At 63.7% G+C, this 115,343-nt stretch carries 77 protein-coding genes and 1 pseudogene (2 of these 78 only partly in view); 45 read left to right on the top strand and 33 right to left on the bottom strand.

Annotated features, from left to right (window positions below; all coding sequences use genetic code 11):
- Together N805_RS11560 and N805_RS11565 are read left to right on the top strand one after the other, a co-directional pair.
- On the top strand, positions 1–414 hold the 3' end of the coding sequence (locus N805_RS11560; RefSeq protein ID WP_028613569.1) for an NAD(P)H-quinone oxidoreductase. It extends 582 nt beyond the left edge of the window; only the last 414 of its 996 coding nucleotides appear in the window; its start codon lies beyond the left edge, outside the window; its stop codon occupies positions 412–414.
- On the top strand, positions 411–1,181 hold the full coding sequence (locus tag N805_RS11565; protein WP_028613568.1) for an SDR family oxidoreductase: 771 nt from the start codon (positions 411–413) through the stop codon (positions 1,179–1,181). Before N805_RS11560 ends, N805_RS11565 begins: the two co-directional genes overlap by 4 nt.
- Positions 1,182–1,208: 27 nt before the next feature.
- Here N805_RS11565 and cydB read toward each other — a convergent pair whose 3' ends face one another.
- From cydB to N805_RS11585, 4 genes are read right to left on the bottom strand one after another with little or no spacing between them, the layout of a single operon-like run.
- Positions 1,209–2,216, bottom strand: a complete 1,008-nt coding sequence (gene cydB, locus N805_RS11570) for a cytochrome d ubiquinol oxidase subunit II (protein WP_028613567.1) — start codon at positions 2,214–2,216, stop codon at positions 1,209–1,211.
- 14 nt (positions 2,217–2,230) lie between these two features.
- Complete coding sequence (locus N805_RS11575) at positions 2,231–3,652, bottom strand: cytochrome ubiquinol oxidase subunit I (protein WP_028613566.1); 1,422 nt, start codon at positions 3,650–3,652, stop codon at positions 2,231–2,233.
- Positions 3,653–3,654: 2 nt separating this feature from the next.
- A complete protein-coding gene (locus N805_RS11580) occupies positions 3,655–4,131 on the bottom strand; it encodes a DUF934 domain-containing protein (RefSeq protein WP_028613565.1) in 477 nt (158 codons plus the stop codon).
- Positions 4,121–6,130: a DUF2849 domain-containing protein gene (locus tag N805_RS11585; protein ID WP_028613564.1), complete on the bottom strand. Its 2,010-nt coding sequence runs from the start codon at positions 6,128–6,130 to the stop codon at positions 4,121–4,123. Before N805_RS11585 ends, N805_RS11580 begins: the two co-directional genes overlap by 11 nt.
- 264 nt (positions 6,131–6,394) lie before the next feature.
- Between N805_RS11585 and N805_RS11590 the strand changes: the two genes are divergently transcribed.
- A complete protein-coding gene (locus N805_RS11590) occupies positions 6,395–7,705 on the top strand; it encodes a PLP-dependent aminotransferase family protein (protein WP_230685717.1) in 1,311 nt (436 codons plus the stop codon).
- A 165-nt stretch (positions 7,706–7,870) separates the two neighbouring features.
- A complete protein-coding gene (locus tag N805_RS11595; RefSeq protein WP_028613562.1) occupies positions 7,871–8,245 on the top strand; it encodes a hypothetical protein in 375 nt (124 codons plus the stop codon).
- Between the two features lie 141 nt (positions 8,246–8,386).
- Here N805_RS11595 and N805_RS29825 read toward each other — a convergent pair whose 3' ends face one another.
- Entirely contained in the window at positions 8,387–8,542 is a 156-nt protein-coding gene (locus tag N805_RS29825) for a DUF2986 domain-containing protein (RefSeq protein ID WP_016500341.1), read from the bottom strand.
- A gap of 204 nt (positions 8,543–8,746) precedes the next feature.
- Between N805_RS29825 and N805_RS11600 the strand changes: the two genes are divergently transcribed.
- The 3 genes from N805_RS11600 to N805_RS11610 all read left to right on the top strand — a co-directional run bounded on the left by N805_RS11600 (position 8,747) and on the right by N805_RS11610 (position 12,961).
- Positions 8,747–10,525 (top strand): phosphoethanolamine transferase CptA, encoded by a 1,779-nt coding sequence (locus tag N805_RS11600; RefSeq protein ID WP_080956798.1) that lies wholly within the window; start codon positions 8,747–8,749, stop codon positions 10,523–10,525.
- A 242-nt stretch (positions 10,526–10,767) separates the two neighbouring features.
- Positions 10,768–11,436 (top strand): TetR/AcrR family transcriptional regulator, encoded by a 669-nt coding sequence (locus N805_RS11605; protein ID WP_046811321.1) that lies wholly within the window; start codon positions 10,768–10,770, stop codon positions 11,434–11,436.
- A 10-nt stretch (positions 11,437–11,446) separates the two neighbouring features.
- Positions 11,447–12,961, top strand: a complete 1,515-nt coding sequence (locus tag N805_RS11610; RefSeq protein WP_028613559.1) for an MDR family MFS transporter — start codon at positions 11,447–11,449, stop codon at positions 12,959–12,961.
- An 18-nt stretch (positions 12,962–12,979) separates the two neighbouring features.
- Here N805_RS11610 and N805_RS11615 read toward each other — a convergent pair whose 3' ends face one another.
- Genes N805_RS11615 through N805_RS11630 form a run of 4 tightly spaced genes read right to left on the bottom strand, consistent with a single transcriptional unit; the run spans position 12,980 to position 16,390 of the window.
- Positions 12,980–13,516 carry a PqiC family protein gene (locus N805_RS11615; protein ID WP_028613558.1) on the bottom strand — a complete coding sequence of 179 codons (537 nt, stop codon included), beginning with the start codon at positions 13,514–13,516 and terminating at the stop codon, positions 12,980–12,982.
- An 11-nt stretch (positions 13,517–13,527) separates the two neighbouring features.
- Positions 13,528–15,168 carry an intermembrane transport protein PqiB gene (locus N805_RS11620; RefSeq protein WP_028613557.1) on the bottom strand — a complete coding sequence of 547 codons (1,641 nt, stop codon included), beginning with the start codon at positions 15,166–15,168 and terminating at the stop codon, positions 13,528–13,530.
- Positions 15,168–15,797, bottom strand: a complete 630-nt coding sequence (locus tag N805_RS11625; protein ID WP_028613556.1) for a paraquat-inducible protein A — start codon at positions 15,795–15,797, stop codon at positions 15,168–15,170. Before N805_RS11625 ends, N805_RS11620 begins: the two co-directional genes overlap by 1 nt.
- Positions 15,794–16,390, bottom strand: a complete 597-nt coding sequence (locus N805_RS11630) for a paraquat-inducible protein A (RefSeq protein WP_028613555.1) — start codon at positions 16,388–16,390, stop codon at positions 15,794–15,796. The genes N805_RS11625 and N805_RS11630 overlap by 4 nt, the downstream gene beginning before the upstream one ends.
- Before the next feature lie 145 nt (positions 16,391–16,535).
- Between N805_RS11630 and N805_RS11635 the strand changes: the two genes are divergently transcribed.
- On the top strand, positions 16,536–17,009 hold the full coding sequence (locus tag N805_RS11635) for a YMGG-like glycine zipper-containing protein (protein WP_028613554.1): 474 nt from the start codon (positions 16,536–16,538) through the stop codon (positions 17,007–17,009).
- Positions 17,010–17,056: 47 nt separating this feature from the next.
- On the opposite strand, the gene N805_RS11640 is transcribed toward N805_RS11635, so the two are convergent.
- Positions 17,057–17,962: a LysR family transcriptional regulator gene (locus N805_RS11640; RefSeq protein ID WP_016500346.1), complete on the bottom strand. Its 906-nt coding sequence runs from the start codon at positions 17,960–17,962 to the stop codon at positions 17,057–17,059.
- A 215-nt stretch (positions 17,963–18,177) separates the two neighbouring features.
- Between N805_RS11640 and N805_RS11645 the strand changes: the two genes are divergently transcribed.
- The 3 genes from N805_RS11645 (at position 18,178) to N805_RS11655 (ending at position 20,360) form a co-directional block, all read left to right on the top strand.
- Positions 18,178–18,564: a VOC family protein gene (locus N805_RS11645; protein ID WP_028613553.1), complete on the top strand. Its 387-nt coding sequence runs from the start codon at positions 18,178–18,180 to the stop codon at positions 18,562–18,564.
- 29 nt (positions 18,565–18,593) lie between these two features.
- Entirely contained in the window at positions 18,594–19,163 is a 570-nt protein-coding gene (locus N805_RS11650) for a hypothetical protein (RefSeq protein ID WP_028613552.1), read from the top strand.
- Between the two features lie 243 nt (positions 19,164–19,406).
- Positions 19,407–20,360, top strand: coding sequence for an IS110 family transposase (locus N805_RS11655; protein WP_028613551.1), 954 nt, complete (start codon positions 19,407–19,409; stop codon positions 20,358–20,360).
- A 79-nt stretch (positions 20,361–20,439) separates the two neighbouring features.
- Here N805_RS11655 and N805_RS11660 read toward each other — a convergent pair whose 3' ends face one another.
- On the bottom strand, positions 20,440–22,113 hold the full coding sequence (locus N805_RS11660; protein ID WP_019473837.1) for an MFS transporter: 1,674 nt from the start codon (positions 22,111–22,113) through the stop codon (positions 20,440–20,442).
- A 207-nt stretch (positions 22,114–22,320) separates the two neighbouring features.
- On the opposite strand from N805_RS11660, the gene N805_RS11665 reads away from it, so the two are divergent.
- Positions 22,321–23,007: a helix-turn-helix domain-containing protein gene (locus N805_RS11665; protein WP_019473836.1), complete on the top strand. Its 687-nt coding sequence runs from the start codon at positions 22,321–22,323 to the stop codon at positions 23,005–23,007.
- On the opposite strand, the gene N805_RS11670 is transcribed toward N805_RS11665, so the two are convergent.
- The 3 genes from N805_RS11670 to N805_RS11680 all read right to left on the bottom strand — a co-directional run bounded on the left by N805_RS11670 (position 22,990) and on the right by N805_RS11680 (position 25,378).
- A complete protein-coding gene (locus tag N805_RS11670; protein WP_019473835.1) occupies positions 22,990–23,871 on the bottom strand; it encodes a sterol desaturase family protein in 882 nt (293 codons plus the stop codon). The genes N805_RS11665 and N805_RS11670 overlap by 18 nt on opposite strands.
- An 84-nt stretch (positions 23,872–23,955) precedes the next feature.
- Positions 23,956–24,375 (bottom strand): VOC family protein, encoded by a 420-nt coding sequence (locus N805_RS11675; protein WP_019473834.1) that lies wholly within the window; start codon positions 24,373–24,375, stop codon positions 23,956–23,958.
- A gap of 76 nt (positions 24,376–24,451) precedes the next feature.
- The gene (locus N805_RS11680) at positions 24,452–25,378 is read right to left on the bottom strand and encodes an alpha/beta fold hydrolase (protein WP_028613550.1); all 927 of its coding nucleotides are present in this window, start codon (positions 25,376–25,378) and stop codon (positions 24,452–24,454) included.
- Positions 25,379–25,516: 138 nt separating this feature from the next.
- On the opposite strand from N805_RS11680, the gene N805_RS11685 reads away from it, so the two are divergent.
- Positions 25,517–30,448, top strand: a complete 4,932-nt coding sequence (locus N805_RS11685; RefSeq protein WP_329959582.1) for an NEL-type E3 ubiquitin ligase domain-containing protein — start codon at positions 25,517–25,519, stop codon at positions 30,446–30,448.
- Positions 30,449–30,613: 165 nt separating this feature from the next.
- Complete coding sequence (locus tag N805_RS11690; protein ID WP_028613548.1) at positions 30,614–35,092, top strand: dermonecrotic toxin domain-containing protein; 4,479 nt, start codon at positions 30,614–30,616, stop codon at positions 35,090–35,092.
- A gap of 173 nt (positions 35,093–35,265) precedes the next feature.
- Here the strand turns inward: N805_RS11690 and N805_RS11695 are convergent, their stop codons facing one another.
- Positions 35,266–37,782: a UvrD-helicase domain-containing protein gene (locus tag N805_RS11695; RefSeq protein WP_033742374.1), complete on the bottom strand. Its 2,517-nt coding sequence runs from the start codon at positions 37,780–37,782 to the stop codon at positions 35,266–35,268.
- A gap of 174 nt (positions 37,783–37,956) precedes the next feature.
- On the opposite strand from N805_RS11695, the gene N805_RS11700 reads away from it, so the two are divergent.
- The 5 genes from N805_RS11700 (at position 37,957) to N805_RS11720 (ending at position 45,880) form a co-directional block, all read left to right on the top strand.
- Positions 37,957–38,655 (top strand): pirin family protein, encoded by a 699-nt coding sequence (locus N805_RS11700; RefSeq protein ID WP_028613546.1) that lies wholly within the window; start codon positions 37,957–37,959, stop codon positions 38,653–38,655.
- A 340-nt stretch (positions 38,656–38,995) separates the two neighbouring features.
- Complete coding sequence (locus tag N805_RS11705) at positions 38,996–41,767, top strand: amino acid adenylation domain-containing protein (protein ID WP_046811322.1); 2,772 nt, start codon at positions 38,996–38,998, stop codon at positions 41,765–41,767.
- 97 nt (positions 41,768–41,864) lie between these two features.
- Positions 41,865–42,395: a sigma-70 family RNA polymerase sigma factor gene (locus N805_RS11710; protein ID WP_028613545.1), complete on the top strand. Its 531-nt coding sequence runs from the start codon at positions 41,865–41,867 to the stop codon at positions 42,393–42,395.
- Between the two features lie 2 nt (positions 42,396–42,397).
- Positions 42,398–43,345: a FecR domain-containing protein gene (locus N805_RS11715; RefSeq protein WP_028613544.1), complete on the top strand. Its 948-nt coding sequence runs from the start codon at positions 42,398–42,400 to the stop codon at positions 43,343–43,345.
- An 84-nt stretch (positions 43,346–43,429) separates the two neighbouring features.
- Positions 43,430–45,880, top strand: a complete 2,451-nt coding sequence (locus N805_RS11720) for a TonB-dependent siderophore receptor (protein WP_028613543.1) — start codon at positions 43,430–43,432, stop codon at positions 45,878–45,880.
- 490 nt (positions 45,881–46,370) lie between these two features.
- Here N805_RS11720 and N805_RS11725 read toward each other — a convergent pair whose 3' ends face one another.
- The 8 genes from N805_RS11725 to N805_RS11760 form a co-directional block, all read right to left on the bottom strand.
- Complete coding sequence (locus tag N805_RS11725) at positions 46,371–48,221, bottom strand: DUF3857 domain-containing transglutaminase family protein (RefSeq protein WP_019472930.1); 1,851 nt, start codon at positions 48,219–48,221, stop codon at positions 46,371–46,373.
- A 79-nt stretch (positions 48,222–48,300) separates the two neighbouring features.
- Complete coding sequence (locus N805_RS11730; RefSeq protein WP_019472931.1) at positions 48,301–48,786, bottom strand: isochorismatase family cysteine hydrolase; 486 nt, start codon at positions 48,784–48,786, stop codon at positions 48,301–48,303.
- A gap of 59 nt (positions 48,787–48,845) precedes the next feature.
- Positions 48,846–51,332, bottom strand: a complete 2,487-nt coding sequence (locus N805_RS11735) for a TonB-dependent siderophore receptor (RefSeq protein ID WP_019472932.1) — start codon at positions 51,330–51,332, stop codon at positions 48,846–48,848.
- 287 nt (positions 51,333–51,619) lie between these two features.
- Complete coding sequence (locus N805_RS11740) at positions 51,620–52,567, bottom strand: FecR domain-containing protein (protein ID WP_019472933.1); 948 nt, start codon at positions 52,565–52,567, stop codon at positions 51,620–51,622.
- Positions 52,568–52,570: 3 nt separating this feature from the next.
- The gene (locus N805_RS11745) at positions 52,571–53,080 is read right to left on the bottom strand and encodes a sigma-70 family RNA polymerase sigma factor (RefSeq protein ID WP_019472934.1); all 510 of its coding nucleotides are present in this window, start codon (positions 53,078–53,080) and stop codon (positions 52,571–52,573) included.
- Positions 53,081–53,209: 129 nt separating this feature from the next.
- Positions 53,210–54,442, bottom strand: coding sequence for a type II toxin-antitoxin system HipA family toxin (locus tag N805_RS11750; protein ID WP_019472935.1), 1,233 nt, complete (start codon positions 54,440–54,442; stop codon positions 53,210–53,212).
- Positions 54,426–54,680 carry a helix-turn-helix domain-containing protein gene (locus N805_RS11755; protein WP_019472936.1) on the bottom strand — a complete coding sequence of 85 codons (255 nt, stop codon included), beginning with the start codon at positions 54,678–54,680 and terminating at the stop codon, positions 54,426–54,428. The genes N805_RS11750 and N805_RS11755 overlap by 17 nt, the downstream gene beginning before the upstream one ends.
- A 152-nt stretch (positions 54,681–54,832) precedes the next feature.
- Complete coding sequence (locus tag N805_RS11760) at positions 54,833–55,744, bottom strand: LysR substrate-binding domain-containing protein (protein WP_019472937.1); 912 nt, start codon at positions 55,742–55,744, stop codon at positions 54,833–54,835.
- Between the two features lie 194 nt (positions 55,745–55,938).
- Here N805_RS11760 and N805_RS11765 point away from each other — a divergent pair, with 194 nt between their 5' ends.
- Genes N805_RS11765 through ttdB form a run of 3 tightly spaced genes read left to right on the top strand, consistent with a single transcriptional unit; the run spans position 55,939 to position 58,828 of the window.
- On the top strand, positions 55,939–57,270 hold the full coding sequence (locus tag N805_RS11765) for a dicarboxylate/amino acid:cation symporter (RefSeq protein ID WP_019472938.1): 1,332 nt from the start codon (positions 55,939–55,941) through the stop codon (positions 57,268–57,270).
- A 53-nt stretch (positions 57,271–57,323) separates the two neighbouring features.
- Positions 57,324–58,223, top strand: a complete 900-nt coding sequence (gene ttdA / locus N805_RS11770) for a L(+)-tartrate dehydratase subunit alpha (RefSeq protein ID WP_019472939.1) — start codon at positions 57,324–57,326, stop codon at positions 58,221–58,223.
- The gene (ttdB, locus tag N805_RS11775) at positions 58,220–58,828 is read left to right on the top strand and encodes a L(+)-tartrate dehydratase subunit beta (RefSeq protein ID WP_003259286.1); all 609 of its coding nucleotides are present in this window, start codon (positions 58,220–58,222) and stop codon (positions 58,826–58,828) included. Before ttdA ends, ttdB begins: the two co-directional genes overlap by 4 nt.
- Positions 58,829–58,984: 156 nt before the next feature.
- Here ttdB and N805_RS11780 read toward each other — a convergent pair whose 3' ends face one another.
- Positions 58,985–60,043 carry a sigma-54 interaction domain-containing protein gene (locus N805_RS11780; RefSeq protein WP_028613542.1) on the bottom strand — a complete coding sequence of 353 codons (1,059 nt, stop codon included), beginning with the start codon at positions 60,041–60,043 and terminating at the stop codon, positions 58,985–58,987.
- Positions 60,044–60,336: 293 nt separating this feature from the next.
- Between N805_RS11780 and N805_RS11785 the strand changes: the two genes are divergently transcribed.
- The 6 genes from N805_RS11785 (at position 60,337) to N805_RS11810 (ending at position 69,228) form a co-directional block, all read left to right on the top strand.
- The gene (locus N805_RS11785) at positions 60,337–61,410 is read left to right on the top strand and encodes an ABC transporter substrate-binding protein (RefSeq protein WP_028613541.1); all 1,074 of its coding nucleotides are present in this window, start codon (positions 60,337–60,339) and stop codon (positions 61,408–61,410) included.
- 11 nt (positions 61,411–61,421) lie between these two features.
- Positions 61,422–62,645 (top strand): lipase family protein, encoded by a 1,224-nt coding sequence (locus tag N805_RS11790; RefSeq protein WP_028613540.1) that lies wholly within the window; start codon positions 61,422–61,424, stop codon positions 62,643–62,645.
- 12 nt (positions 62,646–62,657) lie between these two features.
- Positions 62,658–63,857 carry an LLM class flavin-dependent oxidoreductase gene (locus N805_RS11795; protein WP_028613539.1) on the top strand — a complete coding sequence of 400 codons (1,200 nt, stop codon included), beginning with the start codon at positions 62,658–62,660 and terminating at the stop codon, positions 63,855–63,857.
- A 4-nt stretch (positions 63,858–63,861) separates the two neighbouring features.
- Positions 63,862–65,415 carry an ABC transporter substrate-binding protein gene (locus N805_RS11800; RefSeq protein ID WP_028613538.1) on the top strand — a complete coding sequence of 518 codons (1,554 nt, stop codon included), beginning with the start codon at positions 63,862–63,864 and terminating at the stop codon, positions 65,413–65,415.
- A gap of 119 nt (positions 65,416–65,534) precedes the next feature.
- Positions 65,535–68,111: a TonB-dependent receptor gene (locus N805_RS11805; protein WP_028613537.1), complete on the top strand. Its 2,577-nt coding sequence runs from the start codon at positions 65,535–65,537 to the stop codon at positions 68,109–68,111.
- A gap of 28 nt (positions 68,112–68,139) precedes the next feature.
- On the top strand, positions 68,140–69,228 hold the full coding sequence (locus N805_RS11810; protein WP_016500375.1) for an LLM class flavin-dependent oxidoreductase: 1,089 nt from the start codon (positions 68,140–68,142) through the stop codon (positions 69,226–69,228).
- Positions 69,229–69,391: 163 nt separating this feature from the next.
- Here the strand turns inward: N805_RS11810 and N805_RS11815 are convergent, their stop codons facing one another.
- The 7 genes and pseudogenes from N805_RS11815 to N805_RS11845 form a co-directional block, all read right to left on the bottom strand.
- Positions 69,392–71,173 (bottom strand): dipeptide ABC transporter ATP-binding protein, encoded by a 1,782-nt coding sequence (locus tag N805_RS11815; protein ID WP_028613536.1) that lies wholly within the window; start codon positions 71,171–71,173, stop codon positions 69,392–69,394.
- On the bottom strand, positions 71,170–71,997 hold the full coding sequence (locus N805_RS11820) for an ABC transporter permease (protein WP_028613535.1): 828 nt from the start codon (positions 71,995–71,997) through the stop codon (positions 71,170–71,172). The genes N805_RS11815 and N805_RS11820 overlap by 4 nt, the downstream gene beginning before the upstream one ends.
- Positions 71,990–73,066, bottom strand: coding sequence for an ABC transporter permease (locus N805_RS11825; RefSeq protein ID WP_028613534.1), 1,077 nt, complete (start codon positions 73,064–73,066; stop codon positions 71,990–71,992). Before N805_RS11825 ends, N805_RS11820 begins: the two co-directional genes overlap by 8 nt.
- Positions 73,059–74,633 (bottom strand): ABC transporter substrate-binding protein, encoded by a 1,575-nt coding sequence (locus tag N805_RS11830; RefSeq protein WP_028613533.1) that lies wholly within the window; start codon positions 74,631–74,633, stop codon positions 73,059–73,061. The genes N805_RS11825 and N805_RS11830 overlap by 8 nt, the downstream gene beginning before the upstream one ends.
- A 10-nt stretch (positions 74,634–74,643) precedes the next feature.
- Positions 74,644–75,831, bottom strand: a complete 1,188-nt coding sequence (locus N805_RS11835; protein ID WP_028613532.1) for an LLM class flavin-dependent oxidoreductase — start codon at positions 75,829–75,831, stop codon at positions 74,644–74,646.
- Between the two features lie 164 nt (positions 75,832–75,995).
- The gene (locus N805_RS11840) at positions 75,996–76,727 is read right to left on the bottom strand and encodes a class II aldolase/adducin family protein (protein WP_028613531.1); all 732 of its coding nucleotides are present in this window, start codon (positions 76,725–76,727) and stop codon (positions 75,996–75,998) included.
- 18 nt (positions 76,728–76,745) lie between these two features.
- A pseudogene (locus tag N805_RS11845) lies at positions 76,746–77,806 on the bottom strand (ABC transporter substrate-binding protein).
- Between the two features lie 378 nt (positions 77,807–78,184).
- Here N805_RS11845 and N805_RS11850 point away from each other — a divergent pair.
- The 8 genes from N805_RS11850 (at position 78,185) to N805_RS11885 (ending at position 91,721) form a co-directional block, all read left to right on the top strand.
- A complete protein-coding gene (locus N805_RS11850; protein WP_028613530.1) occupies positions 78,185–79,417 on the top strand; it encodes an acyl-CoA dehydrogenase family protein in 1,233 nt (410 codons plus the stop codon).
- Positions 79,418–79,506: 89 nt separating this feature from the next.
- Positions 79,507–81,282, top strand: coding sequence for an ABC transporter ATP-binding protein (locus N805_RS11855; protein WP_028613529.1), 1,776 nt, complete (start codon positions 79,507–79,509; stop codon positions 81,280–81,282).
- On the top strand, positions 81,275–83,125 hold the full coding sequence (locus tag N805_RS11860; RefSeq protein WP_028613528.1) for an ABC transporter ATP-binding protein: 1,851 nt from the start codon (positions 81,275–81,277) through the stop codon (positions 83,123–83,125). Before N805_RS11855 ends, N805_RS11860 begins: the two co-directional genes overlap by 8 nt.
- A 270-nt stretch (positions 83,126–83,395) precedes the next feature.
- A complete protein-coding gene (locus N805_RS11865) occupies positions 83,396–84,547 on the top strand; it encodes an LLM class flavin-dependent oxidoreductase (protein ID WP_028613527.1) in 1,152 nt (383 codons plus the stop codon).
- A gap of 18 nt (positions 84,548–84,565) precedes the next feature.
- Positions 84,566–85,630: an ABC transporter substrate-binding protein gene (locus N805_RS11870; protein WP_028613526.1), complete on the top strand. Its 1,065-nt coding sequence runs from the start codon at positions 84,566–84,568 to the stop codon at positions 85,628–85,630.
- The gene (locus N805_RS11875) at positions 85,627–86,685 is read left to right on the top strand and encodes an ABC transporter substrate-binding protein (protein WP_016486035.1); all 1,059 of its coding nucleotides are present in this window, start codon (positions 85,627–85,629) and stop codon (positions 86,683–86,685) included. The genes N805_RS11870 and N805_RS11875 overlap by 4 nt, the downstream gene beginning before the upstream one ends.
- A gap of 205 nt (positions 86,686–86,890) precedes the next feature.
- The gene (locus N805_RS11880) at positions 86,891–89,134 is read left to right on the top strand and encodes a TonB-dependent receptor (RefSeq protein WP_028613525.1); all 2,244 of its coding nucleotides are present in this window, start codon (positions 86,891–86,893) and stop codon (positions 89,132–89,134) included.
- Between the two features lie 139 nt (positions 89,135–89,273).
- Positions 89,274–91,721: a TonB-dependent receptor plug domain-containing protein gene (locus N805_RS11885; RefSeq protein WP_028613524.1), complete on the top strand. Its 2,448-nt coding sequence runs from the start codon at positions 89,274–89,276 to the stop codon at positions 91,719–91,721.
- An 81-nt stretch (positions 91,722–91,802) separates the two neighbouring features.
- Here the strand turns inward: N805_RS11885 and N805_RS11890 are convergent, their stop codons facing one another.
- Positions 91,803–94,214 carry a hypothetical protein gene (locus N805_RS11890; protein WP_028613523.1) on the bottom strand — a complete coding sequence of 804 codons (2,412 nt, stop codon included), beginning with the start codon at positions 94,212–94,214 and terminating at the stop codon, positions 91,803–91,805.
- Positions 94,215–94,493: 279 nt separating this feature from the next.
- Here N805_RS11890 and N805_RS11895 point away from each other — a divergent pair, with 279 nt between their 5' ends.
- Genes N805_RS11895 through N805_RS11905 form a run of 3 tightly spaced genes read left to right on the top strand, consistent with a single transcriptional unit; the run spans position 94,494 to position 96,809 of the window.
- The gene (locus N805_RS11895) at positions 94,494–95,246 is read left to right on the top strand and encodes an ABC transporter permease (RefSeq protein WP_028613522.1); all 753 of its coding nucleotides are present in this window, start codon (positions 94,494–94,496) and stop codon (positions 95,244–95,246) included.
- A gap of 10 nt (positions 95,247–95,256) precedes the next feature.
- Positions 95,257–96,012, top strand: coding sequence for an ABC transporter permease (locus N805_RS11900; RefSeq protein ID WP_028613521.1), 756 nt, complete (start codon positions 95,257–95,259; stop codon positions 96,010–96,012).
- An 11-nt stretch (positions 96,013–96,023) separates the two neighbouring features.
- Positions 96,024–96,809, top strand: coding sequence for an ABC transporter ATP-binding protein (locus N805_RS11905; protein ID WP_028613520.1), 786 nt, complete (start codon positions 96,024–96,026; stop codon positions 96,807–96,809).
- Positions 96,810–96,972: 163 nt separating this feature from the next.
- On the opposite strand, the gene N805_RS11910 is transcribed toward N805_RS11905, so the two are convergent.
- Entirely contained in the window at positions 96,973–107,793 is a 10,821-nt protein-coding gene (locus tag N805_RS11910; protein ID WP_046811323.1) for a peroxidase family protein, read from the bottom strand.
- 546 nt (positions 107,794–108,339) lie between these two features.
- Between N805_RS11910 and N805_RS11915 the strand changes: the two genes are divergently transcribed.
- The 6 genes from N805_RS11915 to N805_RS11940 form a co-directional block, all read left to right on the top strand.
- The gene (locus N805_RS11915; RefSeq protein WP_028613519.1) at positions 108,340–110,076 is read left to right on the top strand and encodes a type I secretion system permease/ATPase; all 1,737 of its coding nucleotides are present in this window, start codon (positions 108,340–108,342) and stop codon (positions 110,074–110,076) included.
- Between the two features lie 6 nt (positions 110,077–110,082).
- Positions 110,083–111,423 (top strand): HlyD family type I secretion periplasmic adaptor subunit, encoded by a 1,341-nt coding sequence (locus N805_RS11920; RefSeq protein WP_028613518.1) that lies wholly within the window; start codon positions 110,083–110,085, stop codon positions 111,421–111,423.
- A gap of 1 nt (position 111,424) precedes the next feature.
- Positions 111,425–112,753 (top strand): TolC family outer membrane protein, encoded by a 1,329-nt coding sequence (locus tag N805_RS11925; RefSeq protein ID WP_028613517.1) that lies wholly within the window; start codon positions 111,425–111,427, stop codon positions 112,751–112,753.
- Between the two features lie 113 nt (positions 112,754–112,866).
- Positions 112,867–113,388, top strand: coding sequence for a sigma-70 family RNA polymerase sigma factor (locus N805_RS11930; RefSeq protein ID WP_028613516.1), 522 nt, complete (start codon positions 112,867–112,869; stop codon positions 113,386–113,388).
- Positions 113,385–114,359 carry a FecR domain-containing protein gene (locus tag N805_RS11935; RefSeq protein WP_028613515.1) on the top strand — a complete coding sequence of 325 codons (975 nt, stop codon included), beginning with the start codon at positions 113,385–113,387 and terminating at the stop codon, positions 114,357–114,359. The genes N805_RS11930 and N805_RS11935 overlap by 4 nt, the downstream gene beginning before the upstream one ends.
- A gap of 171 nt (positions 114,360–114,530) precedes the next feature.
- Positions 114,531–115,343, top strand: the 5' portion of a protein-coding gene (locus tag N805_RS11940) for a TonB-dependent siderophore receptor (RefSeq protein WP_080956861.1). Its footprint extends 1,527 nt past the window's final position; the window shows 813 of its 2,340 coding nt (coding positions 1–813); its start codon is at positions 114,531–114,533; its stop codon lies off the right edge, out of view.

A 115,343-nucleotide genomic window follows, 5' to 3' on the forward strand; every position in this document is an offset into this window, starting at 1 on the left:
TACCGCAATGAGGACTTCGTCGAAGCTGTGAAGGCCTATACCAGCGGCCGTGGCGTGAATCTGATCCTCGACATGGTCGGTGGCAGCTACATGCAGCGCAACATCGACGCACTCGCCATCGAAGGCCGGCTGGTGCAAATCGCCTTCCTCGAAGGCAGCCAGGCCGAACTGAACGTGATGCCCATCATGCTCAAGCGCCTGACCTTCACCGGCTCGACCCTGCGCGCCCGACCCGGGGCGGAGAAGGCGGCCATCGCCATCGCCCTGCAAGAGCATGTATGGCCGCTACTGAGCGCCGGAGCCTGCCTGCCGGTGATACATGCCACCTTCCCCTTGGCGCAAGCCGCCCAAGCCCACGCACTGATGGAAAGCAGCCGCCATATCGGCAAGATAATGTTGGAGATCAAGCCATGATTGAAGGTCGTCACAACGGCAGGAAGGTTCTGGTATCGGGCGCTGCCAGTGGTATTGGTGCGGCGATTGCCCTGCGTTACTGCCAGGAAGGGGCGACGGTCGCACTGCTCGACCTCAACCCACAGACGCTGCACGAACAAGGGGAAGCCCTGCGCGCGCAGGGCTTCAAGGTGGCATGGCAAGCGGCGGATGTCGGCGACTTCGACCAGTGCCAGCAAGCCTGTACGCGACTGGCCGAAGCAGTGGGCGCCATCGACACGCTGGTCAACAATGCCGGCATCTCCCCCAAGCATGATGGCAAGCCTGCACCGATCTGGCAGATGACGGCCGAAGAATGGCAACGGGTGGTGGCCGTCAACCTCAACGGCGCATTCAACCTTTCACGCCTGCTGTCGCCACAGATGGTCGAGCAACGCTTCGGGCGCATCATCAGCATGTCATCGGTGGCCGGTAGCGCCTACCTGCCCCTGGTCGCCGCCCATTACAGCGCCACCAAAGCGGCGATCATCGGCTTTACCAGACACCTGGCCGGCGAGCTGGGCGAATACGGCATCACCGCAAACGCCCTGGCACCGGGGCGCATCGAAACGCCATTGTTGAAAACCGTTGCCCTGGCGGCCAACGAGGCGGTGATTGCCGACACGCCCTTGCTCAGGCTGGGGCAGCCTTGGGAGGTGGCTGACGCAGCATGCTACCTGAGTGCGCCCGAGAGTGCGTTCATCACCGGCCAGGTGCTGGATGTGGCTGGTGGCTGGTTGATGCGTTGATACCCCTGGCCAATTTCATGGCAAGCCTCAATGGTACCCCTCGCCGTCCTTGACCTTGCCGCGGAACACGTAATACGACCAGGCCGAATAGCCGAGGATGAACGGGATGATCAGCAGCGCACCGACCAGGGCGAAGCCCAGGCTCTGGGGCGGCGCTGCGGCTTCCCAGAGGGTGAGGCTGGGCGGCAGCACATACGGCCAGATGCTGATCACCAGACCGGTGAAGCCGAGGAACACCAGCAGCAGCGACCAGACGAAAGGCCCGGCATGCGGTGCGCCGCGCAACGACCTGAGGATCGCCCAGGTGGCCACCAGCACCAGCACCGGTACCGGCAGGAAGAACCAGAAGTTCGGCAGGCTGAACCAGCGCTCGAAAATGGCCGGGTGGGTCAGTGGCGTCCAGATGCTGACGATCAGCATCGCCGCCACCGTCGCCAGGGTAATCGGTGAGCACGCGCGAATGATGCTGGCCTGCAACCGGCCTTCAGTCTTCAACACCAGCCAGGTGGCGCCCAGCAGCGCATACGCCACCACCACCCCGACCCCGCAGAACACGTTGAACGGTGTCAGCCAGCTCATCACACCGTTGGTGGCCACGCCATCGACAATCGCATGCCCTTCGATGAACGCCCCCAGCATCACCCCCTGGAAAAACGCCGCCGCGTAGGACCCGCCCGTGAACGCCTTGTCCCAGAACGGCTTGTGCGCCTCATCGGCCTTGAAGCGGAACTCGAACGACACACCACGCCAGATCAACCCGGCCAGCAGGCCGAGCGCGGGGATGTACAGCGCACTGAGCAAGATGGCGTAGACCTTGGGGAACGCCGCCATCAACCCTGCCCCACCCAGCACCAGCCAGGTTTCGTTGCCATCCCACACCGGCGCCACGGTGTTGACCATGGTGTCGCGGTGGTCGCGGTCGGTAATGAACGGAAACAGGATGCCGATACCCAGGTCGAAACCGTCCATGATGACGTACATCATCACGCCAAAGCCGATGATCAGAAACCAGATCAGCGGAAGATCAATACCCATGACAACGTCTCCGGTCAGTCAGTGTAATTGGGCGAATTTGGATACAGCGGGTCGTCCACTGCCGACAACGGGCGGGCGGGCCGCTGGTTGGCCGTCACCGGCTGCTCATGGTCGTCGTGCGCCTGCGGCCCCTTGCCCACCAGGCGCAGCATGTAGGCGACGCCAGTGCCGAACACCCCGATGTACATCACCACCAGAACCACCAGGCCCACCGACAAGGTCAGCGCCGAATGGTCTGAAACTGCGTCCTTGGTACGCATCAGGCCGTACACCACCCAGGGCTGGCGGCCAATCTCGGTGACGTACCAGCCGGCCAGCAAGGCCACCAGGCCCGAGGGCCCCATCCACAGGGCAAACCGCGCCAGCCCCCGTGACGCGTACAAGCGTCCACGCCAGCGCTGCCAGGTGCCATACAGGCCAAGCACGACCATCAGCAGCCCCAGGCCGACCATGACCCGGAAGCACCAGAACAGGATGGTCGCGTTGGGCCGGTCCTCTTTCGGGAAGTCCTTCAGCGCAGGGATCTGCCCGTGCAGGCTGTGGGTCAGGATCAGGCTGGCCAGGTTAGGGATCTCGACCTTGTAGCGGGTGGTTTCGGCCTCCATGTCCGGGATGCCAAACAGGATCAGCGGCACGCCCTGCCCCGGGGTGTTGCTCCAGTGGCCTTCTACTGCGGCAATCTTCGCGGGCTGGTGCTTGAGCGTATTCAGGCCATGCACGTCACCGATCAGCACCTGCAACGGCGCAGTGAACAGCAGCATCCACAGGGCCATCGAGAACATCCGCCGCACCGCCGGGGCGTTGTTGCCGCGCAACAGGTGCCACGCTGCCGAAGCCCCGACGAACAACGCGGTCGACAGCATTGCAGCCGTGACCATATGGGCCAGGCGGTACGGGAACGATGGATTGAAGATGATGGCGAACCAATCCACCGGCACCACCACGCCATTGATCACTTCATGCCCTTGCGGTGTCTGCATCCAGCTGTTCGATGCCAGGATCCAGGTGGCGGAGATCATCGTGCCCACGGCCACCATGACGGTAGCGAAAAAGTGCAAGCCCCGGCCGACCTTGTGCCAGCCGAACAGCATCACCCCGAGGAAGCCCGCTTCAAGGAAGAAGGCCGTCAGCACCTCGTAGGTCAGCAACGGGCCGGTGATGCTGCCAGCGAATTGCGAGTAGAAACTCCAGTTGGTGCCGAACTGGTACGCCATGACCAGCCCCGAGACCACGCCCATGGCGAAGTTGACGGCGAAGATCTTCGACCAGAAGTGGTACAGGTCGAGGTAGGCGTTGTCTTTCTTCCACAGCCACAAACCTTCCAGAACCGCCAGGAATGCCGCAAGGCCAATGGTGATGGCCGGGAAGATGATGTGAAAGGTAATGGTGAAACCGAACTGTATACGCGCCAGCTCCAGGGCTGTAAGGCTGAACATGGCTATGCCTCGCTCCGTTGGGAAAGACGTTGCAGCAGGGTGCGTGGACGGGCCTGGTGATGGGCGGCCGCGGCGTCCTGCCAGCGCTGCGCCGGCACGCTGGCAGGAATCCGTACGCTGGTGAACCCGCACTGCAACAACATGGCGAACTGGTCGGGCAGCAAAGGCCCGGTGGCGCGCAGGTCACCGCTGAAGCCGTGGCGCTCGCGCAGCAGCCTGGCAAGGGTGAAGCCGCGGCCATCACGTGACCTGGCGAACTCGACCACGATCAATCTCAGGTGGCCGAGCAACGGCAGCACCTGCACCGGGTCCTGGTCGGCGGCCAGCCACAGGCCTTCAGCCGGTTGGCCAAAACGCATGTGGTAGTCATCCCAGTGCTGCGGCTGCAGCACGGTTTGCGGGGCGTAGGTCGGCAGCGTTTCACCCTCCAGGTAGTGCCAGCTGTCAGGCTGAACCCGGCCATCACGATCAACGAGCATCACGCAACACCTCCTTGAACGGCTCGATACCGACGCGGCGATAGGTATCAAGGAAGCGCTCGCCGTCCTCGCGCAATCGCAGGTAGATGCCAACGATCGCCTCGACGATGTCGGGCACCTCCTCGAAGGGCACCGAACGGCCCAGGATGGTCCCGACCGCAGCGTCCTCTTCGGCGCTGCCGCCCAAGGTGATCTGGTAGTTTTCGTGGCCGGCCTTGTCCAGGCCGAGGATGCCGATATGCGCCACATGGTGGTGGGCGCAGGCATTGATGCAGCCGGAGACATTGAGTTTCAGTTCGCCGATGTCCTGTTGCCGGGCCGCGTCGAAACGCAAGGCGATGTGTTGGGCAACCGGCACTGAACGGGCAGTGGCCAGGCTGCAGTAATCCATGCCCGGGCAGGCGATGGCGTCGGACAACAAACCGATATTGCTGGTCGCAAGCCCGGCCTGGCGCAAGGCCTGCCATACGCTGTACAGGTCGCCCTGGCGGATGTGCGGCAGCACCAGGTTCTGCTCGTGCGACACGCGAATCTCGTTCAGCGAGTAGGCCTCGGCCAAATCGGCCAAGGTGAGCATTTCCTCGGCGCTGATATCGCCGGGGATGCCACCTGGTGGCTTCAGCGAGATGACCGCGCTGATGTAGCCACGCTGTTTGTGCGGGTGGGTATTGGTGCGTACCCAGCTGGCGAACGCGTTGTCGTCGGCCCGCGCACGCAGGAAGCTGTCACACAACCCGGGCAGCGCCTCGAAGGCCGGCTGCACGAAGCGGGCACGGATACCTTGGACGATGGCCGGCTCCAGGTACTGGTGATCCGCCGGCAGGCTGGCGAACTCGTGCTCGATCATTTCAATGAAACGGCCGGGCTTGAGCTCGCGCACCAGTATCTTGATGCGCGCCTTGTACAGGTTGTCGCGCCGGCCCAGGGCGTTGTAAACCCGCAGGATGGCTTCGACATAACGCAGCAGTTCGCGCTCGGGTAACCACTCCCGCACTCGGGTGCCAACAATCGGCGTACGCCCCAGGCCGCCCCCGGCATACACCTGGAAGCCCACTTCACCCTGCCCATTGCGCTGCGCCAGGATGCCGATGTCGTGGAAGCGCACAGCGGCACGGTCTTTGGGGCTGCCGGTAATGGCGATTTTGAACTTGCGTGGCAGGTAGGTGAACTCCGGGTGGTCGGTGGACCACTGGCGCAGGATCTCGGCATGCACCCGAGGGTCCAACACTTCATCCTCGGCAGCCCCGGCAAAGTGGTCGGTGGTAACGTTGCGGATGCAGTTGCCGCTGGTCTGGATGCAATGCAGGTCGGCATCGGCCAGTACCGACAGGATTTCTGGCGTATCGGCCAGGCGCGGCCAGTTGAACTGGATGTTCTGCCGGGTGGTGAGGTGGCCGTAGCCCTTGTCATAGGTGCGAGCCACATAGGCCAGCTGGCGCAGCTGCACTGCGCTCAAGGTGCCATAGGGGATGGCCACGCGCAGCATGTAGCCGTGCAATTGCAAGTACAGGCCGTTCATCAGCCGGTACACCTTGAACGCCTCTTCGTCCAGCTCGCCGCTCAAGCGGCGGGCAACCTGCTGCTCGAACTGGCGGGCGCGGTCCTTGAGAAACTCACGCTCGAACGGGTCGTATCGGTACACCCCCGCCTGCCCCGCCGCCACCGGCAGCAGCGGGCGCTCGCCCTTGCCACCTAGCGGCGACGTGCCTGCGGCCTGCTTGCCGAGGTCGCTGCGTACTGACGGGCCACGCGAGCGCAACCGTTCACGCAGGCTTTTCGGCTCTGGCAGGCCATCGACCAGCCAGGCTGCACAAGGCGTCGGCGCAACCACCTGGTTGGCCCTTACGGCAGCCTCGGCGGCGAGGGTTGCCGGTACCAGCGTCTGCGTATCGAAGGCGCCGGCCTGTTGCAGTGTCTCTACCCATTCGTGCCTGGCATCAAGCCAGACCACAGCCCCATCGTCGAGGCGATTGGCGCAGATCAGATGACAGTCATCCATCAAACATCTCCATGACTGGCAGCCCGGAAGCGCTTATCGTTGCAACCCTGCCGCGCCGTTCCGGTGCACATCAAATAAACCATACGCTTTCCATATTGTATGGATTTGTTAACAACCGTATGTCATGATATTCCTATGTGTATGGACTGACAACCGGGAGGAAAATCTATGCCTCTTGCCGAAAAGCCAAGAGAAGCTGCTCAAATGCGCTGGACAAAGCCTTTCAAGCCAAAATCAGGCCCGAGATACATACAGATTGCAGACATGCTCGCAGAATCCATACAGTCTGGAATTTTGCAGGACGGCGAACAAATTCCACCGCAACGTGCACTGGCTGCGCACCTTGGTGTCGACCTGACCACAGTGACCCGGGCGTATGCCGAGGCTCGCGACCGTGGCCTGATTGCCTCCTACAGTGGCCGCGGCTCGTTCATCCTGGGCGCCCGCGAAACGATGACGCCGGCAGCCATCGACCTGACCATGAACATCCCGCCGCAGCCGGCCAATGGCTCGATGGCACAACTTGTGAGCGCCGGGATTGAGCAGGTGCTGCAACGCAACCGCATCGAAGCACTGTCGCCCTATCAGGACGAACCGACCACCCGCTCGCTGCTGCAGGCGGCACAGGGTTGGCTGAAACCGGCATTGGGTGACCTGGACAGCCGCGGCCTTGCCCTCTGCTCGGGTTCGCAAGCGGCCATCTTTGCCATCCTCAGCACTCACACCCGCGCGGGCGATGCCATTCTCTGCGACCCACTCACCTACCCCGGCCTGCTGCTGGCCGCCCGGCAACTGGGGCTGCGCATTGTCGCGGTGGCCAGTGATGCCGACGGCATGCGCCCTGACGACCTGGAGCAGGCCTGCCAGGAAAGCGACGCGCACCTGCTGTACCTCAACCCCACGTTCCACAACCCCACCGCGCACACCATGCCCGCGGCCCGGCGCCAGGCAATTGCCGAGGTGTTGATCAAGCGCGGTATCACGCTGATCGAGGATGATCCTTACCGTTATCTGCTCGACGACGCGCCGGCGCCCATCGCCTGCCTGACCGGGGGCGCCAATACGTACTACCTGGCGTCGCTGTCCAAGTGCCTGTGGCCAAGCCTGCGCACAGCCTTTGTGCTGCCACCGCGTGGCGACGACGGGCAAAGCCTGCTCAATGGCTTGCGCGCATCGAGCATGGGCTGCTCGGCCTTGCTGCTGGCGCTGGTCGAACAGTGGATCCGCAGTGGCACCGCCAGGGAGCTGGTCCAGGAAATCCAGCGCGAAGCCCGCGCCCGGCAGCATCTGGCACGCACGCTGTTGAGCCATGAGTTCCAGGCCCACCCCACCGGGCTGCACCTGTGGTTGCAGCTGCCAGCGCACTGGCACCAGGAACGGTTTACCCAGGCCCTGGAGGATGTGGGGGTGAGCGTGGCTGGTGCGGACTCGTTCAGCGTGGCAACGCAGGGGCCGGATGCCGTGCGCATCTCGCTGGGCGGGGCACCGGACCAGGCCATGCTGGGGCAGGCGTTGCGCAAGGTGGAGGGGTTACTGAAGGAAGACCGCCGCCGTGGCGGGCGGGCGTTTGTGTAAAGGGGTGATCAGGCGTCAAAAGTTCTACAAGTTATTGCTGCAGCGAACTTTTTCCCGTTTGCCGGTCTATGTGTGAGGCACAGAAAGGTAGCGGCACGCGAGACAAGGTTCGCCCCACACCTGCTGGCCAGATGGCTCAATTGTTATCAGAGGTTGGCTTCGCTCATGAAAATACATGTCGCAAGGTTGGTGCTGCTCGGCCTGTTCTCGTTCGCGGCGGTGGGCACGGCATCGGCAACACAAATGAGAGCACCGGTGGCACCGGCGCCGGCCGTTCAGTCACCGTTGCAGCCTGCCGGCAACCCCTGGTCGAGGGTGGCCAGCGTGGCCGATGCACAGCCGGCCACGCTGCTGGCGCACGACGACGATCGCTGGCATGACCACAGAAGCGACGGGCGCCGTGAGCAGTGGCGGCGCGAGCAAGCCCGGCGGGACTGGGAGCGGCGGCGTGACTGGGAACGGCGCCGCGATTGGGAGCGCCGCCATGAGCGTGCCCTGCACCAGCGTCACCATGACGAGCACCGTTACTACCGCCGTTGAAGCCGACGCGATCCCTGTAGGAGCGGCCTTGTGTCGCGATCGGGCCGCAAAGCGGCCCCACAATTTCAATATTGATGCATAGATCGCAGGGGCCGCTCTGCGGCCCGATCGCGACACAAGGCCGCTCCTACACGGTCCGTTTCAATCGGCCAGCTGAGGCGTATCCCCCGACGCCTCTGCCTCCATCTTCAAGCGGTCAGCCTTGCAGATGTACTTGGGCTTGCGCGGTGCCAGTTTGGCATTGGCCTTTTTGGCATGCGCCTCCAATAGCTGCTTGATCTTCTTGCGACGGTTCATAATCCACAGGGCCTTTCAGTGCAGTTTTGCTGACCACATCATACCCGTGTGGCCTGCGCATTGCGCCAGTAAACATGGCGCCGGGTTACCCGCCGGCCCCTATTCCTCGCCACCTTGACGTTATTTTCACACGCCGCAGCTTAGCGTCACGCCCTTTCCGGTCACGGGCACATCCGCTGGCCGCCAAGGTACGACGAGGCATACGTGTCACACACTACATCCCCCGCCGCGCACACGCGCGTGGACTGGGCCGGCCTGGGCTGGCTTTTGCTGTTCTTCTGGTACTTCTCCGGCGTCACCCAGGCGTTGCTGTTGTTCAGCGGGACTACCGGCTTCGCCGGTTTTCGCGATGCGTTCTTCCTCAGCAGCCTGTGGCTGGCCCCGGTGCTGCTGCTGCCCCGCTTCACCCGCGCCACGGCGGCAGTCATCGGCCTGGTGCTTTGGGCTGCATCGTTGGTGGGCTTGAGCTACTTCGGCATCTATCGCCAGGAGTTCTCGCAAAGCGTCATCTTCGTGATGTTCGAGTCCAATACCGCCGAAGCCGGTGAATACTTCAGCCAGTACTTCAGCGTGTGGCTGGGCCTGGCGCTGCTGTTGTACACGCTGGTGGCGGTGCTGCTGTGGAAGCGCGTGCGCCCGGTCACCCTGCCCCTGCGCAGCCGCCTGCCAGTGGTGGCGCTGTTGCTGGTCGCCAACCTGGTGTACCCGTTCTACAAGCAGATGGTGACCCAGGAGCGCAACTTCGCCGATGCTGCCGAGAAAGTGCAGCAGCGCATGGAGCCTGCAGTGCCCTGGCAACTGCTGGTCGGCTACCGTCAGTACCTTCAGCAACTGGACAACATGCAGAAGTTGCTGGCGCAGAACGCCGCGTTGCCGCCCCTGCAAAACCTGCGTGACAGCAGCGGTACGGCGCCACGCACCTTGGTGCTGGTGCTGGGCGAGTCCACGACCCGCGAGCACATGCACCTGTATGGCTACAACCGCGACACCACCCCCAACCTCGACGCGCTGGCCGCCAGCGACAAGGGCCTTACAGTGTTCCGCGACGTGGTATCGCCACGCCCGTACACCATCGAAGTGATGCAGCAGATCCTCACCTTTGGCAACGAGCAAAACCCGGACCGCTTCCTCACCGACCCGTCGCTGATCAACCTGATGAAACAGGCAGGCTACAAGACGTTCTGGATCACCAATCAGCAGACCATGACCAAGCGCAACACCATGCTGACCACCTTCTCGCAGCAGACCGATGCGCCGGTCTACCTGAACAACCAGCGCAACCAGAACGCCAGCCAATACGATGACGTGGTGCTGGCGCCGTTCGAGAAGGCCCTGCAGGACCCTGCACCGAACAAGTTCATCATCGTGCACCTGCTGGGCACGCACATGGACTATCGCTTCCGTTACCCGAGCGACTACGCGCACTTCACCGACAGCCAGGGCGTGCCGAGCAAGCTGACGCCAGACCAGGTAGAAACCTACAATTTCTACGACAACGCGGTGCGCTACAACGATTACGTGGTATCGAGCCTGATCAAGCGTTACTCGGCCGGCAGCCCCAATGGTTTCCTGCTGTACCTGTCCGACCATGGCGAAGACGTGTACAGCTCCGGCAACCACGACCGCCTGGGGCGCAACGAAGGCGCGCCGACCCGGCCGATGTACACCATCCCGTTCCTGCTGTGGACCTCGCCCAGCTGGCAGGCCGAGCACCCACGTGATTTGCAGGCCATGGCCAACCGCGCTTACAGCAGCTCGCACCTGATCCATACCCTGTCCGACCTGGCCGGCCTGAGCTATGACCGCTTCGAGCCGGCCAAGAGCCTGGTGAGCCCGCAATTTGTGGTGGCACCACGCTGGATTGGTGACCCGTACCGCAAGGATGGCTTGCGCGAGTTCGACCACCTGCCGCTGGACAAGCCCGAGCGGGTGCAGGAAACGGCCAGTAGCGACAAAGATCACGCAGGCAAAAGCCTGGACTGATTGTTGCGCGGTTGAGATTGCCGGGGCGCTTTGCGCCCTTTCGCGACACAAGGCCGCTCCGACAGGGGATCGCATCAGCCTGGGCTTGCGCAATCCCTTGTAGGAGCGGCCTTGTGTCGCGATGGGCTGCAACGCAGCCCCCAGCGCCCTAAACCTCTCGTCACATAAATTAAATTTAAATTGATTTTAAATTAAGCGTCACCCACGCTCTGCCCATCTTCCTGGCTTGCAGAGTACCCACCATGCCCGCAGCCCCCCGAGAACCCCGCAAGGACGGCGCCGTCACCCGTACGCGCATCCTCGAAGCCGCCGGCGAACTGTTCGCCGCACTCGGCTATGCCGAAACCAGCAACAAGGCCGTCGCGGCCAAGGCCGAGGTCGACCTGGCCTCGATCAACTACCACTTCGGCAGCCGCAATGGCCTGTATCTGGCCGTGCTCGACGAGGCCCGCCAACGCTTCCTCGACCTCAGCGACCTGCAACGCATCACCCAGGGCAGCCAAGCACCGGCCGAAAAGCTGCGCGTGCTGGTGGAGCTGGTGGTGCACAAGGCCACCCAGGCCCGGGACAACTGGCACCTGCGGGTACTGGCCGCAGAAATCCTCGCCCCCAGCCCCCATGGCCAGGCGCATCTGCAGGCCGCCGCACCCCTGCGCCTGTCACTGCTCAAGGGGCTGTTCAGCGAGGTCAGCGCCATCCCCATCGACGAGCCGGCCCTGACCCGCTGCATCCTGTGCGTCACGGCGCCCTGGGCAATGTTGCTGATCGGCCCGCGCGGCGGCTCCGGAGCGCTGCACGAGATTTTGCAGATGCCCAGCGAGGCCGTTGCAGCGCAACTCTACCGGTTTGCCCTGGCGGGCCTGCAGGACGCTGGCCAGCAGCATGCCCAGGCCCACGCCACACCCCGTTGAGGTACGCCCCGTGCAACCTGTATCCACTGATAGCTCCCCCGCCACAACGGACGCGCACACCTCCATCCCGCTGCTGCTGGCAGCCCTGATGCTGGTGATGTTCCTGGCCGCCCTCGACCAGACCATCGTCTCGACCGCGCTGCCGACCATCGTCAGCGACCTCGGCGGGCTGCGCTGGCTGTCGTGGGTGGTCACCGCCTACCTGCTGGCCTCCACGGTGGTGGTGCCGCTGTATGGAAAATTCGGTGACCAGTTCGGCCGCAAGCGTGTGCTGCAGGTGGCCATCGTGCTGTTCCTGCTGGGCTCGGCCTTGTGTGGCGCAGCACAGGACATGGCCCAGCTGATTGCCTTCCGTACTCTGCAAGGGCTGGGGGGCGGCGGTTTGATGGTGGTGGCGATGGCCGCCATCGGCGATGTCATCCCGCCTGCCGAACGCGGCCGCTACCAAGGCCTGTTCGGTGGCGTGTTCGGCCTGGCCACGGTGGTGGGGCCGCTGATCGGCGGTTTCCTGGTCGAGCAGCTGTCGTGGCACTGGATCTTCTACATCAACCTGCCCCTGGGCCTGCTGGCGCTGCTGGTGATCGGCAGCGTGTTTCGCCCGCACGTGGCCCTGGTACGGCATACGGTGGACTACATCGGCGCATTCTTCCTTACCGTGGCACTGGCTGCCCTGGTACTTATCACCAGCCTCGGCGGCAGCCTGCTGGCGTGGCAGTCGCTGGACATGCTGTGCCTTTTGCTGTTTGCCCTGATCGGCCTGGTTGGCTTCGTCCTGGAACAGCGCCGGGCTGCCGAGCCGATCATGCCGCTGCACCTGTTCCGCCACCGCACCTTCGTGCTTGCCGGGCTGATCGGCTTCATCGTCGGGGTGTCGCTGTTCGGCGCAGTCACCTTCCTGCCGCTGTACATGCAGGTGGTGAAGAACGCCACGCCCACCAGTGCCGGGCTGCAGATGCTGCCACTGATGGGTGGCCTGCTGGTGGTGTCGGCGATTACCGGGCGGCTGATCAGCCGCTGGGGGCGTTACCGGGTGTTCCCGATCCTCGGCACCCTGCTGCAAGTCATTGCCTTGGGCCTGCTCAGCCGGCTGGCGCTGGACACCCCCATGGCGCTGATGAACCTGTACATGGGCTTGCTGGGTGCCGGCCTGGGTATGGTCATGCAGGTGCTGATCCTGGCCGTGCAGAACAGCGTCGAGTTACGCCACATGGGCGTGGCGACTTCCGGGGCCACGTTGTTCCGCTCGATTGGCGGCGCCATTGGTGTGTCGCTGTTCGGCGCCTTGTTCTCGCACAGCTTGCTGGGCGGCCTGGGCAGTGACTTCGCCGCCAGCGCCGGGGGTGCCGCGAGCCTTTCTCCGGCCGCCGTGCATGCCCTGCCCGGTGCCCTGCAGCACAGTTACCTGCAGGCGTTTTCCGGGGCAATGCAGGGTGTGTTCCTGCTGGCCGGGGTGATCACCAGCGTGGCTTTCGCACTGTCGTGGCTGCTGCGCGAGGTGCCGCTACGCAGGGCCACGCACGGGTGAAGACTGGTCGGCACGCCTTCAGGCAGATGGCGGGCAGCTACCCCGACCGGCACTGCCCCGCACCGCCTCTGCCAACTTGCGCAGGTTGGCCTGGTGCGCATTCACCAGGCTGGTGATGCTGTTGTCAGCCACAGTCTGCACCGCGGTGCGGCAGGTCAGCTCGGCCTGCCCCACCCGTTTCAGGCGCCACACGGCGTCCAGCGAGGCATAGCGCCCGGGCACCGTATCGAAGCGCTGCACATCCACCCGCAGTGCCGCATTGCCGCCACCCGCAGGCCCACCCAGCTGGTCCTGCAAGGCGCTGCGAAACTCGTCCACCAGGTTGGCACCCCACCATTCTGTCTCCAGAATGGCCAGGCCACTCTGCCCTTGGCGCACCACCAGTTGCGGGCGGTCCACCTGGGGCGGCACGACCACCCGGGTCACCCGGATGTGCTGCCCGCTGTCACGCATCGGCTCGTTCGGCACCAGCGTGTGGTAGTTGTTCGGCGTACTGCTGCAGCCCCCGAGCCACACCAGCAGGCTGGCCACACACACATTGCGCAGTCGTTGCATCGGCTGTCTCCTCAGGGTTCAAGCTCTGCGGCCCCGGCCGCTTTCGGCCGCCCGCGAATCAGCGACTCGGGGTGCCGGCCCAGGTAATCGGCAAGGTCACGCAGCGAACGCGACATGCGCTCCAGCTCGTCCAGCGTTTCACCCATCCGCTCGCGCTGCGGCGAGTCCTCGGAAATGGCCGCATTGGCCGTGCGCAGGGTCTTGTGCACTTCATCCAGCGCCACTTTCACATCCGGCAGCGTCTGGCCATTGAACTGTTTGAGGCTGGCGCGCAGCTCACGCAGGCTGCCGTCCAGGTTGCCGGCGATGCTTTCCAGCGGCAGCTTGGCAATGCGCTCGACCACCCGCTGCAGTTGCTCCTGCAACTGTTCCAGGCTGCCCGGCAAGGTGGGGATGGTGATGGGGTTGGCGGCCATGTCGAAGGCCACCTTGGGGGTATCCGGGTAAAAATCCAGGGATATGAACATCTGCCCGGTGATCAGGTTGCCGCTACGCGCCTGGGCCCGCAGCCCGTGCTCGACGAAGGTGCCGATCAGCCGCCGCGCCCCATCCACATCGCCCTCGGTGTGCTTGAACACTGCCAGCATCTTGCGGTGCACCGGCCCCAGCCGCTGTGGGTACACCACCGCATCGACCACCACCGGGAAGGACTGCCGCTCGGCATCGTAGTCAAGCTTGATCGAGGTGACCCTGCCAAACTCCACGCCCTTGAACTCCACCGGCGCACCCACCGACAGGCCGCGCATGGCCTGGTCGAAGCGCAACTGCAGGTATTGCGCCTGGCCATTGGGCGGGGCCAAGGCGGAGTCCCGGTCGGCAAACAGCTGGAAGCGGGCCTGGTCGGCAGCAGGCTCGGCCTGCGGGGCAAAATCGGGCGAGCCAAAGGCCAGCCCGCCCACCAGGATCGATGACAACGATTCGGTATCGACTTTCAGGCCATTGGCGCCAATTTGCATGTCGACGCCACTGGCATTCCAGAAGCGGCTATCAGCGGTGACGAAACTGTCGTAGGGGGCCTGCACGAACACGCCAATTTCCACCCCTTTGCCATCGTCCTGCAGGGCAAAGGACACCACCTCGCCCACCGGGATCTTGCGGTAGTAGATCGACGAGCCGACATCCAGCGAACCCAGGTCGCTGGCGGTGAGGAAGAAACGCTTGCCCTTTTCGTCGAAGGTAATAGGCGGCGGCAGTTCCAGGCCGACAAAGGACTTTACCGGTACTTTCGATTCGCCGGAATCAGCCCCGATGAAACTGCCCGACAGCAACGTATCCACCCCGGAAATCCCGCCCACGCCAATGCGCGGGCGCACCACCCAGAAACGCGCGCCCTGAGTGGCGAACGCGCGGGCATCATCGGTCAACTGCACCTTGGCGACCACGCTTTTCTTGTCATCGGCCAAGTCCACCGTCGTGACTTCGCCAATCACCACGCTGCGGTACTTGACCTGGGTCTTGCCGGCCACCAGCCCCTCCCCCGAGTGGAAGGAAATGGCAATGACCGGGCCCTGCTGCATCCAGTTGCGCACCACCAGCGAAGCGCCAATCAGGATTGCCAGGATCGGCACGATCCACACCAGCGACACACTCCAGCGCCGGGTGCGTACCTCAACCTGGCCTGCGCCCTCGCGCTCGTCAGTCTGCTGCCCCATCAGTGCGGCCTCCCCTCGTTGGCATGGCTATCCCAGATCAGGCGTGGATCAAAGCTCATCGCAGAAAACATGGTCAGCACCACCACCATGCCAAAGAACAGGATGCCCACCCGCGGCTCGATGGTGCCCAGCCCGCGCAGTTGCACCAGCGCCGCCACCAGCGCCACCACCATGACATCGAGCATCGACCAGTACCCGATCAGCTCGACGAAGCGGTACAGCTGTGAGCGCTGCCGGCAGGCCCAGGTGGAACGGTGCTGGACGGTGAACAGCAGCAGGCCGAGCGAGAAGAACTTGATGGCAGGCACCCCCACGCTGGCAATGAAGATGATCAGCGCGATGTCCCAGGCGCCGGCCTTCCAGAACTCCAGCACACCACCCCCAATAGTGCTTTCGCTGCCACTGCCAAGCATTTCGGTGTGCATCACCGGCAGCAGGTTGGCCGGGATGTAGAACACCAGCGCAGCCAGCAGAAAAGCCCAGCCCCGAGCGATGGCATTGGCCTTGCGCCGGTGAATGGCGGCGCCGCAGCGCGTGCACGTGTGTGCGCCACTGCGCAGATCACAGGCCTGGCCGCAGCCATGGCACAGGCGCAGCCCCAGTTGGTCGGCGTTGGCCGGGTAATTCATACCTGCACCCACAAGTCGCGAATGTCCTTGCCGGCAATATGGATGATCAGCATGCTCAGCGCCGCCAGGGCCACCAGGCCGATGCCGGGGATCACATCGAGCAGCCCGGCCAGCTTGATCACTGCCACCATGGCCCCCAGCAGGCACACTTCCAGCATGCTCCACGGCCGCAGGCTTTCCAGGCCGCGCATGCACAGGGCAAAACCGGGGGCACGCTGGCCGGCCAAGGCAAAACTCAACACCCAGCACAACATGGCAATTTGCAGCACCGGGGCAAAGATGATCGACAGCGCCATGACCAGGGCGATGAAGGTGATGCTGCCGTGGCTGAGGATCTGCACCGCATCCCATAACGTTGCCGAATGGGTGAGGCCCTGCATACCGATGGTCATCACCGGGTAGGCATTGGCAAACACCAGCAGGATGCCGCCGGTCACACTCAAGGCCAGCCGCTGCTCGATGGTCAGTGACGTATGCCGGTACAGCACGCCGCCACAGCGCTGGCAAAGGGCGCGCTGGTGCTTGAGCAAAGGCGCACGCTGGTACACCGTGTCGCAGTACTCACAGATGATCAGATCCTGGGGCTGGGTCATGGCGTGTCCACGGTTAGCCCGACGTGAGGGTCACATGCAATGGCGAACTCTGTTATCCGGTGTAGACCATGCAGATAAATACGCCATCCCCAACCGATGACGGACTATCCTGTGAAACGGGCTTTCTGCCCGGTGGAGGTGTGCCATGCGTACATTCACGTGGAGTTACCTGCTGGTGCTGCTGTGTGCGGCATCGGCAGCCCAGGCGCAGTCGGTAGTGCCGCTCAAGGGCCAGAGCAGCCAGCAGATGCAACTGGACATCAACGATTGCAATACCGTCGCTACCAACGCCGCGAACAGCACCGCGACGTCCAGCGAAGCCCATGTCGGTGGCCGGGTGCGTGGTGCGGCGGCAGGTGCCGCGGCCGGTGCCGTGGGCGCGCAAGTGCGCGGCAACCAGCACGAGGAGCTGTATGACCGGGCCAGTGACGATGCCAAACAGCAATACCGGCAGAACCGTGCCGGCGAAACGGCCGCTGCCGGTGCGGCGGTCGGCGGCATGCGCCAGCGTCAGGACCGGCGCCAGGATCGGCGCAGCGAAGGCGAGGCCAAAACCCAGGCCCATGCCAGTGCCTACAGCGGTTGCCTGCAAGGGCGCGGCTATCAGATCAATCCGTGATCAGCGGGCACGCCATGCCCCTGGATGTACAGCATGGCGTGCCGCTTTCAGAACTTCGCCAGCTCTTCCCGACAGAACTCGACGAACAATTGCGCAGGCTTGGTCAGTTGCACCCGCTTCAACCACGCCGCCGCCAGCCCCGACAGCGCCACCGGCTCGGCGATATCCAGCAGGGCCAGGCGCTGGCCGTCGTAGGTGTATTCCGAATGCGGTCGGGTCACCAGCAGCGAAAAACCGAAACCCTGCCCGACCATGCCCCGCACCATCTCGATCGACGGTGAGCTGAAGACGATGTTCGGCGTCAGGCCCATCTCGTTGAACAGGCTGACGAAGTAGGTACGGCTAGGGGCCACGTCCAGCAGGATCATCGGCTCCGGGCACAGGTCGCGCAGCGATACCTGGGCCTGGCCGGCAAAGCGGTGGTTCTCCGGCAGCAGCACGTAGGGCTTTTGCGGCGGCATCAGCGGCTCGGCTTCGATGGTGCCGTCCAGGTCATGATCGTAGAGAAACGCCAGGTCGAACGTTCCGGCAGTCAGGCCCTGTATCAGCTCTTGCTGCTCGCCGTCGCGCAGGCGGATATCCACACCTGGGTAACGCTGGCGAAAGGCGGCGATCAGGCGCGGCAGATACAGCGGTGCCACGGTTTCGAAACAGCCGATGTCGATCTGCCCGGCGACGGTGTCGTTGTCAGCCAGGGCGTTCTGCTCGAACTCGTGGGCCATCTGCAGCAGCGATCGGGTCTTGGCGTAGAAGCGCTTGCCGCTGGGCGTCAGCGACACGCCCTGGGCGTGGTGGCGAATGAACAACTGCACGCCGAAGCTTTCTTCCAGGCTCTTGATGGCCGTGGAAATGGACGGCTGGGCGATGTACAGCTGGCGCGAGGCCTCGGCAACGCTACCGGCCTCCACGGTGGTGACGAAGTACTTGAGTTGTCGCAAGGTATAGGCAGCCACGGGCACCTCTTTGACGCCGGTTTGGGCGCGCAGGGATCATGCCTGACACTTTAACCCCGCTCGCTAGCGGACGGGGGCCAGGTGATGAAGGATTTACCTATGGCTTGAGAAGTTTTTTTGTAGAGCGATAACCCGAGCCCGGGAACAGCTGCTGGCCAAATACTCCCGAACGTCTTTACTGATACCCAACGGCCTCAGCATTACGGTGTACGCCTATGAAGATCGTGGTCACCAGCATTCTCGTCGACGACCAGGCCAAGGCCCTGGCCTTCTACCACTACGTACTCGGTTTCGAGCCCAGGCACGACATTCCCATGGGCCGGCACCGCTGGCTGACCCTGACCTCGCCCAACAATCCCAATGGCGTCGAACTGCTGCTGGAGCCAGACGCGCACCCGGCGGCCAAGGTGTACAAGGCCGCCCTCAAGCAGGACGGCATCCCCGCCACTTCGTTTGGCGTACGTGATATCCAGGCCGAGTACACACGGCTGTGTGCAGCGGGCGTGCAGTTCACCCAGCCGCCCACCGACATGGGCCCCGTCATCGTGGCCGTGTTCGATGACACCTGTGGCAACCTGATCCAGATCGCCCAGAAACACTGACACCCCACGCGCACCAATAAGGAAAACAGATGCGCCACGAATTCAGCGAAGTACTTAACGACCTGGTCGATTACTTTCTGCTTGGCGATATCCAGCTGCTCGAGCGCTTCAAGCAAGAACATGCGCTACCGGACGACCTGGCCTACGCCTTCACCCATGGCGACAGCGGCGACAAGGCGGTGCACGAAGGCATCGTGCTGCCGCTGGCCGGGGTCGACAACCTGCCCTACCGCATTCTGTTCACCCTCGATGGCCACACCCCGGCCCTGCGCGAAGCCGGCAGCCGCCTTAAGCACCGGCGCAATGGTTATGTGCTGCGGGTCGAGCACGGGGCGGTGATGCTGTACACCTGGCGCATTTTGCAGCATTTCACGCCCAAGACCCTGGGAGACCTGATTGCCCGCTACCAGGTGCCGGGGCGGCCGATCATCGAGCTGGACAATGGCTGGTATGACGTGGAGGTGCTGGCGGGGGCGGTGGTGCGCGACGGGCTGTACGAGCCGGCGTTCGAGTTCGTGTTGAAGAAGCGCTGGAGCCGGGGTGAGGCAGCGGGGGTGGATACCGGGTATGCCTTTGGCCTGCGTGGCTACTTCGACTGATTGATGGCCTGTGCCGGCCTCTTCGCGGGCTTGCCCGCTTGTATGGTTAGACTTGAAGGGGTGGTGGGACTAAATGCCCGATTCTGACTGTTCACAGCAGTACAGACCGTGGGAGACATCGCCCCACCCCTTCCACCAAAGCGCCGATAAAGAATGCATCGTTTGCAAACGACGATAGAAGCAAGCCAGCGCCTCTTGGTGAAACCCCTTCAAGCCAAAAAACCATAACGTGAGGAGGCTCCCGTGGCAATGCAGGCTGGCAAATTGATCGTGGGTGCGGATGTCGCGAAAGCAGAGTTAGTGATTCATCACGATGATCGCGATGAGATCATCAAGGTGAAAAATACCAAACCGGAAATCAAGAAATGGCTGAAGCAACAGCCTCTCAACACGGCAATTGCTGTTGAGGCGACCAATGTTTACCACCTGGACTTGGTTGAGCTGGCCCATAGCCTGGGTTTCGAGGTCTATGTCATTGATGGGTTCCAACTGAGCAACTACCGCAAAAGCGTGGGTGTGCGGGTAAAAACGGACCCCTCTGATGCTCGGTTGTTATCCCGATTTTTGAAAAACGAGGGGGAAGACCTCCGCCCTTGGACTCCCCCTCCCGCCGTCTACGGCAAGCTTCAGAGCCTTCTGCGACGCCGAGCGGCCTTGGTGACTGCCCGCACGGCGATGACTCAGAGCTGGGCTAATGAAGCCCTCTTGAAAGCCGCCTTCCAAACCTTTGTAAAATCGATAGACCGGCTGGATTTGTTGATCCAAAAGAAAATTAAAGAAGTGCTGCGCGAAGCTGGGCTGCACGAGCAAGTTGCTCGCTGCCAAGCGGTAGAGGGCATTGGGTTTCTCACCGCCACTGCCTTGGTAATGGCCTTTATGCGGGGCGAGTTCAAGAGCAGTGATTCGTACATTGCATTCCTGGGAATGGATCTACGAGTGATTGATTCTGGGCAGAAGAATGGACGTCGCCGCCTGACCAAGCGAGGCTGCTCAGAAATCCGTCGTCTGTTGCATAACGCGGCGATGTCAGCCAGCCGGACGGCCACTTGGAAAGGGATCTACGAACAACATCGCAATGCGGGTAAAGCAACAACCCAGGCGTTGGTAATCCTGGCCAGAAAGCTTGCGCGAGTGGCATTCGCCCTGATGAAGAATCAGGACGAATATGTCTCCAAAGGTGGGAAACCGGCTTGCTGAAAACCATAGAATCTCCCACAGGTACAACACAGTCTGTGAGAGCGGGCTTGCCCGCGAAGAGGCCGGCACAGCTGCCCCATCAGTTGATATCCCGGTCCTTGGTTTCGGGCAGGAACAGGATCCCCAACACCGCGGTCATTACCGCGATCACGATCGGGTACCACAAGCCGTAATAGATATCCCCGGTAGCCGCCACCATGGCGAACGCAACCGTCGGCAGGAAGCCGCCGAACCAGCCATTACCGATGTGGTAAGGCAGCGACATCGAGGTGTAGCGGATACGCGCCGGGAACAACTCCACCAGCCAGGCGGCGATTGGCCCGTAGACCATGGTCACGTAGATCACCAGGATGGTCAGCAACAGCAGCACCATCGGGTAGTGGATCTTCGCCGGGTCGGCCTTTTCCGGGTAGCCTGCTTCTTTCAACGCACCACTCAAGGTGGCGGTAAACGCCTCGCTCCGCACTTTGAAGTCCGCTGCGGCCATGCTGCTGCCTTCAAAGCTCGGCAGTACCCGCTCACCAATACGAATCTGCGCCACGCTGCCAGGTTCGGCTGCCTGGTTGGTATAGGGAATGGCGCGCTTGGCCAGCTGGCTCTTGGCAACGTCGCAGGAGCTGGTGAATTTGGCCTTGCCCACCGGGTCGAACTGGAACGCGCACTGGTCAGGGTCAGCCACCACCACGACCGGATTCTGCTCCTGGGCGACGAACACGTCCGGGTTACCGTACTCGGTCAGCGCCTTGAAGATCGGGAAATAGGTCAGCGCAGCGATGATGCAGCCGGCCATGATGATCTTCTTGCGGCCAATGCGGTCGGACAGGCTACCGAAGATGATGAAGAACGGCGTGCCGATCAGCAGCGAACCGGCAATCAGCAGGTTGGCCGTCTGTGGCTCGATCTTGAGCGTCTGCAACAGGAAGAACAACGCATAGAACTGCCCGGTGTACCACACCACGGCCTGGCCGGCGGTACCGCCCAGCAGCGACATGATCACCACCTTGAGATTGTCCCAGCGGGCGAACGACTCGGTCAGCGGTGCCTTGGATGACTTGCCTTCGGCCTTCATCTTCAGGAACACCGGCGACTCGTTGAGCTGCATGCGGATATACACCGAGATCGCCAGCAGCAGGATCGACAGCAGGAACGGTACCCGCCAGCCCCAGGCCTCGAACACCTCGGTACCCATGACCGTGCGACAGGTCATGATCACCAGCAGCGACAGGAACAGCCCCAGGGTCGCGGTGGTCTGGATCCAGGCGGTGAAGAAGCCGCGTCGGCCCTTGGGCGCATGTTCAGCCACATAGGTGGCCGCGCCGCCGTACTCGCCACCCAGGGCCAGGCCCTGCAGCAAACGCAGGGTGATCAGGATGATCGGCGCAGCCACGCCGATCGCGCTGTAGCTGGGTAGCAGGCCCACCAGTGCCGTAGACAGGCCCATGATCACAATAGTGATGAGGAAGGTGTGCTTGCGCCCGATCATGTCGCCCAGGCGACCGAACACGATAGCCCCGAACGGCCGTACTGCAAAACCGGCAGCGAAGGCCAGCAAGGCGAAGATGAACGAGGTGGTTTCATTGACACCGGCAAAGAAGTGCTTGGCGATGATCGCGGCCAGTGAACCATACAGGTAGAAGTCGTACCATTCGAACACTGTGCCCAGGGACGAGGCGAAGATGACCTTGCGCTCCTCCTTGGTAATGCCGCGTTGGGGCGCGCTACTGCCCGTGGATGCGCTGTCGATAACCGCCATGGGTTGCCTCCGTCTTGTCGTCAGGCAGGCCGGAGCACCTCACAGGGAGTCAGTCACACCCCTTTCACCGTCGCACCCAGGCCCTAGGGCTTGCTTTGGTTGCGCGAAGCACGACGAGGCGGGCCGCCTCGGATCGCAGCAAGGTAACTGAAGCATAATCGGGTTTGCCGGGATATCCACCCGCATGGCCATACACAAGAGGGCGACATGAACGACAAGGCAACACCAGGCTGGCAGGGGGATATCTGGTTGGCTGACGATTACTGCCTGCTGCGGTCGACGCTAGGCAGGACCGACAGCCATGTGCACTACGCGCACCAGGTGCTTGTCGGCCTCGGTGCGGATGTCGAGGTGCGCCTGGGCGAGCAGATCTGCAGCGGCCCCCAGGTGCTGATCGCGTCGCGGCAACCCCATGCCATCCTCAGTCATGGCGTACCGTGCCTTACCCTGTTCGCCGAACCGCTGGCGTTCGACCTGGCAAACCTTGCCCACGCCTGCGAGCAAGCCGGCAACAGCGCAGAGCAACTGGCAGAAAACCTTGGGCGCTGGCCGCGCCGCCCGCTCGACCCGCGTCTGGAGAAAGCGCTCGAGCGAATCCGCGCACTCGATGAGCAGACCTTGCCGGCACAGGAACTGGCCAGCACAGCAGCACTGTCGATCAGCCAGCTGGAACGCCTGTTCAGCGGTTCACTGAAACTGTCAGTGCGCCGGCTGGTGCTGTGGCAGCGCTTGCGCGTGGCCCTGCAACGGGCGCTGGGCGGCGCCAGCCTGACCGAGGCGGCACTGGCGGCGGGGTTTGCCGACTCGGCGCATTTCACCCGCAGTGTTCGCCACCAGTTCGGCCTCAGCCCCGGGGCCGCTTTGCGTCACTTGCGCCTACGTACGCTCGGCTAAAGCCTGGCGCAGCCCCGCCGGCAATACCGCAGGTGGATGAACATCCCCGCTTGCCCACGGCTCACGCAACTGCGCCAGGTACGCCTGCGGATAGTCCGGCCGATCACCGATACCCATGTCGTCGTCCGCCAGCGCATAGCCAGGCAGGTACAGTAGCGTGCCAAGCAGGCGGTCCCAGAGCGGAAAGAACAGGGCAAAGTTGACGTCGCCGGTGCTGCCATACTTCAGGTGATGCAGGCGATGCACCGGCGCCCAGGCAAACACATGGCGCAAGCCGCCAATGCGCATGTCCACATTACTGTGCTGTAGCAACAGCTGGATAGACACACTGAACGCCAGCAACGCTGCCACCTCCACGGGTAAGCCGAGCAGCAGCAGCGGCAAGGTGCCGCCCAGGGTTTCGAGCAACTGGTGTACGGGGTGTTTCATCAAACCATTGAAGCCGTACAAGCGGGTGACACTGTGGTGCACCGCATGCAGACGCCACAGCAGCGGGCTACGGTGGCTGGCGTAATGCACCAGGGTGATGCCCAGGTCGGCCAAGGCAATGGCCAGCAGCAACTGCAAGGCCAACGGCCACTGATCAGGCCAAAGGCCTGTTCCCGGCAGCCAGTGGGCAAGCAGCGGGATGGCCGCCACACTGCAGAGGGTCAGGCATTCGTTGATCAGTGCATGGCAAAGGTCGCGGCGGCTGTCGCCTTGTGCCTGATTCCAGGCGGCCTTGTAAGGGATGAGCCGTTCGCAGGTGAATGACAGCAACACAGCACTGGCCAGCAGTGGCAGCAGCCACAACGGGTGGTCTGCCAGTGACAGTGCCGCGGCAATGAAACCGAAGAAAAATAGAGGGGCATAGAGGGTGCGCATGGGTCACTCCAGATAGTCAGGAGCCACCAGTGTCGGGCCTGACGCCAGGAGGGCGCTTGAAGGAACGGCGCATGTACAGGCCCCTCATACCGCCTGCGCGACCGGCCCCTTCAACTCCACCTGGTTGCCATCCGGGTCGTAGCAGTACAGCGAAAGCCCCTCGCCTTCGGCGCCATAACGCTTTTCTGCGGGCTCTACCTTTACCCCGGCAGCGTCCAGGTAGGCGGTCAATGCGGCTTCGTCGAACGGCTCGATACGCAGGCAGAAATGGTGCAGGTTGCGCCCTTCCACCCCAGGTGCCGCCCCGCCCGGCCGCCCCAGCGGGCCGTCCAGGGTCACCAGGTCGATCATTGCCGTGCCCGTGGCCAGGTGCACCATGCCCAGGTCTTCGCGCACGCGGCTGACCGCGCAACCAAGCAACTCGGTGTAGAAAGCAACGCTGCGCGGCAGGTCGCTGACCCGCAACACGAGGTGATCGATATGCTTGATGGTGAACGGTCGCATGCCTGGGCTCCTTATGGCGTTTACGCAATGACGTTCGCCACCATAGCCCAGGTCGCTGGAGCGTGACCAGAATCAGCTACTCGTTCACCAACCGTTGCAGAACGCCCCCTTCATGCTGCGCCAGGATACGCAGCAGCTGGTCGACCAGCGCCCGGTCTGGTGCATCCAGGTGAAAATGGTGCCCGCCCGGGTGCCAGGAAACCTTCGCCTGGCTGGGCAAGGCGGCCTGACGCCGGGTAAAGGCCTCGCCGGTGAAAGCCCCCTGGCGGCCGAACAGCAGGTACAACGGGCAGCGGATCTGGTTCAGCAGGTCGCACGCTTCGCGCTCGGTCAGCGGCATGGGTTCGGGCAACACCAGCCGCGGGTCGTGACGCCAGCAGTAGCCATCGCCCAGTTGCAGCAGGTCGCGCAATGCCAGCAGCCGTGCGGCACCTTCCGACAGCTCGGTGTCCAGGCGCTCGCGGCGTTGCGCCAGGGCGGTGTCCAGGTCGTCGAAACGGCCGACGTCCGGCTCGGCAAAGCCCGGCAGCTGGCTGCGCTGGACCATGCGCCTCAGTCGATAGGCCCGCGCCAGGTGCTGCACGCGGTCATCCTCGGCCACCGTGAACGGTGCCCCCATACCGTCGAGGAAGGTCATGCTGGCAATGCCGCTGGTCATGGCCGCCAGCAGCGACGCTACACCGGTGCCCATGCCATGGGCCAGCACATGAAATTGCGCCAGGCCCAGGCTGTCGGTCACCGCCAACATGTCTTGGGCATGCTCCCATAAATAGTAGCCACTGTCGTGGCGGCGATGGTCCGAACGACCATGACCGACCAGGTCGGGGGCCACCACGAAGCAGCCGTCCAGCATCGGTGCCAGGCGTTCGAACGAGGCAGCGTTATCCAGCCAGCCATGCAAGGCCAGTACGGGAATACCGTCTTCGGCGCCCCAGGTGCGGACCGCTATTTCAATACCATCGAGGTCGAGCAGGTGATCTTTCGGACTGCACAGCGAACGCATTGCAATTCTCCTTGGCTGCCTGCGCCTTAGCCTGCCTCACCCTCTCGCAGATCCCCCCTCGCTGCTAGCCCCTCACCGACCCGCGCATGCGCAGGACCGACCGTTGCCGACAACTATCTACCGCACCATGACGCCTTGATGAGCGTGGACTATCCGACCCCAACGCAAGAGATCGTTGCCATGACCCACCCCACGCCGTTACATCAAAGCCAGATAACCCGAACATTACCGAAATGGAGCAAGGTTCTTCACCCCGCACATACGCACAAGGTGCTGCAAAGCCTGCGCAAGGATTATCTGGCTGAAGATGGCTCCCCTTACTCGTGGTACGCCGCTGCCGATGAGCCAGCGCGTGAGCAGTTGCGCAGCGCTATCGAAACGCGGGACAAACGCCTGGTACAAGTCAGGCAGGCACTGGCGGGTTTCAAAGACATCATCGGCTTCTGTACCCCTCTGCTGACCGAGCGCTTGAAGGTGAGCGTGCCCGTAGACAGGGCGCAATATGTGTTCCAGCCCTTTGAACCCGATGCCAACATCTGGGTCGGCGTACCCGACGTAGAAACGCCCTTGGTCCCGCACCTTGAGGTGGATGTCCTGGCCACTCGCCCTGTGGGCGAACCGCAAACACGCAGCTTGCTGGAGGCAGCCCTGCACAACTTCGAGGGCCTGGCCGAAGTAGGGGCTTACAGCAGACTCACCAGCGCTGCGGGCAGCGCTACGCTCCTACCGGACCTGACAATGGCGGACTTCGTCAACCACTGCCGGGCCCTGGACCTTGGCAAACGCTATCAAGAGCACCTGCTGGCAACCCATGAGGGCGCCAATCGCGCCGAAGTCCAGCGCCGGTCGATAGCAGCAAGTCGCGAGGCCCTGAGGGTCCAGGCACTGATTGCAAAGCTCAAAGGCCTGCTGAGCAAACCTGGGCTCGATGCGCTTGGCCAACTGTGCGATGGCGAGCCTCACCCCACCTATGAAAAACAGCCACTGCATTGCTGGAACTTCAGCCTGTTCGGTATCCCCGTCCACGAAATACTGTTCATCGGGCCAGACAATCCTGACCGGAAAAACCCCTGTGTCCTGTATATGCCTGGCGATAGCGAGCATCCTATAAGGGAGTTTGCTTCTCGTCAGGAAGCCGGTAAACACCTGCGCAGCCGGCTATTGCAAAGCGAGTTTCGCCGAACCGTGGTGCATTTCGCCTACAAAGACAGGCAAAAGGAACTGGCCGACAAACTGGAACATGCGCTGTTCGAAACGGATGAAGCAGGCAGACGCAAACCCCGAAACATGCCCGTACTGCCTTTCACCCCCTCGCCAATCAGAACCGACCCTTGGGCGACCTTGTACAACGCACACCTTGCGCGCATGAAGGCCGACGCAAAAACCATTGCGGTCCCTACCGCCGAGGTCGACGCCAGGGCCCGCGACAAGCGCCTGAAGCACTGGCTTGAGCTGGGCATGAATATGCTGAACGTCGCCGCGTTTTTCGTGCCTGGGTTGAACACGGTCATGCTTGGCGTTTTCGCTTACGATCTGATGAGCTCGGTTTTCACCGGCTTCGAGGCCTGGGAACAAGGCGATACCCGGCAAGCACTGGCGCAGCTGGAGTCGTTGGCAATCAACGCGGCGGTGATTGCCGGTTTTGCCACGGGCGCCAAGATCGTCCAGGCGTCAGGCTTTGTGGATGCGCTGACAAGTGTGTGGCATGAAGACAAAGAACTGCTCTGGCACCCCGACATGACGCCCTATGCGAGCACAGCGGCTATCCCTGAAGGGGCCCAACCCGACTTGCTCGGCCACGTGCACATCGATGGGAAGACCTACCTGAAGCTGGATGGGACGCTGTACGAAGTGTTTCAGGACGCAGAACAACAATGGCACGTGCGTCACCCCGATGACGCGCAGGCTTATGCCCCACGCTTGCTGCACCATGGTAACGCCCGCTGGCAACTGGCCCATGAACAGCCTCTGGAATGGGACCGCGAACAACTCATGCGCCGCCTTGGCGGCTATGGTGCAGGCCTGGACGAGCGCGAACTGGACACCGCCCTGCGCAGTACCGGTACCGATCAAGCCGTGTTGCGCCGTGCCCACGCAGCCGGCCTGCGTCCACCCGCCTTGTTGCTCGACACGCTACAGCGCCTGCAACTGGACAACCAGGCACAACAGATCATCACCCGCGTACGCCATGGGCTGCCGCTGGCTGCGTACGAAAACTTTGCCTTGCCTGAGTTGCTGCGCCTGCCGGGCTGGCCTGAGGGGCACGTGCTCAAGGTTTACCAAGGGCCAGAGCCTTGGGGCGAATCTGTGCACTACGGCCCTGTCCACCCGGTTGGCCAGGTAGAAATCGAAGTTACCCGTAACGACCTGGACAATGGCCAGTTGAGCCAGACAGTGTTAGCTCAGATGGGTGAAAAAGCCGTTCTCCAGGTGCTCGGCGACACGCCGACCGAGCACCGATCATCCGCATTGAACAACCTGCTCGCAGAACACCTGGAACAACATCGCGGCGCTCTGCTAAGCAGCCTGCAACAAAGTCACCGCCCCACCCTCCCCCCAACCGCGCAACCGCTCGCCCGGCAGTTTCCCGGCCTGCCGGATAGCGCCCTTGAAGCATTGCTGGCCAACATCGGCAACGCCGAACGGGAAAGCCTGACAAACGGACGGGTGCCGCTTCGCATCGCCGAGGAAGCTCGCCTTCTGCAAGCTCGAGCGCGGCTTGACCGCGCCATCCTGGGCATTTTCAGGCCCAGCCTGGCCAACGACGACAGCCAGCGCCTGCAACAGGCGCTGCAAGCCGAACACCCGCAGGCTGACTCGGCCCAGTTGCTACAGCTTGCCCTTGGCGACCGCCAGCACTGCGCCTCACTGCTAGGCCAACAACCCATCAACCCCAGGTTCCGCTCGCCCTTGCGGTTGGCCAACGGCCAGCTTGGCTATCCCCTGAGCGGCCGTGGCTTGCACGGGCGAGCCTTGCCGGCCGCGCGTCGACTTCGGGCACTCTACCCCGAACTCAGCAGCCAGCAGATCAGCGTACTGCAAACCGAACTCGCCCAAGGGGGGGACCTGGGTAGCGCAATCAGCCAGCTGGAAGCCGAGCAGCGCGCCCTCAACCGTGATCTCAACCGCTGGGTTGGCACCTCGCGCACCCTGGATGAACGCTTTGATCGCCAGCAATTCACCGAGCGGCTGATGAGTGCTTCGCGGCGTGAAGGTGGCGCGCAACGCGCAGTGCTTGTGCTGAGCCACATGCAACTGGAAGCACTGCCAGCGTTCACTGCCCGTATGCCGCATATCCGGCAACTCGTCATTGATGGGTTGCAAATGCGGCGCCTGGAGGGTGGCTTCCTGGCAAACTTCCCTGACCTGGACACCCTGGAAATCATCGGCAACCCGGAGATTGACGCTGAAACATTGTTCGAGGCGCTCAAGTCTGCCCCACGGCTACGCGAACTGGGCCTGACAGGCAATGGCTTGACTACGCTTTCAGCCACTGCCCAGCAGGCCATCGGGGCGATGCCTGGCCTGCGGGTACTGGGCCTCAGCCGTAACCGGCTGCGGCTCGATGACGCCAGTCTTGCCTTCCTGACGCGCTTGCCCCTGGATGCACTCGGCCTGGGCCACAACCAGATCACACTGGATGAACGCCTTGCCGCCCAGTTTCAGGACATGATCCACCCCAAGGTGCTGCACATGCCTCGCAACCCATTGCAGCTGGCGCCCGACCTGCGCTTCATGGCCCGCCTCAGCCACCTGGACCTTGAGCGTTGCGAACTGCAGCAGTGGCCCGACAGCCTGACAATCCTCATGAGCCAGCCCCAGTACCAGCTGCGCTATCTGAACCTCTCCTCCAACCGTATTCGTACCGTGCCAGACTTGTCAGGTGTACTGCGCACCCCGTTCGCCCGCGATGTGGCCGCGCGCTTGCCCGAGCGCCGCTGGCTGTTCAACTACAACACACTGGAAGCCGAGGCACGTGCGCGCCTGGGCAGTAGTGGCGTCAATGTATTCGAGCACGCAGAAGACGTACCGCCGTGGCAAGGTTTTATCCGTGGCGGCGCGAGCAGTGCCGAAGAGCAGCTGTGGAGCGATCTGTTTGACCAAGGTGAAAACGCAGCGTTGCTGGGGGTGCTCGAACGTGTTGCCCAGTCGGCAGAAGCGCGGCGTGATGCCGAGGCGCTGAGGGAGCGTGTATGGGAGCTGCTGGATGATGCTGCCCACGACACCGTGTTGCGCGAACGCCTCGCCACCGTGGCCGGGGACTTCCCCCCAACCTGCGGCGACGCAGGAGCCGACGCCTTCAGTGCCTTGGAGATAGAAGTGCTGGCCCACCACGCTGCCGGTCATGCCGGTAGTCGGCCGGCCGATCTGCTGAACCTGTATCGAAAATTGTATCGACGCGATCAGGTCAATCAACTGGCGGACCGCATCAGCTGGAGACGGTCCTTGCGCAAGCAGGCGTTGCTCGATGATGCCTACGACGAAGATCTACCCTCATACGATGTGCTCGACGAGCCCTCTGCCTTTCCGGACTCCGCCCTGGAAACCGGGCTGGTGGACGATATCGAGCTGCGCCTGGCCTTGCGCCAGTCCTTGGCTACCGTGCTGGACTACCCTGAGCCCAGCAGCGGCATGCTGCACCGCAGCACGGCCAGGATCAACCGGGCAATCATCGACAAGGTGAAAGCTGCGGTCCTTGTGCTGGATACGGATGCCACCGCTCGAGAGCAATGGTTGAACCGGCAGCCGGGCTGGGTTGAGTACCTGAAGCGAGAGCATGCAGCGCAGTTCAGCCTGATTACCGACTTTTGGCGCCCAGGCCTGGACTACCTGTATTACTGCCTGGATGAAACCGCTGACCCGGTGACGTCCCTGGACAGTTCCTTGCTCCGAGCCCTGGCCAGCGTCATGCCTGAAAGCCCATTGGATGCCAGCGGCATTCTGCGACGCGTGGCGATCAACGAGCAGCAGTATCGCCAGGGGGTGGACGTGCTGACCGCCGAGCAGCAACAGGTTGAAACCGGTCTATTGACCAGCCTCACTCGCCAACTGCAGACACTCGGCAGTTAAACCGTACTCGGTCGCCGCGCAGGTCTTCAAAGAGGCCTGCCGGCCATCTACCTGGCAGAACACACGCCGACACCCGCATACGCCCGACCTGGGCAGGCAATTATCTACCGCACAGAGCGCCAGCGTATGCGGCCCCATAGCGGCTCCCGTCCATGGAGTGCCGACATGAGCCACACCCCTTATCACCACGCGCAAATGGTGCGAACCCTGCCCGGCTGGAGCAAGGCGTTGCACAGCGAGCATGCCAGCCAGATCATGGCGCGCTTGCACAAGGACTACCAGGACAGCCAGGGTAGTACCTGCGCCTGGTATCAACAGGCAGACGAACCCACCCGCCAGGCCCTTCGCCGCGCCATCGCCAAGCGTGATGCCAGCAACAGGGCCTTGCATGCAGCGCTCGGCAACCTACAGGGCGTGACCGAGTTCTGCGCCCCCTTGCTGCAAGCACAGCTCGACATCGACACCCCGGTCACCCAGGCGCAATACGTTTATCAAGCCACCACTGTGAAGCAACCAGGCGGGATGCCCGGGGGCCCGGCAGTGCCGCATGAGCAGGGCGAGATCGTGCCCAAGGGAGCCCCGCAATACCGCAGCCTGCTCGAAGCGGCCCTGCACAATTTCGAAGGCACTGCCGACACCACGCGGTTCAGCCGCCTGCAGCACAGCCGCCAGGACATCAGGTCCATGGCTGGGCTGACGGTGGCAGGCTTTATCGACCAATGTCGGGCGCTGAACCTGGGTCGGCGCTACCAGCAGCACCTTGACCAGGTCTTCGACGGAGCAAACAAAACCGCGTTGCAGCAGCTGGCTATCAACGCCCGGCGTGACGAGTTTCGTGTGCAAACCCGTATCGCTGCCTGCAAAGGCTACCTCAGCCCCGCCGGCTCTTGCGCGCTGCAAGGCCTGTGTGCCGAAAACGCCAACCCCACCTATCAAGGCCGCCCCCTGCGTTGCTGGCAGCTGCAGTTGTTTGGCATCCCGATACACGAACTGCTGTTCATCGCGCCCATGCAAAACCGCAAGCATGACCCGGTATTTCTCTACAACCCGGTGGATGGCGATGCGCTCAGGGAGTTCGCTTCGCTGGGCGATGCACGCAAGTACTTGCGCCAGCAACTGCTGCAGGACGGCTACCGCAAGCGCTTCGTCGCCCTGGCATTGCAATCACAACAGGCAACGTTGAACAAGCGGCTCGCGCGCGCCCTGTACAGCAACGCTGACCAGGATGACGGGGCACAGCTGAAACCTCGCAAGTCGATACACCTGGAATCCATCGACAGAAACCTGCCAGATGCCCCTTGGGCATTACTGGAATCCAGCCACCTTGCCCGCCTGAGAGCGGATGCTCGCCGGGTCGCGGTGCCCACCGAAGATGTCGACGCCAGGGTACGCTTGCAGAACATCGAATACTGGCTGGACCTGGGCATGACCGTGCTGAATGTGGCAGCGATGGTCGTGCCATGCCTGAACCCGATCATGCTGACCCTCGGCGCCGCGCAGATCATGGGCAGTGTGTTCGAGGGCATCTCGGCCTGGGAGGAAGGTGACAATGACGAGGCTGCAGCCCAGCTTGAATCGGTGTTGCTGAACATTGTGACGGTGGCTGCCGTAGGTGCCGGTAGCGTGGTGCTGAAGGCCTCCGGCTTCGTCGACGCCATGCAGAGCATCGTCAAGGATGGCAAGGACTACCTGTGGAACGCCACGTTGCAGGACCATGCAAGCCCGGTGTCGATTGCCGAAGACCTCGCACCGGATGTACAGGGCCGCTATACGGTGGACGGGCGCCACTACATACGCATCGAGGGCGTTGTGTACGAACAGTTGCAGGAACGCGGCCAATGGCGGATTCCTCACCCGCAAGACCCGCAGGCCTATCGGCCAGTGGTTCGGGACAATGGCGCAGGCGCGTGGCGCGCGGCACACGAGGTGCCACTGGAGTGGGATGACCTGCAGCTGTTGCGGCGCTTGGGGCCGATCAGTGAAGGGCTGGGTGACAGCGAGTTGCAGGCGGCACTGCAGTGCTCAGGGGTGCAAGGCAATGAACTTCGCCAAACCCAGGTCGCCGCGCAGCATCCCCCCGCCTTGCTGGCCGACGCACTCGACCGACTGAAAGCGCGAAACCAGGCCAGTCTGCCCGAAGAAGCCGGGCCACTGGCCAGGCAGTTCCCGGGCCTGACGCAGCGTGCCATTGGGCAGATCATGGCCAGGACCTGCGCCCGTGAACGTCTGCTATTGGGACAAGGCAGGGTACCCTTGCGCGTCGCCGAAGAAGCCCGGGCCTTGCAGGCACACGCCCGCCTGAGCAGGGCCTTGCTGGGGCTCTGGCGACCTGACCTGGCCACTGCCGACAGTGGCGTGCTGGATGCCGCGCTCAAAGCCGAGCACCCTGGCCTCGATGCACGACAACGTTATGAAATGGCGGTCGCCGATCGCCTGCATGCAGCCAGGCTGATCGGGCAGCAGCCGATCAGGCCAGGCTACCGTTCACCGATGCGCCTGGCCGATGGGCGCATCGGCTACCCACTCAGTGGAAGGCTGCCTTGGGCGAATACTGCAGATCGACGCCTGCGTGCGCTCTACCCTGGCCTGAGCGCAAGCGAGCGCAATACCTTGCGGGGCCAACTACGCCAGCGCGGTAGTGTCGCGGCGCAGCTCAGGGCGCTGGAGATCGAGCGTGACGCCCTCGACGTCACGCTGCGCACCTGGGTGAACCAGAGCACTGAAACCCAACGCGACAGCAGCGGCGTGGTCCGAGATCTGTTAAATGCAGCCTGGCGTCGTGACGACCCTGACAACCTGACGCTGCAGCTGCTGCACATCGACACGCTGCCATCGTTGCCGGCTCGCTTCGATCACATCACCACCCTGAACATTCGCGCCACCGGCATCCGCGAGCTGCCCGCAGACTTTTTCCAGAGCTTCCCCTCCCTGCGCACACTGCGCCTGGCGCTAAGCCCGGAACTCGACTTCGAAGGCCTGTTCCAGGCACTGGCCTGCACCCCGCAACTGGAAGTACTGGAACTGGGCAACAACCAGCTCGGCAGCCTGACCGAGGTGATGCGTCAGCGCCTGGGAGGCCTTACCCGCCTGCGCCGGTTGAGCCTGCGTCTGAACAGGTTGCAACTTGCCGAAGCCGACTTGCAGACCCTTGCACAACTCCCCCTCGAAAACCTTGATCTGGAGAACAACCACATTGTGCTGAGTGAAGCCCTGGCAGCACGTTTCGCCGGCCTGCGCAGCCTGCGCGACCTGCGCCTGACCAACAACCCACTGGGGCAGGCGCCCGACGTGAGCGGCCTGTCGTCCCTGGCCAACTTGCAGTTACGCAACTGCGGCCTGCGTGAATGGCCGCGCGGCCTCACCTCATTAATGACGCAGGCGGACCTGCAGTTGCGTCACCTCAGCCTGAGCTACAACCCGATCGAACAATTGCCGGACCTCGATCAGGTACTGACCAGTCCCTTTGCCGACGCCCTGCGTGTGCCAGGTCGCGATACCTTCTGGGACTTCAACGAAAACAACCTGGGCGCCGAAAGTATCCGCCGCCTGCGCACGGCTGGCGTCGAAGTGCACGGCGGCGATGAGCTGTCGGATATCAGTGTGGACTTCTGGCTCGTGGATGCCAGCCCGGAACAGGCGCAGCTCTGGGACGAGCTGTTCGAGGGTGACGCAAACCAGCATTTGCGCGAAGTGGTCGAACGCATGGCGCACTCGCGGCAAGCCGAGCGCAACGTGCGCGGGCTGAGCCGGCAGGTCTGGCAGCTGCTTGAACAGGCTGGGCGAGACGAGGCATTGCGCACCCATCTGGACAATGTCGCGCAAGACTACCCGCCCACCTGTGGCGACGCTGGTACCGATGCATTCAGTGCCCTCGAGCTCGAAGCCCAGGTGTTCAGGCAACTGGCCGAGGAAGCGGAGCGCCCTGTCTACCTGTTCAACTTTTTCCGAAACCTCTACCGCCGAGAAATGGTCAACGCCCTGGCCGAACGGATCCAGCTCGCCCGCCAGGCCCGCCAGGCGCGTTTGCTGGAGCTGGAACGGCTGCCCGCCCAGGCTCAGCCCGCAAGGCTCGACGTGCCTGAGCTGGACCGCCTGGACGAACTGAGTGACAACGCCCTACTCACTGGCGGCACGGACCTGATAGAAATACGCCTGGCCTTGCGCCAGTCACTGGCAGAACCGCTCAATTTCCCGGAAACCAGCCAAGGCATGCTCTATCGCCAAGAAGCGATGATCTCGGCACGTGTGGCCAGCAATGTCGAACGCGCTGTCCTGCGGCTCGACGATACCGCTACAGAACGCAGGGCCTGGGTTGCGCGGCAGCCCAGCTGGCAGCGTTACCTTGCCCAACGTTTCGCCAGCCGCTTCACAGCGCTTGACGAGCGTTGGTACCAAGGCATGCAGTACCTGGACTATTGCCTGGATGCCGAGAGCGAAGCGGTCACTTCGTTGGATGGCGCGGTGCTGCAGGCCCTCACCGACGCACTGCCCGCGCCACCGCTGGATGCAAACGGCCAACTGCACAGAATGGACCTGGGTAGCCAGGCTTACGACGTGGCCAGCCGGCGCCTGAATGCCGGGCGTGACCAACAACGCGAAGCGTTGTTTGAAACGCTCACCCGCGCGCAAGACCCGAACAACTGAAGCTCTTATTTGGACAGGTTTACCTGAAGTCTCTCAGTCAAGCCATTTGGGGCCGCTTTGCGGCCCTTCGCGGGCACGCCCGCTCCCACCAGGACGGCGCATTCCTGAACCTGTGGGAGCGGGCGTGCCCGCGAAGGGCTGCAGAGCAGCCCCGGTAATACCTGGATTTTGGCCTACTGCCCACGCAGGTCTTCGAAAAAGGCCTGCCTGCCATCCACCTGGCTCGACGCCCTTGGGGCAGCCGCCGCTTCACCATTGGCGGCCTCGACATGCCAGTAGCAGTGCTGTACCGCGCGGGTCACCGCCACGTAGGCAAGGCGCTGCACTTCTTCTTTCTGCGCCGTATCGAACGGTTGGGCATCACCGGCCTTGCCCAGACCGGCCTGGCGGTACACCTGGTTCTTGTAGGGCGAGCTGGTCAGGTACTGGCAGTCGCCCAGCATGAACACCGCATCGGCCTGCAAGCCCTTGGCACTGTGGTAGGTCAGCTGGCGCAGCCGGCGCTGTTCGGCCGGCAATGCTGCTTCGGCGTGCAGCACGCTTTGCAGGTGCTCGTTCATCAAGGCCCTGTCGCTGCCCTTGCGGTACAGCATCATCACCGTCTCGCCCCGCTGGTAGTGCTCGATCAGCGTTTCCCCCAGGGCGGCCTCGTCACGGTCGAATACCTTGACCGCAGAGCCCGGCAATTCGGCTGCCGGGCCACTGGCGCGGGCTTTCTTGCCGGCAATCGCCGGGGTGCCTTTGACCAGGTGCTCGGCCGCGTCGATCACCTGCTGCTGGCAGCGGTAGTTGTCGACCAGCATCACCCGCGTGTTGGCCGGCGACGGGAAGGCTTTGGTGAATTCCATGAAGTACTTGGGCGAACTGCCCCGCCAGCCATAGATCGACTGCCAGTCGTCACCCACGCACAGCAGCGACGAATGCTGGGCATGGCGCCCGGTGTGCATGGTCGGGCCACGTCGGCGGATTTCAGCAAGGCTGGCGCGCAGCCAGCTGACGATCTGCGGCGACACGTCCTGGAACTCGTCGATCATCAGGTGTGCCAGAGGCCGCAACAACGGGTCGGGCAGCAGTTGCAGGTTTTCCGGGTTGTTCTCGCTGAACAGGGCGAACATGCGGTTGTAGCTCATCACCGGCGGCGACTGATCCAGCAGGTGTGCTTCCAGGGCCTTCCAGTACAGGGCCAGGGCCTCGAAAAACAAGGCATCGCTGTCGCCAGACGGGAAGCTCATCGCCGCCACCGCGTTGTTCACGTCCAGGCCAAGGTTCTCGATGAAGTTGGCCGCGCCGACAAAGGCGTCCAGCAACGGCGCCGGTGCCAGCTCGCCCTTGACCTTGTACTCGAACCCCGGGCCGGCCACGGCATCGCCAGCCAGCGAAGCGGCCAGGCGGCGGGCCATGGCGTAATTGTCGAGCCAGATCAACGGCCGATCGCAGAAGGCCTGCAACAGGGTGCGCTTGACCGCCCACTCGGCACGCACCGCCAACTTGGCACCGGGGCGCTGGTACTGCGCGCTCTCTGCAGGGTCGAAGCCCAGCACGACCAGAGGCCCTTGGCCAGCCAGGCGGCCATGCACATGGAAGCGGCTGCCACGGATGTCGACAGTTTCGCGGCAAGGCTCGATGCCCTTGATTGGCCAGGCGCCGGCGGCGAACCACAGGTCCTCGATTACGTCGCACAATTCTTCGTCGCGCTGGGCCGCCAACTGGGTCACCTGTGCGCGCTTTTGCACGTCGGGGTTGTTCGGGTCCAGTGGTTTGAGTTGCAAGGCTTCGTTGCGCAACAGGCCGACCAGCTCGGCAAAACGCGGGCTCTCGCCCAGCACGCTGCTGTAGCACTGGTTCAGCTGCTGACGCTGGGCATCGTTAAGGCGCAGGTCGAACGGGTTGCTGTCCGCCTCGGCTTCACGCCCGGCAGGCATTTCGTTGCCCAGTGTTTCGAATGCGCGCACCTGGCCAAAGCCCGGCAGGCTGCGCACCAGCGGCAGGATGCGCGAATGGAAGGTACGCACCAGCTCGCGGGCCTGCACCGGTTGCAGGTTGATCTGCCATAAGGCAAATACCTGCAGCAGGCGCTTGATGAAGTCCTTGCGCGACTCGCGAGTGAACGTGACCACGGTCATCGCGTCCAGCTCGTAACCCAGATAATGGCGCAGCAGCAGGATGCGCAACACCAGCGACGTGGACTTGCCTGCCCCGGCCCCGGCCACCACACAGGTGGACGGGGTGTCACTGAAGATCAGCTTCCACTGTGCGGCGCTGGGTTGCGCCTCGGCGGGCAGGCGCTGGGCGACATCGGCCTTGAAGCGTTTTTTCAGCTCGGCCGTCAGCGGCAGGCGCCAGTCGTCGAACAGGTTGTCGTCCTGGCCGGGTACCGCAGCGGTATCGGGGCGCGAATCGCGAATCACCAGCACCTGGCGCCCGGCCTCGTAGCCCTCCACCCGACCGCGCTCGAACCCTTCACGCACGCCATCGGCATGCCCAGTGTGCTGGCCGGTGGCGTGGCCGAGGAACCACGAGTCGCGATGCTGGGCCTGCAGGCGGGTCAGGCCACGCCCCAGCAGGCGGGCGACCAGGCGGCGGAACCAGGGCAATTGGGCAGGAGGGGTAAGGTCGGCGGGGGCCTGGGGTTGCTCGTGGGCCACGGTCACTCCGTTGAAAAACAAAAACAGCCGGCATGTTCGCCGCATCGACGGAAAATCGCCAGCGAATGCTTGCAGATCAGTGGATTAGGCGATGAAGCGAGTCAGGAATCGCTGAAAAAACATCTATTAACTTGATTGTTTTAAGCCGATATTTACGCTTATTTTCGATGTTTTGTTAGCGCATCATGGCCTCATTCCACTGATTCAAGGAGCACGATCATGCTGCAACTACGACCCTTTGAAGGCCTGGGCCACGCCAACCACGGCTGGCTCGATGCCCACCACCATTTCTCGTTCGCCGAATACTACGACCCGGCGCGCATGCACTGGGGCAACCTGCGGGTGTGGAACGACGACCTGATCGCCGCTGGCAGCGGCTTCCCGCCGCACCCGCACCGCGACATGGAAATCATCACCTATGTGCGTGAAGGCGCGATCAGCCACCAGGACAGCCTGGGTAACAAGGGCCGTACCGAGGCCGGTGACGTGCAGGTGATGAGTGCCGGCACCGGCATCGTGCACAGCGAGTACAACCTGGAAGACGTCGATACGCGTATTTTCCAGATCTGGATCGTGCCTGAGCGCACCGGTGAGGCACCGCAGTGGGGTAGCCGGCCGTTCCCCAAAGGCGAGCGTGGCGAAGGCTTCGTGACCCTGGCCAGCGGTCGTGCCGGTGATGAAGACAGCCTGCAGATTCGCACCGATGCCCGACTGGTAGCTGCCACCTTGCGTGCCGGTGAAACCGCCGAGTATCGCTTCGATGCCGCACGCCGGGGTTACCTGGTGCCGGCCAAGGGGCTGGTGGACGTCAACGGGCTGCGGGCCAAGGCGCGCGATGGTGTGGCGATCGAGCAGGAGCAGGTGCTGCGGGTAACCGCCATCGAGGACAGCGAGATCGTGCTGGTGGATGTGGCCTGAGGCCTGTCCTGTGAGGTCGCATCCCGATACTCTGCTGTGGGAGCGGCCTTGCGTCGCGATCGGGCCGCAAAGCGGCCCCGGCGATTTCCGCTGTGATGCTGGAATCCTGGGGCCGCTGCGCAGCCCTATCGCGACACAAGGCCGCTCCCACAATGGAACCGCGTAAACCTGTAGGCATCGCCCTGGGCGCGAGTGTGCACATGGGCTTCCTTCGACCACTTCCGTAATTTGGAGCTGCTGTGTGCCCCCGGCCATCGCTGAACATTGGCGCCATCGGCCACCCTGCACTAGCGTTGTGCTACCAGCCAGCCCCAACGTTCATGCGGAGCCCTCACCCATCATGCCGGACCTGCGCCCGAACCCGACGCTGTGCCTGGAGTACCGTGCCGAACAGCCGATTCACCATGCCTTCCTCGAGCAGGCCGGCCGCTGCCCGGAGGCCACCGCCATCCTTGCCCGGCACACCACCTGCAGCTATGCCCAACTGGCGCAGACCAGCCAGGGCATTGCCGCCTATCTGCTGGAAAACGCTGCCAGTGGCACCGAACCTGTGGTCATTGTCGCCAGTCGGTGCGCCGCCTTGGTGTACGCCATGCTGGGCTGCCTGCGCGCCGGCCAAGCCTTTACCGTGGCCGACGCTGCGTACCCCCCCGCGCGCATCGGGCAGATCATCCGCACACTGAAGCCGGCCGTGGTCCTGCGCTGTGGCGAGGCATCCGTCGACGCCGACGCCCCCCTTGTAGTCACGGTGCCGGAAGCCCCCGCCGAGGCACTGCAAGCCTTTCCCTGCCAACCGGTCGAGCTGCCCAGCGTCAGCCCCGAGCAACCGGCGTACATCACCTTCACCTCGGGCAGCACCGGTGAACCCAAGGGTATCGTTACCCACCACGCGCCACTGGTGCATTTTATCGACTGGCATGTGCGCCAGCATGGCTTTACCCAGGCCGACACCTTCTCCCTGCTTTCCGGCCTGGGCCACGACCCGGTGTACCGCGACGTGTTCACACCACTGTCAATTGGTGCGACCCTCGCCTGCCCCGCCCAGCCGACCCTGACCGACCCGTCACGGCTGGCGGGCTGGATTCACCAGCATGGCGTGAGCGTGATCCACCTCACCCCGCCGCTAGGCAAGCTGATCGAGACCGGCGCACACATGAATGGCCAGGTACTCGATCAACTGCGCTACCTGTTCTGGGGCGGCGATGCGCTCAGCCCGGCGCTGTACCAGCAGATACGCGCCATTGCGCCCTGTGCTGTCAGTGTCAACTTCTATGGCACCACGGAAACGCCACAAGCGATGGCCTTCCATACCCTCTCCCCTGACTGGGACAGTTCACGGGTGCCCTTGGGCAAAGGCATCGCCAATGCGCAGTTGTTGGTGGTCGACTCTACCAATCAGCTGGTCAGCGCGGGCGAAACCGGTGAAATCCTGATCCGCAGCCCTTACCTGTCGCAGGGTTACTGGGGCGACGCGGCGCTGACCGAGGCCAAGTTCATCGTCAACCCGTTCACCGGCGCCGCAGGTGACCGCTGTTATCGCACCGGTGACCTGGGCACCTACCTGGCCGATGGCAGTGCCATTTTTCTGGGGCGCGGTGACAGCCAGGTAAAAATCCGTGGCCATCGCATCGAGCTGGCGGAAATCGAGCACGCCATTACCCGTCACCCGCACATCGGCCAATGCGTGGTCGTGGCCAACCACGACAGCGCGTCGACCCGGCTGGTTGCCTATTGTGTCGCGCAAAAGCCCACCACCGCCGATGAACTGCGCCAGGCGCTCGCCGGCCAGCTACCGGATTACATGGTGCCGGCGCTGTGCGTGTTCGTGGACGCCCTGCCGCTCACCCCTAACGGCAAGGTGGACAAACGCGCCTTGCCTGCGCCCTTTGACGACAACGCCAACCAGCCCTTGTCCCCTCTGGCCGAAAAGCTGAGCACGGCCTGGGCTCGCATTCTGCAGGTGCCGCGCCTGGACGCCAGGTTGAGCTTTGTCGAACTGGGCGGCGACTCGCTGTCGTTCGTGCAGGCCTCGCGGGCGCTGGAAGAACTGATCGGCCACCTGCCGCAGCGTTGGGAAACGCTGCCGGTGTGCCAGCTGGCCGAGCTGAGTGCGCCCCCCAACGGCGCGTTGCGGGTGATGGAGATGCCGGTGTTCGTGCGGATGCTCGCCATCATCCTGATCGTGGTCGGCCACCTGAGCGAGTTCGACCACTGGCTGATCGTCGGCGAAACGTCTGTGCTGTTCCTGGTTTCCGGCATCAGCCTGGCCCGGTTCCAGCTCAAGGCCATCGAAGAACGTGGCGATGCGCGTACACTCCTCAGGTCGCTGGCAGCCATCGTGGTGCCCACGCTGTTGTACACCGCGCTGATCCAGTTGGTGTTCGACCGGTTGCACTGGCAATCGCTGCTGCTGGTGTCCAACTGGTTCCCGGCCAGCGAAGTCAGCCTGTTCAATTACTGGTACATCGAAGTGCTGGTGCAGATGATCCTGATCATCGGTGTGGTGCTGTCGATCAGGCGCGTACGCCAGGTCGTCCTCGCCGACCCGTTCCGCTGCCTGATCATTGCGGCCTGTGTGCTGGTGGCGGTGGATGTGCTGCTCAGCCAGTTCGTGTTCGACGCCAGTACGCTGCTCAACCGGGTACCGCAGCACTTCCTGGCGGTCATGGTGCTGGGCATGGCCGTGCACCACGCCGACACTACCGCGCGCAAGTGGGTAGCCAGCGGGGTGGCCGTGCTGGTGGTCGGCGAGCTGGACCTGATGGCGGTTGCCGGCGTTGGCTGGGAGGCTTTCTCGCGTTATATCGATATCGCCCTGCCGGCGATGCTGGCCCTGATCTGGTTCCGCTCGGTGCCAGTGCCCGCCCTGGTAGCACGGGGCGGCGCGGTCATCGCATCGTCCACCTTGTTCATCTATCTGACGCATTTCCAGTTCCAGTCGCTGGCGGACCATATCTTCAGGCACCCGCTGTTCGAGGTAGCCCTGGCACTCGCCGGAGGGGTACTGGTGGGTTACTGCTGGAACACCCTGTTGCGTCTGCTGTTTACGCGATGGAACAAGCAAAACCGGGCGCCTGGAGCCGATGCAACCGAGCGTGCTACCTCTGCTTGAGTTGACTTGCCGGCAATGGCGCTGCGATTGCAAACCCTGAAACACTCTGCCTAAAATGCGAACCATTAACATTTGTAAACATTTTCAGGCGGCATGGATGAGCATCCCGGATATAGCTTTTACTTCTCAAGTCAGCCAGCTATACCGGGCCCAGAGCAAATGGTTGCATAACTGGCTGAAACTGCGGGTGAACTGCAGCCACCTGGCAGCAGACCTCGTCCAGGATGTGTTCGTGCGTGTCATGTCTGCCGCCGACGCCGCCGCCAAGCTCGACGCCGTACGCGAACCCAAAGGCTACCTGGCAACCATCGCTCGCCGCCTGATGATCGACCACCTGCGCCGTGTGCACCTGGAAAGGGCCTGGCTGCAGGTGCTCGCCGAGCAACCCGAAGCACTGGACATCTCACCTGAGCAACGTGTGGCCTTGCTGCAAACCTTGTTCGAGCTTGACGCCATGCTAGCCGCGCTCGGGCCCAAGGTGCGTGAGGCATTTTTGCTTTCGCAGATCGATGGCATGCCCTACAAACACATCGCCACCCAGCTGGGTATTTCCGAAGTCAGTGTGCGCCGCTACATTGCCAAGGCGGCCGAGCACTGCATGATCTACAGCCTTGGGCATGGCCACTGAGCATGAACCTGAATGCCGAGCAACTGGCTTCGTTGCGCCAGGCCGCGCACTGGTTCAGCCAGCTCAACAGCGGTGAGGTGCAGGCCAGTGATTACTCGGCCTGGCAACTGTGGCTGAATGCCACGCCCGTCAATGCCTGGGCCTGGCAGCAGGCCGAGCGCCTGCAAACGCGCATGGCAGCCAGCGAAAACCCGGCGTCTGCGCGCGTACTGGCGCTGGCAGCCCATGGCCGCAACGCCAGCCGTCGGCGGGTGGTCAAGGCTGGCTTGATACTGCTGGGCGGCGGCGCGCTGGGCCTGGGGGGATACCGGGAGGTCAAGCAGTCTCCACTGCTGGCAGACGTGCGCACCGGCGTGGGCGAACAGCGTTCGCTGGTGCTGAACAATGGCACTGCGCTGATGCTCAATACCGCCTCTGCAGTCGATGTGGATGACGCCCTCGACCCTGCACGCTTGCTGCTGCGCCAAGGTGAAGTCATGGTCACGGTACCCGCGCGCCAGCATTGCACGGTCAGCACCCGAAACGGCACGGTCGAGGCAGGCGAAAGCCGCTTCGCCCTGCGTTTGTTCGATGACGGCAGCAGCCTGGAGGTGTTTGCCCGGCAGGCTCGTGTAACCCTGAGCTCGGGCCAGACCCTGCTGGTAAACAGTGGCGAGCGTTGTCGGTTCAATGACCAGGGTTTCGCCGCGCTGGAAACCGTCCCCTTGGCCGCAGATGCCTGGGGCCGTGGGTTGCTGATTGCCAATGACCAACGCCTCGACGCTTTCATCAGCAACCTTTCCCGCTACCGCCCGGGCTGGCTGCGCTGCGCGCCGGCCGTAGCAGGGCTGCGCATCAGCGGCACCTACCGGCTCGACGATACCGACCAGATACTGCGCGCGCTGACCACGTCACTGCCGGTGCAGGTCCAGGTGCGTACGCGTTTCTGGGTCACCATCACGGCGGCGTAAAAAAATGCTGGGCGCCTGATCACTTTGCCAGGGCTTATCCGACTCATAGGTATCCCGACTTTTACCTATCAGAGAAACGCGACGATGACCTGCCGCTTCAACACCAGGCCTTTCACTGCGCCAGGCCTGCGCACCTGCCTGCTACTGACTGCACTGCTCGCGGGGCCTGGCGCTGCCTGCGCCGCGCAAGCCCATGACTACCACCTGCCACAGGGCGACCTGGGCGAAACGCTGACCCAGTTCGCTGCCGAGTCTGGCATCGTGCTGTCCTTCGACACCCACTGGACGCGCGGTAAACGTTCGCCTGCGCTTGAGGGGCGCTATGACGTCGACCAAGCCTTGCAGATTCTGCTCAGTGGCACCGGGTTGCAGGCTACTCGGGAAAGCGACGGGCGCTATTCGCTGCTGTTGCCCGCCCAACAGGGCGATGTGCTGGAGTTGGCGCCCAGCCGTGTCGATGCGCTGGGGCTGGGTAACGTCACCGAGGGTACTGGCGCCTACACCACCGGCGGTTCTACCAGCGCAACCAAGCTGCCGCTGACCCTGCGCGAAACGCCGCAGTCGGTCAGCGTGATCACCCGCCAGGTTATCGACGACCATGGCTCGCAAGACATCGGCGACGTGCTGCGCAACACGCCCGGGGTTTCGGTCCAGGCTTACGACAGCGAACGCATGGAGTACTCAGCACGCGGGTTTGCCATTACCAACTACCAGTACGATGGCATCAACACCATCTACGACGGCGTCTACGATGAGGGCGTGACCCACGTCGACATGGCCGCCTACGACCGCATCGAAGTCATCAAGGGTGCGACCGGCCTGATGACCGGCTCTGGCGACCCATCGGCGACGGTCAACCTGGTGCGCAAGAAGCCCACTCAAGACTTCAAGGCGTCGATCACCGCCAGCGCAGGGTCCTGGGACAACTACCGTACCGAAGGTGATATTTCGGGGTCGCTCAACGACAGCGGTAGCGTACGTGGCCGCCTGGTGGGGGCCTACCAGGACCGCAAGTCGTACCTGGACCACTACAAGCAGAAAAAGGATGTTTACTACGGCATTCTTGAAGCCGACCTGACGCCCGATATCCTCCTCACCTTCGGCATCGACAACCAAGCCACGACCCCGCGTGGCTCGTCGTGGACCGGTAACCCGACTTACTTTTCCGATGGCAGCCGCACCGACTTCTCGCGCTCGCACAACCCGGCGGCAGACTGGAGCCGTCGCGACTTCCAGTCCACCACCTACTTCACCTCACTGGAGCAGGCCCTGGCCAACGACTGGAAGATCAAACTCAGCCTCAACCACATGATCAGCGATCATGACACGCGCCTGGCGTCTGCCAGCGGCGGCAACCCGGACCCGGCGACCGGCGAGGGCATGTTCCTGTACTGGGGACGCTGGGAAGGTCACCGCGTGCAAAACACCGCAGACGTGAATATATCCGGCCCGTTCACCCTGTTCGGCCGCGAGAACGACCTGGTGGCAGGCTTCATGACATCGCATTCGAAGCAGACCGGCGATACCTACGACGGCAGCGCGTTCGCCCTGGTGCCCGGCTCCATTTTCGACTGGAACGGCAAACTGCCGGAGCAGAACTTCCCGAAAAACGGCGACTACACCACCACGCAAAGCCAGAATGGCGCCTACGTGGCCACCCGCCTGAGGCCGACCGACAAGCTCTCGGTCATCCTCGGCACCCGGGTCAGCACCTTCAAGTACAACGATGATCAAGACTATTACGCCACGTCGTCGCTAAGCGATACCCATGCAAGCTACAAGGAACACGGTGTGGTCACCCCCTATGCGGGCGTGGTCTATGACCTGGACGACACCTACTCGGTCTATGCCAGCTACACGTCGATCTACCAGCCGCAAGTGTACAAGGACATCAACGGCGCCACCCTTGCGCCCGTCGAAGGCGACGGCTATGAAGCCGGGCTGAAGGCCGCCTGGTTCGACGGCAGGCTGAACGGCACCCTGGCGTTCTTCCGCATCGAGCAAGACAACGTCGCCTCCAACATCGGCACCGACCCGGTGACCAACGAAGGCATCTACAAGGCCATCGACGGCGCCACCACCAAAGGCGTCGAGTTGGAACTGGCCGGCGAACTGGCGCCCGGCTGGAACGTCACCGCAGGCTACACCTACGCCCGTACCCGCGACGCCGACGACCAGCGGATTTTCGGCTTCCCATTGGCAACCACCAAGCCTGAGCACGTGGTACGGCTGTTCAATACCTACCGTCTGCCTGGCGCATTCGACCAGGTGACCGTGGGCGGTGGGCTGCGCTGGCAGAGCGGCTTCTACGGCAACATCTACAGCCCGATCGCCAACGACTATACCCGCATCAAGCAAGGCGGCTACACCCTGGTGGACCTGATGGCCCGCTATCAGTACAGCGAGCACCTGAGCTTCACGGTCAATGCCAACAACGTGTTCGACAAGGTCTACCTGACCGGGCTGGGCAACTTCGATACCACGTACTACGGCGAACCACGCAACCTGATGGTCACGACCCGCTGGGATTTCTAGAGCTACTGCCTTGTGCTGCCCGTCCTGGCCTCATCGCCGGCAAGCCAGCTCCTACAAGACCCGCGCAGCACTTGAGACCTGCGCCGGACCTGTGGAAGTTGCCTGTGCTGGCCTCATCGCCGGCAAGCCAGCTCCTACAAGACCCGCGCAGCACTTGAGACCTGCGCCGGACCTGTGGAAGCTGCCTGTGCTGGCCTCATCGCCGGCAAGCCAGCTCCTACAAGACCCGCGCAGCACTTGAGACCTGCGCCGGACCTGTGGAAGCTGCCTGTGCTGGCCTCATCGCCGGCAAGCCAGCTCCTACAAGACCCGCGCAGCACTTGAGACCTGCGCTGGACCTGTGGAAGTTGCCTGTGCTGGCCTCATCGCCGGCAAGCCAGCTCCTACAAGAACCGCGCGGTACTTGAGACCTGCGCTGGACCTGTGGGAGCTGGCTTGCCGGCGATGGGCCGCAAAGCGGCCCTGATTGCTCAACCGACCGGTATCAGAGCTACCCCGCCTGCACGATGATCTGGCTTTGCAGGTCGCGGATCATCGCCTCCAGCACCGGTTTCATCTCCATGAAGTCGTCAGGCGAGCAGACTACATCCGGGTGGCTGAACTTGAAACGCCGCTCCACCACCACAGCGTTGCCCTCCTGGGAGTAGCGCGCACTGTAGTCGACATCGCCATCATGCAACTGCACAGGCTTGGGGATCGCCAACACATTGACCTGGGCCGGGAACTCGAAACGCGACGTTTCCACCGTGTCGTTGGAAATGCACACGAAGCTCTGGCTGCGCTGCTTTTCCAGCGTGAAGCTGTACACATTCTGCGAGATACCGCCGGCCAGGCTGGTCAGGGTCGGTACGCCAACAGGCCCTGGCAGGTTGACCAGGTTTTCCGTGCGCCCGTCCACGGTGCTGACAAAATCACCGCTGGCAGCGGGCGGCGCGACCGTGAACGAACCCGTGCCACGCTGCCCGTAAGCGGTCAGCACTTTTTCCACCAGCATTTCGCGGTCCGCCGGCTTCATCAGTTTCACGCCAAAGCGGCTCATCTCGCTGGCCCAGCCCTTCACCGTCGAAACATTGGTGAATTCGGCGCCGCCATCGGCCTTGACCTTGAACAGCAAGTCACTGGAAACCTGGTTCAGTTGCATGGCCGGGGTTTTGCCAAACTCGCCAGTGGCAGTCAGCAGCACTCGCTTGTTCAGCACGGTCAAGGGCAGGTAACCGGCAGCAATCGAAGGGTCGGTCGAGTCCAGGTACAAGTCCAGGGCCGGCACATAGGTGATCACATGGTTCAGCACACCCAACGTCGGCACCTTGGGGAACACATAGGCAGTGCCCTGGTTCACCAGGGCCGGGGTGCTCTTGAGGCCTGCCGCGCTCAGCAGCGCTTCCAGCAGCGCAACATGGTCCTTGCAGTCCCCATAGCGGTTGTCCAGTACGGTTTGAGCGGCATGCGGTACCACCCCGCCAGCGCCAACGTACACCGCCACATAGCGGATGTTCTCGCGTACCCAGTCACTGAGGGTCAGGGCTTTTTCCCGCGCGGTGGGCAAGCCGGCCGTCAGGCGCTTCGCCAGTTCACTGATCTGCGGGGTGACCTCGGCCGTGGCCCTGGCCTGGTAGGCCTGGGCGAAGTCCTTGAAGCCGGAGAACGTCGAAACCGCCAGGTAGTGGCCGTAGTCCAGGTACGACACTGCACCTGTCTCGATCCGCGCCCGCGCCGCCGGTACATAGTCCCAGCGATACACCGTGCGCCCTTCCCCGCTGACGGGTGACGACGCCTTGAAACCACGGGCATCGGCCTGCAACGGCATGCCCTGAGGCAGGTCGTAGGTCAGCGAGAACTGCCCCATCGGGTAGAACTGCGGCACGGTGATGTCTTCGAACTGCCCAGGGAAAAGCGGTGTAGCGCGGTGACGTTGATAACGCAGCACCAGCCGGTCCCCCACCGCAACCTCGGGGAAGATGACCACCTTGTTGACCGAGTCCTGGAACATCGGCGCCTGCGCAGAAGCCTGCTCCTGCTGCTCCTTGATGTGCGCAGCATCCACCTGCACTTTTCGGCCATCGGGCTTTTGCGTGTAGGCCTCGACCACCTCCAGCGTCTCCAGCGAACGGTTGTAGCTTACCGGGTGCTGGGCATTGGTCTTGATGGCGCGTTCTTCGTTGATCAGCATGACGCTGTCGACATCCAGACGGAAGCTGCCGTCCTTCTGCACGACGAACGTCTGCGCGATCTTTTCCAGGGTGACTGAACGGTCGGTACCATCGATAAAGGCGTGGGCAAGACCCGCCCAGAGCATTGTGACAGGCAGCAGAACAGCTGCCAGGTATGGCTTTTTAAGCATGGAGATCCTTCTCGATCAGCGGACTACAATCGACAATGATACGCATTGGCACTGCATGATAGCAAAGTGACAATATTGTTTAGGGTTGTCCCGCCAGTTCGGCCAGCACTTCAGCCGAGGTCGTGACCTGGCGGAAGTGATGCTGCCACAGCTCGATCCCCAGCTTGGCCGACCGGTCCAGCGAAGACCCGACCGTCATGTCCGTCACCAGGGTGGGCGTCAGCCCCGCATCGAACAAAGCAAAGCCAGCGGCCAGCACACAGGTTTCGGTCTGCAGTCCACACACCAGCACTCGCTCCACACCCAGTTGCCTGATGTACTCGATGGCTTCGGCGCTCTGCCCGTAGCCATGCTTGATGAACACCTGGTCGGCTTCGACCAGGCTTTCGTCCTCGGCCGCCGGGTGCCAGCCGAGCTGCCGTTCGAACGGCGTGACCTGTTCGTCGTGCAACTCGACCGAGGCAATGGTAGGAATGTTCGCTGACAACCGCCGCAAGCCATCGACCAGCCACTCGGGCGGGCTGAAGGTGGACTGTACATCGACGATGAGCAAAACCTGGCGCATAGCGTTCTCCCGCCATTGGCAAAATGGCGCGGAGTATACCGCGTGGCGCGGGGGCTTGATCACCAGTCGTAGGTCATCTCTACCGACGCAACCCGCTCCTGTCCGTAATAGCAGCCAAACGCGTAGTTGCAGTCCGATACGTACTCGCGATCGAAGATGTTCTGCACGTTTACGCTGGCCTGCAGGCCGCGCAGGCTTGGGTCGAGCTTGGCCAGGTCGTAGCTGACGGTGGCGTCATACACGGCATAGGCCGGTACTTCGAAGGTATTGGCCGAGTTACCCTGTTTGCGGCCGGTATAACGTGCCCCGGCGCCGAAGGTCAGGCCATTGAGGGTGGCCTGGGTGAAGTGGTAATCCACCCACAGTGTGGCAGAAACCGGGGCCTGCGCCTCGTTGCGGTTGCCCTTGTCGCCGTAGGTGCTCTTGGTATAGAACGAGTCGATGTAGGTGGCAGCGGCCAGTACATCGACATTCTCGATGCTGGATTTGAGCTCCAGCTCCACACCACGCGAGCGCACCTCGCCATTTTGCGTCTGGTACTGCGGGTACTCGGTATCGCCGGTCAGCATGTTCTTCTGCTTCACCTGGAACACCGAAGCCGTGAACAAGGTGCCGTCGACTGGCTGGTACTTCAGCCCCACCTCGTATTGCTCGCCTTCGCTTGGCTCGAACGCCTTGCCGCCGCGCTCGGGTGCTGCCGTGCCCACGGTTGGCAAGAACGACTGGGAATAGCTGACATACGGCGCCAGGCCAAACTCGGTGACATAGGTCAGGCCGATGCGCCCGGTGAACTTGGTGTCGCGCTGGGAGGCAATGCTGTGCGCCAGCAGATCCTTGTTGTCGACTTCCGCCCAGTCCTGGCGCCCGCCTACGGTCAGGATCCAGTTGTCCAGCTTGATCTGGTCCTGCACGTACACCCCGGTCTGGCGCAGCGTGTTGTCCCAACGGGTATCCAGCACCGGCGTCACGTTGCTGGTGGGGTAGTTGTTCTTGCCATACAGGTCGACAGGCAACACGTTGTAGGCGTTGTAGCCATCGTACTTGCGCGAGAAGTGACGGTAGTCCGCGCCGGCCAGCAAGGTGTGCCGCAGTGCGCCCGTGTCGAAGGTGTACTCCAGGTTGTTATCGATGGTGTAGGCGATGTTGTGCTGGCGCCAGTCAAGCTTGACCCGGTTGGCGCGGGTGTAGTCCACCACATCGCCTTGCGTCACGAAGCTGCGCAGGTAGAAGCCTTTGTAGCGGTCGCGTACATCGGTGTAGCGCGCGGTAGAGCGAAACGCCAGTTCGTCACTGAAACGGTGGCTGAAGTCATAGCCAAAGATGTACTGGTTGCGCTTGTAATCGTTGTACCGCGAGTCCCCCGAGAAGAAGTCGCGGTCGATATGCTGGCCTGTCGGGCCACGCTTGAGCGAGCCGATCATCGGCAACGTCTGATAATCGGGCAAGCCATCATCACGCTGGACTTGGGCGAGCAGCGTCAGGGACGTGTCTTCGTTTGGCGCCCAGGTCAGGCTCGGCGCCAGCAACAAGCGCTCGCTGTGCGCGTGAGCGACCATCTCGTTGCCTTTGTCGGCAACGCCGACCAGGCGATAGGTAAAGGCCTTCTGCTCGTCCAGCGGGCCGCTGGTATCGAAGGCACCGTTGACCCGGTTGTAGCTGCCAGCGCCAAGCTTCACCTGGCTACGCTGCTCGCGGGTGGGGCGCTTGGAGACCATGTTGATCAGCCCGCCCGGCTGGTTTTGCCCGTACAGCACCGAAGATGGGCCTTTGAGCACTTCGATACGCTCCAGCGTGTAGGGGTCGATCTGGGGTGCGCCCCCAAGGCTACCGGCATACGGCAGGTACGCGCCGTCCAGGTACAGCGGGGTCGGGGCAAACCCGCGGCTGGTGATTTCGTCGGCAATGCTGTTGCGATCGGTAAAGCCGCCGGTAGCCAGGCCCGGGGTGTAGCGCAGCGCCTGGGTCAGGTTGCGCGCCCCCTGGGCTTGCACCTGGTCGGCGGTGATCACGTTGATGGCCTGGGGGATCTCCAGGATTGGCGTGTCAGTCTTGGTCCCGGTGGCACTGCGGCTGGCAACGTAGCCATTCACCGGCCCATAGGCAGACTCCGCAGCCGCACCGGTTACGCTGGTAGTATCAAGCTGCAAGGTCGAATCGTCACCGACCATGGGCAGCAGCGAGTAGCTGCCATTGGCCTGCTTCAACACCTGCAACCGGTTACCCGCCAGCAACTGGCGCAGGCCGGCATCGGGGCTGTAGCGGCCATGCAGGCCGGGCGACTTCAGCGCCTGCACCGATGACGGCTCGAATGACACCGTCACCCCGGCTGCCGAAGCGAATTGCGTGAGCGCCGTGGCCAGCGGGCCGGCGGCAATATCGAACGAAGCTTCAGCCTGGCTTTGGGCAATGGCAGGGCTGGCGACCATTACCGTTGCCAGTGGGGTCGCCAGCGCCACGCTGAACAATGCGCGATTCACGGCACGCGCCAGTTTGGTCCTGGTGGAGTTGATCAATAGGATGCGGTTGCAATCGTTGACAGCGAGCATGCGGTTTCCTTTCGCCCTGCGGCAGTTTTTTCATTGCGCTTGGTGCGCGTCTACCTACAAGTCGAACGAGAACGACAATCGATAACCCCCCAGGCAAAAAAAATCGCCAGCCTTCAGGCCATGACACTCAATCAAGCATTATGGGGCCGCGTTGCGGCCCATCGCCGGCAAGCCGGGCTCCCACAGGTACAGTGCAATGCTTGAGGGCTGCACCGTACCTGTGGGAGCCCGGCTTGCCGGCGATGGGCTGCGCAGCAGACCTAATGCTCCACTGCCGGCATCAGGCTTCAGGCAGCCTCGACGCGCGTCCAGTACCGGCTGAAGCGACGAATGCGCACAGGCAGCGTGGTGGTCAGGTTTTCCAGGACAATATCGATGTCGCCCAGGTGAAACGCCCCGGACAGTCGCAACCCGCCCACGGCCTCATCACAACCCAGGTACCCGGGCCGATACCGCTGCAGTTCACTCACCACATCAGCGAGGCGCCAGTCATCCACAATCAACATCTCGCGGGACCAGGCGTCTGCCATCGCCGCTAGCGGTGTCACGTTGCCGATCTTTTCGGTGCTGAATTGCAACTGTTGCCCGGCCTCTACCCGCACAGCCGCCATGGTCTGTGCACTGCGCACTTGCACCGCATGCTGCAGCACGCACACCCGCGTAACGTCGTCGTCGCAGCGCACGATAAAACGCGTACCCAGTGCGCGGACACTCCCCTGGCCGGTATGCACGATGAACGGGCGGGATAATGCATCCGATGCGGTCTGCACCAGGATCTCCCCTTTCAGCAACTCAAGTGCGCGCCACTGGCCGTCGTAGCGAATATCAACAGCGGTGTCGGTGTTCAATTGCAACTGGCTACCATCGTCCAGCCGCACCGAACGCTGCTCGCCAACGCCTGTGCGCACGTCGGCCATCCACTGCGCAACGCCGCCATCACGCAACACCACACCCCCGGTCGCGCCCGCGACCAGCAGCACCGACAACACCTTGAGTACCTCACGCCGCTTGGCCCTGGCACTGCTTAACGTCGGCCGTGCAATACCGGGTGTGACCTGCGCCAGCTTGCCCTGCAAGCGTGCCAGGCGCTCCCAGGCCTGCAAGTGTCGCGGGTCACTCGACAACCAGCGCTGATGCGCCGCTCGCGTGCTGTCATCCGCCTCGCAGCGCAGCTCCACATACCAGCGTGCGGCAGCCTCCAGTGTGTTGCGGTCCAATGGTTCAGCACCCGCCATGGCTCAGGCCTCGGCCAGCATCAGGCAGTGGGTCAGTGCCCGCACGGCGTGTTTTTTGACGGTGGTGAGCGAAACATCCAGGCGCCGCGCGATTTCCACATAGCTCAAGCCATCGAGCTGGGCCATGAGGAAGATCTCGCGGGTACGCGTGCCCAAGCCGTCGAGGAGCCGATCGATTTCCAGCAGGGTCTCGATGATCACCAGGCGAGCCTCGGGCGAAACCTCTAGATGCTCGGGCCGTGCCGCGAGGGTTTCCAGGTAGGCCTGCTCCACGGCACGCCGGCGGAACATGTCGATCATCAGGCTACGGGCGACACTGCTCAGATACGCCCGTGGCTGTTGCAGCTCGGCCGCCTTGCGCAGGGTCAGCACCCGCATGAACGTGTCCTGGGCCAGGTCGGCCGCATGCTCCATACACCCGAGCTTGCGGCGCAGCCATCCGCACAGCCAGGAATGATGGTCCTCGTAAAGCGTGTGCACGGCTTTTTGCAGGGAAGGGTCAGCACAGGACATGGTAGAACCGATCAGGGCGTCTTTAATAATGACTCTCATTTAACCCGAGTCTGACCGGATTTCGCAATTGCTTTGCATAGCTGACTCGAAACACAGCTTGTGAAACGTGAACCAGGGTTCGAAAGGAGCCTAGGCCACAATACTTCTGTTCAACCCCAAAGCCCATGCAGCGGCCATCCTCTCCCCGACAGGCTCGAAGGCCGGATGGCTGTTGCGATAATCCGAAAGCTCCGCCATCGCACGGTTCATGCCGACTTCCACTCGGTTGAGCAACTCCTCGCAGCGCGCTTGCGTGAGGTTGCAGGCGGTGCGTCCGAACTGCACCAGCATCTTGCGCTTGGGCCACGCTTTCGACCCGCCCAGCAACAGCCCCATGATGTCGTGGCTGTTGTACACGGTCGTGGTCACCAAGTCATAGGCCGGCGCGAGCCAGATGTCGGCGTGCTCGGCACAGTTCTCGTAGAGCAGGCCGAAGTTCTTCAAATGAGCATCGCCGTTCTGGATACCGGCGCACAACGCAACCATGGTGAAAAAGTCTTCCAGCGCACGAGGTACCCGACCGGGCGTGACATACAGCTTGATCAACTGCGCGCAGCCTTGGTAGCTGCCATCATACTTCTTGCGAGTGCCCCACCCCGAAAGCACGCACATGTCCTCAAAGCCCAGGTAGGCGTTATCGCCGACGTCAAAGCGTTGAACCACCAGAAACCTCCCCTGCTGACTAAGCTGGAGTTCAGGTACTTGCAGGCCGCAATGCAACGCCGCACGCATGCAGAAATACTCGTTGGCCGCCAACTGAGGAAAATCTGATTCGTTGAATGCCTTGACCAGGTGTGTTGCCCCGCGGTGGGTGACCCGGTCTACATCAGGGGTGCTGGCATCGATATCGCGCACCAGCACCTTGGGCTGAACACCGGATACGCCTGAATAGGCCGCGTATGTACTCAAAAGCTCGGCAAACAGGTCTTTTGCACCGTCGTGAACCAGCAAGCTGGACAGCTTCATGGCCGGCACGGGTTCGTCACCGAGATGCTGGGCGATGCTGATCCGACCCAGTTGGTGAGGGCCGACAATGCCTAACAAGGCGAAATCATCAAATCCGCGCACCGACTTGCTGAACCGCCGCATCAGCTCTTCCTTGAGGTGTCCTTCCGGAAGGTTCATCTCGAACAAGGGGTGAATTCCATACTCCCACTTGTAACTCTCCAGGCGCGTTGGCATGGTCAGGGAGACGGCTTGCGCTTCGCCAGCCGATGGGTTGTAGGTGAAGACCGTATCACGCGGATTTTCGTCACTGCGCCCCAGGGTGCCGACAGTGGCGTCGCCCGCGCCGACGTACAAGCGATCACTCGAACTGATCATGGATACCCCCGGCCTTCAGCTCATCGAGTGTTCTACGCCGGCGCTTGGGCGTGGCCGTCAGTTCGTATCCCAAACCCTCCAGGATTGCTGCAACCTTGCGAATGCCGACTTCGGGGATCGAGTTGTTCTCGATCCCAGAGATGGTCGCACGGCTCATGCCATGACGTTGCGCGAGCTGGGCCTGGGAAAGCCCGGCATCTTTACGCAGCTTTTTGATCAGTTTGCCTAAAACATCCATAAAATTTGCACCGTATACAATGCATAATGTAGAAATCCACATAAATGCATCGTATTTGATTCAAATTAATCTGTACAGGCGTTTCTTGGCGGCCATGAGAACCAAGGTTTTCGGCAAGCCTTGAGCCGACTGCACACCATCTGCAAACCGGCTCACTGCCACGCAGCCAGGGTTTCTCCCTGTCGGAAGAACGTCCTCAAGTGCTCGACAAAACACGAGACCTTGGCCGACAGGTTCAGGCGCTCCAGGTACACCGCATAGATATCCGCAGGCGGGGTGTGGTAGTCGCCCAGCACTTCCACCAGCCGCCCGCTGCGCAGGTGGTCAGCCAGGTTCCACTCGGCCCGCATCAGGATGCCTTGCCCATCGAGGGCCCAGTTCAGGGCGACCTCGCCATCATTAGTGCTCAGGCTGCCACGCACCTTCACCGACTCGCTCTGCTTGCCGCGGCTGAGGCGCCAGATGCCGAACGCAGCATCGTTCTGGCGCAACACGATGCAGTTGTGGCTGGCCAGGTCTTTTGGCGCTTCTGGGGTGCCGTGGGCCTCCAGGTAACCGGGCGCCGCGCACAACCGGCGGCGGTTGGCAGCGATCTTGCGGGCGATCAGCCGCGAATCAGGCAGCTCACCAAAGCGGATGGCCACATCGATAGCGTCGTTCGGCAGGGCGATTGGGCGGTCAGTCAGGTGCAACTGCACCTCTACCTCGGGGTAGCGCTTGGCAAACGACGACACTGCCGGCCCCACATGCGTACGGCCAAAACCCAGCGGCGCATTGACCCGTAGCAGGCCCTTGGGCTCGGCACGGCTGCTGGACACCTGGCGCTCCATTTCCTCGATCTCACCCAGTATCCGCCGGGCATTCACCAGGTAGGTCTCGCCCTCGGCGGTAAGGCTGATGCTGCGTGTGGTGCGATTAAGCAGCCGCACGCCCAGGCGTTGCTCCAGCTGCGCCAGGCGCTTGGAGACTGCGGGCGGCGTCAGGTTCAGTTCGCGCGCGGTGCCCGCCAGGCTGCCCACCCTGATCAGCTGGGTGAAAAACGCCAGCTCCGATACCGGATTCATAATTAACCTGAAGGAAACAATGAGTTGAATTTCATTGTATTACAGCATTTTTGAAAAACCATTACCTTTTGCCCTGCGTGATTAACCACAACAAAGCTGGGCTCTTCGGCCGCCAAGGCCAGGTGTGACCTGCACCTCACGATCAGCCCAGCCGCCAGATAAATCCGACTCACAACAATAATTCGGAGACGGCAATGGCCAAGCGATTGTTCGGCAAGCTTTACGTACAAGTATTGATCGGCGTAACCCTCGGGGTGCTGATCGGGGTGTTCTGGCCACAGGTTGGCGCAGACTTGAAGCCCATCGGCGACGCCTTCATCAAACTGATCAAGATGGTCTTCGCCCCCATCATCTTCGCCACCGTGGTGCTGGGCATCGCCAAGATGGAAAACATGAAGGAACTCGGCCGCGTGGGTGTGCGTGCGCTGATCTACTTCGAAGTGCTGTCCACCTTTGCCCTGGTGCTGGGGTTGGTGGTGGTCAACCTCGTACAGCCCGGCCAGGGCATGAACGTCGACCCTGCCACCCTCGATGCCAAGAGCATCTCCACCTACACCGCTGCCGCAGCCGGCAATAGCGGCGGCTTCATCGACTTCATGCTGCATGTGATACCCGGCAGCGTGACCGACGCCTTCGCCAAGAACGAGATCCTGCCGATCCTGCTGTTCAGCACCCTGTTCGGTATCGCCCTCTCGCACCTTGGCCCTCGTGGCAAGCCCATGGTGGATGTGCTGGAAGCGTTCTCCCACGGCATGTTCTTCATCGTCGGCATGATCATGCGTGTGGCCCCGCTGGCTGCCTGTGGCGCCATGGCCTTCACCGTCGGCAAGTACGGCCTGGGCTCCATCGTGTCGCTGGGCAAGCTGATGGCAACCATGTACCTGACCTGCTTCCTGTTCGTGGTGATCGTGCTGGGCACCATTGCCCGGTTGTCCGGCTTCAACCTGTGGAAGTTCCTCAAGTACCTGAAGGAAGAACTGTTCACGGTACTGGGCACCAGCTCGTCCGAGTCGGTGGTGCCGCAGTTGATGAACAAGCTGGAAAAGGTCGGCGTGTCCAAACCGGTGGTGGGCCTGGTGATCCCCTCGGGCCTTACCTTCAACCCGGATGGCCAGTGCATCTACTACACCATGGCCGCCATCTTCATCGCCCAGGCCACCAACACGCCGTTGACCCTGATGGACCAACTGCTCGTGCTAGGCGTGCTGCTGCTTACCTCCAAGGGCTCCGCAGGGGTGACCGGTTCGGGCTTCATCACCCTGGCCGCAACCCTGGCGACCATGGACAACATCCCGGTGGCCGGCATGGTGCTGCTGCTGGGCGTGGACCGCTTCATGTCCGAAGCCCGCGCCATCACCAACACCATTGGCAATGCCGTCGGCACCGTGGCTATCGCCAACTGGGTCGGCGCACTGGACAAGCAACGCATGGCCCAGGCCCTGGACGGCCAGCTACCGGCAGAACCACAACCCACCGAGACCCGCCCTGCCCTTGCACAACTGGAGGCCGGCACACCCACACCCTGACCTTTCGATAACAGCAAAAAGAACCCGCCTTGTGATGCAGTGAGGAAATAATCATGGACAAAGAAACCGCCGTGTCATCGCTTACCGACGTGATGGCCAAGTTCACCGCCTACATCGGCAAACGGCTGCCCAAAGATGTGAAGGAAAAGACCGCCAAGTTGCGCGCCGCCGAAACCAACCCGCTGGCCATCGCCGTATACGACTCAATGGCCGACAACCAGGAATACGCCGACAAGCTCAACCGCCCTAGCTGCCAGGATACCGGGGTGATCCAGTACTTCGTCTCGGCCGGCGCGCGCTTCCCGCTGCTCGGTGAGATGGAAGGCATCCTCGAGAACGCCACCAAAGAAGCCACCATCCAGGGGCCGTTGCGCCACAACGCGGTGGAAACCTTCATCGAGAAGAACACCGGCACCAACACCGGCTCGAAAATCCCGTGGCTGGACTGGGAAATCATCCCCGATGCCGACTACGCCATCGTCGATGTGTACATGGCCGGTGGCGGCTGCACCTTGCCAGGCTCGGCCAAGGTGCTGATGCCGGGGCAAGGCTATGAAGGGGTGACCGAGTTCGTCTTCGATGTCATCACCTCTCGCGGCGTCAACGCCTGCCCGCCGCTGCTGGTGGGGGTTGGGGTTTCGACTTCGGTGGAAACTGCAGCACGCCTGTCGAAGAAGGCCATCCTGCGCGAGGTGGACTCCAGCCACCCCAACGAAAGCGCGGCAATGATGGAAAAGCTGCTGGAGGACGGCCTGAACGAAATCGGCATCGGCCCGCAGGGGCTCACCGGCAACAGCAGCGTAATGGGCGTGAACATCGAGTCCTCGGCCCGCCACCCCTCCACCATCGGCGTGGCAGTGTCCACCGGCTGCTGGGCACATCGCCGCGGCAAGATCCGCATCAACGCCGACCTGACCTACGACATCCTCTCGCACGAAGGGGTAGTACTGTGAAAAAGATCCTGAGCACACCGATCAGCGACGAAGACCTGGCCAACCTCAACGTCGGTGATGTCGTCTACCTCACAGGCCAACTGGTGACCTGCCGTGACGTGGCACACCGGCGCCTCATCGAATTGGGCCGCGAACTGCCGGTTGACCTGCGTGGCGGCGCAATTTTCCACGCCGGCCCCATCGTCAGGAAGAAAGACGATGGCAGCTTCGAGATGGTTTCCATCGGCCCGACCACCAGCATGCGCATGGAAAAGTTCGAGAAGCAGTTCATCGAGCAGACCGGTGTGAAGCTGATTGTCGGCAAAGGTGGCATGGGGCCTGAAACCACCACCGGCTGCCTGGAAAACAAGGCGGTGCATGCGGTGTTCCCGGGCGGTTGTGCAGTGCTGGCAGCAACCCAGGTGGAAGAGATCGAGCGCGCCGAGTGGCAGGACCTGGGCATGCCGGAGACACTGTGGGTCAACCGCGTGCGCGAGTTCGGGCCGCTGATCATTTCCATCGATACCAAAGGCAACAACCTGTTCGAGCAGAACAAGGCCCGCTTCAACGAGCGTAAAGGGGCAGTGATCGAGAAGATCAACAGCCAGGTGCGCTTCATCAAATAACCGAACGCTGACGCGGTCCGTGTAGGAGCGGCCTTGTGTCGCGATGGGCTGCACAGCAGCCCCAGCTCTCTTTGCGTTGACGTTGAGATCCCCGGGGCTGCTTTGCAGCCCATCGCGACACAAGGCCGCTCCTACAGGAACCGCGCAGGCCGCAACTCAAGCTTTTGTCAGTTCGCCAATTTTCTCCAGCCGCGCCCGCACGATGTTGCGGCTGATGTTCAGCAACCGCCCTGTCTGCAACTGGTTGCCGTGGCAGTACCGATACGCCGCCCTGAACACCGTCTCCTCGATGTGCTCATACAAATTCGGCACATTCTGCTCGAACAACGCCAGCAACGCGCTTTCCAGGTCAGGCGGTGCTGCGCTCGCTGCCGGCAAATACGCATGGGCCGCAGGCGCCGCCACCTGTGGCCGCATATCGACCAAGTGCAGATCCGCCGGTGCCACCACCTGATACCGGCAGACCAGCAACGCATGGTGAATGGCGTTTTCCAGCTCGCGGATGTTGCCCGGCCAACTATGCGCCAGCAATTTGCGCTCGGCATCCGGGCTCAACGAGGCAGGCTCGTAACCCAGGCGTCGGCAATGCTCTTCGATGAAAAATTCCGCCAGCGGCAGGATGTCCCCCGGCCGCTCGCGCAGCGGCGGCAAGCGAATCGTCGCCACATGCAGGCGGTAGAACAGGTCTTCACGAAAATGCCCCGCCACCACCGCATCGGCCAGGTTGACGTTGGTCGCCGCCACCAGCCGCACGTTGATCGGGATTGGCGTGCGTGAGCCCAGGCGCACCACTTCACGCTCCTGCAGCACCCGCAGCAACTTCACCTGCATGTTCAGCGGCAGGTCGCCGATTTCATCCAGGAACAATGTGCCGCCATTGGCCGCTTCGAACCAGCCGGCCTTGTTGCTGGTGGCGCCTGTAAACGCGCCTTTCTCGTGGCCGAACAGCTCGCTCTCCACCAGGGTTTCGGCAAAAGCACCGCAGTTCACCGCCACGAATGGCTCACGCCCACGGCGGCTGAGGTGGTGGATATGACGGGCGACCAGCTCCTTGCCGGTGCCGGTTTCGCCGATGATCAGGGTATTGGCCTCGCTGGGCGCCAGGCGCTCGATGCGGCTGAGCAGCTCCTGGGAGCGCGGGTCCTTGAACACGAGCACGGTGGCACGTACCGACTTGGTCAGCTCGCGGGCATTGGGGTGGGTGATCAGCGACATAGGGGCATTCCTGGCAGTTGACGCGCAGGCCCATAGTGCATGAAACAAATTAGATCAAAAAATTATTAATTAATATTTAGATATTCGAATTGGAAATATTCAAATTTCCAGCAACCAATTGCTGCTACAGCAGCAACCCGGCAGCACTCGCCTGCCCGTCGACCAGCAGGCCTTTAATTCCATACCCACTTCCCCTTGGCAGGAGCCCCTGTAAATAAAGGGCTGTAGCCCCTTCATGGCATGCTGGCATGCATTTCGCTCTTGGCCTGTAGAACCTTTGCCTGGAGCTGCACATGAACAATCCCTGGCGTAATGCCCTCGCCCTGCTGGGCGGCCTGTTCTTCAGCCTGGCTGCGCTGGCAGCCGAGCCACCGGCGGCGGTGCGCATCGCCATCGTCGCCTTCACCCAGGGCGGTGCGCCGGTGTTCGGCGGCATCCCCGGGCGGGTGATTGAAGAAGGCTGGCTGGAACAGCAACTGGCCGCCCGCGGCGTGAAACTGCAATGGACCGCCCTGCCCCATGCCGGCGCCGGGCCGCAGATCAACGAAGGCTTCAGCAACGACAGCCTGGACTTTGCCGTCCGCGGCGACCTGCCTTCGGTCATCGCCGGTGCCGGCCAGGTGCCGGGCAAGCTGGTGGTACCGGGTGGCAGCGGCAACAACATCTACCTGGTAGTACCGAGCGACTCGACGGTGCGCAGCATCCAGGACCTCAAGGGCAAGCGCCTGGCCTTGCACCGCGGCCGCCCATGGGAGTTCGCCTTCAGCAACTTCCTGCAAAGCCAGGGCCTGGCACTCAGTGACTTCAAGATCGCCAACCTCAACCCACAGGTGGGCGCCGCTGCAGTGTCCGCCGGCAAGGTCGACGCCGCCGTGCTGCTCAACGAAGCCTACGCCCTGGAAGACAAAGGCGTCGCGCGCATCCTTTGGTCGACCAAGCAAGGCGCCAACGACTGGCGGCTGGTCTCGGACCTGTGGGGCACTGACCGCTTCGTGCAGCAGCACGCCGACCTGACGCAACTGGTGGCCACCGCCTGGGTGCGCGCGGCCTGGTGGATCTCCCAGGAACAGAACCGCGACGCCTACTACGGGCTGTCTTCGCGCGCCGGTGTGAGCGAAAGCGTGCTGCGCCGAGACGACCAGGACGACCCGGTCGCGTGGAAGGCGCGCTGGGCGCCGAAAAGCGATGCCCAGCTCAAGGCCCACTACGACGCCCTGGGCCAGTACGCCCTGGCCAACCGGCTGATCCGCACGCCCTACGACATCACCAGCGACCTGGCCACAGGCTTTACCCGCCAGGCGCTGATCGACCTGCAACTGACCCACTACTGGCCGTCCCTCGACGCCCAGATCAGCCAACAACCTTGAGAGCCTTACCCATGAAACTGCCTGCTTCGCTCATCTTCGGCCTCAGCGCCCTGGCCCTGTCCATCGGTGCCATGGCCGCTGAAACCTACGCGCCCAAACCTGACCCGCAACAGGGCGATGGCCGTGTGTCGGCCTTCTACACCTGGAGCAAGGTCATCCCCGCCACGCCTGGGAAACTGCTGCGCAGCGAACCGTTGGACCAGGCGCTCAGCCTGCCCAATGCAGCAAGCGCCCAGCGCATTCTCTACACCTCGCTGGATGGCATCGACGGCAAGACCCCCGTCGTGGTTTCCGGCGCACTGTTCATCCCCAAAGGCAAGGCCCCGGCAGGCGGCTGGCCGGTCGCCAGCTGGGGCCATGGCACAGTCGGCGTGGCGGATATCTGCGCGCCGTCCTGGGCTGGGCGTAGCTACCGCGACGTGCAATACCTCAACCGCTGGCTCGAGGAGGGCTACGCCATCGTCGCCACCGACTACCAGGGCCTCGGTGTGCCGGGCGGCCACCCGCTGCTGAACAACCGCATGGCCGCCTACGGCATTCTCGATGCTGCCAAGGCTGTGGTAGCTGGCGTGCCGGGGCTGGCAGACAAAGTGCTGATCATAGGCCAGTCGCAAGGTGGCGCGGGGGCCTTTGCCGCGGGTGCCTATGCGGCGACCTATGCGCCCAAGCTGGGCGTCAAGGGCAGTATCGGCACGGGGGTGATCTACACCGTGGGCTCGAAGAATGTCGGTGAACAGGACCAGGACAAGGTCGACCCGGCCCTGGCCTATGGCTTCTACACCCTGCTGGCGGCGCAGCAGTACGACCCGAGCATCGACCCGCGCGAATTCTACACCGACAAGGCCTTGCCGCTGTTCGAACAAGCGCGCACCAGCTGCCTGTCAGCCTTGGTCAGCGACGTGGTGGGCACAGGCCTGACCCCGGCCAACGCCAAGAAAGACTATAAGGGCGACCAGCTCAAGCCATGGCTGGCGCAGGTGTCGTACCCGACCCTGAAACTGGCCCAGCCGATCTTCATCGGCACCGGCGCCGAGGACAAGACCCCCGCCGCCGCTACCCAGGTGGCGCTGATGCAGGACGCCTGCAAGGCCGGCTCGGTGGTGCAGGGCCACCTGTACAAGGGCCTGGGCCACAGCGAAACGGTGAATGCCTCGCTGAAGGACTCGATTCCCTTCGCCCGCCAGGTCATCAGCGGCCAGCCGGTTACCCCCAATTGCAGCCCAAGCGTCCAGTAAGGAGGCCAGCCCATGAGCATCGAATTCTTCACCCGCCTGCCCTTGCATGGCGAAACCCAATTCCTCCCCGGCGACCCACGCAACCGTGGCGACTGGCATGCGGGCGAGGCCAGCACCGGTGCGGTATCGGGGTTTGTCGTAGGAGACCATTTCACCTATATCGACTACCTCGGCCAAATCGCCCGCGCCGCTGAAATAAACGGCTTTGGCGGCGCGCTGATGGTCAACGCCCCCACCGGCGAAGAGCCATGGACGGTGTGCTCGCTGTTGGCCCGGGAAACCCGCACGCTGAAATTCGTCACCGCGTTCCAGCCCTATCACTACACCCCGTGGGTGGCCGTGCAACAGGCCGCGACCTACCAGCGCGCCACCGGCAACCGACTGGTGTGGAACATCATCAACGGCGGCTCCGATGCCATCCAGCGCCAGGTCGGCGACTTTGAAGACCATGACCAGCGCTACGCCCGTGCCACCGAATTCATGGACGTGGTGCGCGGCTATTGGCACAACGAGCAGTTCCACTACGCAGGCACCTACTACCGCGCCGAGGGCGGTGGCCTGCGCGGCCCGCTGAAAAAAGCCGAGTTGCCGCTGATCTGCACCGCTGGCTCGTCGGTGGCAGCGCGGGAGTTCGCCGCCAAGCACGCCGACTTCTACCTGATGCGCGCCGAGCACCCTGACGAAATTGCCGCGCTGATCGCCGACATCCGCGCCCGGGCGCTGAAGTGGGGCCGTACCGACATCCGCTTTGGCCTGTCCATCGACGTGATCGCCCGCGACACCGAAGCAGCCGCACTGGCCGAGGCCAAGCGCTTCTTCGACGAAGGCGTGGCCAAAGGCACGGTCAAGGCCCGCGCCGCCCACGCTGGCCTGCGCACCGCGCGCAAGCTGAGCTACGAGCACGGCTACAGCGACCAGGACGAGCAGCAGGCCTTCGACGACTTCTTCATCCACCCCAATGTGTGGACCGGTTTTGGCTACATCGGCATCCCGCCGGGCTGCGCACTGGTGGGCAGCTACACCAACGTGGTGGCGCGTATCCGCGAGTATCACGGCATCGGTGTCGATCTGTTTTTCCTCGCCGGCTACCCGCACCTGGAAGAGGCCTATCGCATTGGCGAGCACATCCTGCCGCACTTCCGTGCACAGCGCGCAGCCCTTGCCCGCCCGCTAGCCGAACCCGTGCAACTGCACGCCAGCAACGGGGCCTGACGCCATGGCCAGGGACGGTTACCCACTGAGCCGGCGCGGCTTCCTCGGCCACGCCGGCGTGCTGGCGGGCGGGCTGCTGGCCGGCTGCGGCCAGGCCGACAGCCCGACCCATGCTGCAGCCGACCAGCCCCGCCATGGCGGGCGCCTGCGCCTGGGCATCATCGACGGCAACCAGAGCGGCAACCTCGACGCCCATAAGCCCATTGGCAGCGGCATCGTGCGTGGCTTTGCGCTGTACAGCAAACTGTGGGAATGGGACGAGCAAATGCAGCCGCGCCTGGCCCTGGCCGAGTTCGCCGAGCCCAATGCCGATGCCAGCAGCTGGACCTTGCGGCTGAAACCGGGGCTGGAATTCCACCACGGCAAGACCATCGACGCCGATGACCTGATCTTTTCCATCCGCCGCCTCACCGACCCGCAGTTGGCCTCGCCCTATGCGGCGCTGCTGCACTGGGTGGACCGCGACAACCTGATCAAGCTGGATGACCGCACCGTGCGCCTGGGCTTTCGCGAGGGGCGCAGTTACCTGCCACTGGCGGAAACCTGGGTCAACTTCGGCGGCATCGTACCGGTGGACTACCACCCGGTCACCAACCCGGTCGGCGCCGGGCCGTACAAACTGAAAAGCTTCACCCCGGGCCAGCGCTCGCTGTTCACCCGCTTCGACAACTACTACAAGCCTGGCAAGCCCTACGCCGATGAACTGGAGATCATCGACTTCAAGGACCAGACCGGCCGGCTGGCGGCGTTGCGTGCGGGGCAGATCGACATGGCCAACGTCATGTCCACCGAGCATTTGCAGGTACTGCAGGCCGACCCACGGCTGCGGCTGCTGAAGTCGGTGAGCGGCAACTGGCTGTCGTTCGACATGAACACCGCCAAGGCGCCGTTCGACGACCCGCGCGTGCGGGAGGCATTCCGCCTGCTGGCCGACCGCGAGGAACTGGTGCGCCGTGCGCTGAATGGCCAGGGCCGGGTGGCCAACGACCTGTATGCACCGTTCGACCCCACCTTCGACCACAGCATCGGCCCGCGCCCCTACGACCCGCAGCGGGCAGCGCAGTTGCTGCGCGAAGCTGGCCATGAACAGCTGCAGGTGGACCTGGTGACCACACCAGGGCCGGGGCTGGCTTCGGCCCTGGTCTTGGCCGAGCAGGCCCGACGTATCGGCGTCACCCTCAACGTGCGCCAGGTCGACCTGGCCACCTTCCAGGGCCCGCAGCGCGACGACTGGACATTAAGTACAGGGGGCAGCATTGGTGCGCCGTTCCTGGCCAGTGCCATCCACACCGACGCGCCGTTCGCAGTAGCCAACAAGACCCACTTCCACGACCGCGAATTCAGCGAGGCCTTCCTCGCTGCCATGGCTCAGCCGGACCTGGAGCAACGCAAGGCGCTGGTGCACCGCGCGCAACGCATTCAGTACGAGCGCGGCGGCATGCTGATATGGGGCTTTGCCGACCTGCTCGACAGTGTCAGCACACGCGTGGGTGGCGCACAGGCGGAGCAGTCGCTGTTCAGTACATGGCGGTTCGAGAGCCTGTGGCTGAAAACCTGATCCGCCCCAAGCCCGCTCCCGCAGAACCTCCTGACAGGCTTGAGAGATACCCACCCAACCGCAGGCGCGGCTGCGCCCTCGCTTCTCCCACATTCCTGCTATTGAACGAGGCCCAGCCAATGCCCCGCGTTACCTTGCTGCACCCCAAATTCCAGCCCAGCGCACTGGCGCTGGCCATTCTGGCCGCCAGCGCGCCGCTGGCCCACGCCGAAGACACCCAACTGCAAACCGTCACCGTGCAGGCCGAACAGACTGACGACGATGCCCTGCCCACCCGACCGCCCGCCTCGATCTACGGCGGCCTGGAAGCCAAGGTGCTGGACACCCCGCGCTCGGTCACCCAGATAAACGCCGAACAACTGGCCAACGACCCGATCCGCAGCTCCGACGACCTGGTCAAGTACGCCCCCGGCATCACCCGCGGCGGTGGCCAGAACGCCGGCATCGCCCCGCAGATGCGCGGGCAGAATACCGAGGTGTTCCAGGATGGCCAGCGCGCCTACGGGGTGCGCCACCCGGCCAACTTCAATGCCTACGAAGGCGCCGACATCGTCGCCGGGCCGTCGTCAGTGACCTACGGTTCGGTCAGCGGCAGTGGCGGCTACGTCAACTACCTGAGCAAGAAGCCTGACTTCAACCGTTTCCGCACCAAGCTCAGCGGCGAAATCGGCAGCTGGATCCCCGATGGCGAATCACGCGATGCCACCAAGTTCAGCATCGACAACACCGGCCCGCTGACGGACAACCTGGCCTACCGGGTGAGCATCACCCGCCAGCGCCAGGAAGACTTCTACGACAACATCGAGAACAACTTCGATGCCTTCTACGGTGCCCTCGCCTGGCGCAACGACAACCTTCGGGTCGACTGGAACGCCGCCTACGATGACTACTACGACTACAACATCACCCACGGCTGGAACCGCGCCACCCAGGACCTGGTCGACCACGGCAAGTACTACGCCGGCCGCGCCACACCGGTCATCCAGAACGGCAATACCCTGTGGTCGCCCGTGCTGTCCTCCGGCGCCTCCGATGCCCAGGTACTTGGCTGGGTGCAGCGCCAGCGCAATGCCCAGGGCCAGTACCAGGTGGTCAACGGCAGCTTCCAGGGCGCGTCGCCCAACACCCAGGCCAACCCCGGCAGCCTGCGTGGCTGGGTCTATGACCCGTCGCTGGCGGGCAACGGCCTGGCCTCGCTGTCGTCACAGACGGGCCAGCGCGCGCAGGATGAAAACCGCTCGCGGCGCGTTACGACCCAACTGCGCGTCGAAGGTGACCTGACCCCCTCGATCACCCTGGCCAACAGCACCTTCTACCAGCACTCCACCGACACCACCGATGCCGTCGGGGCGTTTCAGGTGCAGGGCAAGGACGACATCTTCGACAACCGCTTCGAGTTCCGCGCCCGTGGCCAATTTCAGCTGGGCGACCTGACCCTGGTCGATGACAGCAACACCGGGCTGATCTATCGCCGCGAGCGCAACGAGTCGATCGCCGCCAACAACAGTTTCGGCAGCACCATCAACGCCTATGACCTGACCCTCGACCCCACCTTGAAGAACCCCGGCGACCTGCTCGGCCTGAGCGGCCGCAACCCCGCCGGTGGCAACGCTGCCTGGATCGGCCAACCCGGCGTGCCGCAATTTTCCAACTACTACGGCTGGCTCAACCTGCCCGCCATGTACCCGGCCGGGCATGGCCTGTATGCCGAATCGGTAGCGCCCTACACCGCCGACAGCACCTGGACCACCAAGACCCTGTTCAGCCAGCACAACCTGCGCCTGGGCGAGCGCGTGGGCCTGAACGTGGGCGCCAGCCGCAGCTGGATCGACGCACGTATCGAAAACCCCTTCGTGCTGCCCGGCGGCAACCCGCGCAAGGACTCGGACAACTACCGGCTGTTCTCGGTGCAGGTCAGCCCCTATTTCAAACCCACCGAAAACAGCACGCTGTATTACACCTTCGACCGCTCGCTGGCGGTGAATACCGGTTTCTTCACCAACGGCCTGGGCTGGGGCAGCGGCACGGGGGCCAACCAGCTCAACCCGCTGGCCTTCGAGAGCCTGAGCGTGTTGCATGAGGTCGGGTTGAAAGTGGAGGCTGTGCCCGACCAGCTGTTCTTCACCCTGGCTGCCTACAAACAGGCGCGCGACCAGTCGCCGGACAGCAACAACAACATCGCCCGGCTGATCGTCAAAGGCTGGGAAGCGACCCTGCGCTACCAGGACCAGCACCTGCGCGGCGGCCTCAACCTCAGCCGCATCAGCGCCTACAACGAGTTCACCAGCCAGGCCGGGTTTGCCTCGGCCGGCTTTATCCCCGACAACGGCACCGTGTTCGGCGACAACAACAGCCTCAACCAGCGCCCGTCCGGCAAGTTCGATGCGGTGCAGATCCCCGAATACAACGCCGGCGGGTATGTCGACTACCGCTTCGACTCAGGGTTTGGCGTCGAGCTTTCCGGCTGGTGGACCAGCAGCTGGTACCTGAACCTGAGCAAGACGGTGAAAGTGCCGGACGAATACAACCTCGACCTTGCCGTGTACTACCGCCAGCCGCAATGGGGCGTGACGGTGCGCATGCTCAACGTTACCGACGAGCTGAATTTCGTCAGTGGCCTGGCTGGCTCCACCAACACCTTCTTGCAACCGATGCCGGGCCGCACGCTGCTGGCCCAGGTCGATTACCAATTCTGATTCCTCCTCAACCTGAAAGGCCTTCGCCATGTCCATTGAATTTGTCGGCATGATCTTCCCCCGCCAGTGGTCCGAGACCCGTGGCGTACGCACACCCGACTTCGACCTGCCATTCATCCGTCACCACGCCCGCGCCCATGAGCATGCCGGGTTCGACCGGGTGCTGATCGCCAGCGGCCCTGGTAGCGCCGACAGCCTGCAGATAGCCGCCTATGCTGCCGCGCACACCGAGCGCCTGGGTTTCATGATCGCCCACCGCCCGGCCCTGACCGCGCCGACGGTGGCCGCACGGGCATTCGCCACGCTCGACCACACCACCGGCGGCGGGCGCATCCGCCTGCATGCAATCACCGGTATCACCGCCGAGCCGCAGGAGGGGGACACGCTGCTGGACAAGACCGAGCGCTACCGGCGTGCCGACGAATACCTGGAGATTGTCCGTCGCACCTGGACGGCGGAGGAGCCGTTCGACTTCGAGGGCCGCTACTTCAATATCAAGGGTGCCTTTTCCCCGGTGAAGCCGCTGCAGCAGCCGCATATCCCGATTTCCTTCGGAGGCTCGTCCGACATCGCCTACCAGATCGCCGTCAAACATGCGGATTTGTATGCCCTGTGGGGTGAGCCGCTGAGCGGCGTGGCCGAGCAGATCGGCAAACTCAAGGCTGCCGCCAACGCCGCAGGCGTGGCGGCGCCAAGGGTCAGCCTATCGGTACGGCTGATCCTGGGTGCCACCGAGGAACAGGCCTGGCAGCGTGCCGAACAGATCCTCGCGCAGATCAAGGCCAACCCACAGTTTGCGGCCGACAGCCCTTGGCAGAAACGCATCAAGGGCACCGGTTCCGAACGCCTGCTGGCCGCCGCCGCCCGTGCCGACCGACATGATCGGGCGTTGTGGATGCCGACCGCGACTGCGGTGGGTGCCTATGGCGATACCACCGCGCTGGTGGGCACGCCGGAGACCGTGGCCCAGGCGCTGCTCGATTATGTCGACCTTGGGGTGACCACCTTTCTCAACCGGGGCTATGACCCGCTGTATGACACGGTGGACTACGGGCGCTGGGTGATTCCGGCGGTGCGCGAGGAGGTGCGGCGGCGCCAGGCCCGGTTTGTGGGGTGAATACGCAGCATGTGCACGCAATCACTGTAGGAGCGGCCTTGTGTCGCGAAAGGGCCGCAAAGCGGCCCCGGCAATCCAACAGTTGACGCTGAAATCCTGGGGCTGCTACGCAGCCCTTTCGCGACACAAGGCCGCTCCTACAGAAAGCACGACACGCAGGAAATCAGCCTGTCGAAAGGCTGGGCGAATGCTCCACCAGCGTGCGGGTATAAGCATCAACCGGCCGCCCCAGCACCTGATCGGCAATACCCTGCTCCACCACCCGCCCCTGGCGCAACACCAGCACACGGTCGGCAATCGCCCGCACCACCCCAAGGTCATGGGTGACGAACAACAAGGTCAGCCCCTCCCCCTGCAGGCGCTGCAGCAAGGCCAGTATCGACGCCTGCACCGACACATCCAGCGCCGAGGTGATCTCGTCACACACCAGCAACTTCGGCTCGCAGATCAACGCCCGGGCAATCGCCACGCGCTGGCGCTCACCACCGGACAAGCTATGCGGATACAAACCGGCCACACGCGCCGGCAGCGACACCCGCTCCAGCACGGCCTCGACCCGCTGACGCGCTTCACCACCGCGTACCCCGAAAAAGTGCGCCAACGGCGCGCTGAGCGTTTGCCCGATCGTCTGCCTCGGGTTCAACGCCCGATAGGGGTTCTGGAACACATACTGGATCTGGTGACGCAGCCGGGCATCACGTTCGCGCGCGGCAAAGGCCAAAGGCTCGCCAGCGTAGCTGAGTTGCCCCTGAACGTTTTCGCCCAGCCCGGCAATGGCCCTGGCCAGGCTGGTCTTACCCGAACCCGACTCGCCCACCAGCGCCAGGCACTCCCCTTGGCCCACCCGCAGGGAAACATCGAACAGCACCTGGCGATCGTAAGCGACATCCAGCCCGCTGACCTCCAGCAACACCGCTTCACCCGGCGCAGCAGCGGCCTCGGCAGCCACCTCACCAATGGGCAGCGGCTCTCGGTGCGGCACCAGGCAAGCCACCCGATGCCCGCCGTCATGCGCCAGCAACGACGGCTCGATCACTGAACACTCTGCACGACGCCTGCCGCAACGCGGCGCAAACGCACAACCATCCGGGCGCTGCCCCGGTGCCGGTGCATGCCCGGCAATCGCCTGCAACGGCTGGCGCCGGGCAATGTCGGGAATGGCCGCGAGCAAAGCGCGGGTGTAGGGATGCGACGGCGCGCGGAACAACGCCTCACGCCCGGCCACTTCCACCAGCCGCCCGGCGTACATCACCATCACCCGGTCGACCAAGTCACGCACCACCGCCAGGTCATGGGTGACGTACAGCGCCGCCACTCCTTGGTCACGGCACAGACGCTTGAGGGTCTGCAGCACATGCGCCTGAGTGGTAACGTCCAGTGCGGTGGTGGGCTCGTCCAGTACGATCAGCCGGGGCCGCAAGACAAACGCCAACGCCAGCATCACCCGCTGTTGCTGCCCGCCAGACAGTTGATGCGCAAACCGCCGCAGGAAACCGTCGTCATCGGGCAGGCCCACAGCCAGCAGGGTTTCGCCGATGCGCTGGCGCACAGCCGCACGCGACAGCGCAGGCTGGTGCGCCAACAGGGTTTCACCCAGCAAGGCCCCCAGGCGCAACGCCGGGTTCAGCGCCGTGGCCGGGTCCTGGGCTACGTAGCCGACCAGCCCGCCACGGGCCAGGCGCAAGGCCTCGCCTTCGAGCTCGAGCAGCGACTGCCCGGCCACCACCACTTGCCCGCCCACAATGCGCGCGCCCTGCCGGGCATGGCGCAGCAACGCCGTGGCCAAGGTGGTCTTGCCCGAGCCGGACTCACCCACCAGGCCGACAATTTCGCCTGCCGCAACGCTGAAGGACACCTCGGCCAGCACATCGACCTGCCCGGCCAGCTCTACCCGCAGGTCGCTGACCTGCAACACTTCACTGGCCACATTCAACAGCGCGCTCATGGCTGCTTCTCCCCAATCCGGGCACTGGCCCGGCCAATCCCTTCGGCAAAGATGTTGGTGCCGTAGGCAAACACCCCGATCAGCAATGCAGGTGCCAGCACGGCCCAGGGCTGCACCAGCAGGCCGGCCTGGTTTTCGTTGATCATCAAACCCCAGTCCGCCGCCGGCGGTGCCACCCCGTAGCCCAGAAAACTCAAGCCGGACAGCATGCCCACCGCCCAGGTCAGCATGTTGCCGAAGTGCACCAACAGCGGCGTGAGGATGTTCGGCAGGATTTCATGAAAGAGGATGCGCCACCGCGGGTACCCCATCATCTGCGCCGCCTCCACGTACTCCTGCCCGGCCACCGCCACGGCACTGCCACGGGCCAGGCGGACAACCCCCGGGGTAAAGGCGATGGCCACGGTCAGCACGATCAGCCAAGGTGCTCGGCCGAGCATGGACACGATCAGCAGCACCAGGATCAGGTCCGGGAACGCCAGCGAGACGTCGGCCGCCCAGCTGATCGCCTGGTCCAGCCGCCTGCGCGAGAACCCGGCCAACAGGCCCAGGCTGCCGCCAACCAGCAATGCGAGCGTGGCTGCTGCCACCGACATCCATAGCACCGACAGGCCGCCGCTGAGCAACCGCGAGAGCAGGTCGTGGCCCAGAAAATCGTGCCCCAGCGGTGCCCCCGCAGCCGGGGGGCCGTACACCGGCCCGACCATCGCCGTCGGCGCATAAGGTGCCAGCCAGGGGCCGAAAGCGGCCAGCAGCGCCACCAGCAAGGTGATCACAGCGCCACGCCGCACCTGGGGGTCGGCCAGCCAACGGGATTCAATCATGGGTCGCCTCCTGGGCAGGGGTGCTGCGTGCACGTCGCCACCAGGGGCGAATGCCGCGCCGTATACGGCGGATCATCCGCACCCGGCGCGCCGTGCGCAGCTTGGGGGTGAGCAATACCGTCAGCAGGTCGGCCAACAGGTTGATCAGCACCACCGCCAGGGTGATGACCAACACCACGCCCTGGATCATCGGCAGGTCGCGCATCTGGATCGCCGCGTTCAACGCAGTGCCGATACCCGGGTAACTGAAGATCACCTCGGCCAGCAGCGCACCGCCAACCAACGTTCGCAGGGTCAGGGCCACGCCCTGGATCGCGGGGGTCAAGGCATTGGGCAAGGTGTGCCGCCAGACGATGCGCCGTTCGGGGATACCACGCAGGCGCGCGGCAATCACATACTCGGACTCCAGCGCCTCGATCATCGAGGCCCGCACCATGCGCGTGAGGTACGGCAGCGCCGTCAGGCTCAGGGCCAGCACCGGTAGCACCAGTGACGGCCACTGCCGCCACAACGGCAACTGCGGGTCGAGGATCGACACCGCCGGCAGCCAGCCCATGCCCGGCATGGAAAACAACAGCACCAGGCCGATCGCCAGCAGAAAGCCCGGCGTGGCCTTGAGCAGGATCAACGCCGACAGGCCCCAGCGGTCCAGACGGCTGTCGCGGCGCAGGGCCAGGCTCACCCCCAGCAACAGGGCCACCGGCACCACCAGCGCCAACACCCCGACCAGCAGGGCAAGGGTGTGGCCCAACCGGCCGAACAGCAGCTGCGCCACCGGCACCTGTGAGTCCAGTGAAATGCCCAGGTCCCCACGTAGTGCTGCGCCTAGCCAACGCAGGTACTGCACCAGAATCGGCTGGTCGAGGCCCAGTTGCCGTTGCAGGGTGAGGATGCTTTCCAGCGGCGCATCCGGGCCGAGAATCACCCGCGCAGGGTCCGAAGGCAGCGCCTGGGTGGCGATGAACACCACCAGGCTGATCACCCAGGCCGTGAGCAACCCGTAACCGAGGCGGCCGATGAACCAGGCCAGCCAGGCCGGCGTGCGGGGCGTGTGTCGAGGATCAGGCATTGGGGTTCAACCAGAGTTCGTCAAAGCGCCAGGAGGCGAAGGTGGTCTGTTCCGGGGCAAGCCCGCCGACCTTGGACGACGCCGCATCGAGCACGTCGGAAAAGCCCCAGATCAGCAACCCGCCACGTTCGTGCTGGATGGCCTGGGCTTCGTGGACCAAGGCCGTGCGCCGCGCCAGGTCGGGCTGGGCCAGGGCTTGCTGGAACAGTTCGGTAAAGCGCGGGTCGTGGAAGTTGCTGCGGTTGTAGATGGCCTGCGGCGCATCGTTGTGCAGCGCCGAGGCAAGAAAGCCGCGCGCCGGGGTCGAGCCCGGCGACAGCTGCCAATGCTCGCGTTGCGGGCCGTTGAAGACCGAGCCGTCCACTTGATTGACCTTCACCTGCACCCCGGCCTTCAAGGCCTGCTGGGCAAACACCAGCGCGGCGTTGACGCCAGGCCCTGGCGTGGTGGTCAGTTCGACGCGCAAATCATCCTGCCCCGCCTGGCGCAGCAGCGAACGGGCCTGGTCCAGGTCGTACGGGCGCTGGGCAATGCCGTGGTTGTAGGTGGGGTCTTGCGGGGAATACAGGTCGTTGGCGACCCGGCCAAAGCCATTGAGCCCACGCGCCACCAACTCCTGGCGGTCGGCCAGCAGGCGGAACGCCTGGCGCACCCGCACATCCTGGAACGGCGCCTTGGCCAGGTTCAGGTTGAAGCCGGTGAACGAGGTGCTCGGCGAGGCGTACAGGCGCAGCCGTGGGTCGGCCTTGAGCAACGCACTGTGCTCAGCCTGCACAGCACTGGCCACATCGATCTGCCCGGCGCGCAGGGCTGCGGCCCGCGAAACCTGGTCCTTGAATTCGATTATTTCCAGTTCATCGGCATAGGGGCGGTTGGGCTTGTAGTAGTTTTCAAAACGGGTGTAGAGCGAGCGCTGGCCAGGTATGAAACTTTTCAGCCGATACGGCCCGGCACCGACCGGGTTGGTCACCGGGTGGTAGTCGGTGGGGACGATGCCGCCGAAGCTGATCAGCGTTTCATCCAGCGGGTAGAAGCTTTGCCCCTGCTTGAAACGTATTTCGACAGTGCGCTCGTCCAGCTTGCGCAGGGCCTGCCGATCGATAGCGCCGACCAGCCCGGCAAATGGCGAGGCCAGCTGCGGGTCGGTCAGGCGCAGGATCGAGAACAGCATGTCGTCGGCGGTGATGCTTTTGCCGTGGTGAAACTCCAGCCCAGGCTTCAGGCGAATGGTCCAGGCGCTGGCATCGGCATTCGGCTCGGCGAACTCGGCCAGCGCCAGGCGCGTGCTGACGTCGGCGTTCCATTCCCAGAACTTGGCGTACAGCGCCCAGCCCCGGATGATGCCACCGCCCACCGGTTTGTGCGCATCAAGGTTGCCGGCCTGGTCGCCATCGATAATGCCCACCCGCAAGCGCCCACCGCGCACCGGCGTGCCCGGCAGCGCCGCACTGGCGGCTGCCGGCGCGCCGCTGTCGCAGCCACTGAGCAGCCCGCCGCCGAGCAGCACGCTGCCGCCAACGGCCAGGCTGTTGCCGAGAAACACCCGGCGCGAAAACAGCTCGCTCATCACCCTCTCCTTACGCCGGTTGCGCCACGCCAGGCTTGCTGGCCGCGCCCAGGCGCGGCACCTCGAAGCCATGGTCCAGGTCCAGTAGCGGGAACAGCAGGTCTGCCACCCGGTGCGCCTCATCAATCAGCGGGAAGCCCGACAGGATGAATGCCGACGTGCCCTGGGCCTCGTATTCACGGATGCGCTCGGCGACCTGTTCGGCGCTGCCGACCAGGTAAGTGCCGGCTGCAGGGCCGAGGATGTTGAAGCCGAACAAGCTGGGGCCCAGCCAGACGTTGGGGTAGATTTCCAGCTCGCGGGCTGTGGGCAGGCGCCCGGCGCGGATGCTGTCCAGGTTGCGCTGGATGCGCGGGTCGTCGCTGACGTAGCTGTCGAAGGTTTGCCCGGCAGGCAACTGGCGTTCGATGGCCGCGCGCGCGGTGGCCAGCGAGGTGCGCTGCAACAGGCGCTCTGCATGGGCCCAGGCCTCTTCCTCGGTTTCGCGCACGATCACTTGCAGGCGGGTGCCGTAGGTCAGCTCACGGCCGATCTTCGCCGCCTCGGCCGCCACCCGGCGGAACTTGTCGCCCAGCTTTTGCGGGGTGTCGGCGAAGCTCAGGTACACGTCCAGCAACTGCACCGAATGGGCTACGCCCGGTGCGGAAGTACCAGCGCCCCATAGCGGGATGCCGGGCTTTTGCTTGGGTGAGTGCCAACCGCCCAGCGGGTGATGGGCTGCGGCTGGCGAACGGGGTGACAACTTGACGTAGCGGCCGTCGTAACCCGCCGTTTCGCCGGCGTAGAAGCTTTGAAAGGCGCGCCAGTATTCCAGGCTGAAGTCGTAGCGTTCATCGTGCGGGTAATGCACGCCCAGGGTAGCCAGGCCGGCGTCGTTGCCGTTGACCACGTTGAACAGCAGGCGGCCGTTGGAGAACTGGTCAAAGGTGAGCGCCCATTTGGCCAACACCGCTGGCGACAACTCGCCCGGGTGCTGGGCGACCAGAAAGCGCAGGCGCTTGGTGGCGTCGATCAGCGCTGCCGACACGGCCAGGCTTTCGTTGGGGCTGGAGCCGAGCAGCGAGCCGTAGTAGCCCAGGCGGTCGGCGGCGATGGCCAGTTGCTTGAGGTGTTCGAAATCGGTGTGCCAGCGGCCTTCGGGCTCCCAGGGATAGGGGCCGTCGGGGGTGGTGAGGTACCAGAGGATTTTTACTGCCATGGGGCTGGATCCTTTTCAGATGAGGTGGTTGAGGGCAGGCCCCTGGGGCTGCTGCGCAGCCCTATCGCGACGCAAGGCCGCTCCCACATTGGTCGGCGTACGCAGGCCCTTGTGGGAGCGGCCTGGTGTCGCGACAGGGGCGCAAAGCGCCCCCAGCGATCGCATCAGTTGCGCCGATCGATGCCTGGCACCAAGCCCAGTTCGGTCGCACGGTCGTACAACCCGCTCATCTTCCACTGCTGGGTCAGCACCCCCGGCCCGTAAGGCCGCGACCCGCCCAGGGCATCGGCCAGCAACTGGATCTGCGCCCCCTCCTCCAGCAACAGGATGAACTCCGCCGTGGCCCGCAGCCCCTGCTTGCCCCACACCGTGGAGCCGCCGTTGGCTTCCAGAATGGCCAGGTTGAACGGGTTCTCGGCGATCTTGTCGAGGATGAAGTCCACCTCGGCCTGGCGCCGGTCGATGTACACCGGCAGCTCGCGGGCCAGCTGGTAACGCTGCACCGGCACGTAGTGGAACGGCAAGGTGCGGTGGGTTTGCGCCCAGGCACCCAGGTACGGGCTGTGCACATGCGACACGGTGGTGACGTCGGGGTGGGTCTGGAACAGCTTGGTATAACGCCCAAGGCCGCCTTTGCCCTTGCCGACAATGACGTTGCCGGCAAAGTCGGTGACGGTGGCCTGCAGCGGCTTGCGGTGGTTCCACGGCCCGCCGTAGTTCACCGACACCAGCAGCTCCTCACCCGGCACACGCTCGATGAAGCCGACCGTGCCATTGGCGGTGATGGTGTTGGTTTCGCGAAATACGCTGAAGGCCGCTTCGGCTTCGGCCACTACCTGGTCGATGAAGGCTTGCAGTTCGGCAGTGACGGGGCGTTCGTTGATCAGTACGGTCATGTTCAATCTCCAGTCAGGTCAGGCGCGGCGTTGGGCCAGCAGTTCATGGGCAGCTTGCAGAGGCCGCGGGTCGACCCAGTCGGCGATGTCGAAATCGGCTTCGAGGAAGCCGTGCAGGTACAGGAAGTCTTTTTGTGTGCCGAGGAAGGCCAGTCGCTGTGCGGACAGGTCCGGCGCCAGCGTGGTGTGGAAGTCACCGCGGTAGGCCTCGGCCACGCCCTGGCTGCCCGCGCGGGTTTCTTCTTCGAGAATGCGGTTGAGCGCGTCGCGGTTGCCGGCCGCCCACTCGGCGGCACGCAAGGTCTGGGCGAGGAAGCGCACCACCAGGTCGAAATGGTTGTCGAGCAGGCGCTGATGCACGGTGATCGGCCGGGGGTGCCGTTGTTGATGCGGTGGCGTGGGTCGGGCAGCAGGTCGAGGTCGACGCCGACCACCAGGCCCAGCCGGCGTGCGGCATCGGCCGCCGCCGCGCCTTTCACGTACACGGCATCGACTTCCCCGCGCGCCAGGTATTCCAGCCCCGACCATAGCCGCTGCAAGCCCAGCTCCGGGGTGGCGGCACTGGCCTGGTCGAGCAGGGCCACTTCCACCAGTTGCACGTCATCCAGGTGCAGGCCTGCCGAGGCCAGGGCGCCTTTGTAACCGTGAAGGCTCATGGCCCGGGCAATGCTGCCTGGCCGGCTGTCGCCCCAGGCCGGCAGCGCCAGGCGTTTGCCGCGCAAGTCTGCGGCGCTGCGGATGCCGGAATCCGGGCGGACCAGGATGGTTTGCCATTCCTCGATCCAGGTCAGGCCGATCAGCCGGCTGGGCGAGCCGGCCGCACGTGCTGCCAGCGCCGGCACATTCCCGCCTTCGCGAAACAGCCCGGGCAGCTGGTGATCGTAGTGGTGATGGCCAAGCTGACGGGCCTCCTGCAGGGTCGAGACAGGCAAGCCATCGGCGGCGAACTCTTGCTCAAGCCAGCCGAGCTTGTAGGCCAGGCCTGAGGCGGTGGGCACCGGGCAACGCGTGAACCAGATGCGTTCCAGGGCGGAGGGGTCGTCTGCCAGGCGTTTTGCTGTGGGGGTTGCGAAGGTCATGGGGTGGCTCCTTGGGCGTCGTGCAAGCACCATTGCAGTGTGCGTGCCAACCGCTGGAGGTCTTGATTTACATGGGATTGGTTGTTTCGCCAGGTCGTTGGGTGCTTGGCTGGGAGCAGGATTGCGGGTGGGGTGCTGCCAGATCAGCAGGGTGGCTGCTGCTGGGGCAGCAAGAGGTTATACAAGCCGCGCAGCATGGGGCCTGAAGAGGGGTGGCAAAGATATTGCTCTAGGGCTTGGTACCGCGGTGTGGCCATTCGCGGGCATGCCCGCTCCCACAAGGGCCAGCACAACCCTCAAGGGCAGTGCCGCCCCTGTGGGAGCGGGCAAGCCCGCGAAACAGGCGCACTGGCCCTTCAGACAATTCGAGACCCCTCCATGAGTGCCATAGAACCTTCCCCTGCCCGCCGCCTCACCAGCGAAACCGAAGCCATCGAAACCGCCCGCCAGGTCGCCGCGCAAATCGCCGAACTGGCCGCCGACCCGCGCAATAATGGCCAGCTCCCCCACCGCCAGGCCGAGCTGTTGTCCAGCAGCGGCCTGACCGCCATCGCGGTGCCCGCCCAGTTCGGCGGCCTCGGTGCCTCGGTGCAGACCGTGGTCGAAACCGTGCGCCTGATCTCCACCGCCGACGGCGGTGTCGGCCAGTTGCTGCAAATTCACAACGTGATGCTGCGGGGCATCTTTACCGGCTACCCCGATGAAGTACGCGACCGGCTGATTGCCGACGTGCTCGCTGGCAAGCGCTTCGGCAACGCCCTGGCCGAAGTCGGCGGCAAGAACAAGTTCGCCCTCAAGACCCGCGTCGAGCGCCGCGCCGATGGCCAGTGGGTACTCAACGGCAGCAAGTTCTACTCCACCGGTTCCTACCTGGCCGAGTGGATCTCGCTGACCGCCGCCAGCGAAGACGGCGGCGTCGGCGTGCTGCTGCACCGCGATACCCCCGGGCTGACCCTGATTGATGACTGGCAAGCCTTCGGCCAGCAGAACTCGGTAAGCGGTACGGTGAACTTCGACAACATCGTGCTCGACGAGCGCTACCTGACCCGCCGCAGCGGGCCGATGAAGCGCACTGGCCTGACCTTCCCGCAGATCCTCCACGCCGCCATCGACACCGGCATCGCCGCTGGCGCCTTGCAGGCCGCTGTCGAGTACCTGCGCGAGCATGCCCGGGCCTGGGTGGAGAGCGGCGTCGAGCGCGCCAGTGACGAGCCGCATGTCATTCGCCAGATCGGTGAGTATGCCGTGGCGCTGCGCGGCGCCGAGTCGGTGCTGCGCGAGGCGGCGCGGGTGTTCGACGAACACGAGCGCGACCCGGAGAACAAGGCGTTGCAGGATGAGCTGATCCTGTCGGTAGCGACCGCCCGTGCGCATTCCGATGCTGCATCGCTGAAGATTTCCAGCGACCTGTTCTCGTTGCTGGGGGCCAGCGCTTCGCTGAGCAAGTGGAACCTCGACCGCTTCTGGCGCAATGCCCGGGTGCACACCACCCACGACCCGATCCGCTGGCGGCTGCACAACGTGGGCAACTACTACCTGAACGGGGCAGACCCGGGGGAGTACACGGCGGTGCTCAATGCCAAGGAGAGCCAGGGTGCTACCCGCCGTTGAGCCGGGTTTGGGCGGGGGCGCTTTGCGCCCCTATCGCGACACAAGGCCGCTCCTACAAGGGCGGCGTCGCATTCGGATCGAGCATTTACATGAACCACCCGCTTCTTCGGGCATTGGCCATCTACCGCGAAATGCCTTGGCGCTTTGCTCTGGTCACTGCCTTGTACATCGCCGGCAACCTCGGCCTGGCCTGGCAACAGTGGCTGATCGGCCATGCGGTCGATGATGTCAGCGCCGGCCGCGCCGTGCTGCGCCTGGCCGACGGCAACCTGGACGCCAGCGTGGCCTGGCACTGGTTGTGGTTGCTGCTGGCCATCGCCCTGGGCCGCGGCCTGCTGCAATACGCCGCCGCCGTGCTGTCGCTGGTGCTCAGCCAGGCCCTGCTCACGCGCCTGCGTGAACGTATCCTCAGCCAGGTGCAGCGCCTGCACCTGGGCTATCACTGGCAGCACGGCATGGGCGAACTGGTCACCCGCACCACCCGCGATGCCGACAAAGTGCGCGACGCGCTGATCACCTTCTGGCGGCAGATCATCGAAACCCCGCTGGTGGTAATCGTCGCGGTGGGCCTGCTGAGTTGGTACGACCCGCTGCTGGGGCTGGTGCCACTGCTGCTGACCGGCGCCGGGCTATGGCTGTTCGTGGTGCAGACCGATCGCCTGGTCACACTCGACCGCGCCGTGGCCTCTGCCTACGACCAGGTCAGCCAGGACCTGGCGGAAGGCATCGGTGGCGTGCGGGTAATCAAGGCCTTTGGCCTGGAACAGCAGCGCATTGCCCGCTTCGCCCGGCAGGTGGAGGTGTTCACCGGCCATGCCCGCGCCGCCCTGGTCTACGCCAGTTCGCGCATTCCGCTGCCGCAGGCGGTGGTGGCGCTGGGGCATGTGTGGATCCTGGTGTACGGCGCCCATCGCGTAGCAGCCGGCGCGCTGGGCATCGGCGAGCTGGTCACTTCGCTGCTGGTGGCTACCACGCTGGTGTTCCGCATCGAAGGCATAGGCCGGGTAATGCAGACCTTCGCCGATGCCCGCGCCAGCGCCGAACGCATCTGGCAACTGCTGGACGAACGCCCGGCCATTGTCGGCGGCCATGCCACCCTGCCTGCGGGGCCGTTGGGGCTGAAGCTTGACCAGGTGCAGGTCAGTGCGGCAGAGGCTGGCCGGCCTGTCCTGCAGGGCTGCTCGCTAACCCTGCTGCCCGGTGAAGTGGTGGCGTTGGTCGGCGCCACCGGCACCGGCAAAAGCCTGCTGGCCAGCCTGCTGCCACGTTTGGCCGATGCACAGCACGGCAGCGTGCAGGTCGGTAGCGACACTGCCGGTTGGCACAACGTGCGCGACCTCGACCTGGCCGACCTGCGCCGCCGCGTGCAAGTGCTGCCGCAGGAAAGCTTTCTGTTCTCCGACAGCCTGGCCGCCAACCTGCGCATGGCCGCACCGCAGGCCAGCGACGCCCAGTTGCGTGAAGCATTGCGCCTGGCCGCCGCCGAGGATGTGCTGGAACGCCTGCCCCACGGCCTGGACACCCCGTTGGGCGACCGCGGCGTGACCCTGTCCGGCGGCCAGCGCCAGCGCCTGTGCCTGGCCCGGGCGCTGCTGGGCGCGCCGGACATCCTCTGCCTGGACGACGCCACCAGCGCCCTGGATGCCCTGGGCGAACGCCAGGTGCTGCACAACATCCGCCGCCTGCACAGCGCCAGCGGCCAAGGCCCGACCTTGCTGCTGATCACCAGTCGCCTCTCCACCCTGCTGCTGGCCGACCGCGTGCTGATGCTGGAAAACGGCCGCATCACTGCCAACGGCAGCCATGCCGAGCTGTGCACGAACAACGCCCATTACCGCGACTTGCTGGGGATCGACCATGACTGATGCGCAGCACACCCCCGCCAGCGATATCGACATCGAGCAGCGCTTGGCCCGCCAGGCGCTGGACCGGGGCATGTTCCACCGCTTGCTGCCGCTGTTGCAGCCCATTCGCGGGCAGATCCTTGCCGTGATCGGCATCGAGCTGCTGCTGGTATTTACCGTGTTCCTGCGCCCGTGGTTCGTGCGTGAACTGCTGGACAAAGGCCTGGTGCCCAGCGCCGACCACTGGCTGCTCGACGAGCGCCTGGTGCTGTGGCTGGGCCTGGGGTTGGCAGCGAGCTGGCTGGGGCGCTTTCTGCTGGCGGGGGTATCGCAGTTTATCGCCGGGCGCGCGGCGATCGGCGTGCTCAACGCCCTGCGGGTGAACGTGTTCGCCCATGTGCAGGCGCTGTCGGTGAGCTACTTCGACCAGACCCGCGCCGGGCGCATCATTTCCCGTGCCGACCGTGACGTGGATGCGCTGGAGCCATTGCTGGTGCAAGGGCCGCCCGAGCTACTCGGCGCCCTGCTGCGCTGCGGCCTGGCAGCGGTAATGCTGTGGCGTATCGAGCCCAGCTTTTTCTACAGCCTGGCTGCCACAGTGCCGTTGTTGGCCGTGGCCACCTGGCGCTTCAAACGGGTTTCGCAGCGCAACTGGGCCAAGGTAGCCGAGCAGCGCAGCCGCTTCACCGCCCACTTGGTGGAAAGTGTGAGCGGGGTGCGGCTGATTCAGCAATGCGGGCAAGAGCAGACCAACCAGGCACGTTACCGACGCCTGCTGGAAGACTTCAACCAGGCGCTGATCCGCGGCAGCCTGCGCGCCGGCTGGTTTGCCCCGTTTACCGCGTTGCTCAGCACCGCCGGCATGGCCGTACTGTTGCTGGTCGGTGCTCATGGCCTGGCCGAGGGCAAGGTCAGCGTGGGGCAGGTGGCCGAGAGCCTGTTCTACGTGTTCCTGTTCCTTGGGCCGCTGCAAGAGCTGTCGGACCTGTTCGAGCGCTACGCCACCGGCAGCGCTTCAGCCCAGCGCATCTTCCTGTTGCTCGACACCCGCCCGCAAGTGCTTGACCCGCCAGCGCCACACGCCCTGACCAGGGCGCGCGGCCAGGTGGAGTTCGACGCGGTTGGTTTTGCCTATGCGCCAAACAGCCCGCGCCCGGTGATCGACGGCCTCGACCTGCATATTCGCGCCGGTGAAGTACTGGCCATCGTCGGCCCCTCGGGGCATGGCAAGAGCACCCTGGTGCAGTTGCTGACGCGTTTCTACGAAGTGCAGCACGGCGCCGTGAAGCTGGACGGCATCGACCTGCGTGCGCTGGCCCAGCACGACCTGCGGCGCAACGTGGGCGTGGTGCTGCAGGACAACGTGCTGTTCAGTGGCAGCATCCTCGACAACCTGCGCCTGGCCGCGCCCCACGCAGACGATGCGCAGTTGATGAGCGCCGCCCGTGAGCTGGGGGCCGACGAAGTGCTGGAGCGCCTGCCGCAGCGCTACCACACCGAAGTCGGCCCGCTGGGCGCACACCTGAGCCATGGCCAGCGCCAGCTGGTGTGCCTGGTGCGGGCCTACCTGGCCGACCCGGCGGTGTTGGTGCTGGACGAAGCCACCTCGGCAGTGGACGTGCACACCGAGCGACGTATCCAGCGCGCGCTGCGCAGGCTGTGCCAGGGGCGCACGGCCATCATCATCGCCCACCGCCTGGCGACCATTCGCGATGCCGACCGGATTGCCGTGGTGAAGCATGGGCGGGTGGTGGAGCAAGGGGCGCATGCCGATTTGATCGGTCGTAGTGGGGCGTATGCGGCGCTGTACGACGCGTACCTGCGCAGTGCTGGAGAGGTTGTAACCGAGGAGATCGGAGTCTGACTTGCCGGCCTCTTCGCGGGTAAACCCGCTCCCACAGGATCACCACAGCATTCAATACCTGTGAGGTACCTGTGGGAGCGGGTTCACCCGCGAAGAGGCCGGGCCTGTTCATGCTGCTACCCCAGCATCCATTGCTGCCGCACTGCTGCCACAGCAGCACCCCGCTCCCCGTCTGCTCCTCAAACCCCCGCCCCACAGGCCATGCAGCACGCATGGCACAGCCGTTGCACCTTCCTCCCCATCCGCACACCTCCCCCTTCAGGAGCCCCCATGACCACCGATTTTTTCTGGCGCCTGCCCTTGGGCACCGACGGCCCGCAGCTGTCCACCGACCGCCACAACCGCGGCAACCCCGCGCACCGCCCCGGCCACATCGCCCCCGGTCGCCTGCCTGACGGCCAGGCCGATGGCTTCACCTACATCGACTACATCGCCCAGGTCGCCAAGGCCGCCGAGCTGGCCGGGTTCGAAGGCGCGTTGCTGCCCACCGGCCCGGAGCCGTGGATAGCCGCCGCCGCGCTGGCCCGCGAAACCCGGCGCATCCGCTTCCTGATCGCCTTCCAGGCCACCTGGACCCTGCCCGCCTACGCCGCCCAGCAGGCGGCAATCCTGCAAAACCTCAGCGGTGGCCGGCTGGACTGGAACATCATCACCGGCGGCAACCCGGCCAGCCAACGGGCCAATGGCGACTTCCTGGAGCATGACTTGCGCTACAAGCGCACCGGCGAATTCCTCGACGTGATCCAGGGCCTGTGGACACAGGACAATTTTTCCTACGAAGGCGATATCTACCGCCTCGAAAACGGCAGCCTGCCGCCGGGCCTGCAACACGAACGCAAACCAGGCGTGTACTTTTCCGGCTTTTCCGACGCCGCGCTAGACGTGGCTGCGCGGCACGCCGATGTGTACCTGAACTGGGCCGAGCCGATCGACAAGCTCAAGCCGCATATCGAACGCGTGCGCGAGTTGGCCGACAAGCAGGGCCGCACGGTGCGTTTCGGCCTGCGTGTCGACCTGTTCGCCCGCGAGACCGAGGAGCAAGCCTGGCGCGAGCTGCGCCAGCAGTTCGAGCGCCTGGAAGGCAAGGCCAGCGCCAGTGCCAAGGGCTTCGTGACCGGCTCGGACTCTGTCGGCGGTGCACGCCAGGCGGCCTATCACCAAGGCTTGCAGGGCTTCGACGAACTGATCCTGGCGCGCAACCTGTGGGCCGGCTTCGCCAAGGCCAAGCCCGGCCCCACCGTGGGCCTGGTGGGCAGCCATCAAAATATCGCCGAACGCCTGGCTGAATACCGCGATGCCGGTTTCAGCACCTTCATCCTCGCCGCCAACCCGCACCTGGAAGAGGCCCTGCGCATCGGCCAGGAAGTGTTGCCGCTGGTGCAGCAGGCTGCCACCACCACCCCTTTGCAGGCCAGCGCCTGAACCCGACCGGAGCTGAACATGAGCCAACCCCTCGATACCTTGTGGTACACCCGCTGTCCGGTGCCCACCGGCCTGGGCATTGCCGTGCAGCAAGGCTGGCTGCAGGAAGACCTGGCCGGCCTCGGCACCCAGGTGCAGTCCCTGCGTGAAGCCGACCAGCAGGCAGTGCGCGAATCGCACTTCGACCATAGCCTGCTCAATTCGGTACGCCACGGCGGCAGCATTCCGGCCATCTGGGCCCGCGCCCAGGGCCGCGACACCCGGGTCATCGGCCTGTCGTGGGCCGATGAGGCGCAGTTGATCCTGACCCGCCCAGACAGCGGCATCCACACCGTAAAAGACCTCAAGGGCCGCCGCTTCGGCCTGCCCGACTGGGCCTCGGCACAGATCGACTTCACCCGCGCGCAGGCACTGCGTGGGCTGGAAAACGCCCTTAAGCTCGCAGGGTTGCAAGTGGGCGACGTGGACTTGGTCAACTACCGCTACGACGGCACCTTCAGCGACCGCCCGGTGCGCAACGTGGCCGGCACACCGGTGTCCAGCACCCAGAGCGAAGGCCGCAACCTGGAGCTGGCCGGCCTGCTGCGCGGCGAGGTCGATGCAATCTTCCTCAAGGGCGCCAGCGCCGTGCAACTGGCCCACGCCTTTGCCCTGCACACGGTGATCGACACCGGCAGCCACCCCGACCCACTGATCCGCAGCAACAACGGCACGCCACGCACCCTGGCGGTGGACAGCCACCTGCTGGCGCAGCACCCGCAAGTGGTGCGCACCCTGCTCGGCTCAGTGCTGCGCGCCGAACGCTGGGCCCACCAGCACCCTGACGAAACCCGCCGCTACCTGGCGCGGGAAACCAACAGCAGCGAGTACTGGGTGCAAGTGGCTTACGGCGCTGACGCCCACCTGCGCCTGAGCACGCGCCTGGACGAGCAGGCCATCGATGCCTTGCAGGACTTTGTCGAGTTCCTCAAGCGCTGGCGCTTCATCCCGGCGCGCTTCGAGGTGCGCGACTGGATCACTCGCCAACCACTGGACCAACTGCTGGCCCCCCTCCAAATGGACAGGAAACCCGTTACCCCATGACCAAGCCCCTGGAAACGCTCTGGTACACCCACAGCCCCGTGCCCACCGGCCTCGGCATCGCCGTGCAGTCGGGGCGCCTGGCCGAGGCCTTTACGCCATTTGGCACCAATATCCAGTCGCTGCGCGAGTCCAGCGAACGCGAGGTGCGCGAAGCCCACTACGACCATCACCTGCAGAACTCGGTGCGCCACGGCGGTAACATCCCGGCAATCTGGGCCTACGCCAGCGGCGTTGAGACCCGCGTGCTGGGGCTGTCGTGGAGCGATGAGGTGCAGTTGATCCTCACCACCGAAGAAAGCGGCGTACGCAGCATTCGCGACCTGAAAAACCGCCGCTTCGGCATACCCAAGTGGGCCAACGTGCAGATCGACTTCACCCGCGCCCAGGCCCTGCGCGGGCTGGAAAACGCCCTGAAACTCGAAGGCCTGGCGGTGGCCGATGTGGAATTGGTCGACTACCCCTACGGCGGCACCTACAGCGACGATGCCAAGCAGCACCTGTACGGCGCCGAAGTGAGCCTGGACACCAGCCGCTTCAGCCGCCGCAACAATGAGCTCATCGGCCTGCTGCGGGGCGACATCGACGCCATCTTCCTCAAGGGTGCGCATGCGGTGCACCTGGCCCACGAGTTCGGCCTGAGGGTGGTGGTCGACACGGGCAGCCACCCCGACCCGCTGATCCGCAGCAACAACGGCACCCCGCGCACGCTGACCGTGGACCGGCACTTGCTGGAAAACCACTTCGATGCCAGCCGCACGCTGGTCGACACCGTGCTACGCACCGAGCAGTGGGCCTGGGCTAACCCGGAAGAGACCCGGCGCTTTCTGGCGCGCGAGCTGAACACCAGCGAGTACTGGGTGGCGGCGGCCTATGGCGATGATGCGCATCGGCGCCTGCGTACTACCCTGGACAGCCGCTCGATCGAGGCGCTGCAGGACTTTACCGAGTTCCTGTTCAGGTGGGGGTTCATACCGCGGCGTTTCGATGTGCGCGAGTGGATTGATTTTCGCGTGCTGGAGAGTGTGATCGGTTCGACTTCGCGGTTGGCGGTTTGAGACTGTTGGGGCCGCTTTGCGGCCCCAACAATCTGAGCCCCGCCACTGCTGCCCCAGCAGCACCCGCCCAGCACCCCACTGCTGCCCAATCTGCAACACCCCCTCAAATTCCTAATAAAATCTTTATATTTCAATAACTTAACAACATGGCACAGTCCCTGCTCTAGCTCTCCCCAACAACGCTTTACATACGGGGAGATCCACCATGCACCAGCTCAATCCACTGGCCCGCCAGATCAGCCTGGCGCTGCTGCTGGCCGGCACCGGCAGCCAGGCCATCGCCGCCAACGAAGACACTAAAAACGAACCGGCCCTGGAAACCGTCACCGTCACCGCACAGCACCGCGAACAGACCTTGCAGGAAGTACCGGTAGCCGTGTCGGCCATCAAAGGCACCAGCATTACCGCCGATGGGGTGCGCTCGATGGGCGACATCACCACCTTCGTGCCCAACGCCTCGGCCAAGAACCCCGACGGCGACGGCCGCCCGCGTTGGTATATCCGCGGCCTGGGCACCGGCGACACCGGCGCGGCTACGGTCTTCCCGGTGGGCATCTACGCCGATGACGTCTACCTCAACGCCCCCATCGCCGGCGGCGGGCCGCTGTTCGACCTGGAGCGCATCGAAATCCTGCGTGGGCCCCAAGGCACCCTGTATGGCAAGAACACCACTGCCGGTGCAGTGAACGTGATCTCGAAGAAGCCCACCTTCGACACCGACGGTTATGGCACCGTAGGCTTTGGCAGCAAGAACGAACGCATCGTCACCGGCGCCATCGGCGGCGCGCTGGTGGACGAAAAACTGGCCGGGCGAGTGGCGCTGTATTCCGAGGAGCGTGACGGCTTCCAGAACAACGACTTCGACGGCAACACCTATGGCGACGTGAACAAGAAAGCCATCCGCCTGCAGTTCCTGGCCCAGCTCAACCCCGACCTGGACGCCCTGCTCAAGGTGCACAGCCGCCAGTTCAAGGGCGACGGCAGCAATGGTTCGCTGCCCGTGGGCCGCTATTACAACGTCGGCTACGAACGCCCGCATGGCCGCGACATCTCGCTGAACGTCAACGAAGACTACCGCCTGGACCACGACGGCGCCTCGCTGACGTTCAACTACTACCTGGGCGACTACACGCTGACCTCGATCAGCGCCTACGACTATATCCGCAACCGCTCCACCAGCGACGCCGACTACACCCCCTACGAGGTCAACGGCGCGTCGATCACCGACAACAGCTACCGCCAATGGTCGCAGGAGCTGCGCCTGGCCTCGCCGGAAGACCGCCCGCTGCACTGGCTGCTGGGTGCGCACTACTTCCACGAAGACCTCGACAGCTCGGCACAGCGGGTGGTAACCCCTGGGCCGACGCCCAACGGCACCGGCTCGAACCAGGTGGGCACCACGGCGTTCCGCGACATGGGCTTCGACCACCGCACCGACAGCTACGCGCTGTTTGGCAACCTGACCTACGACTTCACCGACGACTTCAGCGTCACTGGCGGCCTGCGCTGGACGCAGGAGAAAAAGGACATCGACCTGGACCTGGTGCAACTGACCCGCGCCACCGCCAACGGTCCGCTGGTCCCGCTGGGTGGCGTGGGCACCAACGGCAATCGCCAGGAAGACAAGACCTGGGAAGCCTGGACCTACGACCTGACGCCCGAGTACCGCATCAACGACAACCTGCGGGTGTTCTTCCGCTACGCCCACGGTTTCCGCTCGGGCGGCTTCAACACCGGGCTGTCGACCAGCCTGGCGCAGCTGACCACGGTCGACCCGGAAGAGCTGGATGCCTACGAGCTGGGGCTGAAGTCGGAGTGGTTCGACCGCCGCCTGACCGTCAACGCCAACCTCTTCTACTACGACTACTCCGACATCCAGGTGAACCTGCTGACGGTGAACAACGGCGTGCTCACCACCGCACTGACCAACGGCGCCAAGGGCAAGGTCAAGGGTGCGGAGCTGGAGATCGAAGGCCAGCCGACCGAGCGCCTGCACCTGCGCGCGGCGGTGTCGTTCCTCGACACCGAATACACCGACTTCAAGAACACCAACCCCACCACGGGCGCGGTAACCGGCGACTACAGCGGCAACAGCTTCGTGCGCTCGCCGCGCAACGTGGTGTCGCTTGGAGCCGACTACACCATTCCTTTGGAAGTGGGCGGCAAGCTGGTGGCAGGGGGCGACGTGAGCTTCCGTGACAAGGAGTACTTCCTGGCCGACCGCCAGAGCAGTGCCGACGAAACCCTCAGCCAGCCGCACTACACGTTGGCCAACGCCCGCCTGAGCTGGTTCAGCCACGACGACAAGCTGAGCGTGACCGGTTTCGTCAACAACCTCACCGACCGCCGCTACCAGGTGCACGGCCGGCCCAACGGCACCGCCGGGCAGTACGTGATCACCTACGGCGACCCGCGCACCGTCGGGCTCAGCGTTACCAGCCGGTTCTAGGTTGCCCTTTCGGGCCTATCGCCGGCAAGCCAGCTCCCACAGGTACAACACAGGGCCTGAAACTTGTGGGGACCTGTGGGAGCTGGCTTGCCGGCGATAGGGCCAGCACTGCCAATACATCATTCAGCAGGAACACCCCATGCCCCACCACACTCCCTTGGCCAGCGCCATCGCTTTGGCCATCGCCGGCCTTGCCGTGCCCGCATTCGCTGCCGAACCCGCCGACCGCCTCGACACCGTGGTCGTGGTCGGCACCCACCGCAGCGACGTCACCGCCCTGCAAAGCGCCGCCCCGGTCGATGTGCTGAGCGGTGAAAAACTCCAGGAAACCGGCGCCAGCGACCTGTCCGCAGCACTCACCGCGCTCTCACCCTCGTTCAGCTTCCCGCAGTCGCCCCAGGGCGCCTTTGCCGGTTCCATCGCGCAGGGCGCCTCGCTGCGCGGCCTGGCTTCGGACCAGGTGCTGGTGCTGGTCAACGGCAAGCGCCGCCACACCAGTGCCAACGTCACCCGTCAGGGCCTGGTCAACGCCCGTGGCGCGGCAGCCGTGGACCTCAGCCTGATCCCGCTGTCGGCCATCGAACGGGTGGAAATCCTGCGCGACGGTGCGGCCGCCCAGTACGGCTCGGACGCCATTGCGGGGGTGATCAACATCGTGCTCAAGGAACGCGATGAGGGTGGTAACGCCGGCTACCGCTTCGGCGGCTACAAGAAAGGCGACGGCCTGCAACGCAAGCTCAGTGGCTGGAAGGGCTTTGCACTGCCCAACGACGGCTTCCTGACCCTGGCCTTCGACGCCGGCAGCCAGGACCCGGCCAGCGATACCCGCGACGACAACCGCCTGTTCTACCCCGGCTCCACCAACATCGACAGCGCCCGCGAGCAGAACAACCGCTACCGCAACTGGCGCTGGGGTTCGGGCAATGTCTCGGACCAGTACAACTTCACCGCCAACGCCGAAATGGGTTTGAGCGAGGGGTTGAGCGCCTATGGTTTTGCCACCTATGCGCACAAGAATACGGATGCCGAGAACTTCTTCGACCCGCCCACCACGTTGCGCAACAACTACGGCAGCGTAGCCCTGGCGCGCTACCCGGACGGCCGCCTGCCGGTCACCCGCTACGGCCTGGAAGACTTTGCCGTCACCGGTGGCCTGCGCTTCGAGGACCAGGCCCTGGGCAAATTCGACCTGGCGCTGAACTACGGCAATAACCGCGTCGACTCCACCGACCGCGACGCCATCAACCCCAGCTGGGGCACCGCCAGCCCGTCGACCATCTACACCGGCCGCCGCGAAGCCGACCAGACCAACCTGACCCTGGACTGGACCCGCGACTTTGCCAACGACTGGCTGTTCAAGCCGCTGACCGTTTCCGCCGGGCTGGCCTGGCGCCAGGAAAACTACGACCTCAGCGAAGGGGACGCCGCCGGCTGGTCCAACGGGCCGCTGTTCAATACGATCGACCCCATCACCGGCCGACGCATCCCTGGCTACTACTCGGGCATCACCCAGGTCGATGCCGTGTCACTGGACCGCCGCGTGATCGGTGCCTACTTCGATGTCGAAGCCCAGCTGACCGAAAAACTCCAGGCAGGCGTGGCCGTGCGCAGCGAGCATTATTCGGACTTTGGCGATACCACCAATGGCAAGCTGTCGCTGCGCTACGACTTCACCCCGCAGATTGCCGTGCGCGCCAGCGCCAGCACCGGCTACCGTGCACCTTCGCTGGTGCAGAGCGGGCTGTCCTCGTTCAGTGTGCAGGTAGTGGAACAGCCCCCAGGCAGTGGCAACTGGGTCGAGGTGCAGCAGCGTACCCTGCGTGCCGACAGCCCGGAAGCGGCCCTGCTTGGCGGCAAGGCGCTGAAACCTGAGGAATCGACCAACTTCTCCGTGGGCCTGGTCTGGCGGCCATTGCCCAACGCCTCGGTCACACTCGACGCCTACCGTATCGACATCGACAACCGCATCACCCTGTCCGACCAGTTGCCTGCATCGGTGGTGGGTCCGATATTCGCCGGTACCCCCTACGCCAACATCCAAAGCGCGGCGTTCTATACCAACATCGCCGACACGCGCACCGACGGTTTCGAACTGGCCGGCCATTACCAGCTGGATGTGGGCCGCTGGGGCCGCGTGGACTTCAATGGCGGCTACGCGCGCAACAATACCCGCATTACCGGGCTGGACGACGTGGGCAGCATCCCGGGTAACCAGATCATCGGCCGCAATACCCAGGGGCTGATCGAGGATGGCACGCCCGAGGACAAGCTGACCCTCAGTGCCAACTGGCTGTACGACGGCTGGAGCGTCACCGTCGCCCAGCGCCGTTATGGGGAATGGAAGAACCGCAACGCCGCCAACCCGACGCTGGACCAGACCTTCAGCCCGCAATGGGTGACCGACCTGGACGTGTCGTACCGTTTCGACCTGGGCCTGACCTTGTCGGCGGGCGCGATCAACCTGTTCGACAGCCACCCGGACAAGCTGGAAGGTGCACAGCTGTATGGCGTGCCCAAGTACTCCATCACCAGCCCGGAAGGGGCCCAGGGGGCGTTCTACTACACCAGCGTGAGTTACGACTTCTGATCGAAGACCCTATGGCGACCTGCTCGGCGATGGGCTGCACAACAGCCCTCCCCGTGCAGGTTGTCATCATCTGCCAATGGCTTAGTCTGACTGAACCTTTGTGATGTCCCGATGCTCGGCAAGTGGCAAGGCCAGCAGGGCGTACCCTTCGAAAATGCCGAAGTCACCGCTGTCATAGGCTGCGCTGATCAATGCGAAGCAGGCTGTATCGCCAATGCCCGGTGTGTAGACGCCAGCCGGGGCTTCACCTGGGCCGTAGAGCACGTCCCAGTTGATCTTGTCCGGCGCGACCACGTTTCCATTGACCCTCGCCTCCAGCACCGCCTTTGCACCTGCAGGGTCAACATTGGCACTCACAGCCATGGGCATTTTCTTCGCCATTTCGGTGATCAGCACACACGTACTGGTGTGTTGGCTTTCAGGGTCTTTCACCTGGACTTCTTCGACGACAAAGGCAACCGTGCCAGGGTCGGCTGGGCAAGTGACCGTCACGGTTTGCCCCTTGCCCACGGCCTTATTCTGGTACTGCCATTCCAATGCAGCGGGGTCGCCGAGTGCCCAGGCATTGAAGTTGACCTTGCTGCCTGGCTGGGCAACCACGACCGAGGGGTTGGCCTGCAGCGTTTCGCGAACCACGGTGATCAAGGCCCTGCTTTGAATTGTCGGGAATATAGTACTGGTGGCCGTGACTAGCACTTGCGCGTACGACTTTGTCATATCGCTGGCAGGCGGCGCGGTAAAGACCCCCTTCTCCATGGAAAGGCGTACACCTTCCGCCAGGCCGGACACTGCTTTAACGGACCATAACACAAGGCCTACCCCAAACGCGGGCTCCGTCATAAATGTGATGGTGTCATCTGCAAGCAGGAAAGTTTCCATCGGGCTGATGGTGAAGTAGTTGGCAGCAGGGTTTACCTTGCCGAAATAAGCTGTGTCGAGCGGGACCGCGAGTTTTGTAGCTATGAGGGTGCGATGAAAATTAAACCTCAGAACATCGCGTGCTATTTTCGATGCGCCCGGCAATAAAACCACGTTTTTTCTCAGATTGCTTACCAGTACATCCTGCAAAGAGGTAAAATTCATAGGCAAGCGACTGCTAAGAGTCGCCCCGAGCTTGGTGGTCAGATTGGCGATTGCCGGGTTCAGCACAAGCGCGATCAAATCGTCTGCAGGAATCATGGTGTCACTTGCGCGGGGAGGCCTTATTGCGCCAAAAACCGGTTGAAAAGCCATGCGCTCGTTAAATTCATACGATTGGCTAACCAGTTGTATTTTATACTGACGTTCAAAACTGTAGACAAACTCTGCGTCATACTGGAACCCTGCCTGCACAGGCTTGTGGAAATCAGCCATGGAGTAGCCATCTCTGACCAGCGCCTCGCGTGTTATGCCTCTGTGGTCATTGAGATCATCGCACCTGACCGTCAGGCTACCACGTAAAGACAGGCTTATTTTCCACTGGTCACCGACCTTGCTGACGGACAACGCATCGCGCATGTCTATTCTGGCTTCATCAAACTCAAATTGCCCCTTAACAATCCACAAGTCGTTGTCAAATGCACGGATATACGCTTTCTCTTCCCTCCTTTGCCTCGGCAATGACATATATCCAGCCTTGCAAGAAACTGACGGCGGCTCGTCACCGCGCCGGCGCCATTCAAACTCAGCACCCGTGATTACGCTGCCCAAAGCGCTTACCAACTGAGCAAGCAACAGCCGCTCCGTATCGAATAGAATGGTTGCCGAATAGTGTCCATCATTGGGTATCGCATACTTGTAATCCGCGCCAGGGTAGGCTCCGCCGGCCCCATCCTTCATGTCGACAAGCAGCACTACAGCACCTTCCACATCGGTGGGCGTCCTTCCCCGGGCCTGGGTACGCAGGCCGTACGAGACCGGTTGATGCAACTCGACATTGCGCTTTGCCAACTGGCCAATCGGAAACTGACGCTGTTCATCGGTCAGCGCTGAAAACTTCTGCCTGAAAAACTCGGTCAGCAGACGCGTTTCGCCGGTGTAGCACGGCATGGAAAAATTTTCAGTTTTACTGAGGTCAAGTTTTATCGTGTCATCTTCATCCACCCTGCCGCCCGATTCCTCCAGGTTGATATCCAGGCTCAGCGAGGCTTCTTGCAAGGGGCCCATCACATCGAGCTGACGCACATACCACTGATTGCCCTTGTTCATCAACGAATACGCATTGGCTTCGGCAATTACCATTGGCATGTGCGCCTTGTGCCCGGCAAGCGCCACATCGAAAACCAGTCTCGGCAATGACAGATTGCACCTGGACAAGGCAAAACGGTAGTCAGCCCCATTGCTGATATACCCGGAAATGGATGGCATATCACTCGCCGTACCGAAGCGCCTGAACGACTCTTGCCTTAACATCGCATTGATCTTGCTTCCATCAATAAAAATCACCATGTCCCAGCCCAGCAGACGTGTTTTCTCCGCTAACCAACTAACCAGCTCGGCGGTTGAATGATCCATGACTTTCTCCAGAGGGTGAGCTTTCGGCGCCAGACTCCCGACCGAGGGCTCGGGGCAACAGCGCTTCATTTGAAGCGCACAGGGCCTTTGCTACAACTGGCAGTTTTGCCAGGTGCACGCCCCGGCGACCGTCGTCAAACTGCTGCAGCGCTGCTGCTATAGCAGCACCTTGTTGTTGCTCCAGCACCAGCGCTTCCTGCCAGCTCCGCAATCAGGGCACCGGCCCCTTGGCACAGCTCTTGCGATAGAGCTTCGTCCCCTTCATTTCCAAGGCCAGCCATGCGCGCGCTCTCCCCCCTTTCCTGGCTCCTCTCGCCCTTGGCCCTGCTCGGCCTCTGGGCGGTGGTCGCCAATGCCGGGCTATTTCCCGCAAACGTGTTGATCCCGCCCCAAGAGGTCTGGCTCAGCCTTGCCGAATTGCTGAACACCGGCGAGTTACAGGAGCATCTGACCGGCAGTCTGTCGCGGCTGGCACTTGGCTTTACCGGCGGTGCGCTGGCCGGCCTTGGCTTTGGTGCCGCACTGGCCTTGTCGAAAACCGTAGAGGCCTACTGCGCCCCGCTATTCCATACCCTGCGCCAAGTGCCCAGCATCGCGCTGATCCCGATGTTCGTGCTGCTGTTTGGCGTGGATGAGACCTTCAAGGTGGTCATCGTCGCCAAGACTGCGTTTTTCCCGGTGGCACTGGCCACCTGCGAGGGTATCCGCGCAATCCCGCGCAGCCATTTCGAAGTGGCTGCGGTATACCGCTTGCGCTGGCCCACGCTGGTAGGGCGGATCGCCCTGCCCGCTGCGGTGCCGGCGATTGTCACCGGCATACGTGTGGCCCTGACCCGCGCCTGGGTGGTGCTGGTGGCGTGCGAGCTGCTGGCGGCCGACAGTGGCCTGGGGCAGATGATCGAGATGGGCCGGCAGATGTTGCGTATCGATGTCGTGATGGTCGGCGTTGTGCTGACCGGGCTTATCGGCTTCAGCCTGGACTTCACCCTGCGACGCGTGGAACGACGTCTGTCCGCCTGGCAAAGCCACTGAGGAGGCTGTGATGAAACGACCTGATTTGCGTGGCCTGGTACTGCCGCTGTTGCTGCTCGGCGCCTGGGAGTATGCCTCGCGCCAAGGGGCTGCCGGGGCCTATGCCTTCGTGCCGCTGGCGCAGGTGGGCACAGCACTGGCCGAACTGCTGGGCAGCGGTGAATTGCTGATCAACCTGTGGGCCAGCCTGTTGCGTACCTGCAGCGGCCTTGCCATCGGCATTGTCGGCGGTATCGGCCTGGGTGCGTTGATGGCCCTGTCTGCGCCCGCGAACCGCCTGATCGCCCCCCTTTTTCACGCTTTGCGCCAGGTGCCGATGCTGGGCTGGATCCCGCTGATCGCCTTGTGGCTGGGTAACGGCGAAGGCGCCAAGCTGCTGATCGTCAGCCTGGCGGCGTTGTACCCCATGGTGCTCAACACCTTCGAGAGCCTGCGCCAGGTCGCCGGCCAACACCGCGAAGCGGCCCGGGTGCTGATGCTCGGCCGCTGGCAGCAGCTTTGGCTGATCCTGTTGCCCGCCGCACTGCCAGGCATTGCCGCCGGCGTGCTGCAAGCCTTGGCCTTTGCCTGGGTAACCTCGGTGGGCAGCGAGCTGTTTTTGTCTGCCGGGGCCGGCCTTGGCAGCTTGATGATGAACGCCGAAGCTGCGGCGCGCATGGAGATCATCGTGGTCTGCGTGCTGTGCATCGGCCTGAGTGGCTACCTGATGTCCTGGCTGTGCACCCTGCTCACCCGCCGCCTGCTGCGCTGGCGCACCAACCATTGAAAGGCCCGACCATGAACGCCATCGCCCACGCATTACCCACCACCGCCAACACTGGCGCGCTGACCATTCGCGGCCTGAACAAGGCGTACCCGCTCAAGGGCAAGCATGTGCCAGTGCTCGAAGGCATCGACCTGGATATCCGCCCGGGCGAATTCGTCAGCATTCTCGGCGCCAGCGGCTGTGGCAAATCCACCCTGCTGCGGCTGATTGTCGGCCTCGACCAGGACTATCAGGGCCAGATCCTGCTCGACCGGCAACCCGTGCGCGGGCCGGGCCTGGAGCGCGGTATCGTGTTCCAGGACCACCGCCTGTTCCCGTGGATGACCCTGCAGCAGAACATTGCCTTGGCCTTGAAAAACCATGCGCTACCCGCGGTTGAGAAAAACCGCCTGGTGGCCGAGCACATCGAACTGGTGGGCCTGAGTGGTTACGAGCAGGCCTACCCGCACCAGTTGTCCGGCGGCATGGCCCAGCGCGCGGCAATTGCCCGGGCGCTGGTGAACAAGCCCAAGGTGCTGTTGCTGGACGAACCGCTCGGCGCGCTGGACGCCCTGACCCGTGTGCGGCTGCAACAGGAGCTGCAGCGCATCTGGGTGCAGGAGCGCTGCACGGTGATCATGGTGACCCACGACATCGAGGAAGCGCTGTACCTGGGTGACCGGGTGATCGTCATGGACGCGCACCCGGGGCGGATTCGCGAGGACTTGCGCATTGACCTGCCGCACCCGCGCCAGCGGGACAGCCAGGTGTTGCAGGGGTACAAGCAGCGGTTGCTGGGGGAGCTGGTGGGGCATTGAGAGGCGGTGAACCGAAAGATTGACGGGGGCTGCAACACTGAACGTGAACAATCTGTTCGATGAGAAATACTACGCTGGCATGGCGGGCGGGTTAGCCGGCAAGTAAGCCAAGGGCCGCTTTGCGGCCCCTGTATTTCAAGCCAACAGCTTGTTCCTCAGGTTCTCAACCTGCCAGGATGAAGTCCGCTACATTCACCGTGGTCGCATCCGCCACCCCCACCAGGCGGATGGCGTCGGCAGCGCCAATGTGGACCAGCGTATCAGCGCCAACATCGGCGATGGTGACACTGGCAGCAAAGGTCGCCGCAGTGATGTTGAGGGCGGTGATATCCAGCCGGTCCTGGCCACCGGCCGCAATGGCATCGAAGTTGATGATCAGGTCGTTGCCGAAGCCGGCCGCGAACTGGAACACGTCATTGCCGTCAGTGGCCATCATCGTGTCGTTGCCGGCACCACCCACCACCGTATCGTTGCCCGCCGCACCGTTGAGGAAGTCGTTGCCAGCGCCCCCAATCAAGGTGTCGGTGCCGACGTCACCAAACAGCGTGTCGTTGCCATCGCCACCTTGCAGTGTGTCGTTGCCGTTGCCGCCGTCCAGGCTGTCATCACCAATGCCCCCCAGCAGGGTGTCGTTGCCGTTGTCACCCAGCAGCGTGTCGTTGCCGTCACCGCCGTCGAGGCTGTCGTCGCCACCGCCACCGTTCAGGCTGTCGGCCCCAAGCCCGCCGAACAGCTGGTCGTTGCCGGCGTCGCCGTTCAGGGTATCGTTACCGGCATTGCCGTTGAGGATGTCGTTGCCACCGTCACCGTTGAGGGTGTCGTTGCCTGCTGCGCCGTTGAGGGTGTTGGCCAAGCCGTTACCGGTACCGGTGAAGTTACCCGCCCCGGTAAAGGTCAGGAGCTCGACGTTGGCGGCCATCGTATAGCTGGCGAGCGTGGTGCGGACAGTATCGGTACCTGCCCCGGTGGCCTCGACCACGACATCACCGGCGTTATCGACCACATAGGTATCGTTGCCGACACCACCGACCAGGCGGTCGGCCCCCGCACCGCCATTGAGCACGTCGTTGGCGGCACCGCCGGTAAGTGTGTTGGCCAGCGCGTTCCCGGTACCGGTAAAGCTGCTGCTGCCGGTGTAGGTCAGGTTTTCGACGTTGGCACCCAGGGTGTAGGTTGCCAGGCTGGTCTGCACCAGGTCGGTCCCACCGTTCAGCGCCTCTGTCACCGTGTCACCGGCGTTGTCGACCACGAAGCTGTCGTTGCCGGCACCGCCATTCATGGCATCCGCGCCAAGCCCACCGTTGAGGGTATCGTTGCCATCGTCGCCATTGAGGACGTCAGGGTCGTCCCCGCCGTTGAGGATGTCGTTGCCAAGCCCGCCGAACAACTGGTCAGCGCCGCCCAGGCCATTGAGCGTGTCGTTGCCGCCCAAGCCCGAAATCACGTCATTGCCCGCCGTGCCGGTCAGGGTGTTGGCCGCGTTGGTGCCCACCAGTGTCACGCCTGGCGGCACTACCACTGCAGCCGTCGCGGCTGAGGTCAGCGACTCCAGGGTGCCGAAGCCGTCGGTGTAACGCACGATCACCCGCAACTGCTGGTTGCCCTGGGCAAAGCCTGGGGTAAAGGTGGCGGCGGTGGCGCCGACAATGTTGCTGAAGGTGCCGCCAGTGCCCTGCTGCCACTGGAAGCTGAAGGCACCGAGCCCGTCCAGGTCGGCGATGCCGCCCGTGAGCGCGGTCAGCGACTGGCCCTGGTCTGGCGTGGTGTCGCTGATCGACACTGCACCGGTCGGTGCATCGTTGACGTTGGCGACCGGGTCGAGGATGTCGGAGGCGACACTTTCGTGCACGCCGAAGTCATCCACATAGCTGACCACCACCCGCATGTTCTGCCCCACTTGCGCCTGGGTCAGGACAAAGGTGCTGCTGATGGCGCCAACAATGTTGACCCAGCCGACACCCCGGTTGGACTGCCACTGGAAGGTGAACTGCGGGTTGCTGAGGCCGTCGGCATCGACGATGGTTGCCGGGTTGGCGGTGAGCGTCTGGTTCTGCACCAGCAGCCCCGTCACGGTCGGCCCGGCGCTCGGCGCGCTGTTCGTCGACGAATCGACGATTTCCAGTGTGCCCTTGGCGTCCTGATACACCGCACGTACACGGATGCTCAGCCCGGCCACATCGTCCGTGACCCGGTAGGTAGTGCCGATGGCCCGCGAAACCTCGCCGGCAGCGACAGTGGTGATGTCTTCATACACACCCGAACCCGGCAGGGTCTCGACTTGCCAGTAATAGGCCGCAGGCCCGTTGACCGCGCCGGTGATGTTGGCGGCGCTGACGTTGTCCGCGTCATGTACCGCCAGCGGTGTTACGCGCAGCAGTTGGCCGCTGACCGGTGTATCGTCACGCACCCCGGTGGCAGCGTCGAGAATCACCAGGTGGCCCGTTGGGCCAGCGTTGAGGGCGGTTCCCACGCCAGAGGCTTGCGAGCGATCAGAGAACTGCAGCCGCTCGATGCCGGTCAGGTGGTCGACACCATCGCGCCCGGCCACCAGGTCGGTGACGATCACCGCATTGCCATCGACCACCACGCTGTAATCGGTGGCCACCCCCGAGAACACCGCCGTGTCGTAGTTGTCGGTGCCGTTGAGGATTTCCCGCACGATCACCAGCTGGCCTGGGTTGTAGGTGCCGTTGAGCATCAGCGGCACCATCGGCTCCATGCTGTCGTAACTGGCGATTTCCGGGCCGGTGCCATCGAGGTTGGCGCGTACGCTGATGCGCACGTTCAGCCACTTGTCACCGTCGAGGATGTCATCGCCGCCACGGCCTTCGATCAGGTCGCTGCCACTGCCGCCGAGGATGATGTTGCCGCCATCGTAGAACGTTGCACCGGCGGCCAGCAGGCTGGACAGGCCGTTGATCAGGCTGATGTTGGTGAGCACACTGCCAGTGGCGCCATTGGTCGGCAAGCTCGCGGCGTCTTCATTGTCGCCGCGCAGGAAGTCACCATGCGCCGAACCCGACAGGCCTTCCATGATGTCGAAGCGCACCAGCGTCGAAGCGCCCGAGCCTGGTACTGGCGGCACATCGAAGAAGCGGTCGCTGTAGTCGATGGTCACACCCTGGGCCAGGCCTTTGAAGGTTGCCCAGTCGTAGCCCGAACCACCGATGTAGCGGTCGCCAAAGCCCAGGCTGCCGACCATGATGTCATCGCCGCCTTCACCGTTGAACTTGTCGTTCTCGTTACCGCCGATGAACACATCGTGGCCGATGACGGGGTCGTTGCCGAGCGGGTCGAAGTTATCGCCAGGCGCACCGTCCGAGGTGCCCTTCTCGATCCAGTCGTCACCTTCGTTACCCATGTCCTGCTCGTTGGCCTTGCTGCCCAGGATAAAATCGTTGCCCTGGCCGCCAATGGCTTCGGAGGCATCTTCACCGGTGACGATGAAGTCGTTGCCGAAACCGCCGATGATCAGGTTGACACCATTACCGCCGTGCAGCACGTCGTTGCCGTCGCCGCCCTGGATGTTGTCGTCACCGCCCATGTCGCTGATGATGTCGTCGCCGGCACCACCGCGCAGCTGGTCGTTGCCGTCACCCCCCTCGATGCGGTCGTTGCCGCCATCGCCCCAGACCGTGTCGTCACCCTCGCTGGACACCAGGATGTCGTCACCGTTGGTGCCGCCCAGCACGATGTGCTCGGCACCGGCATAGCGGATGTAGTGGGTGTCCGGGCCAGCCGTCAGCGGGCTGTCACGGAACACCACCTGCTCGCCATTTTCGCCCAGCGGGTCGGCATTGCCGAGGCCGTCGTTGTATTGCTTGCTCTGGTCCAGTTCCAGGTAGAAGCCTGGGTCGGAGAACACCAGCCCCGGCAGGTGGGTGGCCGAGCTGTTGGCCATGATCAGCTTGGCGAACGAGTTGCTTTCCAGTTCGGCGTTCATCGACAGGCCGGAGGTGCGCTCCAGGTAGTAGAAACGGTCGCCGTCCTGCAGTTTCTCCATCTGGTTCTCGAACACGAAGTTGAAGGTGCTGCCGAGCATGCCGCCGAACGGGGTTTTCTCTTCGGCCAGGCCGCCGATCCACAGGTCGATGGCGTCGACGCCGGTAATGGTGACCGCCTTCAGGTCATCGGCGGTGCCTAGGGCACCATCCTTGCCAGCCAAGGTCACATTGGCCCAGGTGCCGCTGCTGTTGAGGAAGTCCAGGCGGTCGGCCGGCGCGCCATCGCCACCGAACACCAGGGCCATGGCCGCGGCGCGTTTTTCCAGCAGTGTGGTGGCCCCGGTGAGGGTGCTGTGGGTGCCATAGGCCGCAATGAAGTTGATCAGCGACTCGGGGTGTTTCAGGTGCTGCACCAAGTCGACCCAGCTGGTGTACGGCTTGAGCTGGGTATCCCCGGTTTGCCCGTAGATGTCGCGGCGCACGGCGTTCAGCGAAGGGATGCCAACATCGCGGCCACGGGCAATGTTGATCGCCGGCAAGTCCAGCGGCAGGCCGAGCAGGTTGTTGCGCAGTGCCTCGGTGACGAACTCGTCGATTTCGTTACCACCCTGGCGGGTGACCCCACGCACGATGGCGCTGGTGGCATCCTCGGGGGTAACGCCACTGGCGGCATAGGCCAGCGGGTTGAGGAATGCCGCGATCAGGCCCAGTTGCTGGTCAGGGTTGGCGCTGGTCGGGTCCTTGATGACGTTGAAGTCGACGTCGAAGCGGTCGACAGTCTCGGTCAGCATGGAGTGGCCGAAGCGGTACACGGTGTGGGCGAACTCCGCCACGATCGACGCATCGAGGTCGACGTCGTAGACCTGGGTCGGGGCAAAGAACAGGTCGACCCGTGGTTGCACGGTACGGGCGAACTCCTCGAACACCAGGTGCTGGTATTGCATCTCGGTGCCGAACTTGGCCGCCTGGAACAGCCGCTCGCCATTCCATACCAGTGCATCGATCTCGGCCGCAGTGACCGGCAATGCAGTTACCGGGTTGAGCAGCCATTCGTTGAGGAAGGCCAGGTCGTGCGAATCGAGCACGGTGTCCATGGTCTGCGCCACCAGCCGGTTGTGCTCGGAGTGGAAGATCGCATGCACGGCGGTCAGGCCGATGTTCTCGTTGACCCGGCCGTCGCCGGCGATGTAATGCGCGTCCAGCAGTTCGTTGTCGTAGGCCAGGTTGGCACCGGTCTGTGGGTTGACCGGTACAGCATTGCCGGCGACATTGTCGGCATCCGGCGCCAGCACCCCAGCGCTGAACACCGGTACAGCATTATGGGCAATGTCGGCGAGGAACTGGTGCCCCGTGCGTACGGCGTTGGTCAGGTCGAGCGGTGCCAGCGGGTTGCCTTCGGCCTGCTGGTCATCGGCAGTGCCGGCGATGCCATCGAGGCCCTTCATCACCACCATCGGGTAGCCATTCGGCCCCTTGACGAAGTTGCCGTAGGCGTCGGTTGCCAGCAGCGGCACGTTGTCGACGTCGGCATCGGTCAGGTTGATGCCGAGCAGGTCGCGGGCCTGGGCCTTGACCACCTTCCAGGTCGCCATACCGCCGATTTCGGTGTCGTCGGCAGTGCCGAACTTGCCATCGGCGCCCAGGTCACGGTTGGTGATCAGCCGGCCAGTGGCAACGGGGCCGTCGTCGGTCATCACGTAGGCACGCAGGAACACCTGGTGCGAGGGATGCGAGCTGTAGGTCTGGTTCTGGTCCACGAACGGCGTGGTGGTGTTGGTGTGCTCGTGGATGTCGTCGGCGTTGCCGAGGATGCCATCCGGCCCTGGCAGGTTGGTGGCACGGGTCACCACCATGAAGTTGGTGAAACCACCCTCCACGTACAGCGGGTCATCGGGTTGCAACGGGATGTAGATGGTACCCGAGCCGCCCTTGGTGACCAGGTCCAGGCCATGGTCGAAGAACTGCCCGAAGAACGTCATCCAGGCGTTGAACGGCGCGGACAGGCCAGCATCGGCAGCCGTGTTTTCGAACAGGTACACATCGTGGTCGTCCGTGGTGCCGAACTGGCCGTCCATGCCCGGGCTGGCGACGATGCGCACGCCCTCCTTGAGCACGTCGTCGTTGCCCACGACACCGAAGTTGAGCACGCCATCGGCACCCGGGTCGTACGCGGTGGCATAGGCTGCCGGGTTGTTGGAGGTCTGGTCGACGATCAGGTTACTGATGGTACGCGGCTGCGAGTCGAACACCGGGCCACTGGTCTGCTGGTACGAGGAGCCCGGAATGGCTGGCGAGCCAGGGCCAAAGAAGCCCGCCGGGGCACCTTCTGCCGGGTTGAACACCGGGTCGGTCACGCGCGGGAAGACGTTGTCGGCGGCACCGTACTGGGTATTGTTGATGCCGTTGAGGTTCATCAGGTTGTTGTTCGAACCGTCCACCGCCCGCAGGCCCAAGGGTGCACGGATGTTGGGGATCAGCGACAAGATGTCCTGGCCGGCAGCATCGGCCTCGGCGATCTTGATCTGGGCCAGGATGAAGTTGAGGTCGGAGCGCACCATGTGCAGCCCTTCCCCCCCAGCAGTGGCATCCACGACCGGAGTGGCCGGCGTTGGCACCACCGGTGCGCCCGGCTCCACCACCGCCGTGGGAGCGGAATACAACACCTCGGTTGTGCCATGGGCGTCCTGGTAGATCGCCTTGACCCGCAGGCTCAGCCCAGCCAGGTCTGGCGACACCCTGAACGCGGTGCCATCGGCGCTCTGGAACGCCAGGTCACCGGCCGGTAGCAGGATGATGTCCTCGAACACACCACTGCCCGGGTCGGCCTCGAATTGCCAGTAGTACGACACTGAGCGGTCGGCGAGCGTCCCTGCCGGGTTGCCCGCGCTGATGTTGTCGGCGTCGAGCACGCCCGCCACGCTCACCGTCAACATATCGCCCACAGTAATCGCACCACCGTTGCCATCGGTGACGGTCGGCCTGCCCGTGGGCTGTGCGTTTACGCCTGTCACCAACACGCGCTGGCTATCGGAAAACTGCAGGCGCTCGATATGCAGCAGGGTATCGACACCGTCGCGGCCAGCCACGGTATCGGTCACTGTCCACACGTCATCTGCGACATCGGCCGTGCCCTTGGTGTTCTGGGTCACCACATACTCGCTCTGCACCCCCGCATACACCGCCGTGTCGAAGGCCGCCCCGCCAGTGGAGGTGCCGGGCAGAATCTCCCGCACGGCTTTCAGCTGGCCTGGGTTATAGGTGCGGTCGAGCATGAACGGGATCATGTCGACCATGCTGTCGAAGCTGGCGATCTCGGGCCCGGTGTGGTTGACGTCGCCCGGGGCGTACACGGCAATGCGCACGTTCAGCCATTTGTCGCCGTCGATCAGGTCATCGCCGCCACGGCCCTCGATCAGGTCGCTGCCATTGCCCCCGAGCATGATGTTGCCGGTGGCAAAGCCCGTGGTCGGCAACCCGGCATCCGCCAGGAACTGCTGCAGCCCACGGATCAGCGCCACGTTGGTCAGCGCACTGCCGGTGGCACCGCCATGGTTGAGGATGGTCACGGCATCGACGTCATCGCCCTTGAGCACATCGGCGTAGTTCGAACCGGACACCCCTTCGACCTCGGCAAAGCGGTCGAGGATGCTGGCCGGCGAGGCGCCGACCGGGTTGAATACCCCGGCGTTCTGGTTTGGCGCATTGCCGTGGGGCTGGGCCAGCGCTGCCAGGCTCAGGTCAACGGTGACGCCGACCTTGTCGTTCTTGTTGGTGATCCAGTCGAAGCCGGACATGCCGTCCATCTTGTCCTGGGCATCGCTGCCGACAAAGATGTCGTCGCCGCCCTCGCCGATCATTTCGTCAAAGCCTCCGCCACCGACGAAGATGTCGTTGCCGACCACTTCGTCACCCAGCAGCGGCGCAAAGTTGTCACCAGGCGCACCGTCCTGGGTACCCTTCTCGATCCAGTCATCGCCCTCGTTGCCGGTGGGTGGCAGGTTGGTCTTGGCGCCGAGGATAAAGTCATCGCCCTGGCCACCAAAGGTGGTGGAAATGTCCTCGGTGGTGATGATGAAGTCCTGGCCGTCGCCCCCCAGGATCAGGTTGCCGGCCGCCAGCATGCTGCCGGCAATGATCACGTCGTTACCGGCGTTACCCTCCAGGCGGTTGTCGCCGAACGCGTCAGTGATGATGTCGTCGCCTGCGCCACCCAGCACCGCGTCGTTGCCGGCGCCACCTTCGAGCACGTCGTCGCCGGCATCGCCGTAAACGGTATCGTCGCCTTCGCCCGAGAGGATGATGTCGTTGCCGGCCGTGCCGCCCAGCACCACATGGTCTTCACCGGTGTAGTGCAGGTAGTTGGCGTCGGGGCCCACGGTGTCGGGGTTGTCGCGAATCACCAGCGGCAGGATTTCAACCCCGTTTATCTCGATGCCCCCGGTCGGGTCAGCCTTGCCGTCGGCACCCAGCCCGGTGAACTGGTTGGCCTGGTTCACTTCCAGGGTGAAGGTAGGCGTGAGGAACACGGTGTTGGACAGGTGGGTGACGTCGGAGTTGAGCATGATCAGCTTGGCAAAGGAGTTGTTCTCCAGTTCCGTACCGAAGTTCATGCCTGCCGTACGCGACAAGTAGTAGAAGCGGTCACCGTTCTGCAGCGCCTCCAGCTGGGTTTCGAAGACGAAGTTGAAGCTGGACCCGAGCATGCCGCCGAATGGCATTTTCTTCTCGGCCAGGCCGCCGACCCAGAAGTCGATGGCATCAACGCCGGAGGTAGTAATGTCGGTGACGATATCGTCGGCCGTGTTCAGCTGTCCGTCCGCGCCGGCCAGCGTCACGTTGGCATAGGCGCCGGTACTGTTGAGGAAGTCCAGGCGGTCGAGCGGCGCGCCGTCACCGCCGAGCACAAGCGCCACTGCGGCGGCGCGCTTGGCGGCTTCGGTGGTGGCCCCGGTGATGCTGCTGTGGCTGCCATAGGCAGCAATGAAGTTGATCAGCGAGGCCGGGTGCTTGAGGTGGTCGGCGAAGTCGGCCCAGCTGATGTAGGGCTTGAGCTGGCTGTCGCCCGTTGCGGCATAGAACTCACGGCGTGCCTCGTTCAGGCTGGGAATACCGGTATCACGACCGCGGGCTATGTTCAGCGCAGGCAGGTCCAGCGGCAGGCCGAGCAGGTTGTTGCGCAGGGCTTCGGTGACGAACTCGTCGATTTCGTTGCCCAGCTGGCGGGTAACGCCGCGGATGATCGCACCGGCCGCTTCGTCGGCGGTGGCACCGCTGCCCGCGAACGCCAGCGGGTTGAGGAATGCTGCAATCAGGCCCAGTTGCTGGTCAGGGTTGTCGGGGTCGGCAGACACCGGGTTGAACGCCGGGTCGAAGCGGTCGACGGTTTCGGTCAGCATCGAGTGGCCGAAGCGGTACACCACATGGGCGAACTCGGCGAGGATGGCCGGGTTGATCGACGTGTCGTAGCCGTTAGGGGCGAGGAACTCGTCGATCTGCGGCTGGATGGTGCGGGCGAACTCTTCGAACACCAGGTGCTGGTACTGCATTTCGGTGCCGAACTTGGCTGCCTGGAACAGCCGCTCGCCGTCCCACACCAGCGCGGCGATGCCGGCAGGTGTGGTGGGAATGGCGGCAACGTCGTCGATCAGCCATTCGTTGAGGAACGCCAGGTCGCCTGCGGCCAGCAGGGTGTCCTTGGTCTGCTGCACCAGGCGGTTGTGCTCGGAGTGGAACACGTGGTGCACAGCGGTCAGGCCGATATTCTCGTTCACCCGACCGTCGCCAGCGATGTAGTGGGCGTCGAGCAGTTCGTTGTCGTAGGTCAGGTTGTTGCCGCCCGGGCCCACAGGCTGCGCGTTGCCAATGGCGGTGTCGGCGTCGGCCTGTAGCACGCCGCCCACTACCACGGGGGCGGCGTTGTGGGCGATGTCGTCAAGGAAGCCATGCCCGGTGCTTACGGCATTGGCCAGGCTGATGGGCGCGGCGCGGTTGCCTTCGACCAGTTGGGTGGCGTCATCGGCAATGCCGTCGGCGCCGTTGTTCACGCGCATTACCACCTGCGGCATGCCATTGGGCCCGCGCAGGAAGTTGCCGTAGGCATCGGTGGCCAGCAACGGCACGCTGTGCACATCGGCGTCGGTCAGGTTGATACCCAGCAGGTCACGGGCCTGGGCCTTGACCACCGCCCAGGTGGCCATGCCGCCGTTTCCGCTATTGCCATCGTCGGCGGTGCCGAATTTGCCGTCCGCGCCAAGATCGCGGTTGGTGATCAGCCGGCCTGTGGCCACCGGGTCACCGGCACCGTCGAGCGTGTACTCGCGCAGAAATACCTGGTGCGAGGGGTGCGAGCTGTAGGTCTGGCTCTGGTCAACAAACGGCGAGGTGGTATTGGGCTGGCTATCGTCGGCCGTGCCCACCACACCATCGGCGCCAGCGGTGCGTACGGCGCGTGACAGCACCATGAAGTTGGTCGGGCTGTTGGCCACGTACAGAGGGTCGTCCGGGCGCAGCGGTATGAACACGATGTCGGTGCTGCTCTTGCTGACCAGGTCCAGGCCGTGGTCGAAAAACTGCCCGAAGAACGTCATCCAGGCGTTGAAGCCGGCAGTCAGGCCAGCGTCCGGCGAGACGTTGGGGATGAAAAACACCGGCTTGTCGTCGGCGGTGCCGAACACCCCATCGATTCCAGGGCTTATCACCGGGGCCGCGCCGCCATTGGCTTGCACCGCAGCCGGGTTGTTGGCTGTCTGGTCGACGATCAGGTTGCTGATGGTGCGCGGTTGCGAATCGACGACGTTGCCGGTGCCCACGTAGTTGGCACGGTAGGAGGCATCAAGCAGGCGCAGGAATGAATTGTCGGCAGCGCCGAACTCGCTCTGCCCGGCCACCAGGTTGTTGTAGCTGCCATCGACGGTGCGCAGCCCGAACGGCACCTGGCTGTTGGGCAGCAGGTCGCTCAGGCTGGCGCCGTCAGCATGGGCTTCGGCGATGAAGATTTGTTTGAGAATGAATTCCAGGTCCGACTTGCTGAAATTGGCCATTGCAATTGCCCTCGATCTTTCGGGAGAAATCACAGGGCAACAGGGTCCTTCCCGCGCCCAGTCAGTGTTGACGTGCGCAGTATCTGGTTGGTGGTTATGGGCTCAGTGGCGCAGTTTTTTGTGCGGGCGCCACAGCCTCATTGCTTGCAAGCCGGCCCCCACCGGTGGGGTAGGAAGCCCTGTTAATCGTGCGCAACAGGTGTAACGCACCTGTATCGACCCCAGCTCGCACAGGGCCCGAATACCTCAGACTAAAGTCGTAGAAAAAACTCTTGTCAATATCCCGTCAAAAAATCACTCGCCGATGATAATGCGATGCAACTAGCTGTTTTATCGGCACTTATAAAAAGTTCAAAGATTTCATAGAGCAAAATGATATTACTAGATGTTTCGTTGCAACCTACGCTCCAGCATGTGGGAGCAACGCAGCGTTTTTGGACTATTCGCCATTAGAGCGACCTGCCTGCGAGCCAACCAAGAAGCCACAACTACCGTTGTACGGGGCGCCGCAAGGGCTTCCCGCCTTGTAACAAAGGGAGGCCTCCGATGCCCAAGCCACCACGCACCCGCTCCGAGCTGGCCGACGTGTTGTTTCGCCTGCGCCGCAGCTTCTACGCCTTGGCCGCCTTCAGCGGCGTGATAAACGTCATGATGTTGACGCCAGCGGTTTATATGCTGCAGGTGTATGACCGCGCGTTGGTCAGCCGTAACATCACCACCCTGGGCATGCTCACCCTGCTGGTGGTCGGGTTGTTCCTGCTGATGTCAGCGCTGGAGATGACCCGTACCCGCGTGCTGATCCGGGTAGGCAACTGCCTGGACATGGCGCTCAACCGACGCATCTTCAGCGCCGCCTTCGAACGCAACCTGAGCCGCGCCGGCGGCAACCCGGCCCAGGCCCTGCAAGACCTGGCACAGGTGCGGCAGTTTCTGACCGGCAACGGCCTGTTCGCCTTCTTCGATGCCCCCTGGACACCGATCTACCTGCTGGTCTGCTACCTGATCCACCCATGGCTCGGGCTGGTCACGATGATCGGCTCGTTGGTCCTTGTGGGCCTGGCCTACCTCACTGAAAAGGCCACGCAAAAGCCACTGGCCGAAGCCAACCAGGCGTCACTGTCGTCGGCCAGCTACGCCAACAACAACCTGCGCAACGCTGAAGTGATCGAGGCCATGGGCATGCTGCCGTCAATCGGCAAGCGCTGGTACCAAGGTCACTTGCGCATCCTGCAGATGCAGACCCTGGCCTCCGACCGCGCGGCGCTGATCAGCAGCACCGGGCGCTTCGTGCGTATCACCTTGCAGTCGGTAATTCTGGGTACCGGCGCACTGTTGGCGATCGAAGGCAAGATCACCCCCGGCATGATGATCGCGTGCTCGATCCTGACCGGCCGCGCCCTGGGCCCGGTGGAACAGGTGATCGCCTCATGGAAGCAGCTGCTGGGCTGCCGTTTGGCCTGGGGCCGGCTCAACGACCTGCTGCAGGACTACCCGCAACGGCCACCGAGCATGTCGCTGCAACGGCCGATGGGCATGCTGGCCGTGGAAAACGTGATTGCCGGCGCCCCCGGCACCACCACCAGCATCGTCCGCGGGGTCAGCTTCAGCCTGGTCCCGGGTGAAAGCCTGGGCATCATCGGCCCTTCGGCTTCAGGCAAGTCCACCCTCGCCCGCCTGCTGGTGGGTGTGTGGCCGGCCCAGGCTGGCAAGGTGCGCCTGGACGGGGCCGATATTTTCACCTGGAACAAGGCCGAACTGGGCCCCTGGCTGGGCTACCTGCCGCAGGACGTGGAACTGTTCGAGGGCAGCATCGCCGAAAACATCGCGCGCTTTGCCGAAGTGGACAGTGATGCGGTTATCCGCGCTGCCCGCAGCAGCGGCGTGCACGACATGATCCTGCGCTTCCCGCAGGGCTATGACACCCGCCTGGCGGCCGACGGCACCCCGCTGTCCGGCGGCCAGAAGCAACGCATCGCCCTGGCCCGCGCGCTGTACGGCGAACCCAACCTGGTGGTACTGGACGAGCCTAACGCCAACCTCGATGACGTGGGCGAGAAGGCCCTGGTCGATGCGCTGGCCGAGTTGAAGGCGCGCGGTGCCACGGTGATCCTGGTTTCGCACAGGCCCAATGTACTGTGCGCCGTAGACAAGATACTGATGCTGCGTGACGGCGCGGTGCACATGCTCGGCAGCCGTGACGAAGTGTTCGCGGCGCTGCGCAAGGCCAGTGTGATTCCAGCGGCCAATACGGCCCCGCTGGCTTCGGTAAAAGTACGGGAGTAACCGATCATGCAGATGACTCAACACTCCGAACTGATTCCCGCCGAAGCCCACAACCTGATCGACCTGGACACAGGCCGGTCGGCACGCTGGGGCGTGTGGATGGTGATCGCCGGTTTTGGCGGTTTCCTGCTGTGGTCTTGCATGGCGCCACTGGACGCTGGCGTGGTTGCCACCGGCACGGTCAAGGTCACCAGCAACCGCAAGGCGGTGCAGCACCTGAGCGGCGGCACGGTCGAGGCGATCCTGGTGCGCGAAGGCGATGTGGTTAAAAAAGGCCAGGAGGTGGTGCGCCTCGACGCATTGCGCGCCGTGGCCGAGCAAGGCGCGCTCAGTGCCCAGTACATCGTCAGCAAGACCGTGGAAAACCGCCTGGAAGCCGAACGCGATGGCCGCGATACGGTCACCTTCGACCCTTCCCTGCTCAAGCACTACCACAATGACCCAAGGCTGCTGGCAGCCATGGACCTGCAACAGCGCCTGCTCGACACCCGCCGCGCCGGCCTTGCCGGTGAACTGGACATTCTCGAAGAAAACCTCGCTGCCTCGGCAGTGCAGCTCAAGGGCCTGCAGCAGGTGTACGGCGCGCGCGCCTCGCAGATCGGTTTCCTCAACCAGGAGCTGCAAGGCACCCGGGTCCTGGCCGCCGAAGGCTATGTACCGCGTAACCGCCTGCTTGAGCTGGAGCGCAGCAATGCCGACCTTTCCGCCGGCCAGGCCGAAAACCTCAACAACATTGCCCGGGCGCGCAGCCAGGCCACCGAAATCAAGCTGCGCATGCTGCAGCGTCAGCACGACTACCTGAAGGAAGTGGAATCGCAACTGACCGACACCGCCAAGGAAAACACCACCCTGGCCGACCGTTTACGTGCGCTGGACTACGAAGTGACCCACACATTGATCCGCTCGCCGATCGACGGCATGGTCCAGGGCCTGAGCATCGCCACCGTCGGCGGCATCATCCAGCCTGGCGCCAAGATCATGGAGGTGGTGCCGCTCGACCAACCGCTGCAGGTGGACGCGATGATCCCGGTGCAGGCCATCGACAAGATGGTGCCGGGGCTGGCCGTGGACATCGCCTTCCCGGCCTTCAACCACGCGCAGACGCCGAACATCCCGGGGCGGGTGAAGACCATTTCCGCCGACCGCCTGCTCGACGAAGAAAGCAAACAGCCGTTCTACCTGGCCCAGGTGGAAGTGACACCGGCCGGCATGGGCCTGCTGGGCAGCAATCACATTCGCCCCGGCATGCCCGCCACCGTCACCATCAAGACCGGCGAGCGCAACCTGCTCAGCTACCTGCTAAAACCCATGCTCGAACGCGTCGACGCCGCGTTCAAGGAGCAATGACATGAAACGCTCGTGCCTGATGTTGTGCCTGCTGGGGGTGGCCGTACAGGCCAGTGGCATGGACCTGAAGCAAGCCTGGGACCTGTTGCAGTACCAAGGCCCGATCTACCGCGCTGCGGTGCACGAAAAAGAAGCCGGCAGCGAAAACCGCGCCATTGGCGAGGCCGGCCTGCTGCCGCAGATCAACGCAGCGGCGTACTTCAACAGGGTCAATGGCAGCCAGCGCCAGAATGGCCAGGACAACGACCTGAACTATGACTCCAAGGGCGCCAATGTGCGCCTGCGCCAACCGCTGTTCAACAAGCAGAAAATGGCCGAGTACCACCAGGGCCAGCAACGGGCCGACTACAGCGTGGCGGTGTTCGACGCCAAGAGCCAGGACGCTGCGGTACGCCTGGCCGACGCCTACTTCGACGTGCTGCTGGCCAGCGAAACCATCACCTTGGCCAAGGCCAAGCTGAACGCCTTCGAAGAGCAGCAGGCTTCGGCAAAACGGCGCAAGGAGCTGGGCGCCGGTACCATCACCGATGTCGATGAGTCGGTGGCCCGGCGCGACCTGGCCGAGGCCGACCTGATCGAGGCCCAGGACAACCTGGTCAATGCCCGCCGCAAGCTGGAGGAATACATCGGTGAAACCCCGCAGGCGCTGACCACCTTGCAGCCGGGCTTCAGCACGCCACCGCTGATGCCGGGCAACCTGCAGGACTGGCTGGTCAAAGCCCAGGCTGACAGCCCGCTGATTCACGCGCGCCGGCACAACTATGAGCTGGCCGAAGAGGAAGTGAAACGTGCCCGCGCCGGGCACTGGCCAACACTGGATTTCGTGGCGGGCTACAACGCCGGCAGCAGCCAGTCGATTTCCGAGCTTAACCAGCGCAACCACTACAGCTCGATCGGCCTGGAGCTGAACATTCCGCTGTACAGCGGCGGCAGCACCAGCGCCCTGACCCGCCAGGCCAGCGCCAACAGTTCCAAGGCCCTGGATGAGCTGGATGCTACCCGTCAGGAGGTGATTTCCGGCACCACCCGCGAGTACCGCGGCGTGCAGAGCGGCGCCTTGCGCATTCATGCGCTGGAAAAGGCCGTGGCCTCCAACGAGCGCTCGCTGACCTCGACCCGCAAGGGGTTCAAGGAAGGCGGCACCAGCACCAACTCGGATGTGCTCAATGCCGAGGAACTGCTGTACGACGCCCGCCATGATCTGTTCGAGGCGAAGCTTAACTACCTGATGTCGCGGCTGCGCCTGGCCTCGTCAGTGGGTAGCCTGGGGGATGATGATATCCAGCAGGTCAACGATTACCTGGGCCCGGAGCTGATGGTGAGCAACTGAACGCGCAAGGCTCGGCAACCGATGAGGAGCGGCGCTTGGCTTGCGGGGATGCCTGATCGCTGTATATGATAAGTATTATCGTTTGCGATACTTATCCATAGCGGCCCTCCTCCATGCCTTCACCTTCCGACTCCAGCTTCTGCGATGTGGCCGCGCTCTACCGCCAGCAACACAACTGGCTGAAAAACTGGCTGCGCCACCGGCTCAATTGCTCGCACAGTGCCGCGGACCTGGCGCAGGACACGTTCTTGCGGCTGCTGGCAAAAGACCAGGTACCCCATTTGCACGCCCCACGTACCTTTCTTGCAAAGGTTGCGCAAAGCGTCTTGTCCAACCACTACCGCCGGCAAAAACTCGAACGTGTCTACCTCGCAGCCTTGGCGGCCATGCCTGAGCAGTACGTGCCCAGCCTGGAAACCCAGGCGATCCTGTTGGAAACCCTGATTTCCCTGGATGCGGCTATCGAGGGCCTGGATCAACCGGTACGCGCTGCATTTCTGTGGTCGCAGGTGGATGGCTTGAGCCACGGGGAAATCGCCGAACGGCTGAACCTTTCGATCACTACGGTCAAACGCTACATCGTCAAGGCCGGCGCCCTGTGCATCAGGCTGGATCACAGCCTGGACCTGCCATGAACAGTGGCGGCAATTTGTCGATCTCGGCTGAGGTGGCCGAACAGGCCATGCATTGGCACCTTGAATTGCAAGAGCAAGGCGTGAGCGAGGCCACCCTGGCCGCCTGGATGAACTGGCGACAGTCGCACCCCGCGCACGAACAAGCCTGGCAGCGGGCAGAAACCTTTGCCCAACGCATGCGTGAAATGCGTGCGCCGAATCAGCGCCCATTGGTTCACGCCACCCTGCGCCCGATGTCATCCCGGCGCACGGCACTCAAGCAGTTGGGCGTGCTACTGGCGGCAGGCGCAAGCACCTGGTACCTGAAAGACAGTACGCAGATCCAGGACTGGAGCGCCGACTACCACAGCCGCATCGGTGAGCAGCGACGCCTGATGCTGGTCGACGGTTCCAAGGTGCAACTCAACACCGACAGCGCCATCAGCGCAGACACTGACGCGCAAAACCGGCGCATCAGGCTGCTGCGAGGGGAAATACTGGTCAGCAACAGCACCAAGGCCGGCGGGCGCTTGCTGTCGGTGGACACGGCACAGGGGCGCCTCGAGTCTTCGCAGGCACAATTCAACGTGAGGCAGCTTGGCGAGCACAGCCAGGTGAGCGTTCACCAAGGTACGCTGCTGATCAAGCCCGGTGCCCTGGCCCATCAACCCGCCTTGCTCAAGGCTGGGGAACAAGCCAGCTTTACCAGCAGCCAAGTGTTCGACCGGCACGCTGTAGCGCTCTCCCCGCCTGCCTGGAGCGAAGGCATGCTGGTAGCCCAAGGCCAACGGCTGGACGAATTCATCGAAGACCTGCGCCGCTACCGTCGCGGCCACCTGGCCTGCGACCCCAGCCTGGCCGGCCTGCAGGTGTCGGGCACCTTCCCCTTGGGCGACACCGAAAAAGTCATTACTGCCGTGGCTGACACGTTGCAGCTGGATGTCCAGCACTTCACCCGTTACTGGGTGACGCTGAAGCCCAGAAGCGTCTGATAAAAAATAATTGCCTTTGGGTGGTCCGATTTGCGTTCTCACGAGACTTGAACCCCAAACACTTGATGCAATGGGGAACAACGCGTGAAATCCACCGCCATTAAACACCCGGGCCAACCGGCTTCGATCAAACACACGCTGGCCGTGGCCGTGGTGCAAGGCATTGTCGGCATGAGCGCATCCGCGCCGCTGCTGGTGCTGCCCGCATGGGCCGTAGCCGCCGAACAACGTCAGGTCGATTTCGACATCCCGGCTGGGCCCCTGGCCCCTGCCCTGGCGCGTTTCGGGCAGGCCGCGCACATCTTGCTTTCGTACCCCACCTCGTTGGCTGAAGGGCGCAGCACCGGGGGCCTGCAGGGCCACTTCGAGGTCGACCAAGGCCTGGCGATACTGCTGGCGGGCTCGGGGCTTGAGGCCAGCCGGGGCGCCAACGGCAACTATTCGCTGCAAGCCACTGTCGGCAGTGCCCTGGAGCTAAGTGCGGTGTCGATTTCCGGCAAGGCCCCCGGCTCGACTACCGAGGGCACCGGGCTGTACACCACCTATTCGTCCAGCAGCTCGACGCGCCTGAACCTCACACCCAAGGAAACCCCACAATCGCTGACCGTGATGACCCGCCAGCGCCTGGATGACCAGCGCCTGACCAACCTGACCGATGCGCTCGAGGCCGCCCCTGGCATCACCGTGGTCCGCGATGGCCTGGGCTCGGAAAGCGACTCCTACTGGTCGCGTGGCTTTGCCATCCAGAACTATGAGGTGGACGGTGTGCCCACCAGTACCCGCCTGGACAACTACTCGCAAAGCATGGCGATGTACGACCGTATCGAAATCGTGCGCGGTGCTACGGGCTTGATCAGCGGCATGGGCAACCCTTCTGCCACCATCAACCTGATCCGCAAGCGCCCAACCAGCGAAATGCAAGCCAGCATTACCGGGGAGGCCGGCAATTGGGACCGCTATGGCACCGGTTTCGATGTATCCGGG

Origin of the sequence: Pseudomonas putida S13.1.2, assembly GCF_000498395.2 — a bacterium.
GTDB lineage: Bacteria > Pseudomonadota > Gammaproteobacteria > Pseudomonadales > Pseudomonadaceae > Aquipseudomonas > Aquipseudomonas putida_Q.

What these genes read in the sequence shown, in the direction of transcription:
- N805_RS11565 (WP_028613568.1), top strand. Translation starts at nt 411, where the DNA reads ATGATTGAAGGTCGTCACAACGGCAGGAAGGTTCTGGTATCGGGCGCT.
- cydB (WP_028613567.1), bottom strand. Translation starts at nt 2,216, where the DNA reads ATGGGTATTGATCTTCCGCTGATCTGGTTTCTGATCATCGGCTTTGGC.
- N805_RS11575 (WP_028613566.1), bottom strand. Translation starts at nt 3,652, where the DNA reads ATGTTCAGCCTTACAGCCCTGGAGCTGGCGCGTATACAGTTCGGTTTC.
- N805_RS11580 (WP_028613565.1), bottom strand. Translation starts at nt 4,131, where the DNA reads ATGCTCGTTGATCGTGATGGCCGGGTTCAGCCTGACAGCTGGCACTAC.
- N805_RS11585 (WP_028613564.1), bottom strand. Translation starts at nt 6,130, where the DNA reads ATGGATGACTGTCATCTGATCTGCGCCAATCGCCTCGACGATGGGGCT.
- N805_RS11590 (WP_230685717.1), top strand. Translation starts at nt 6,395, where the DNA reads ATGCTCGCAGAATCCATACAGTCTGGAATTTTGCAGGACGGCGAACAA.
- N805_RS11595 (WP_028613562.1), top strand. Translation starts at nt 7,871, where the DNA reads ATGAAAATACATGTCGCAAGGTTGGTGCTGCTCGGCCTGTTCTCGTTC.
- N805_RS29825 (WP_016500341.1), bottom strand. Translation starts at nt 8,542, where the DNA reads ATGAACCGTCGCAAGAAGATCAAGCAGCTATTGGAGGCGCATGCCAAA.
- N805_RS11605 (WP_046811321.1), top strand. Translation starts at nt 10,768, where the DNA reads ATGCCCGCAGCCCCCCGAGAACCCCGCAAGGACGGCGCCGTCACCCGT.
- N805_RS11615 (WP_028613558.1), bottom strand. Translation starts at nt 13,516, where the DNA reads ATGCAACGACTGCGCAATGTGTGTGTGGCCAGCCTGCTGGTGTGGCTC.
- N805_RS11620 (WP_028613557.1), bottom strand. Translation starts at nt 15,168, where the DNA reads ATGGGGCAGCAGACTGACGAGCGCGAGGGCGCAGGCCAGGTTGAGGTA.
- N805_RS11625 (WP_028613556.1), bottom strand. Translation starts at nt 15,797, where the DNA reads ATGAATTACCCGGCCAACGCCGACCAACTGGGGCTGCGCCTGTGCCAT.
- N805_RS11630 (WP_028613555.1), bottom strand. Translation starts at nt 16,390, where the DNA reads ATGACCCAGCCCCAGGATCTGATCATCTGTGAGTACTGCGACACGGTG.
- N805_RS11635 (WP_028613554.1), top strand. Translation starts at nt 16,536, where the DNA reads ATGCGTACATTCACGTGGAGTTACCTGCTGGTGCTGCTGTGTGCGGCA.
- N805_RS11645 (WP_028613553.1), top strand. Translation starts at nt 18,178, where the DNA reads ATGAAGATCGTGGTCACCAGCATTCTCGTCGACGACCAGGCCAAGGCC.
- N805_RS11650 (WP_028613552.1), top strand. Translation starts at nt 18,594, where the DNA reads ATGCGCCACGAATTCAGCGAAGTACTTAACGACCTGGTCGATTACTTT.
- N805_RS11660 (WP_019473837.1), bottom strand. Translation starts at nt 22,113, where the DNA reads ATGGCGGTTATCGACAGCGCATCCACGGGCAGTAGCGCGCCCCAACGC.
- N805_RS11665 (WP_019473836.1), top strand. Translation starts at nt 22,321, where the DNA reads ATGAACGACAAGGCAACACCAGGCTGGCAGGGGGATATCTGGTTGGCT.
- N805_RS11670 (WP_019473835.1), bottom strand. Translation starts at nt 23,871, where the DNA reads ATGCGCACCCTCTATGCCCCTCTATTTTTCTTCGGTTTCATTGCCGCG.
- N805_RS11675 (WP_019473834.1), bottom strand. Translation starts at nt 24,375, where the DNA reads ATGCGACCGTTCACCATCAAGCATATCGATCACCTCGTGTTGCGGGTC.
- N805_RS11680 (WP_028613550.1), bottom strand. Translation starts at nt 25,378, where the DNA reads ATGCGTTCGCTGTGCAGTCCGAAAGATCACCTGCTCGACCTCGATGGT.
- N805_RS11685 (WP_329959582.1), top strand. Translation starts at nt 25,517, where the DNA reads ATGAGCGTGGACTATCCGACCCCAACGCAAGAGATCGTTGCCATGACC.
- N805_RS11690 (WP_028613548.1), top strand. Translation starts at nt 30,614, where the DNA reads ATGAGCCACACCCCTTATCACCACGCGCAAATGGTGCGAACCCTGCCC.
- N805_RS11695 (WP_033742374.1), bottom strand. Translation starts at nt 37,782, where the DNA reads ATGCGGCGAACATGCCGGCTGTTTTTGTTTTTCAACGGAGTGACCGTG.
- N805_RS11700 (WP_028613546.1), top strand. Translation starts at nt 37,957, where the DNA reads ATGCTGCAACTACGACCCTTTGAAGGCCTGGGCCACGCCAACCACGGC.
- N805_RS11705 (WP_046811322.1), top strand. Translation starts at nt 38,996, where the DNA reads ATGCCGGACCTGCGCCCGAACCCGACGCTGTGCCTGGAGTACCGTGCC.
- N805_RS11710 (WP_028613545.1), top strand. Translation starts at nt 41,865, where the DNA reads ATGAGCATCCCGGATATAGCTTTTACTTCTCAAGTCAGCCAGCTATAC.
- N805_RS11715 (WP_028613544.1), top strand. Translation starts at nt 42,398, where the DNA reads ATGAACCTGAATGCCGAGCAACTGGCTTCGTTGCGCCAGGCCGCGCAC.
- N805_RS11720 (WP_028613543.1), top strand. Translation starts at nt 43,430, where the DNA reads ATGACCTGCCGCTTCAACACCAGGCCTTTCACTGCGCCAGGCCTGCGC.
- N805_RS11725 (WP_019472930.1), bottom strand. Translation starts at nt 48,221, where the DNA reads ATGCTTAAAAAGCCATACCTGGCAGCTGTTCTGCTGCCTGTCACAATG.
- N805_RS11730 (WP_019472931.1), bottom strand. Translation starts at nt 48,786, where the DNA reads ATGCGCCAGGTTTTGCTCATCGTCGATGTACAGTCCACCTTCAGCCCG.
- N805_RS11735 (WP_019472932.1), bottom strand. Translation starts at nt 51,332, where the DNA reads ATGCTCGCTGTCAACGATTGCAACCGCATCCTATTGATCAACTCCACC.
- N805_RS11740 (WP_019472933.1), bottom strand. Translation starts at nt 52,567, where the DNA reads ATGGCGGGTGCTGAACCATTGGACCGCAACACACTGGAGGCTGCCGCA.
- N805_RS11745 (WP_019472934.1), bottom strand. Translation starts at nt 53,080, where the DNA reads ATGTCCTGTGCTGACCCTTCCCTGCAAAAAGCCGTGCACACGCTTTAC.
- N805_RS11750 (WP_019472935.1), bottom strand. Translation starts at nt 54,442, where the DNA reads ATGATCAGTTCGAGTGATCGCTTGTACGTCGGCGCGGGCGACGCCACT.
- N805_RS11755 (WP_019472936.1), bottom strand. Translation starts at nt 54,680, where the DNA reads ATGGATGTTTTAGGCAAACTGATCAAAAAGCTGCGTAAAGATGCCGGG.
- N805_RS11760 (WP_019472937.1), bottom strand. Translation starts at nt 55,744, where the DNA reads ATGAATCCGGTATCGGAGCTGGCGTTTTTCACCCAGCTGATCAGGGTG.
- N805_RS11765 (WP_019472938.1), top strand. Translation starts at nt 55,939, where the DNA reads ATGGCCAAGCGATTGTTCGGCAAGCTTTACGTACAAGTATTGATCGGC.
- ttdA (WP_019472939.1), top strand. Translation starts at nt 57,324, where the DNA reads ATGGACAAAGAAACCGCCGTGTCATCGCTTACCGACGTGATGGCCAAG.
- N805_RS11780 (WP_028613542.1), bottom strand. Translation starts at nt 60,043, where the DNA reads ATGTCGCTGATCACCCACCCCAATGCCCGCGAGCTGACCAAGTCGGTA.
- N805_RS11785 (WP_028613541.1), top strand. Translation starts at nt 60,337, where the DNA reads ATGAACAATCCCTGGCGTAATGCCCTCGCCCTGCTGGGCGGCCTGTTC.
- N805_RS11790 (WP_028613540.1), top strand. Translation starts at nt 61,422, where the DNA reads ATGAAACTGCCTGCTTCGCTCATCTTCGGCCTCAGCGCCCTGGCCCTG.
- N805_RS11795 (WP_028613539.1), top strand. Translation starts at nt 62,658, where the DNA reads ATGAGCATCGAATTCTTCACCCGCCTGCCCTTGCATGGCGAAACCCAA.
- N805_RS11800 (WP_028613538.1), top strand. Translation starts at nt 63,862, where the DNA reads ATGGCCAGGGACGGTTACCCACTGAGCCGGCGCGGCTTCCTCGGCCAC.
- N805_RS11805 (WP_028613537.1), top strand. Translation starts at nt 65,535, where the DNA reads ATGCCCCGCGTTACCTTGCTGCACCCCAAATTCCAGCCCAGCGCACTG.
- N805_RS11810 (WP_016500375.1), top strand. Translation starts at nt 68,140, where the DNA reads ATGTCCATTGAATTTGTCGGCATGATCTTCCCCCGCCAGTGGTCCGAG.
- N805_RS11815 (WP_028613536.1), bottom strand. Translation starts at nt 71,173, where the DNA reads ATGAGCGCGCTGTTGAATGTGGCCAGTGAAGTGTTGCAGGTCAGCGAC.
- N805_RS11820 (WP_028613535.1), bottom strand. Translation starts at nt 71,997, where the DNA reads ATGATTGAATCCCGTTGGCTGGCCGACCCCCAGGTGCGGCGTGGCGCT.
- N805_RS11825 (WP_028613534.1), bottom strand. Translation starts at nt 73,066, where the DNA reads ATGCCTGATCCTCGACACACGCCCCGCACGCCGGCCTGGCTGGCCTGG.
- N805_RS11830 (WP_028613533.1), bottom strand. Translation starts at nt 74,633, where the DNA reads ATGAGCGAGCTGTTTTCGCGCCGGGTGTTTCTCGGCAACAGCCTGGCC.
- N805_RS11835 (WP_028613532.1), bottom strand. Translation starts at nt 75,831, where the DNA reads ATGGCAGTAAAAATCCTCTGGTACCTCACCACCCCCGACGGCCCCTAT.
- N805_RS11840 (WP_028613531.1), bottom strand. Translation starts at nt 76,727, where the DNA reads ATGACCGTACTGATCAACGAACGCCCCGTCACTGCCGAACTGCAAGCC.
- N805_RS11850 (WP_028613530.1), top strand. Translation starts at nt 78,185, where the DNA reads ATGAGTGCCATAGAACCTTCCCCTGCCCGCCGCCTCACCAGCGAAACC.
- N805_RS11855 (WP_028613529.1), top strand. Translation starts at nt 79,507, where the DNA reads ATGAACCACCCGCTTCTTCGGGCATTGGCCATCTACCGCGAAATGCCT.
- N805_RS11860 (WP_028613528.1), top strand. Translation starts at nt 81,275, where the DNA reads ATGACTGATGCGCAGCACACCCCCGCCAGCGATATCGACATCGAGCAG.
- N805_RS11865 (WP_028613527.1), top strand. Translation starts at nt 83,396, where the DNA reads ATGACCACCGATTTTTTCTGGCGCCTGCCCTTGGGCACCGACGGCCCG.
- N805_RS11870 (WP_028613526.1), top strand. Translation starts at nt 84,566, where the DNA reads ATGAGCCAACCCCTCGATACCTTGTGGTACACCCGCTGTCCGGTGCCC.
- N805_RS11875 (WP_016486035.1), top strand. Translation starts at nt 85,627, where the DNA reads ATGACCAAGCCCCTGGAAACGCTCTGGTACACCCACAGCCCCGTGCCC.
- N805_RS11880 (WP_028613525.1), top strand. Translation starts at nt 86,891, where the DNA reads ATGCACCAGCTCAATCCACTGGCCCGCCAGATCAGCCTGGCGCTGCTG.
- N805_RS11885 (WP_028613524.1), top strand. Translation starts at nt 89,274, where the DNA reads ATGCCCCACCACACTCCCTTGGCCAGCGCCATCGCTTTGGCCATCGCC.
- N805_RS11890 (WP_028613523.1), bottom strand. Translation starts at nt 94,214, where the DNA reads ATGGATCATTCAACCGCCGAGCTGGTTAGTTGGTTAGCGGAGAAAACA.
- N805_RS11895 (WP_028613522.1), top strand. Translation starts at nt 94,494, where the DNA reads ATGCGCGCGCTCTCCCCCCTTTCCTGGCTCCTCTCGCCCTTGGCCCTG.
- N805_RS11900 (WP_028613521.1), top strand. Translation starts at nt 95,257, where the DNA reads ATGAAACGACCTGATTTGCGTGGCCTGGTACTGCCGCTGTTGCTGCTC.
- N805_RS11905 (WP_028613520.1), top strand. Translation starts at nt 96,024, where the DNA reads ATGAACGCCATCGCCCACGCATTACCCACCACCGCCAACACTGGCGCG.
- N805_RS11910 (WP_046811323.1), bottom strand. Translation starts at nt 107,793, where the DNA reads ATGGCCAATTTCAGCAAGTCGGACCTGGAATTCATTCTCAAACAAATC.
- N805_RS11915 (WP_028613519.1), top strand. Translation starts at nt 108,340, where the DNA reads ATGCCCAAGCCACCACGCACCCGCTCCGAGCTGGCCGACGTGTTGTTT.
- N805_RS11920 (WP_028613518.1), top strand. Translation starts at nt 110,083, where the DNA reads ATGCAGATGACTCAACACTCCGAACTGATTCCCGCCGAAGCCCACAAC.
- N805_RS11925 (WP_028613517.1), top strand. Translation starts at nt 111,425, where the DNA reads ATGAAACGCTCGTGCCTGATGTTGTGCCTGCTGGGGGTGGCCGTACAG.
- N805_RS11930 (WP_028613516.1), top strand. Translation starts at nt 112,867, where the DNA reads ATGCCTTCACCTTCCGACTCCAGCTTCTGCGATGTGGCCGCGCTCTAC.
- N805_RS11935 (WP_028613515.1), top strand. Translation starts at nt 113,385, where the DNA reads ATGAACAGTGGCGGCAATTTGTCGATCTCGGCTGAGGTGGCCGAACAG.